Origin of the sequence: Sphaerisporangium rhizosphaerae (genome assembly GCF_042665155.1) — a bacterium.
In the GTDB taxonomy this organism is placed as follows: domain Bacteria; phylum Actinomycetota; class Actinomycetes; order Streptosporangiales; family Streptosporangiaceae; genus Sphaerisporangium; species Sphaerisporangium rhizosphaerae.
In genome coordinates, this window is sequence record NZ_JBHTCG010000007.1 from 1 (window position 1) to 115,343 (window position 115,343).

Consider the following 115,343-nt stretch of genomic DNA (forward strand, 5'->3'; position numbering starts at 1 on the left):
GCAGAATGTAGCTGCGATTCTTGCCGCTGGTCGTGATCGACCTCGTACCGCTGGTCAGCGTCGGGGCCTTGCCGCATCCGGCGGTCGCCGCGGCGACGCTCGCGCCCGCCGCCTTCGTCGCTCCGTCGAGGCCTTCGCTCAGCGCCGCGCGGCCGGTGGCCAGCACGAGAAGCGCCGCGACCGCGATGGCCCCTAAGAACGATCTATGTCTTGACATCGCACTCCCCGTCCAAGGGTCTTGTTAGCGCTAACATCGCGTCGGGTCGGCCCTTTCGCCAGGTGGGATGGCGGCGGGTCGACCGGCCGCCGGTAGGCGCGTACTGGTTGTCGGCAACATGCGGGGCTCGCCGGTCTTGTTTCCGATTGGTGGTGGTGCGGCGGAGCAAATACGACGCGGCGGAGTCCCGTCAAGGTGAGGACTCCACCGCGCGCCGGCCTCCCATCGCCCGGCGTTCCCCGACCGCGTCTACCAGGCGCGGAACCGATTCCCGCCGAGGTGGGCGAGATGAAACTTTCAAGTCCCCGCCGACGGTGATCTGCCCTCTGACAAGGAGGTTTCGACGGCGAAAGCGGCTCGACGCGGAACGGCGGAAACTTCGACGGCCGGCATCGGCGGTTCTCCCAGGCGAAGCCGGGTGCGGGCCCGCCGGAACGACCGAAACGATCGGCGCATGGCCTTGACACGTTTCGTGGAGATTTCCAAACTGAGTCCCGATGTGGCCTCCTGCCGGTTCGGTGGTGAGCGGCAGAGGTCGCGGTTCATGGTGCGGTCCGATGGTGGCGTGACGCGCTGACGCGATCGATCGCCGGGCGCCTGCGCCACTGTTCTCGCGCGAAGTCCGATCAGGCTCGGGCGTTCGTTTCGGGACGTTCCCGTGTTGATTTCACCAATTTTCAGTACTGGAGGCTCAGGCATGGGCGAGAAGCTGTCATCCGCCGCGGGAGCGCGGCGACGTCTCGGCGGTTCCCGCCGGTTGGCGGTGGCCGGTGTCGTCGGTGTGCTCGGGGTGGTCTCGGCGTTGGCGGCCAGCACTCCGGCGGGCGCGGCGGCGAGCACGCTGGGCGCCGCGGCGGCGCAGAGCGGCCGATACTTCGGCGCGGCGATCTCGGCGAGTCATCTGAACGACTCCACCTACGTGGCCACCTGGGACCGCGAGTTCTCCGGCGTCACCCCCGAAAACGAAATGAAATGGGACGCCACCGAACCGTCCCGCAACTCCTTCCGCTTCACCGGCGCCGACCAGATCGTCAGCCACGCCCAGAGCAAAGGCATGAAGATCCGCGGCCACACACTGGTCTGGCACGCCCAACTCCCCGACTGGGTCGGCGGCCTTTCCGCCTCCGACCTGCGCACCGCACTCACCAACCACATCAACGGCGTCATGGGCCACTACAAGGGCAAAATCGCCTACTGGGACGTGGTCAACGAAGCCTTCGCCGACGGCGGCTCGGTCGGCGCACTACGCAGCTCGGTCTGGACCCAGAAACTCGGCAACGGATTCATCGAAGAAGCCTTCCGCGCCGCGCGCGCCGCCGACCCCAGCGCCAAACTCTGCTACAACGACTACAACATCGACGACGCCAACGCCAACAAGACCCGCGGCGTCTACAACATGGTCAAAGACTTCAAAGCCCGCGGCGTCCCCATCGACTGCGTCGGCCTGCAATCTCACTTCGGCAACCCCCCCTCCAACTACCAGAGCAACATCGCCCAATTCGCCGCCCTCGGCGTCGACGTCAACATCACCGAACTCGACATCGGCGGCTCCGGCTCCACCCAAGCCGACGCCTACCGCCGCGTCACCCAAGCCTGCATGAACGTCACCCGCTGCACCGGCATCACCGTCTGGGGCATCACCGACAAATACTCCTGGCGCTCCGGCGACACCCCCCTGCTCTTCGACGGCAACTTCAACAAAAAGCAGGCCTACACCTCCGTCCTCGACGCGCTCAACGCCGCCGGTCCGGGCCCCTCGCCGACGCCGACCCCGACTCCCACGGTGACCCCCACCCCGAACCCGACTCCCACGCCGACGCCCACGCCGGTTCCCGGGGCGTGCTCGGCGACGATGGAGACGACCAACAGCTGGGGCGGCGGGTTCCAGTCGACGGTGACCGTGCGGGCGGGGACCTCGGCGGTCAACGGGTGGACCGTGCGGTGGACCTGGCCGGGCGGGCAGAGCATCAGCAGCCTGTGGAACGGCACGCAGACCGTGTCGGGCTCCAGCGTGACGGTGAAGAACGCCGCCTACAACGGGTCCATCCCGGCGAACGGGTCCACGACCTTCGGCTTCACCGCCAACGGCACCGCGGCCACCCCGACCGCCACCTGCACCAGCCCCTGATCCGCTGAAGGGCGCCCCGCCCGGGTGCCCTCACGCAGGAGGGGCGTGCCCCGCGGTGCGGCGGAACCCTGTTCCGCCGCACCGCGGGGCACGGGCGGCCGGCTTCAGGGCTTGGTCGCGACGCCGCCGTAGGCCCAGGCGTGGCCGCCGCCCGGGATGTGGTCGTGCCGCTCGCTCTGGTCCGGCCGCCACCGCACCACCTCCACCAGGCCGGGGTCGACCAGGTCCCAGCCCTGGAAGAACCGCAGCACATCGGCGTGGGTGCGCGGCACCATCGGCGCGGTGCTCTTGTCGTAGGGCTTGGTGAACTCCTCCTGCCGCACGTGGGGCGCGAAGTCGAGCGTGATGTGCGACAGCAGCAGGCGGCTCCCCGGGCACACGGCGGCCTTGTACCGTTCGACCGTTTCGTACGGGCTTTCCTCGTCGGTGACGAAGTGCAGGACGCCCGCCAGGATGACGGCCACCGGACGGTCGAAATCGATCACGCTCGTCACGTCGGGGTGGGAGAGGATCGCCTCGGGCTGCCGCAGGTCGGCCTCGATCACCTTGGTGACCCCGGTCGGGCTGCCGGTCATCAGGGCGCGGCCGTGGATCAGCACGATCGGGTCGTTGTCCACGTAGACCACGCGCGCGTCGGGATCGGACTCCTGCGCGATCTGATGAGTGTTGCCCTGGGTGGGAATGCCGGCCCCGATGTCGATGAACTGCGAGATGCCCGCCTCCGCGGCGAGGTGGCGCACCGTCCGGCGCAGGAAGGCGCGGTGGGCGCGCACGCCCTCGCGCGTGCCGGGCGAGACCTTGACCAGGTTCTCGGCCGCCTCGCGGTCGGCCGCGTAGTTGTCCTTGCCGCCGAGCAGGTAGTCGTAGATGCGGGCGGGGTGCGCGACCGCGGTGTTGATCCGCTTGAGGGCATGCTCGGCCGGCGTGGGGGCCGTCAGATCCGGCATTCCTGCTCCTGTCGTCATGCGGCGCTGGGGGAAGTTGGGGCTTGACATGGGGCGAATCCCACCTTAGACCGTCATGTTAGCGATCACACTCAGGGAACGCCACGAAAACCACGTGATGCGCCGGCCACGGGCGGCCACCAGGCCTCGCCGTCCGGCGCCCGGTTTCCTGTGACGCGAGACCGGCGGCCGCCGACGCCGCACGACGTGCGTGACACGGCCCCCCACCGCAGGAGGACAGCATGCACGGGCCACCCGCCTTCTCGGCAGGCGACGGACGGGCGAAGCGGAGATGAACGGCACGGCCGGAGAGGACGGCACTCTGGTCGTGGACGCGGGCACCGTCGTGCGTCCGGTCACCCGGGTAGGGTCGGGCACCCTGTACGGGCTCTCCGACGCGAGCACCCCGCCGGTGTCGATCATGCGGCCGCTGAGGCTCCACCGGCTCCGGCAGCCGCCGCCGCTGCACCAGCACCGGCCGAACGGCTCTCCGGTCCCGATCGGCGACACGCTGGTCATCGCGGCCAGCGCCGAGGCCATCGGCGCCGCGATCACCGTCGACATGGCCGACAGCTTCGACGGCTTCCCGTACTGCTGGACGAGCTGGGACGACTGGTACGGCCGGATCGACGGGATGATCGCCGCGGCCACGTCCGCGGGAGTCGCCGGCATCGACGCCTGGGAGCCGTGGAACGAGCCGGACTGGACCTGGCCCTCGGAGGCGGGCGTCCCCTTCGAGGAGGGGTGGGTCCGCACCTACCGGCGGATCCGGCGCAGCGCGCCGAACCAGGCGATCATGGGCCCGAGCTTCTCGCGGTGGGACCTCGACTGGATGCGGTCCTTCCTGACCGCCGCCAAGGCGGCCGGCGCCCTGCCTCAGGTGGTGTCCTGGCACGAACTGAACGGGTGGGAGCGGGTCGCCGGCGACGTCCGGGCCTACCGGGCGCTGGAGCGCGAGCTCGGCATCGCGCCGCGGCCCATCTCGATCAACGAGTACGCCGCGACCGGTGAGATCGACGTGCCCGCCAGCGTGAACCACTACGTGGCGCAGTTCGAGCGGGAGGGCGTGCGCGACGCACAGCGGGCGTTCTGGTACGAGCCGGGCACGCTCAACGGGCTGCTGCACGACGGCCGGCCGACGGCGTCGTACTGGATGTACAAGTGGTACGCCGACCAGACCGGGAACATCGTGAAGGTCACCCCGGCCGCCTCCAACGACGGCGTGGCCGCCTACGACGCGGCCGGGCGCACCTTCAGCCTGGTCTTCGCGGGCCGGTCGGGCGACTCCTCGATCCGGGTGGACGGCATCGGCGGCCTGGGCCGCTCGGTCACCGCCACGCTCGAGTCCGTCCCGGGCTCGGGGCGCACGGCGAACGTGGCCGGGGCGACCCGGCTGTGGTCCGGCGCCCGCACCCTCGCCCACGGCGGCGTCACGATCACGATCGCCGGCCAGGACGCCACCGGCGCCTACCGGCTGGTCCTCACCCCGGCGTGAGCCGCCCCCCGAGACCGGTCCGCGCCGAGCGGTACGCGCGAGGCCGCCGGCACCCTCACGGGCGCCGGCGGCCCGCCCGCGCGCTATTCGCGGATCAGGTGGACCATGGCGCTGGCGTAGTCCCCGGGAGCCAGGTCCGGGAACAGGCCGTGGCTCAGCAGCACGGCGCCGTGGTGGATCCGGCCGGTGGCCGCGTCCCGGTAGCGGGCCCCCGGGTCCAGGTCGCGCAGCGGGATGCCCGGCTCCGCGTGGCCGAAGCGACGGGCCCGCCGGAAGGCGAGGAAGGCGACCTGCGCGCCGTCGCGGGCGAGGTACTGCACGGCCGACAGCTCGCCGTCCGGCGGCAGCAGGCGGTACTGGCGGCCGTGCTGCACGATCGGGCGGATCCGCTTGTAGGCCGCGACCAGCTCGGCGGCCCGTGCCAGCTCCGCTTCGCTCCAGTCGGTCAGGGTGCCGCCGACGCCGAGCACGCCGGCCATGGCGACATGGAAGCGGAAGTCGAGCGGGACCTCCCGTCCCGTGTAGGGATTGGGGCTGTCGGTGACCCACGCGCCCATGACGCGCGCCGGGTAGAGCTGGGAGAAGCCGTGCTGGATCTCCAGCCGGTCCAGGGCGTCGGTGTTGTCGGAGGTCCACACCTGGTCCGTACGCCGCAGGATGCCGAGGTCCACCCGGCCGCCGCCGCTGCTGCACGACTCGACCCGAACCTGGGGATGCCCGGCCCGGAGCCGGTCGAGGACGTCGTACAGGGCGTGGACGTGGCCGGTCCACAGCCGCTCGTCCGGACCGGCCTCGGTGAAGGGGCGGTTCATGTCCCACTTCAGGAAGTCGATGTCGTTCTTGGCGAGCAGCTCGTCCAGGGTCCGGTACAGCCAGTCGGCGACCTGCGGCCTGCTGAGGTCGAGCACGAGCTGGTTGCGGTGCTCGGTCCGGGTGCGGTGCGGCCGGTGGACGACCCAGTCGGGGTGGGCGCGGTACAGGTCGCTGTCGGGGTTGACCATCTCCGGCTCCACCCACAGGCCGAACCGCATGCCGAGCTCGTGCACCCGGTCGATCAGCGGAGCGAGCCCGTCGGGGAAGCGGCGCGGGTTGGGACGCCAGTCGCCGAGCCCGGCGGCGTCGTGGGTGCGGGCGCCGAACCAGCCGTCGTCCATCACGAACAGCTCCACGCCCATGCGGGCGGCCAGTTCGGCGAGCCGGGTCTGGCCTTCCAGCGAGACCTCGAAGCCCGTGGCCTCCCAGGAGTTGTAGAGCACGGGCCGGGTCTCGCCCGGATGCGGCAGGACGTGCCGGAGCTGGTAGTCGTGCCACGCGCGGCCGGCGGCGCCGAAGCCGCCCTCGGCGTACAGGCCCGCGCACACCGGCGTGACCAGCTCCTCGCCGGTCCCGAGCTCGAAGGTCACCGGGTCGTGGCCCGCGCCGGCCGACAGCGTCACCCGCTCGGCCGGCAGCCGCTGGGCGGTCAGCCGCCAGCTCCCGCTCCAGGCCAGCGCGCAGGAGTAGACGGCGGCGTGCTCCTCGCCCGCCGTGCCGTCGTCGACCATCGCCCAGGGATTGGCCTGGTGGCTGGTCACCCCTCGTCGGCTGGTCAGCACGGTCTCGCCGTACGGCAGGCCGGCCCGGTGCAGGCGGGTCTCCGCGCCCCACTGGCCGCGCACGGAGCTGAGCCGGTAGTCGTTGAGGCGGGGGAGCACCCAGGTGGCCGAGTCGGCCCGCACGACGGTGACCGGCTCGCCCGCGTTGCGCACGACCAGGTGGCGTTCGATGACGTCGCTGTCGTCGTACAGGCGGTAGTGGCACTCGACGGCGAGCGGGTAGTGACGGTCGGCGTACGCCAGCACCAGCTCACGATCGGTGCGGTGGTGTCCGGTGTGGACGAGCTCCAGGTCGCGCGTGCCGTCGGCGAATCGCACCCGCAGGCCCGCGTCCCCGTAGCTCAGGCCGCCGGCCGCGGCCAGGTCGCAGGTGCCCTCGGCGGAGTCCTCCACAGGGCGGTACGGCGGCTCGGGCGGCAGCAGCGAGGCCGCCTGCTCGGCGGTGAGCCGGCGTCCCCAGTGCAGCACCCGCGGTCTGTCGGCGTCGTCGAGACGCACGACATAGGAGCAGGACGGTCCAGACAGCACCCACAGGCGTCGTTCGGCATCGTGGTGGATCATCTCGGCCTTTCGATGACGTTCCTCGCGCGTTCCGCGGATCAGGCGGGCGCGGGGCCGCTGCTTTCGCGGACGATGAGCTCGGGCTCGCTCCACGCGGGAACGGCGAGGGCGGTCCGCGGCGCCAGCCGGTGGTGCAGCAGGGCGAAGCAGGCGCGGCCGAGTGCCTCGAAGTCGAGCCGGACGGTGGTGAGCGAAGGGTTGAGGTAGGCCGAGGGCGGGGAGTCGTCGAAGCCGACGACGCTGAGGTCGCCGGGGATGTCGCGGCCGGCCTCGCGCGCGGCGCGCATGACGCCGAGGGCGAGATCGTCGTTGCCGCACAGGATCGCGGTCACCGAACGGTCGGTCAGCAGCGAGCGCACCGCGAGGAAGCCCGAGCGCGGGGTCCAGCCGCCCTGCAGCGGCTCGGGAAGGGGACGCCCCGCGCCACGCAGGGCGTCCTGCCAGCCGCGGGTGCGCTGGGGGAGCGGGCTGGTGGAGGAGGGGATGGCCACGTAGTGGACGCATCGGTGCCCGAGGCCGAGCAGGTAGCGGGTGGCGTGCGCGGCCGCCGCCCGGTCGTCCAGCCAGACCTGCCAGGGGCCGCCGGCGTCGTCGATGTCATCGGCGTTGTTGGAGTCGTCGTCGGCGCGGCGTTCGACGGCGGCGGCCACCGGGACGTCCGGCGGCAGCGCGTGGAGCGCGCGCCGGCCGGCGTCGTCGAAGGCGATGACCATGACCGGCTCGCCGGGCCGGCTCAGCCGCAGGGCGATGTCGCTCTGGGGGGAGTCGCGGTCGAGCACGCTGATGCCCACCGAGAAGCCGGCCGTCCTGGCCGCCTCCTCCATGCCGCGCAGCGTGGCGGCGGCGCCGTAAAGGGCGGTGTCGGAGGTCAGCACGGTGACCGAGCGGACCGGCCCGCCGGCCAGCGCCTGGGCCAGCCGGTTGGGCCGGTAGCCGAGTTCGGCGATGACCTGCTGGACCTTGGCGCGGGTCTCCTCACTGACCCGGGTCTTGCCGTTGATGACCCGGGAGACGGTCTGCTGGGAGACACCGGCCGCCCTGGCGACGTCCCAGATGCTCGCGGACCGGCCGCGAGGAGCGTCCCGCGCTGGCATGTGACCGGTAACCCCCATGGGCCGAAGCCTACTTGATGGCCGTGTCGGCCCCGGTGGCGATTCGCTCCGGCACGGCCGGGCGACGTCATCCGGCCGAGTCTGGAAATAGCGCGTGAGTGAGTGAACACCCCGCTTTCATAATCAATCACTTACAGCCCTGTTGGTCGGTGATTCGGAGGCATTCGAGGGCGTGGGCGGAGAGGTGAGGAAAGGAAGTGATGGTGAGAGGTGTCCGGGGGTGGAGTGGGGGAGAAAACAGTTTCAGGCGAGCGCGGCGGGCGGGTGTGCTCAGTGGGCTCGCTCGCCTGGCCCGGTGAGTGGGGAATTACGGGGCAGGGGCGTTCATTAAAAGGGGGAAATATGGCCAAGTGGGCAAATGTGGTCCGCTTTGTTGTGATGGGTGGGGCGATCACCGGTGCGGTCATGGGCGTGGCCCCGCCGGTCGGCGCCGCGTCATCGCAGAGCTCCGTCGCGGGGCGCCTCGGGAGCGATCGCGAGGCCGGCCGGAGACCGGGGCCGCTGGTCACCCCGGCGGTGGCGCGCGATGACCAAGTCGTCGGGGAGATGCAGGCGTACCTGGAGGGCCTGACCGCGAAGCGGCAGTTCACCGGCTCGGCGCTGGTCGTGCGAGATGGCGAGGTGATGGTGCGTTTCGCCGCCGGCGAGGCCGACGAGGAACAGCACATCCCGAACGTGCCGGGTACGGTCTTCCGCATCGCCTCGGTCACCAAGCAGTTCACCTCGATGATCGTGCTGAAGCTGCGCAATCAGGGGCTGCTCGGTCTCGACGACCATGTCTGCCCCTACCTCATCCCGGAATACATCAATGCCTGCCCGAAGGCGTGGCGGCGCATCACGATCCGCGAGATCCTCACCCACACCTCCGGCATCCCCGACATCCAGCTGCTGCCGGACTTCTATGCCAAGCTCTCGGAGCCGACCACGACCAGAAGACTCATCAAGCGGTTCCTGCACGAGCCTTTGGACTTCAAGCCCGGCACGAGCTGGGAGTACAGCAATTCCGGCTACATCCTGGCCGGGGCGATCATCCAGAACGTGACCGGCGAGCCGTACGGCACCGTCCTGCGCGACCAGGTCACCGCCCCGCTGAAACTCCGCGACACCGGGTACAGCAGGGGAAATCCGCCCGGCGGATACGCCAAGGGCTACTTCACGCTCGGCTCGCCGGCCCCGCCGATCAGCGGCTCTGAGGCGTTCTCCGCGACAGGCATCTACTCCACCGTCGACGACCTGGTCCGCTGGGACAGGGCGTTCGGCGCGTACAAGATCGCGCCGCCCGCCACCGTCAGGCAGGCTTTCACGCCCCAGGCGCGGTGCCCCGCCGACGGCTGCCTCAACCTGCCGTCGAGCGCGTACGCCTTCGGCTGGCTCGTCGACCGGCTGGAGGGGCACCGGCTCCGGTACCACCCGGGTCTGCTCCAGGGTTACGCGGCGAGCAACATGTACCTGCCCGATGACGACATCGCGGTGGTCGTGCTCAGCAACGTGCAGGACACCGACACCAACGGCATCGCCCGCCATCTCGCCACGATGGCCCTCACGCCCACGGAGTGCGACTGAGCGCGGCCACGCCTTCGGAGCGCGCCCGCCGGAGCCCGACGCGGCGGGCGCGCTCCGGCGTTTCCGCTCAGCGGCGGGTGCGGCGGGCGGTGCCGAAGATGGACCTGGTGATCTCGCGGCCGAGGGCGGAGGCGGCCGAGCGGGCCATTGAGCGGAACTCCTTGGACTCCAGCACGTTCTCGAAGACCGACCGCCGCTCCCGCTCCTTGTCCGGCTCGCGCGGGGCCTCGGGGCCGGACGGCGCCGCGGTCCCGGCGTCCAGCTTCGCCGACAGGATCTCGTAGGCCGACCGGCGGTCGAGCGCCGTGCCGTACTTCTCCCGGAGCGGCGAGGCGGCGATGACCCGCTGGACCACCTCCGGGCTCGACGGCGCCATGAGGGTCTCGGGGGCGCGCAGGCGCGTCCAGGCCACGGGGGTCGGCGCGCCGGTCTCCGACAGCACCGTGACGACGGCCTCGCCGATGCCGAGCCCGGTGAGCAGCCGTTCCAGGTCGTAGGAGGAGGCGGGGAAGGTCGACACGGTGGCCTTGAGCGCCTTGGCGTCCTGCGGGGTGAAGGCGCGCAGGGCGTGCTGCACCCGCGCGCCGAGCTGGCCCAGCACGTCGCCCGGGACGTCCTGCGGCGACTGGGTCACGAAGAACACTCCCACGCCCTTGGACCGGATCAGCCGCACCGTCTGGGTGATCGACCGCAGGAACGCCTTGGACGCGCCGTCGAACAGCAGGTGCGCCTCGTCGAAGAAGAACACCAGCTTCGGCCGGTCGACGTCGCCCACCTCGGGGAGCACGTGGAACAGGTCGGCGAGCAACCACATCAGGAAGGTGGAGAACAACTGCGGCCGGTCCTGCACGGCGGGCAGTTCGAGCACCGAGACCACCCCGTGGCCGTCCCCCGTCACCCGGAGCAGGTCGCGCACGTCGAACTCCGGCTCGCCGAAGAACGCCTCGGCCCCCTGCGCCTCGAAGTTGGTCAGCGCGCGCAGGATGACGCCCGCCGTCGTCGCCGACAGCCCGCCGATCCCGCTCAACGCCTCCGGAGTGGCGGTCAGGTACCGGATGACCGCGATCAGGTCCTTGAGGTCCAGCAGGGGCATGCCGTTCTTGTCGGCGAAGTAGAAGATCAGCCCGAGGGACGACTCCTGCGTCTCGTTGAGGCCGAGGACCTTGGCGAGCAGGGTCGGCCCGAAGGCCGTCATGGTGCCGCGGATCGGCACACCGCAGCCCAGGCCGCCCAGCGAGAGGAACTCCACCGGACACGCCGCCGGCCGCCAACTCTGCCCCACCTCGGCGGCACGCGCGGTGAGGCGCCCGGAGGCCGTGCCCGGCGAGGCCAGCCCCGACAGGTCGCCCTTGACGTCGGCGAGGAAGACCGGAACCCCCTGGGCCGAAAGCTGCTCCGCCATGAGCTGGAGCGTTTTGGTCTTCCCCGTTCCCGTGGCCCCGGCCACCAGTCCGTGCCGGTTCAGCATGCTCAGGGAGATCCGGATGCGCTCGGAGGCGTCGGCGGCGCCGTCCTCGCGCACCAGGGCCCCGAGTTCCAGTGCCGGTCCCTGAAGGTCGTACCCCTTCATCAGACCCCCCCGATCACTTTCCGCCGCCCGGGCGACCCGCCGGGCAGCTCCCCACCATGGTGGTACCCATCCCTGGGGCCCGCGTTCGCCTGAGCACGGCATGGCCGCGATCGGCCGGTGATCGGGCCGCGGCGGCCGCGGGCGTGGGCGTCCGGCCCGCGTCGGTGTCCTCGCCTCCCCGCAGGGCGGACGCAGGGCGCGCGGTGATCGTCCGGCGGGTGACAAACGCATGACGGCGCCGGTTCGGGCGGTGTTATGCGCCGATCTGTAGAACCGGCGCATGTCGACCACCGAACTTCTCCGGCGGGAGTGGGCCGCGTTCCGCCGCCCCGGCCGCCTGATCGCCTTGGCCGCCGCGGCGCTCGCCGTCATCGCGCTGGCCCTGCTGTCCGCCTCCGGTGTCCAGGTCTCCTGCGCGGGCCCCTGCCCGGCCGTTCCCATCGCCCGCGACGGTTCCCTCGTCGCCGACCGGCTATGGTTCCTGCACCGCGACCTGGGCCGCGAGGGCGCCATCACGGTGCGGATGACGTCGATGACCGGGACGATCACCTATCCGCCGCCGGACCACGACCAGATCGTGCCCGGTCTGGTGCCGTGGGCCAAGGCCGGGATCATCGTCAAGGACGGCCTGCGGCAGGGCTCGCCGTACGCGGCGCTGCTGATGACGGGGAGCCACGGCGTGCGCTTCCAGTACGACTACGAGCACGACGTCGCCGGCGGCGCCGGCGGCGTGTCGGAGCGGTCGCCGCGCTGGCTGCGCCTGACACGCTCGGGCGACACCATAAGCGGCGCCGAGTCCGCGGACGGCACGAAGTGGCGCACCGTCGCGACGGCGAGGCTCGACGGGCTGCCGGACACCGTGCAGGTCGGGCTGTTCGCCACCTCGCCGGGCGACCTCACGCTGCGCCCGGTGGGCCTCGGCGGCGCGGTCGAGGAGGTCCGCTTCACCCAGGCCGTCGGCGTCTTCGACCACGTCGCCGTCCAGGGCGGCGCCCCCGGCGCCTGGCACAGCGACGCCGTCGGCGGGATGAACCACACCGACTGGGAGAAGTACCACAACGCATCCGGAGCGGTGGAGAAGGATGGCGTCATCACGGTCGCCGGCACCGGCGACATAGGGCCGGCGAGGGAGGATGGGGCGCCTATGTCCGTCCTGTCCGGCCTGGTCGTCGCACTGATCATCGTGCTGGTGGTCGCGGCGCGCTTCGGCGCCCGCACGGGCCGCGAGGTGGTCTCCCGGCGGGTGCGCGCCGCCCGGGCGGCCGTCGCGGCGGCGGCCGCCTTCCTCACCGGCCTGGTCGGCGTCGGCGTCGCCTTCCCGGCGGGCACGGCGATCCTGCGGGGCAAAGGCGTCCCGGTGCCGGTGCCGACGGACACCGGCATCCAGGTGATCGCCGGCCTCGCCGCGGTGCTCGCGCTGTGCGCCGTGCTCGCGTACGGGCTCGGGGTGTGGCTGCGCCGCGGCTGGGCGGCGATCGTGATCGGGCTGTCGCTGGTCGCGCTGCCCTACGCCGTCACGGCGGTCCCGCTGCTGCCCGACGCGGTCGCGGAGTGGCTGCTGCGACTCACCCCGGCCGCGGCGTTCGCCGTGCAGCAGACGGTGGCGGAGCATCCGCAGGTGACCGCGCACTACGCGCCGTCGGCCGGGTACTACCCGCTCCCGTGGTGGGCCGGGCTCGCCGTGCTGGTGGCCTACACGGTGATCGCAATGCGGGCGGCCCTAGGCGGGAGACCGGCAGGGGACACCGGCCAGCGATAGCGGACGGCGCCGAGCGGTCGCCCCGGCGCGCCACTCCGCACCCGGGGACGGTGCGGAGTGGCCGCCCCCCCCGCTCCTGCGTCGGCGGTGTGGAGGTACGGCCCCCGCGCGTCACGCCTCGCGTCAGCGGTGGACGGCGTCCGAGGGCTCCTCCTCGGCCAGGAAGCCGCCGGACTGGTGGTGCCACAGGCTGGCGTACGGCCCCTGGGCCTGGAGGAGCTCGCGGTGGTCGCCCTGTTCCACCACGCGGCCCTGGTCCAGGACGACGAGGCGGTCCATGCGGACCACGGTGCTCAGCCGGTGGGCGACCACCAGGGCGGTGCGGTCGCGCATGAGGTCCCACAGGGCCTCCTGGACGAGGATCTCGCTCTCGGAGTCCAGCGCGCTGGTGGCCTCGTCCAGCAGCAGGATCGGCGCGTCGCGCAATATCGCGCGGGCGAGCGCGACGCGCTGCCGCTGGCCGCCGGAGAGCTTGACGCCGCGCTCGCCGACCAGGGTGTCGAAGCCGTCCGGCAGGGCCTCGGCGAACTCCGTGACGTGCGCCGCCCGCGCGGCCCGCTGGATCTCGCTCTCGGTGGCGTCCGGCCGGGCGAAGGCGATGTTGTCGCGCAGCGACCGGTGGAACATCGCGGGCTCCTGCGGGACATAGGCGATCAGGCCGCGCAGGTCGGCCTGGCGAAGCAGGCTGATGTCCTGGCCGCCGATCAGGATGCGGCCGCCCTCGATGTCCACCAGGCGGAGCAGCAGCCGGGTGAGCGTGGTCTTGCCGCCGCCTGAGCGGCCGACCAGGCCGATCTTGGTGCCGCTGGGGATGTGCAGGTCAAGGCCGTCGAACAGCAGCGGATTGCCGGCGTGGGCGAACACCACCCGCTCGAACCGGACACTGGCGTCGGCCGGGCGCAGAGGCTGCGGGTCGTCGGGGTCGACCACGCCCGGCGGCGTGAGCAGGAGCTCGGTGAACTGGGCGGACTCGGTGAGCACGCTCTCCATGCGCCGGTAGATCTGGTTGAACTCGAACATGAGACTGATGGAGTTGGAGTAGTAGCTGAAGGTCACCACGACCGCCTCCACGCCCAGGCCGCCGCGCAGGGCGACGGCGAGGAGCAGGCCGACGGTGCTGGTGAGCACCGACAGCGGCGCCACGACGGTGTCCACCCGCAGGTTGCCGTAGTCCCAGGAACGGAGCGACAGCTTGCGCTGCTCGGCGACCCGGGCCCGGTGCTCCGCGGCCTCGCGGCGCTCGGCGGCGAACGCGCGGACGGTCTCCATGTTGGCCAGCACGTCGGCGACGTGCCCGGACACCCGCACCTTGGCGGCCTCGCGCTGGTCCACCAATCTCTGGCGACGGCCGATGAGCGGGGCGACGACGAAGCCGGTGAAGAGGATGAGGCCGAGCAGCACGAAGACCAGCAGGGGGTGGTACCGCCACAGCACCACCGAGGCGAACGCCAGCGGCACCACCTTGGCGACGATCGAGAAGGCCAGAGTGTCGGCGAAGCCCTCGAACCCGCCGGAGAAGCTCAGCACCCGTTTGGTGAGCGAGCCGGCGAAGTTGTCGTGGAAGAACGTGGAGTCCTTGGCCAGCAGCTCGTCCATGCCGATCACGCCGAGCCGCTCGATGCCCCGGGCGTCGGTGCGGTTCAGGAAGTGCAGGCCCACCCGCCACAGCACCTCGCCCAGCAGGAGCAGCGCGCCGAAGCCGAGCACGTACGGCACGAGCACGCCGATGGTGCCGTCCCCGCCGCCCTCGGCCAGGCGTCCCACGATGCCGGCCACCGCGAGCGGCGCCAGGTAGAACAGGCTCACGTTGCCCAGTGCCGGCAGGACCAACGCGGGGACCGCGATCTTCCACTGAGTCGTCAACTGCCCGCTGTAGTACCGAAGCACCAGCAGAACGGCCGACCTTCGGGTGGACGGTTCTTCTCCGGGGGATTTGAACGCTCCGAGCACAGCCGCCAGCCCTTCTGAATACGCACCGCCTGAGGCCATGCTGACGCAGGATGGGCGGCCGGGGCGAACGAATTTTCCCGGATCGGCGGCCGGGAAGAAGGAAGATGCCCAGTTCATGGCGGTGTGTGAGCGAGTGGCGGTCCCGCCGGATCGGGCGTGAATTATTGGCCTATATGGATTTATGTGGGCGGCCCCTGTGGCCGGCCCGGCTTGACAGGGCGGGCTTGACAGGGCCGGCCGGCAAAGGGTTCGCGTGGCGCCCGGCGAGGCAGGAGGGGTGAGGCCCCCGCCTGGACCGCCCGGACCGCTCGGGACCGCCCGGAGCCTTCCGGCGAACATCCGTCGGTGGTCGATACGGCCGGTCGGTCAGAGCCGGTCACGTGACCGCCGCGACCTCATCGCCTTCCATGTGGTCCGCCCACGCGGGCCGCCCGAGAGCAGGCCCCGCCGTCCGGGCCCTGCCTCGCGGAACGGGGCCCGAAGATCCACCTACGAGTCCCGGGCGCCGTGAAACTCATTTCATAACTCCGGTGAAACCTTGACGTAACTGACGGCGCCGGTTCATAGTGAGCCGGTCACCCCCATATGCACCACATCTCCGGAGGCCGTATAACCCGCAGGGATGTTAGCGCTAACAAACACCCTCCATTCTATCCCTGTCGCGATGCCGCAGGTCAACGGGCATATCGTCCCGCGTATAGTCCCGCGGTGACCGCTCACGCCTTTCGGCCGGTGTCTCTTGCCCGAAATCTCCGGCATTCGCGGCCCAAGGAAACGCAGAGGTACCAACATGGTCGTCCGGTCCGGATTCCGGCATCTCAAAAAGGCCCTGCTGTCCGCGGGCGCGGTGGTCGCGCTCGCCGCCGGCCTGCTGTCCGGCGTCTCCGCGCCGTCGCAGGCCGCCACCTCGCAGGCGTGTGACATCTACGCCGCGGGCGGCACGCCGTGCGTCGCCGCGCACAGCACCACCCGCGCCCTGTACGGCGCCTACAACGGCCCGCTGTACCAGGTGCGCCGCACGTCCGACAACGCCACCCGGGACATCGGCGTGCTCAGCGCGGGCGGGGTCGCCGACGCCGCCGCGCAGGATTCGTTCTGCGCCAATGCGACGTGTCTCATCAGCGTCATCTACGACCAGTCTGGTCGTAACAACCGGCTGACCCAGGCGCCTCCCGGCGGGTTCTCCGGCCCGGCCGCCGGCGGGTACGACAACCTGGCCAACGCCACCGCCGCGCCGGTCACGGTGGGCGGGCACAAGGCCTACGGCGTGTACGTGGCCCCGGGCACCGGCTACCGCAACAACAACACCAACGGTGTGGCCAAGGGGGACCAGCCGGAGGGGATGTACGCGATCTTCGATGGGACGCACTACAACGGGGGTTGCTGTTTCGACTACGGCAACGCCGAGACCAACAGCCGCGACAACGGCAACGGCACGATGGAGGCCATCTACTTCGGCAACATCAAGGTGTGGGGCTACGGCGCGGGCAACGGGCCGTGGATCATGGCCGACCTGGAGAACGGCCTGTTCTCCGGAGTGAACCAGCACTACAACGCCAATGACCCCAGCATCAGCCACCGGTTCCTGACGGCGATCGTCAAGGGCGAGCCGAACCACTGGGCCATCCGCGGCGGCAACGCCCAGTCGGGAAGCCTTGGCACCTTCTACAACGGGGTGCGGCCCAACGTGTCGGGGTACAACCCGATGAAGAAGGAAGGGGCCATCATCCTGGGCATCGGCGGCGACAACAGCGTCGGCGCCCGCGGCACCTTCTACGAGGGCGTGATGACCTCCGGCTATCCCTCCGACGCCACCGAGAACGCCGTCCAGGCGAGCATCGTCGCGGCCGGGTACTCGACCTCCGGCGGCGGCACCCCGGGCGGAACGCTCACCCCCGGCTCGTCGATCTCGCTGCGCGCGACGACCTCCGGCTACACCGACCGCTACATCCGCCACCAGAACGACCAGGTCGTCACCTCGGTGATCAACTCTTCCAGCTCGTCTCTGGACAAGAGCGACGCCACCTGGATCGTGCGGGCCGGCCTGGCCAGTGGCTCGTGCGTGTCGTTCGAGTCCAGGAACTACCCCGGTGACTTCCTGCGGCACTACAACTACCAGCTCTACCGTCAGCACAACGACGGCGGCTCGCAGTTCGCCGCCGACGCCACCTTCTGCCCGCAGACCGGAAAGAGCGGCCAGGGCACGTCCTTCGCCTCCTACAACTACTCCACCCGCTTCCTGCGCCATTACAACAACACCGTCTACATCGCCAGCAACGGCGGCTCCAACACCTTCGACAACGCCACGGCATGGGCCGCCGACGTGAGCTGGAGCGTCGACCAGCCCTGGGGATAGACCCCGGCGCGCCCGAGCGGAGCCGTCCCGTCGCACGGGGACGGCTCCGCGTCTTGGGGAGGGAAAGCGCTCCGGGCCGGAGCGACACCGCACCGGCCCAGGTCCTGCGATGGTGCCGGTTCTGCGATGGTGCCGGTCAGGGCTTCTTGGCGGACGGCTCCTCGCTCGGCTTCCGTCCCGGGTCCACCGGCTTGTCGTCCGGCTTGCCGGGGTCGCCGGGCTTGCGGGTCGGATCGCCGGGCTTGCCGGTCGGCTTGTCGGCCGGGTCGGAGTCGGGCTTCTTCTCCACCTGGTCGGCGGGCGGTGCCGTGACCGTCACGGGGGTGCCGAAGTCGCCGAAGTCGATGACGTCACGCTGGCCGTTGTCGCTGAAGGTGACCTCCAGTCGCCGGACCCGTCCCTGGTCGTCCACCTCCACCGAGCCGGTGGCGTCGAACGACTCCTTGGAAGCGTCGGCGGGGCCGGTCCACTTCTGGTCCTTCAGCGAGAAGGTGAACCGCCGGCCGGTCCAGCCGGTTCCCGAGGCGGTGCCGTCCTCGTGGACGTCGGTGGCCGACCGGAGCTTCTGCAGGGCGGCCTGGGGGTCCTGGGGGGCGAGCTTGACCAGGGCGGTGGCCGCCGGCGCGCCCTTCTCCAGCCCCTGGTTGCGCGGGTAGAGGTGCCATTTCGCCGCGCCGGCCTCCCTGACGTACATCCGGTCGCCGATGAAGATGGTGTCGGTCCCGCCGCCACTTGTCCCGTTGACGACGCCGACGCGCCGGACGGGGTCGAAGGCGCCGTCGAACGCCTTGGCGCCGGAATCGCCGTGGATGCGGTAGCTCTCCTTGCTGGTGTTGTCCACCGCGGCGGCCACCTGGGCCTGTGCCGAGGGCTGGCCGCCGAGCAGCACCAGCACGGTCGTGCCGACCGTGGCGGCGACACCGGCCGTGGCGATCACCGGCACCAGGGACCGGACCCGCCGGGGTGCGCGGGTCGTCACCGGCATGAGGTCGATGCCCGCGGGCCGATCCTCGGTCGCCCTGACGAGCAGGGTGCGGAGTTCACTCTCGTTCATGGAAGGCTCCTGTCGTTGGTGGTTCACCGGACTCCACTCCCTTCTTGCTCGGGTTGGTTGACAGCCGTCTCAGGTGAGATCAGCAGGCGCATCGCTCGCAGGCCGCGATGCGTGTGGGACTTGACCGTGCCCGTGGAGCAGCCCATCAGGTCGGCGACCTCCGCTTCGGGCAGGTCGACGAAGAAGCGCAGCACCAGTGCCGTGCGCTGCCTGACGGGCAGCTTCGCCAGCGCCTTGCGGACGTCCTCGGCCACCGCCCGGGCGTCCGCCACATCGCCCGAGCCGGCCGCTTCCGGCAGGTCGGGACGGGGGACCTCTCGCCGCCACCGGGCGCGCCACCACGAGCGGTGGGTGTTGACCAGGATGCGGCGCAGGTAGGCGTCGGGCTCACTGCTGGTGTCCAGCCGGTCCCATACCCGGTACAACTTGCCGAGGCAGGACTGCACCAGATCCTCGGCGGTGTGCCAGTCCCCGGTGAGCAGGACGGCCGTTCTCAGGTGATGGTCTCCCCGGCGCCGTACGAAATCCGCGAAATCGGCATCCACCCGGTCTCCTCTCGTCGCTGAAAGCCACCCCTGACACGCCCCGGGCGCCACCCCTGGTTGACCGGGATCACCCGGAATCTTCGGCGGCCTCAGGCGCGCGGAGGAGCGGGGGAGCGCGAGAGCGGCGTACCGGAGGACATGTACGCCGGAGGCCGGTCGGCTCTGTTCTCCGGGTGTCCGGTGCCGCCTCGGCGCGGCGGGGCCGTCCGGGTGGCGCGCCCCGCCGGGTGGAGGCGGGGTCAGCCGGTGACCGGGATGAGGGCGTTCGTCGCTCCCACCAGCGGCAGCGTGACCGTGCTCCTGGTGGTGTCGAGGGTCAGGGTCGCGCCGGGGGCGGGACGGATGGTGTGGTCGTGGTCGCTGGACAGCAGCACCAGGCCGATCCGGTGGCCGGCCGGGAACACATAGTCGTGCGGCTGCATGTCGAAGCGCAGGCGGTACGGGGTGCCGGGCTTGACCGGGTCGGACCTCCAGAGCGACCTGCGGTTCTGCGGGTCGGCCCAGCCCCGGGTGATGATCTTCGCCTTGCCGCTCGGGTCGTGGTCGGCCAGCAGCGCCGTGAGGTTGGCGGCGGGCCGGCCGAAGGACATCCGCAGCGACAGCTCCGGGGTGCCGCTGAGCCGCACCGCGCCGGCCAGCGGGCCGGACCTGTAGGCCAGGCGGTTCGCGGAGGCCGCCGCGTCGGCCAGGGCCTGCGCCGGCTGTGACGCGTCGTCGACGAAGGTCTCGGTCACCGGCGCGCCGTGGCGGGTCCGGCCAGAGGTGAGCACGCCGGCGGCCCCGCCGATGCCCGGCGCCAGGCGCAGGCGGACGCCGGCCGCGGCCGGGTCGGGCCACTCGGCGTACCGCACGAGGCCGCGGTCCTCACGCTGGACCAGCGCCCGCGGGTCGTTCTCCACGCCGTTGCGGTGGTCCCACAGGTAGCGGGTAAACCAGCGGTTCAGCACGTCGAGGCCGGGGGAGCCGCCGTGGCCGCCCTGGTGCAGGTAGATCTTGTGCGGCACGTGACGCGCCTTGAGCGCCTCGTACCACCGCGCGGCCTGCTTGGTCCTGACGTTCCCGTCGTTGAGCCCGTGCGCGACCAGGACGGCGGCATGGACGCGGCGGACGTCGTTCACGTAGTCGCGCTCGTCCCAGAAGCGGTTGTAGTCGCCGGTCACCCGGTCCTGCGCCTTCGCGAGCCCGTCGATGACGCTCCGGCAGACCGCCCGGTCGGCGCGGGTGTAGACGTACTCGGCGAGCACGTCGGTGTCCTCCCCCTGGTAGCCGCCGGGGGCGACGACGGCGCCGTTGGCGCGGTAGTAGTCGTACCAGCTCGAGATCGCCGAGATCGGCACGATGGCCTCCAGCCCCTTGACGCCCGTGCTCGCGACGGCGTTGGGCAGGGTGCCGTTGTAGGAGGTGCCGATCATGCCGACCCTGCCGGTGGTCCAGGTGGCCCGCACCTGCGCGCCCGTGGCGTCGTAGGCCTTCGCCCGGCCGTTGAGCCAGTCGACGACGGAGGCGGCGCCCATGGTCTCGTCGCGGCCGCCGATGGTCGGGCACCCGTCGGATCTGCCGCTGCCCAGCGACTCGGCGTGGACGACGGCGAAACCGCGCGGCAGCCAGTTGGCCTCGTGGCTGGTGCTGATGGCCGGTCCGGGGCCGGTGCCGTCGATGCTCCCGGCGTTCCCGGCCCCGTCGGCGTCGGCGGCGGCCGGCCGCTCGTCGGTCCGCGGGTCCAGCACCTGGCCGTCCCGGTCGCCCTGGCCTGGGCGCCGTGCCTCGTACAGCTCGTGGTCGACGTCGTGGTCGCCGATCGGGTTGCCGCCGGCGTAGTACGGGCTGGCCTCGTACACGACGGGCGACCTCAGCCCGGCGGTCTCGGTCTCCCGGAGCCGGGTGACCTCGGCGTGCACCCGGTCCCTGCGCCCGTCGCCGTCGCCGTCGACCGTCGTCTCGACCCACACCTCCTGACGGATCCAGTCGTCGGGGTCGGCGGAGAACACCGGCTGGGCGAGGCCGTCCTGGAAGACCGGCCCGACGGCGGCGTCCGGGGACGCGGCGGCCGGGTCGACGACGACCCCCGCGAGGGTCGTGGCGACGGCGAGGCCGAGCGCCGCGGCGCCGCGGCGTGCCGGTGCGGGACGACGGACGCCGGTCGGTGCCACAGGGCCTGTCACCGGGCAGGGCATTGACATCGGCGAACCTTCCGTGACGCTGAGAGGTCCGAGACCGCGGCCGCGGTGCCGAACGGAGTTCAAGGACCACGAAGGCGGCCCGCTCGATGTTATGGGGACGAAGTTCCGAATGTCGCTAGATGTGCTCTATTTCTCTATTGTGGTATTTGCGGGGCACGTAGGGCTTTTGACGAATTAGTGGTGTCTGTCGTTAGTGCTGGTCGGCGGTCCGGGGCGCCGCCGGTCGGCTCGATGTCACCTTCCGGTCAGCGCTCCGGCGCGCATACTGTCGTAATGTCCCCCACACCAGCCTCCCCCGACCCATCCGTCCTCCCCGCCGGTTCACCGTTCCGCCCCTCCCGCCGGGCGGTGCTGGCCGGCGCCGGAGGCGCTCTGGCCGCCACGCTGGTCCCCGCCCTTCCCGCGCGCGCCGAGACCACGGGCGACGGCCGCGACGGCCGCACCCCGGTCGCGTCCGGCACCGACTTCGCCGTCGCCGTCTCACCCGACGGTCGCACGCTCGCCCTGGACATGCTCGGCGTCCTTTGGGTCTGCTCGGCCTCCGGCGGCACCGCGCGCCGGCTCACCAGCGACCTGTACGACATCGCCCAGCCCGACTGGTCGCCCGACGGGTCCACCATCGTGTTCCAGTCCTACCGCGACGCCGTCTTCGACCTGTGGACGATCCGCCCCGACGGGTCGGCGATCAGGCGGCTCACCACCGGGCCCTTCGACCACCGCGAGCCCCGCCACAGCCCGGACGGGCGCACCATCGCCTACTCCAGCGACGCCGGCGGCGGCTACGGCGTCCACCTGCTCGACGTCGCCACCGGCGCGACGCGCGTCCTGGCCGACACCTCCGCCGAGGAGTACGAACCGGCCTGGTCGCCCGACGGGAGCCGCGTCGCGTTCGTCGTCGCCGACACCAGGATCGACGTCGTGGAGGTGGCCACCGGCGCCCGCCGCACCGCGGTCACCGTCCCGGCCGGCCAGGTCGTCCACCAGCCGTCCTTCCTGCCGAACGGGACCGACATCGCCTACCACCTGTTCCACGACGGGGTCAACGAACTGGCCTGCACCGCGGGCACGCTCGTCTCCGGCGAGGAGGTCTTCCCGTTCAGAGCCCGGTTCCTGCGGGACGGGCGCTACTACTACACCTCCGGCGGCGCCGTCCGCACCCGCCGCCTCGGCTCGGCGTCCGCCGGCACGGTCGGCTTCACCGCCGCGCTGACCACGACGACCCCGAAGTACCGCAAGAGCGTCCGCGTGTTCGACGCGCCCGGGAGGTTCCCGGTCGCCGGCATCGGCAGCCCGGCGGTGTCCCCCGACGGCACCGCCATCGCCTTCCGCGCGCTCAACGACATCTACCTGACGCGCGCCGGAGGCAGGCCGTCCCCGCTGTTCGGCGACCGGTGGTGGAAGGCCGACCCCGACTTCTCCCCGGACGGGCGGCGGCTGGCGTTCGTCACCGACCGCACCGGCACGCTCAACATCTGGGTCCGCGACCTCGCGACCGGCGCCGACACGCAGCTCACCCACCTGTCGGACTCGGCCGCCCTGTCGGTCCGGTGGTCACCGGACGGCAAGGAGATCGCCTACCTGGACCAGGACGGCGCCCTGTGGGTCCTGGACGTCGCCGCCGGGGAGGTCCAGAAGGTCTTCGACGCGACCTTCGAGCCGGGCCGGCCGACCTGGTCGCCCGATGGCAGGACGATCGCGCTGGCGGCGGTCGTGCCGTACTCGCGGCGCTACCGCGAGGGCCTGTCCAAGATCCTCCTGGTCGACCGGGCGACGGGCGCCGGCGCCTACGTCGACCCGGCCCCGCACCGGTCCCTGCAGACCCGCGGCGACGACGGCCCCGTCTGGTCGCCGGACGGCACCATGCTGGCCTTCGCCATGGAGTCGGTCGTATGGGTGCTGCCGGTCGACCCGGCCGGACGGCCCACCGGGCCCGCCCGGCAGGTCACCCGGGAGGTGTCGGACGCCCCGGTGTGGGCGGGCGACTCCGCCACCCTGCTCTACCTCAACGGCGGCAGGCTGAGGACCGTCCGTGTCGACGGCGGGCACGTCCGGACCGTCCCCGTCGAGCTGTCCTGGCGCAACGACTCCGGCCCGGACGAGGTCGTCGTGCACGCCGGCCGCATGTGGGACGGCGTCTCCGCCACCGTGGCCCGCGACGTCGACATCATCGTGCGCGGCCAGCGCGTCGTCGCGGTCGAGCCGCACCGGCCGGGACGGCGCGGCACGCTCGTCGACGCCGGCGACAGGTTCGTCATGCCGGGGCTGATCGACATCCACCACCACCGCGAGATGCAGGGGTACGCCTACGGGTCGCGGCAGGGGCCGCTGTGGCTCGCCCTCGGCGTGACGACCACCCGCTCGCCCGGCTCACCCGCCTACCACATGGTCGAGGAGCGCGAGTCGGTCCAGTCGGGCGCCCGGCTCGCACCGCGCTACATCGCCACCGGCGAGGCCATCGACGGGCCGCGCGTCTACTACAACTTCATGCGCCCGACCTACTCCCACCAGCAGCTGAGACTCGAGCTGGAAAGGGCCGAGGACCTCGGCTACGACCTGATGAAGTGCTACGTGCGGCTGCCCGTCGTCTGGCACAAGGAGGTCATCGAGTGGGCCCACCGCAGGGGCAAGCCGGTCACCTCCCACTACCACTACCCGGCGATCGCGATGGGCGGAGACGGCACCGAGCACGTCGGCGCGACCAACAGGTTCGGCTACTCGCGCACGGTCACCAACGTCGGCTCCGCCTACTCCGACGTCATCGCCATGTTCAACGCCTCGAAGATGGCCAGGACCCCGACCCTGTTCGGCTCCGCGACCCTCTACAAGGAGGACACCTCGCTGGTCACCGACGAGCGGGTCCGCCGGCTCTACCCGAACTGGCGGATGGCCAAGCTGGAGGCGAGCGTCACCACCGCGCGGACGACCGACCAGACGGCCGGCCGGGCCAACCTCGCCAACCAGGTCGCGCAGCTGGTGGCGATGGTCCGCGGCGGCGGCGTCGTCACCGCCGGGACCGACGCGCCGATCGACCACCTCGCGGTCAGCCTGCACATGAACCTGCGGGCCATGGTGAAGTACGGCCTGACCCCGCGGGAGACGCTGATCACCGCGACGAGCACGTCCGGCGCCTACCTCGGGCTGCCGCTGGGCAGGATCGGCAAGGGCATGTACGCCGACCTGGCCATCGTCGACGGCGACCCGCTGACGCGCATCGAGGACGCCGCGAACGTCGTCGCCGTCGTCGTCGGCGGCAGGCACCACGCGGTCGAGGGGCTGCTGGCGCCCTACCCGTCCTCCACGACCACCGACCAGGCCGGGCCGCCCGCCGCCCTGGCGGCCCGCGGCGAGGTCAGGGCCCGTGTCCCCGTCCACCCGAGCGCCGCGGCCTTCTGGTGGAACGACCCGGCGGAACTGGAGAAGGCCCGCGTCTCCTGCGACCACGACCACTAGCCGTCCCTGGTTCGTTCGCTCCCGGGCGACCGGGAGCAAACGAACGATCAGGCATGAACGGGGGCGCTAGCTGACGTTGGCCGCTGTCGGGCATGGATATCCCAATGAGTGCACACGTCGCTAATCTGCCGATCATCGCAAATAGGGGCCCAATAGCATGGTCCACGGCTATTTTCGTGGAATGGGTGATGCGACGGATGAATGGCACTTTCCTGCGATGGACGGGCTGAGACGGGGTCACTCTAGGCGCGGAATTATCGATAGATTGTGACAAGACTCACGCTGTTCACTTTTTCGCCATAAGTCGTGATTAGTCTTCCCGTGCACGCATTACCCACGGGAGGAGCCCCTTTTGTCGTCGAAGCTTTATCGCTTCGCCTCGGCCGCGGTGGCGGCAGGTCTCATCGTCCTGACGATGACGAGCCCGGCGCACGCCACCTTCAACCCCATCGGGACCGAGCCCGTCGCGCCCTACGCCCAGCCGGTGGACGCCAGCGTCCCCCAGCGCGGGTGCACCACGACGCCGGCGGACCCCAAGAACACGACCTCCGCCGCTCCCGCGGTCCAGGTGATCTACGCCTGGCACGACGGCAACGGCAACAACTACGAGTCCTACGTCGAGCGCATCGCCAAGATCGTCGACAGGATGGACTGGCTGCTCGACGAGTCCACCGACTATGACCAGCACGTCAAGCTGAGCTGCCGCAGCGGCTACAACACCGGCACCTCCTCCGGATACGCCCACGCGCTCGTGGTGCCGGAGAAGATCGAGAACGCCGTCATCGCCGGTGAGACCCCGCCCGACGTCATCGCCGACGACCTGTTCGCGGCCGGTTACGACAACGCCAACCGCAAGTACCTGGTGTTCGAGGACTTCGACGGCACGGCGACCGCCCACTGCGGCGACGTCTGCGTGGCGACCGCCGACGAATGGGACAGCGGCACCCTGATGCACGAGCTGATCCACCTGTACGACGTGGACCACGCGAAGGTCAGCGAGGTGCCGAACACCTTCTCGCTCAACGACATCATGATCAGCCAGTACAACGACTGGCAGATCGACCAGGAGTTCAACACCTACTACGACCCGAGCGAGACCTCGGCGACCTTCTACACCTCCAGCTATCCCGACACCCGCAAGGTCAATGTCGCCGCCTACTCGATGTTCACCACGCCGACCTGCTGCGACGTGGGGTACAGCAACGACCTGCTGACCGCGCAGGAACGCACGATCGAGGCGGACGCCCCGTACGGCAACCCCACGGGCTTCACCGTGTCCGGCGGCGGCTGGATGCAGGAGACCCCGCCGGGACCCGACGGGCAGACCTCGGCGCGGTACTACGACGGCCGGCGGTCGCTGACCATGAACGTGCAGTCGTACGCCGAGGGCGCGGTGTCGGTCACCCGCAAACCGGCGGTGACCGCGGGGCAGCGGTACAAGTTCTTCGCCCGTCTGACCACCGGCACCTCCGGCAACGTCAAGCTGCGGCTGTCCTGGTACAACTCCTCCAGCGGCCTCATCTCGACCTCCGACAGCTCGACCTACTCCCTGACGTCCGGCTGGCAGGAGTACGCGGTGTCGGCGATCGCGCCGACCGGCGCGGCCACCGTGCAGTTGTCGGTGGTGAGCCCGGCGGGGCAGACCTTCGCCTACCTGCTCGACAGCCTGCAACTGAACCGCTGCGACAACGGCAGGACCACCGACGGCTGCCGCCTGAACGGCTGACCGTCACGCGGTTCCCAGCGCCTCCGGCCGGCGGGTCGCCCGCCGGCCGGAGCGCCCGTGCGCGCTGACGGCGCGGACCCGGCGCCGCCGTCCGCGTCCGCTCGTAATGCCCATCCGAACGCCTGTCCGGGCGTCCATCCGCACTGCGCGGGCACGCGCCTCGACGGGGTGAGCCGTCGCGGCCGTCCCGCGGTCAGGTGGACGTCCGGACCGGGCCGGTCCACTTCAGCTCGGGCAGGTTGACCACGATCGCCTCCTGCGTACTGCGCGCGATGACCACGACCGCCTCCACCTCGGGGTCGGGGTTCTCCTCCCGGTGCGGCACGAACGGCGGCACGAAGATGTAGTCGCCGGGAGCGGCGTCGATCCGCACCTCGTGCGGCTCGCCGCCCTCCACGTCGAGGAACACGAACGACGGGGTGCCGCTGACCACGTAGATCGCGGTCTCGGAGTCGCCGTGGTGATGGGCGGCGGACACCGTGGCCGGGGCCACGTGCGTCTGGCCCATCCACAGGCGCCTGGACCCGACGCTCGCGCCGCTGATGGCGGCCCGCCGCAGCATCCCGCCGGTCTGCGAGGTGTCGCCCGTCATCTCCGCCGGGACCACATGGTGCAGCCGGCGATGGAACGGGTCCTCGGGAAGCTCGACGCTCACGTGTGTCTCCTTGGGCTGGCGGGGTCAGAACCGGTAGCGCAGCACCCGGCCGGCGTTCTTCCAGCAGGGCACCAGACCGATCATGGCCACCAGCAGCCGGTAGTACAAAGGGGCGTGCCCGATCGGGATCTCGTCCATCCGGACCTCCTGTTCCCGTCAGCCGCGTGCGTAGCCGGTGGTGCAGCACGGCGAGCAGGAACTCCCGGATCTCCTCCTCGCCACGGTGTCGGGCCGGCCTACGGCGGGGCGGGTCAGTGGACGGCGGGGATGGAGCCGCCGTCGATGACGTACTCGGCGCCGGTGATCCAGGACGCGCGGTCGGAGACCAGGAAGGCGACCAGTTCGGCGACCTCCTCCGGGCGCCCGGGCCGTCCCAGCGGCACGCCCCCCACCGACCGCATCACCTCGGCGCGCGCCGAGGCGAGGTCTCCTCCAGTGGCGTCCATGATGGACTCCATGAGGTGCCGGGCGCCGGAGGTCTCCACGAACCCGGGCAGGACGGCGTTGACGCGGACGCCGTGCGGGGCGAGCTCGGCCGACAGGCCCTTGCTGTAGCCGGTCAGCGCGGCCTTGCTCGTGGCGTAGGGCAGCGGAGCCGTGGTCGGCATGATGCGGGCGATGGAGGTGACGTGCACGATCGCGCCCGAGCCCTGTTCCACCATCGAGGGGATGAGCGCCCGGTCGACGCGCACGGCGGCCATCAGGTTGAGCTCGATCGTGCCCAGCCAGTCCGCGTCGCCGATCGCCGGCGCCGCGGCGGGCTCGCCGACGTGGCCGCCGGCGTTGTGCACGACGATGTCGACGCCGCCGAAGCGGCCGAGCACCTCGGCCGCCACCTGGGCGGCGCCCGCGGCGGTGCCGACATCGGCCTGGACGAACAGCTCCGCCGGGGTGGCGGCGGCCGTGCGGGCCGTCGTGGCGACCCGGGCGCCCAGCGCGGCCAGGTGGGCCACGATCGCGGCGCCGATGCCCTTGGTGCCGCCGGTGACCAGGGCGCGCCTGCCCGACAGGGAACCGGTGAGTGGTGTCGTCATCGTGCTGACCTCGAATCATGCCGAAGAAGGGAGTGCTACATACGTTATATAACGACTGTAGCACCCGTGCGGCGAGGCCGGCGGCCGGCGGGTCTCAGGTCAGGCGCCGCAGCCACTCTTTGAGCATGAGCTCCTCGGCGGGGGTGAGCGCGGCGGCGCCCTCGGCGTCCAGCGCCGCCGACAGGGCGCCGGCCAGCGCGCCCACGCCCGTCCGGGCCTCGCCCGCTTCCGGCTCGGGGACGATGAGCGAGCCGAGGATCGTGTCGCGCACCTGGCGTGACATCGCCGGATCGCGACGGTCCTCGGGCTGGGCGATGAGGCTGAGGGTGACGCCGGCGTTGGCCGCCGCGATCTGCCGCGCCGCCTCCGCCGCGCCGGTCCGCAGCCGTCCCCGCCGCGCGAGCGGCGTGAGCAGGCGCAGCAGCATGGCCTCGGCGCTGGAGGTCAGCGAGCAGGGCGTGCCCGGTTCGATCTGGCCGTACAGCAGGACGTAGAAGGACGGGTGGTCCAGCCCGTACCGCACGTGCCGGTCCCAGCCGTCGCGGACGGCCTCGACCGGGTCGGCGCAGGCGTCCCCGGCGTCGCCGTCCGGCTCGACGTACTGGGTGAACCCGTAGTTCACCACGGCGTCGACCAGGCCCTGCTTGCTGCCGAAGTGGTGGTAGAGCGTGGGCGCCCGCACCCCGGCGCGCTCGCAGATGGCGCGGGTGGAGACCTGCCCGTCTTGCGACTCGTTCAGCAACTGGCCGGCGGCGAGCAGCAGCCGGTCGCGGGCGCCGGCGCCGACCTTGCTCCGGGAGTCCGTCCGAGTAGCCATGTACCGATTGTAGCGGCGCCTCTGGTATACCTGACGTTACATTGGCTACATACCGAATGTAGCGAGCGGAACGGGAGGGCAGGAGATGGACCAGATCGAGCGGTACTTCACGGCGGCCGAGGGGCACGACCACGAGGCGGTCGCCCGCTGCTTCACCGAGGACGGCACCGTCTCCGACGAGGGGCACACCTACCGCGGCCGCAGCGAGATCCGGGGCTGGCGCGAGGCGACGGCGGGCAGGTGGACCTACACGGTCACCGTCCTTGACACCGCGCACACCGGCGGGGACGACTACGAGGCGCACACGCTCGTCCGGGGTGACTTCCCCGGCGGTGAGGTGCGGCTGACCTACGGTTTCACCCTCAGAGACGGCCTCATCGCCGGCCTGCGCATCGGCGAGTGAGCCTGCCCCCGGAGCCGCCGGGCATGGGACCGGCCCGCCGCGACAGCGACGGGCCGGTGGTCGGGAGACGGGGGACGGGGGACGAGGGACGAGCGGGGGTCAGCCGGCCGTCTTGTCGGGGCGTTCGGTGATGCGGATGGCGCTGACGATCGGATCGCCGGTCCGTGCGACGAAGTTCACGTCGAGCCGTCCGTCGGTGACCTTCACCGTGTACTGCCGGGTCAGCGCGGCGTTCTGGCCGGCCTCGCGGGCGATGTCGAGCGCTTGCGCCGCGACCTCGCCGTCGATGCGGACGTCGAAGACGCGCTGGCCCGGCCGCTTGTTCCGGGTCTCGGCGAAGCCGAGCTCGACGGTGTAGACGCCGTCGGGCACGCCGTCGAACCGGTAGCCGTGCATCCCTTCCCGGGCACTGGCGAACAGCGCCTGGTCGGCGGTGCCGGAGATCGTGCTCTTCGTCGTGGACGCCTTGCCCTCGCCCACGCGGCCGCTGCCGCCCTTGGCGTACCGCTGGTCGGCCGTCCAGATGTCGCCCGCGGCGTCCACGGTGCTCTTGTCACCGCCGGCGTCGATGGCGACCCGCAGCTTGGGCACCACGACGGTCACGACGACCGGGAAGGCCGGAGCCCGGCCGCTGGAGGAGCGCACGACCAGCGCGCTGGAGCGGAACTCACCCGGCCGGACGCCGGAGCTGGAGGCGGTGACCTGGAGGGTCACCGACCCGCCCGCCGCGATGCGCCCGCTCGCCGGGGTGACCGTCAGCCAGGTCTGGGCGGGGTCGGACTCGACGGTGTAGGTCGCGTCCGCGCCGGTGTTGGACAGCTCGACGGTGCCCTTCCTGGTGGCGGAGGCGGGCATGACCAGGGTGAGCCGCCCGGTCGAGGCGGTGACCCGGCCGGTGGCGAGCGCGGTGTCGAACGCGCTGCGCGCGCCGGCGGTGACGGTGACCTCCTTGATGAAGGTGCCGTAGTTCTCCGCCGAGACCTCCAGCTCGTAGTCCCCGGCGGGAACCTGTCCGAGGAAGGTGCCGTCGGCCGCGGTGGTGAAGGAGGCCGCGTCGCCCACCTTCACCGTCGCGCCGGCCAGCGGCTTGCCGTCGTTGGCGTCGGTGACGGTCCCGGCCGCCAGTCCGTGACCCCGAGCGGCGAAGACCAGCGTCTGGTCGTCGCGAACCGCCGCGTCGTCCAGAGAGTACTGCAACGCGTCGGTGCCGTCCCCGTTCTCGATGCCGACCGTGGCCTTCTGACCGGCCTTGTAGGTGTCGTCGATTCCGCTGTAGCGGAACTCGACCGAGCCGTCCTCGCCGAGCAGCGCCTCGAAGGAGATGATCCCGTCGACGCCGAGGAACCGCGCGTTGCGCCATTCGAGGACGAAGGTACGGTTCGGCGCCGTGCCGATGGTCGAGGTGTAGAGCCCGCCCTCGCCCTCGATGATCTGCAGGTCGGCCCAGTACGGGTAGATCGCGGCGTTGGGCCCGTCGGTGGAGGGCAGCGGGCCGTGGGTCGGGAAGGAGTAGCGGTCGGCGTCGAAGCTGACGTAGCCGTTGGTGCTGACGACGCCGCTGGTGTAGGTCTTGCCGTAGAACGGGAAGGCGAAGGGCAGGCCGACCGTCTGGGTCTCGTCGTCCCAGACCAGCGGCTCCAGGTGCGTGCCCTTGACGAACGGCTTGGCGTCGCTCCTGCAGGTGTGCCCGAAGGCGTCACTGCGGACGGTCAGCTCGATGTCCTTGGCCGTGTCGCCGGCCACCGTGACGGGCACGGTGGTCTTCTCCGAGCACAGCGAGGTCGGTGCGGCCTTGAGGTCGTAGGTCTTGTGCGGCAGCCGCAGCTCGTAGCGGCCGTTCGCGTCGGTGACCGTGGTGGCCGGGGTTCCGGTCGCGGTCACGGTGGCGCCCGGCTCGGGCTGTCCGACGCTGGTGACCGTTCCCGACACCGTGCTCAGCTCCTGCGCGGTCAGCGTCAGGTCCTGGGTGACGGTCCGGTCGGTGGAGACGGTGACGGTCGCGGTCGCGTCGTCGTAGGTGAACTTCTTCACCGTGAGCTTGTACTCGCCGCTCAGCAGGCGGGGGAGGGTGTAGGTGCCGTCCTGCGCGGTGGGGACGGCGCGGCTCAGCGGGCCCGAGACGCTCACGGTGGCTCCCTCGACGGGAGAGCCGCCCGAGGTGACCCTGCCGGTCAGCGTGCCGAGCTCGCCGGCCGGGGTGGCCTTGACGGCGGCGTAGGCGTCCAGCATGCCCTCGCCCCAGACGAAGTTGTCCTGCGCGGTGCCGCCGCAGCCCTCGTCGTCGACGTCGACCGCGGTCCCGTCGAGCAGCGCGCGCGTGTTGTCCACGTCGTTGCGCAGGAACGGGGAGGCCGACCACATGAGCGCCACCGTCGCGGCGACGTGCGGGCTGGCCATCGAGGTGCCGGACTTCAGGCCGTAGGCGCCGCCGGGCAGCGCGGAGCGGATGTCCACGCCGGGCGCGGAGATGTTCGGCTTGATCTCGCCGTTCTCGCCCGGGCCCCGGGAGGAGAAGTAGGCGATGTGGCCGCTCGCGTCGAACGCGCCCGCGCTGTAGCTGGCGACGTAGCCGCCGGGCGTGCCGGTGGTGCCGCACGCCGGGCCCGCGTTGCCGTTGGAGAAGGCGGGGAAGATGCCGGCGGCGACCCATGCCGACACCATGTCGGTGTACCAGAGGTCGATGCCCTCGCCGCCCCAGGAGTTGTTGACGATGTCGGGGGCGAGGTCGGGCCGGGGGTTCTGGTTGTTCAGGTCGGTGGGCGCGATGATCCACTGCCCGGCGGCGAGCAGGGCGTAGTCGGGGCACCCGCCGACGGTGAAGCACGCCTTCGCGGCGATCCACTTGGCGCCGGGGGCGACGCCGATGGCGTTGGCGCCGCCGTCGTCGCCGACCATGGTGCCCATGGTGTGGGTGCCGTGGCCGCGGTCGTCGCACGGGGCCTTGGAGGGGCAGGCGCCGGCGGGGTCGTACCAGTTGTAGTCGTGGTCGACGGTGCCGTCCGGTCCGGTCCCGCGGTACTGGGAGACCAGCGCGGGGTGGTCCCACTGCACGCCGGTGTCGATGCTGGCGATGGTGACGCCCTCGCCGTGGTCACCGAGCTCGTTCCACACCTTGGGGGCGTTGATGCGGTCGATGTTCCACTCGACGGAGGCGGTCGTGGCCTTGGCCGTGCCCGGCGCGGGGTCGGGCAGCGGGACGACCTTGGACGGCTCGATCGCCGCCACCTCGGGCAGCTCGGCGATGTCGGCCGCCAGGGCCGCGTCGCCGGTCACCTTGACGGCGTTGACGATCCAGAAGGGGGTGAAGTCGGCGTGCGCGGCCTTCAGCAGTTTGCGCAGGCCCGCCTGGGAGGAGGCGGCGGTCTCGGTCTTGGCGCGGTAGACCTGGCGGCCCTTGTCGGCCTTGGTCTTGGCCGCGCGCGCGGCGCGCAGGTCGGCGCCGTCCTTCAGGCGCACCCAGAAGGTGGCCTTGTCGTCCTTGGACAGGTCGGCCCGGACCACGCGATCGATCTTGTCGGACGCGGGGGCGGCCTGCGTGGCGCTGTACGCCACTGATTGGGGGGCCAGCAGGGCGAGTGCGGTGGTCCCGATCAGGGCCGCTCGCCAGAGGCGGGGGATGGACACACGATCTCCTTCACGGGCCGTGGGGTACCCGTGGGGGACGGAAAAAGGGGTTATAAGGGGATCTTGCACACCCACGTGGAGCATCGTGGTTGGATCGTGGCTTTCACGGCAAGAGCGGGACAAAGCACGTTAAACAAGAATTAACACGCATATGTGAGGATCGGGCGCGGACCGGCCGTCTCCACCGGCCGGCCAAGTGGCGCCGACCTGCGGGAACGCCGTCCCAAGGTGGGCCGGCCGCCCTGCCTCCGCGCGCCGCGCGCCGGGCATGGCGTGATCACGCCAACGACGGAATCGGACACGCCGGCGGCCGCCATGGACCGGGCGCTGACCGCTCGTACGGAGCGGGGGTTGACGGCGCGTGTGGACGGGCGATGACCCTCCGCACGAAGCGGGCGTTGACGGCTCGTACGGAGCGGGCGCCCGCCTCGCGCGCCGGCGCGCGGTAGCCTCGCGGGGTGAAGCACGGCTCCCAACCCCGGCGTACGCCGCCGCGCGCGGAGCGGGCCTGCCCCTGCGGCCTGCCCGCCGCCTACGGCGAGTGCTGCGGCCGGTTCCACGCCGGCGCCGCCGCGCCGACGGCCGAGGCGCTCATGCGCTCGCGCTACGCCGCGTTCGCGGTCGAGGACGAGGCGTATCTGCTGCGCACCTGGCATCCGACGACCCGGCCGCCGCGCGTGGAGTTCGAACGCGGCATGCGGTGGACCGGCCTGGAGATCGAGGACGTCTCCGGCGGCAGCCCCGTCCACACCGACGGCACGGTCACCTTCCGCGCCGGCTACACCTACCGTGGGCGTCCCGGCGAACTGCGGGAGAAGAGCCGCTTCGCCCGCCACCAGGGCGCCTGGACCTACCTCGACGCCGTCGCCACCGCCTGACCGGGCGGCCGGCGCGGGTGACCGACCGGCGCGCCTGGACCGCGCGCCTGGAGGTCGACAGCCCGCGCCCGCCGGCGTCCTACGGCACGCCCGTGTGCTCAGCGGTCGCCGGCGCCGCTCCCGTGGCGGGCGGCGCCTGGCCGCGCGCGCGGTGGCGCGGTGCCGGGGACGGCCGGCCAGCGCACCTTGGCGGCCTCGGTCAGGCGCCCGCGCCACGGCGGGGCGGGGGCGGTCACGTCGAGGTAGTACTGCAGGAGGCCGGCCGTGGCCCGGGCGTCGGCCAGCGCGTCGTGGCGCCGTTCGAGGCGGACGCCGGCCGCGGCGCAGCAGGCGGCGAGGGAACGCGGCGCGTAGGCGAGCAGCCGGGCGGCCTCGGCCATCGTGCACACGCCGATGCGGTCCAGGCGCGGGAGCGCCGCGCCGAGCCGGTCGAACTCCCTGCGAAGGAAGGCCAGGTCGAAGCGCAGGTTGTGCGCGACGGGCACCCGGCCGCGCAGCAGGCCCGTGAGCGTGCCCGCGATGTCGCCGAACGCGGGGGCGTCGCGGACGTCCGCGGCCGTGAGGCCGTGGACGCTCCGCGGCCCGAGGTCGCGTCCGGGGTCGAGCAGGGTGCACCACTGGCCGGTGAACCGGCCGCTGGGGGCCAGGTGCACCACGCCGATCTCGACGACGCGGTGTCGTGAGGGCCGCAGGCCGGTCGTCTCCAGGTCCAGGACGGCATAGCCGACCGGGTCGGCGCCCACCGCCGGCCCTCAGTCGTGGTCGGCGGCGGCGCAGAATGCCGCGGATTCGGCGGTGGGGTCGGCGGCGGCGCAGGGGATCTCGGAGCCGGTCGCGGCCTTGCTGAGCAGGGCGTAGAGGCTCTCGCGCTCGGCCTGGTCGAGGGCGCCGAAGACCTCGTCCTCGGCGGCGGCCATGGCGCATTCGGCCTGGCACAGCAGATCGGTGCCCGCGAGGGTGAGCTCGACGATGTGGCGCCGGCGGTCTTCGGGGGAGCGTCGGCGCGCGATGAGATCGCCCGTCTCGAGCTCGTTCAGCAGCCCGACGATGTTGGTGCCGTCCATCTCGAGCGTCGCGGCGAGCGACTGCTGGGAGCACCCGCCCTGGGCGCGCAGCACCGTCAGGGCGACGAGGTGGCGCGGGCGCAGGCCGAGAGGGACGAGCACCGTCTCGGCGCGGAGCCGCACGCGGCGCGCCAGGTGGTCGAGCAGGGGGCCCGACCGGTGCGACTGCCGGTCGGCGGCCGGCGGGGAGGTCATGGCGAGAAGTCTAGCCGACTTGACGTTCGGTCGGCGGGGCACTAATGATTTGTCCTACACAAACGATTTGTGGAGGAGAAGCGACATGGCTCATCTGTTGCACATCGACGCCAGCATCCGGGGCGAGCACTCGGTCAGCCGCAGGCTCACCGCCCGGGCCGTCGAGGGCTGGCGCGCGGCACACCCCGGCGGCACCGTCACCTACCGTGACCTGGGCCGTCACCCGCTGCCGCACTTCGACGAGGCCGGGGGGCTGGCACGGATGGTGCCGGCCGAGCAGCACACGCCCGCCCAGGCCGCCTCCTGGGCGCTGACCGCGCAACTGATCGGCGAGATCCGGGAGGCCGACACGATCGTGCTGGGCCTGCCGCTGTACAACTTCGGCGTGCCCAGCACGGTCAAGGCGTGGGTCGACCACCTGATCGCCCCGGGGCTGTCCACCGACCCCGCCACGGGGACGGGCCTGCTCGGCGGCAGGGACTTCGTGGTCATCGCCTCCCGCGGCGGCGGGTACGGCGAGGGCACGCCGCGCGAGGGCTGGGACCACGCCCAGTCGTGGCTGCCGCACGGGATCTCGATGACGGGCTTGGAACCGCGCTTCATCACCGCCGAGCTGACCCTCGCGGAGGTGCAGCCGGCGATGGCCGAGCTGATCCCGCAGGCCGCCGAGAGCCTCACGGCGGCGCAGCGGGCCATCGACGCCCTGTGGACCCCGGCCCACGCCCTGGCGTGACCCCGGCGCCCCGGTCCCGGGAGATCACCGGGCCGGCATGCGCAGGGCATCTGCGGGGGGCGCTCCGGCGCGGGGGGATGATCGCCGGCCGCCCTGGGGCGAGCAAGGCGGCCGGGCTCGGCGGGACTAGGGACGCCCCGGGCTCGTCTCGCCGGCGGCGAGGATGCCGAGGAGGGTGAGGGCCTCCTCGGAGGGGGTGCCGGGCTCGGCGTGGCACACGTAGAGCAGCACGCCGGGGGCGCTGCGCACGGTCAGCGTGTCGTGCCGGAGCAGGATCTCGCCCACCGCGTGGTGGTACATGCGCTTGTACTCGTCGGCCTCGACGTCCTGGCGGGACCACATCCGCTGGAAGTCGGCGCTCTCCGAGGAGAGCCGGTCGACCAGCTCGTACAGCTCGGGGCGGTCGCGGCCGGCCTCGGCGGGGGCCTCGGCGGCGGCCTCGCGGAGATGGGCGACCTTCGAGCCGGCCTCCCGCTCCCACTCGGGGAAGAACTCCTGCGCGGCGGGGGCGAGGAAGGCGTGCCGCATCAGGTTGTCGGTGTGGTCCATGCCGTCGAACAGGATGCGCGCCATGCCGTTGGCGGCCAGCACGTCCAGCCGCCGGTTGACGGCGAAGACCGGGGCGGTGTGCCAGTTCTCCACGGTCCAGCGCACCCGCTGGGAGAGCCGGGTCGGCCCCGCGGGCGGGTGGGCGAGCAGGTACATCCGCTCGGCTCCCGCCGCGTCGAGGTCGAAGACCCGCGCCAGGGCCGCCAGCACCCAGTCGGGCGGATCTCGCTCGACCCCCTGCTCAAGCCGTGCGTAGTACGCGGGATGCAGGCCGGCGAGCGCGGCCACCTCTTCCCGTCGCAGCCCCGGGGGCCGCCGGTGGCCGTCCGCCCGGACCGGGGCACCGGGCGGCGGCGCCGTCTCGCGCAGCGCGCGCAGCAAGTCAGCCAGAACCTCCATTCTGTCAACGTACGGCGTTCCGGCGCATCCACGGTGGGTGTGTCACACCCAGGCTCAGCCCGGGTGATCAGGCGGTCGCCGCGCGCACCCCGTCGATGCGCGCATCGACGGGCTCGCGTCGTCGTGCGCCGGGGTTCAGTTCCCTCCGCCCAGGTAGCCGAGCTGGGGCAGTTCCCGTTCGTATCGTTCGAGCAGCCGTCCGGCGAGCGCGACGGAGTCCACCAGCGGGTGGACGGCGAAGGCGCGCAGGGCGGCGCGGCGCGAGCCGGTGGCCGCCGCCTCGATCACCGCGCGCTCGGCCGCCTTGACGCTGGTGACCAGGCCCTGGGCGTGGCCGGGCAGCGGGTCCACCACCATCGGGCGGGCGCCGTTGGCGTCGACGAAGCAGGGCACCTCGACCACGGCGTCTTCGTCGAGAGCGGCGATGGAGCCGCGGTTGCGGACGTTGAGGATGAGCGTCGTGCGCTCGTCCAGCGCGATCGCGCGCATGAGCGCCAGGGCGACCCGGTCGTAGCCGCCGGACGCAAGGTCGCTGGACGCCCGCTCGCCGGCGCCGGCGGCCTCGCGGTTCTCGGCCATGTAGGTCGTCTCGCGCTCCAGCCGGGTGCTCTCCCACAGCTCGAGCGCCGAGCCGCCGGTCCCGCCGTAGAAGCGCCGCTGCTGCTCGATGAGCAGCGCCCCCCGCGTGCTCCGGGCGGCGCGCGCGGCCTCCACCGCCTCGCGATGGAAGTAGTAGTAGTGCAGGTACTCGTTCGGGATGGCGCCGATGGTGCGCAGCCACTCGCCGCCGAACAGCTTGCCCTCCTCGAAGGAGGTCACGGCGGCGTCGTCGGCGAGCAGGCCGGGCAGCAGGTCGCGGCCGCCCACGCGTACGGCGCGCAGCCAGCCCAGGTGGTTCAGGCCGGCGTAGTCCAGCCGGACCGCCGAGGGGTCGACGCCGAGCGCGTGCGCCACCCGCCGGCCGAGGCCCACCGGCGAGTCGCAGATGCCGATGACGCGGTCGCCGAGGTGGCGGGACATCGCCTCGGTGACGGTGCCCGCCGGGTTGGTGAAGTTGATGACCCAGGCGTCCGGGGCGAGGGCGGCCACCCGGCGGGCGATGTGCACGGCCACCGGCAGCGTGCGCAGCCCGTAGGCGATGCCGCCGGCGCCCACCGTCTCCTGGCCGAGGACGCCTTCCTCCAGGGCCACCCGCTCGTCCATGGCCCGTCCTTCGAGGCCGCCGACGCGGATCGCCGAGAAGACGAAGTCGGCGCCGGTGACGGCCTCGTCCAGGTCGGTGGTGATCCGCACCTCCGGGGCGCCGGGGACCTCCCGCGCCTGCTCGGCGAGCACCCGGCCGATCGCCGCGATGCGGGATGGGTCCAGGTCGTGCAGGGTGACGTGGGTCACCCTGCCCTGTCCGCGGTCCCCGAGCAGCGCCCGGTAGACCAGCGGGACCCGGAAGCCGCCGCCGCCGAGAATGGTCAGTCTCATACCTCGATCACCCCTACCCCCGCGTCATGCGGTGCGACGCCGGTCACCGGCTCCACGGGCGGGTTCGTGCGCACGATGTCCGGATCACCCGCCTCGCATCCTCGCCATGCCCGTCCTTCGGTCCTACTCTCGCGGAACCACCGCCTCGCGCGGAAGCACTGCCGCGGGTGCGCGATCTTGCGTACGTGGTCATCGGACACATGGGTCGAACCCTTCATTATTCTCACAGGGGTGGTGGGGCCGGTCCGTGGCAGCGGCCCGATCTTCGCCGGCCGGCCGGTCGGCCGGTGGGCGGCCGCGCGTTGCTCGAGGGAGTGGGTTCGTGAGGCTGAAGGTGGCGGTCGCCGGGCTCGGCGCCATCGCCCAGACGGTGCATCTGCCCCTGCTGGAGCGGCGGAGCGATCTGTTCGAGGTGGTGGCGGTGTGCGACATCTCGCCGTCGCTGACCCGCCGGGTGGCCGACCGGTACGGCGTGGCCCGGCGCCACACCGACGTGACCGCGATGCTCGACGGCGGCGGCTTCGACGCCCTGCTGGTGCTGACCTCCGGCTCGCACGGCCACGTGGTCGCCGACGCGCTCCGCCGCGGCCACGCCGTCCTGTGCGAGAAGCCGCTCGCCTACACCCGTGCCGAGGTCGACCGGATCGCCGCGCTGGAGGACCCCGAGCGACCCCGGCTGATGGTCGGGTACATGAAGCAGTACGACCCCGCCGTGCAGCGGATGGCCGGGCGCCTGACCGGCGTGCGCGCCGTCCAGGTGACCGTGCTGCACCCGGGCGACGGCTCGCAGCTCGCCTTCGCCCGGCTCCCTCCGCCGGCCGGCGACGTGCCCGCCGAGGTGGCCGACCGGCTGCGCGTCCGGGACGACGAACTGGTGCGCGCCGCCATCGGCGAGGCCGGGACAGAGGCGCGGTGGCTCTACATGACGATCCTCAACAGCATCTGCCACGACCTGTCGCTGCTGCGCCTGCTCGCCGGCGGGCCGGGCGGCGTGGACCACGCGGCCACCTGGCCGGGGCCGGGCGGGCGGTCGGTGGAGCTGTCGGGGCCGTTGCGGACCGGCGGCAGGTACGCCGTCCACTGGCACTACCTGGAGGGCTATCCCTCCTACCGCGAGACCGTGTCCGTGCACCACGCGACGGGCTCGTTCGAGGTGGTCTTCCCCACGCCGTACCTGCTCGGCGCGGCGGCCCGGCTCACCGACGTGAGCGTCCAGGGACGCCTGTCCTTCCAGGACGTCACCCCGTCCTTCGAGCGCGAGCTGGTCGCCTTCCACGAGATGGTCACCCTCGGCGAGCCGCCGCTCACCGGCGTGCGCGGCGCCCTGGAGGACGTCGTCACCGCCCAGCAGGCGGTCAGCCGGCTGCTGGCCGGCCACGGCCTGCCCGCCGCCGGCGAGGCCAGGACCGAGGTCGGGCCCCCGTCTAGCCCTCCCGGGTCCTCGCGTCGGTGACGGCCGGCCGGTCGGTGGAGGGCCGTTGGGCGCGGTGTGACGTCGTCGGATGTCGTGGTACCGCTGTCGTGGTACCGCGGCCGTGGCCGGGCCGCCGGGTCGTCGACCGTTCATCTCCGCGACCCCGTGCGCACGCCCGCGCCCGGCCGGGAGTTCGCCTGGGCACGCTGGACTGCCGACTTGGTCATCGCTGTCGGAACCATTTCAATCGTGGTCATTTCCGGCACACCATCGATCTGCAGGGATGTGTCATGGGCAACCGCACAGGCGGGCAACTCACCCGAGCTCGGCTCACGCTCTACGCCGTGACCACGCTGGCGGTCGCGGCGCCGGCGTCGATCGCGGGGACGGCGGCGGCGGACACACCCACCGCCACCGCCACCGCCGCCGCCGCGCCGGCCGTTCAGGCCGCGCAACAGTGGACCTCGCGAACCGTCGCGCCGGGCGTCGAGGTGCGCACGGGCACCATCACCGACCCGGCCGCCGCGCCGAGCTGGACCGTCACGGTGCAGGCCCCGGTGACGGCGCGCTTCACCGGCGCGCAGGCCTGGGCCACCGTCGGGACGCCGGCGTGGGCCGCCGAGACCGCGGACAGGCTGCGCGCCGCCGGCTTCGAGCCCGTGACGACCCCGATCGCCTGGCCCGGCTACGCCGACACCCCGCGCGGGCTGATGGGCGTGCGGGTCCGGGCCGGCTCCCACCCCTCCCAAGACGCGGCCAAGGCCGCGGCGGCGAAGATCGCCGCGGCCGGGTTCCACGCCGTCGCCGAGTGGACCGGCTACGACGCCGACCAGCCGGCCGACGTGGAGAACCTCCACGTCGCGATCATCGACCCGCGGGTCTTCCGCGGCACGGTGCGGGCCACGCACGACGGCAACGTGGCCCAGCGCGAGACGACCTCGTCGGTGGCCGCCAAGCTCGGCTCGCTGGTCGGGGTCAACGGCGGCTTCTTCCTCACCTCCAGCGCCGACGGCGTGCAGGGCACCATGGCCGGCGCCGGCGCCTACGGCGGCGAGCTGACCTCGATGGCGTCGGGCGCGCGCGCCGCGCTGATCCTCAAGGACGGCGGCCGGCACCCCAGGATCGCCGACCTGACCACGACCGTCACCGCGCGCGCCGGCCGCGCCGCCTACGCCGTCCAGGGCCTCAACCGCACCCCTGGACTGCTGCGCAACTGCGGCCGGCCCGGGGCGGCGCCCACCTCCGAGCCGCGCCAGGACCTCACCTGCGCCCTGGCCGACGACCTGGTCCGCTTCACCGGCGCCTACGGCCATGACCTGCCGTCCGGCCCGGGCACCCAGGTGGTGCTCGACGCCAAGGACCGCGTGGTGTCGGTGGGCGCGCGCGGCGGCGCCGTCGCGCCCGCCCAGACCGTGCTGCAGGGCGTCGGCGCCGCGGGCGGCTGGCTCACCGCCCACGCCGAGCCCGGCAAGAGGATCACGGTGACGGAGGTCGTCCGCGAGGCCGGCGGGCGGCGGGTCGAGCTCGGCCCGGACGACAGCGTCGTCAGCGCCGCGCCGACCCTGGTCGAGGACGGGCGCGTCCACATCGACGCCGTCGCCGAGGGCACCGTCGACCCGGCCGACCTGTCCTTCGGCTTCGCGTGGGCCAACAACCGCCAGCCCCGGACGATGGCCGGCGTCGACGGGCGGGGCCGGCTGCTGCTCGCCACCGTGGACGGCCGCCTGAGCGGCGGCAGCGAGGGCTTCACCCTCGCCGAGGGCGCGGCCTTCATGCGGTCGCTCGGCGCGGTGCGGGCGATCAACCTGGACGGCGGGGGCTCCACCGCCATGGCGGTGAACGGCGCGCTGGTCAACCACCCCTCGGACGCGACGGGCGAGCGCCCGGTGGGGGACACCGTCCAGGTGCTGCCGCCGCGCGCCGGCTGACACCGCGACGCCGCGCGCCGGCCGCTGGGCCCGGCCGGCCAGGCTGTCCCAGCGGCCGGCCGGCGTGCCGCCGAGCGTGGCGTCCCGCCGGCCGGGGTCCTGCCCGTGACGGGCCTGCCGTCGCGGGTCCGGACGTCACGGCGCCTGCCCGCCGGGGTCCTCCGATGGGGGTTCGGCTGCGGCGGGTGGTTCCGCCCCGTCCGGGACTCGGGAGAGTTTGTCGGGGTTGGTGACGGTGTAGATGCCGCGGACCTGCTCGCCGTCCGGGGTGAGGTCGATGACCATGACGGCGAAGGGGGAGTCGTCGGCGAACAGCACCGCCGACGGGTCGCCGTTGACCGTCCGGTAGCGCACCTCCAGCTCCTCCGGCGCCCGGGACGTCACGCCGACGATCATCCGGGCGACCCTGTCGCGGCCCTGCACCGGGCGCAGGACACTGGCCCGCGCCTTGCCGCCGCCGTCGGTCCACATCGTCACGTCCGGGGCCAGGATCCGCAGCAGGGCGTCCAGATCGCCGCCCAGCGCCGCGGCGAGGAAGCGCTCGGTCGCCTGCCGCTGGACCCGCGGGTCGGCCTGGTAGCGCGGGCGGCGGGCGTGCACGTGCTCGCGGGCGCGGTGCGAGAGCTGCCGGACGGCCGCCGGGGTGCGGCCGAGGATGCCGGCGATCTCGGGGTGGGCGTAGCCGAACACCTCGTGCAGGACGAAGACCGCGCGCTCCAGCGGGGTGAGCGTCTCCAGCACCACCAGCAGCGCCATCGACACCGACTCCGCCCGCAGGGCCGGCTCGGCCGGGTCCGGCGGGTCGCCGGACACCAGCGGCTCGGGCAGCCAGGGGCCCACGTACGTCTCCCGGCGGCGCCGGATCGCGCTCTGCCGCGCCAGCGCGTGGTTGACCGCGATGCGCACCAGATAGGCGCGCCGGTTCTCGATCTCCCCGGCCGCCGGGTCCCGGTGTCTGGCCGCCCACGACAGCCAGGTGTCCTGCAGGACGTCCTCGGTGTCGGCCACGTTCCCCAGCAGGTTGTACACGATCGAGAACAGCAGCTCCCGATACCCCGCGAAGACCCGCGTCGCGTCCCGCGCGGGAACCGGGCCGGCGGGGTCCGGGGCCTGAGGGTGGCCGGAGGGGCCGGTGGTGGGGTCTTCGGGGATGTCAGGCATGGATGGTCCTTATGTCGTGCCGCTCCTTCCCCATGAGAGGCGGCGGCGGCCGGCGGTGTGACATCCGGCGGCGGGAGGTGACCTACGTCTCACCGGCCGTCCGCGATGTCACACCCGGCGCCGCCTGTGCCTCTTGGGTCCGGACAATCCCGAACCCCGACAAGGGAGCATGCCATGACCATCCTGGTCACCGGGGCGACCGGCACCGTCGGCCGCCACCTCGTCCGGCACCTGCTGGAGTCCGGCCACAAGGTGCGGGCGCTGACCCGCGACCCCGCGCGGGCCGCTCTGCCGCAGGGCGTGGAGGTCGTCGCCGGCGACCTCACCGACGCCGCCGGCCTCGCGCCCGTGCTCGACGGTGTGACCGCCGCGCACCTGATCAACTTCGCCGGCGACTACCGGCCGCTGTGGAACGGGCCGGAGATCGCGGCGGCGGCGGCGCGGGCCGGCGTCACCAGGGTCACCATGCTGGGCGGCTGGCAGGAGGGCACCCTGGAGCCGGCCGTCCAGGCGAGCGCGCTGGAGTGGACCAAGCTCAAGCCCGTCGAGTTCATGGGCAACACCCTGGCCGACTGGGCCGGGCGGCTGCGCGCGCGGGGCATCGTCCGCGAGCCGCACGGCGACCGCCGCAGCGCGCCGGTCCACGAGTCCGACATCGCGGCCGTGGCGGCGGCGGCCCTCACCGAGGACGGCCACGCGGGGCACACCTACCTCATCACCGGGCCCGAGGTCCTGACACCCCGCGACAAGATCCGCATCCTCGCCGAGGCCACCGGCCGGGACCTGCGGTTCGAGGAGCTCACTCCCGAGCAGACCCGCGAGGCTTGGATCGAGCGGGGCAGGCCGCCGGAGATGCTGCTGTTCAAGGTGTTCGGCGACGACCCGGCGATCGGCGACGGCGAGAAGGTCGAGTTCCTGCTCAAGGTGTACGGCGCCGCGCACAAGGCGGGCTCCACGGTGAGCGGCGTCGTGGAGGCCGTCACCGGCCGCCCCGGCCGCACGTTCGCCCAATGGGCCGCCGAACACGCCGACGCCTTCCGCCCATGACCCGGGCCCGCCCTCGGTGACCACACCGGTCGGTTCGCCCTGGCGGGCGTGTTCCTGCTGCTCGCCGTCGCGACCCTCGCGCTGGACCTGACGGCCTGACACCGCCCCCGGCACGAGCACCGGCGGGCGCGGCTGACAGGCTGTGCTACTGAGGTGCGAACGCAGGGGAGGGGCGTTGAGATGACGCAGCAGGTGCCCGCCGGGCCGCCCGGCAGACCGGCCGTCCCGCAGCCGGTGCTGAGCCCGCTGACGACGACGGCGATCTTCCTGGTGCTGACGGTCGCCCCGGGCGGCGAGCCGGTCGCCAGGGAACTGCTGACCGACCTGCCGGCGTTGCAGCGGTCGGTCGGCTTCCGCGCCGCCGACGGCAGGCTGAGCGTCGTCGCCGGCATCGGGTCCAAGGCGTGGGACCGCCTGTTCGCCGGGCCGCGCCCGGCCGAGCTGCACGAGTTCCGGGAGCTGGACGGCCCGCGGCACCGCGCGGTGTCCACGCCGGGCGACCTGCTGTTCCACATCCGGGCGATGCGGCTGGACCTGTGCTTCGAACTGGCCTCGCAGATCATGGACCGGCTGCGCGGCGCCGTGGTGGTCCGCGACGAGGTCCAGGGCTTCAAGTACTTCGACGTGCGCGACCTGCTCGGCTTCGTCGACGGCACGGAGAACCCGGTCGGCCCGGTGGCGAGCGAGGCCGTCCTGGTCGGCCCGGAGGACGAGGAGTTCGCCGGCGGCAGCTACGTCATCGTGCAGAAGTACCTGCACGACCTGCAGGCGTGGAACGCCCTGCCGGTCGACGAACAGGAGAAGGTGATCGGGCGGACCAAGCTGTCCAACATCGAACTGGAGGACGCCGTCAAGCCGGACGACTCGCACGTCGCCCTCACCACGATCACCGACCCGGACGGCACCGAGCGGCGCATCCTGCGCGACAACATGCCGTTCGGCAACGTCGGCAAGGGGGAGTTCGGCACCTACTTCATCGGGTACGCCCGCACCCCCGCCGTCACCGAGAAGATGCTGGACAACATGTTCCTCGGGGACCCGCCGGGCAACCACGACCGCATCCTCGACTTCTCCACGGCGGTGACCGGCACGCTGTTCTTCGTGCCCACCATCGACTTCCTCGACGACCTCCCAGACCCGCCGGGCGCCGGCATCGCGGCCGGAGCCGTTACGAACCCCGAGGTCCAGGTCCCGGACGACGGGTCGCTTGGCATCGGCGATCTCAAGAGGAGCACGTCCCGATGAACAACTTGCACCGCGAACTGGCACCCATCTCCGACGCGGCGTGGGCCGACCTCTCGGAGGAGGCGCGGCGCACGTTCCAACGCCACGTGGCCGGCCGGCGGGTCGTCGACGTCCCCGAGCCGGCCGGGCTGGAACTGGCCGCGGTCTCGACCGGCCACCTGGACGCCATCGAGCCGCCCGCGTCGGGGGTGGTCGCCCGCACCCGCCGGTCCCAGCCGATCCTGGAGCTGCGGGTGCCGTTCACCGTCGACCGGCGCCAGGTGGACGACGTCGAGCGGGGCGCCAAGGACGCCGACTGGCAGCCGGTGAAGGACGCCGCCAAGCGCGTCGCCTTCGCCGAGGACCGCGCCGTGTTCCAGGGGTACGCGGCGGCGGGCATCGCGGGCATCCGCGACAGCTCCTCCAACCCGGCGCTGACGCTGCCGGCCGAGGTGGGCGACTACCCCGACGTGGTGAGCCGGGCCGTCTCGGCGCTGCGCCTGGCCGGCGTCGGCGGCCCGTACGACCTGGCGCTGAGCGCGGACGCCTACACGGCGGTGAGCGAGACCGCCGTGCACGGCTACCCGGTCATCGAGCACATCGCGCGGCTTCTCGACGGGCGGATCATCTGGGCGCCCGCCATCGACGGGGCCTTCCTGCTGTCCAGCCGCGGCGGCGACTTCGAACTGTGCATCGGCCAGGACCTGTCGATCGGCTACCTGTCCCACGACGCCACCAGCGTCGAGCTCTACTTCCAGGAGACGCTGACCTTCCTGGTGCACACCGCCGAGGCGGCGGTGGCGCTCAGCCCGGCGTCCCCCGTCACCGCCTGAGATCCGCTCTCCGCCGCCGGGCAGCCCGGGGGCACCGTCGCCTCTCCCGGTGCGACCTTTCGGCGGCCAGGGACGCGTCCGGGCGCGCGAGAAGACCTTCCGGTCGCCGGGGCGGACCTCATGTCCGGCGCGCAGTTCCGCAATTCCCGCGAATGGCCGCTTGTTCGGGATCTTGCGGCTGTGGTCAATGATGTGTTACTTTTCTGCGCGTTCGACCGCTCGGTAAGTGATTCCTGTTTCTCCACCATTCGACTGCGTACGGGGACGCCGTGAGTGTGAGAAAGGCACTGTTCAGAGCCACGAAGCCGGCGCCCTGGCGAGCCATGGGCCATCCGGACCGCTTTCCATCGAACCGTCGCGAGGCACGGCGCAGCCGCTCATCGCCCCATCGCGCCCGCCCTCCCGAATTTCCGTCCGAACCTTGACCGTAGTCGTGTCCGCGCTGGTCACATGGCCGGTGAGGCGCACTTACGCATGTCCCGCCGCGCGGGACGCGCGAGGCTCTACGTCGTAATCCGGCCGCCGGGCGCACCGGCACCCGTTCCGCCTATTCCGCGCGGCCGAAAACGCTTACCGAGCAAAGGCGCGCATGCGCAACCGCGTTATGCGCCAGGTGGCGGAAATCCATTCTTCTTGCCGCCGTCAGGGTTTCATCGAGCATAAAAGGGAGAGAAAGTGAACGCTTCCAGGATCAACCTCAAGGGTAGGTTCGCGGTCGCGGCGTCGCTTGCGGCGGCCGCGCTGCTCGCCGGCGGCCTCACCGCCACCCCCGCCGCCGCCTCGTCGACCTCGGCGCTCGCCGGGACGTGCGAGTTCAGCCGCACCCTCTGCTTATTCGAGGGCACCGGGTACACCGGCGCGAGGTTCACCGCGCAGTCGCTGGTTCCTCCCGCGGGCGTCTGCGTCGATCTCACCGCACACGGCTGGGGCTCGGGGCGGGCCCACTCGGCGATCAACACCGCCACCCAGATCGCCACGCTGTGGAGCAACACCAACTGCACCGGCACCCCCCTGCCCATTTACCCCGGCAGCTACCCCAGCATCAGCTTCAACGCGGGCAGCGTCTTCGTGTACTGACCCCCGAGGGCATCGCACCGCGGGGAGGGCCACGAGCGGCGGCCCTCCCCGCGGGCACGCCGCGGCCCGGCGCGAGACGCCCCCGGGCGCCCGGCGCTTCGCCGTGCCGAGATTCGTCAACGGTTAACCGGAAATGCCGTTGTGCGTCGTCCTGTTGCTATGCGCAGGCACTGGGATGCTGAGGCCGCCGGAAAGATCGGCGGCCCCACCAGAAAGGACCATGATGTCCCAGGGCCTGTCCCGCAGAGGGTTCCTCGTCGCCGGCGCCGGCGCCGCGGCGGCGTCGGTGCTGCCGCCGTCCGTCCACGCGGCCATGGCCATGCCGGCCCCCTCAGGCGGCCTGTCGGCGATCAAGCACGTCGTCTTCCTCATGCAGGAGAACCGGTCGTTCGACCACTACTTCGGCGGGCTGCGCGGCGTGCGCGGGTTCGGCGACCGCAACGCCATCAGGCTGCCGGACGGCGGCCCGGTCTTCGAGCAGCCGGACGGCGCCGGTCATGTGCTGCCCTTCCCGGTGCGCGCGGCCGCGGGCGTGGTCGGCAAGGACCTGCAGTGGATCTCGGCGCTGCCGCACGGCTGGGGCGACGGGCAGCAGGCGGCCGCGGGCGGCTGGCACAACGGCTGGATCGGCGCCAAGAGCGCCTCGACCATGACCTACTACGAGCGCCGGGACATCCCGCTGCAGTACGAGCTCGCCGACACCTTCACCATCTGTGACCAGTACTTCTGCTCGGTGCTGTCCTCCACCAGCCCCAACCGCAACTACCACGTGAGCGGGCACACCGGCTACGAGCCCGGCACGACCAAGCGGGCGATCGACAACAGCGCCTACGACGAGGACACCCACGCCGGCTACACCTGGGGCAACGCCGGGGAGGTCCTGCAGGCCGCCGGGCGGTCCTGGCAGGTGTACCAGGAGTGGGACAACTACGAGGACAACAACCTGGAGTTCTTCGCCACCTTCCGCCGCATCGCGCGCAAGGCGCTGCGCGGCGACTTCCAGAGCATGGACTCCTTCTACTCGGCCCTCGGCCGGGCCGGCGAGGCGCAGCGCGAGCAGATGCTGGCCCGCCTGGACGAGGGCGCGGCCGCGCTGACCCCCGCAGAGCGCGCGCTGTACGACCGCGCGCTGCGCCGGGTGCGGCCGGGGACGCTCGCGTCGAGTTTCCGCGCCGACGTCGAGGCGGGCCGGCTGCCCGAGGTGAGCTACATCGTCCCGTCGGCGGCCGACTCCGAGCACCCGAGCGCGTCCTCCCCGGTCCAGAGCGCGCGGATCACCTGGGACATCCTCGACGCGATCGCCTCCACCCCCGAGGTGTGGCGCTCGACCGCGCTGTTCATCACCTACGACGAGAACGACGGCTTCTTCGACCACGTGCCGCCGCCGCGGCCGCCGGCCGAGCGGGCCGAGGAGTACTACGACGGCAAGCCGATCGGCCTGGGCGTCCGCGTGCCCATGATCGTCGTCTCGCCGTGGACCGTCGGCGGGTACGTCTGCTCGCAGATCTTCGACCACTCCTCCACGGTGCGGTTCCTGGAGAGCTGGCTGAAGGTCCGCTTCCCCGACGTCTCGGCCTGGAGGCGCACGGTCTCCGGCGACCTCACCTCGGCGTTCGACTTCACCGCGGCGGGCCCGCGGCCCGCGCCCGCCCACCCCGCCGAGGTCCCGCCGTTCACCGGGCGCTGGCGGCCGGCCCCGCCCGCCGACCAGCGGATGCCCGTGCAGGAGGAGGGCGTCCGCCCGGCCCGCCCGCTGCCCTACCAGCCGGACGCCTCGGCCCGGCTGACGGGCAGGACGCTGACCCTGACCCTCGCCAACCGGGGCGCCGAGAGCGTCCACCTGGCGCTCTACCCCTACGCGGGCGAGCTCGCCGCGCCGCTGCACCTCGACGTGCGAGGGGAGGCCACCCGGGCCGTCCAGGTGCCCGACGACCGCTACGAGCTGGTGCTGACCGGCCCGAACGGCTTCCGCAGGGAGTTCGGCGGGTCGCTCACGGGCGCGGCGTCGGGCGTGCGGCTCCGCTCGGAGATCGACGGCGGCGCGCAGCGGCTGACCCTCGTGTTCGAGAACGCCGGCACCCAGCGGGTCAAGCTGCGCGTCCGCGCGCTGGCCTACCAGGAGCGGGACATGGCGGTCGTCCTGCGGCCCGGGCAGCGCAGGCAGGTGCCCTGGCCGGCCAAGGCGGCGCACGGCTGGTACGACGTCCAGGTCTCCTGCGAGGAGGACGCGTCGTTCGGCCGGCGCCTGATGGGCCACATCGAGAACGGCCGGCCCAGCGTCACCGGCTGAGCCCGGCACCGCGCACCGTCGCTGAGAGCCGCCGGCCCGCGGGAACGGCCGGCGGCCCCGGGGGAGATCGCGTCGCACACCTGACCCCGGCATGACGCGGCTGTGAGGGAGGCTTGGCCGCCGGCTGGGTAGCGTGGGAGGGCAGCGCCCCTGCGGAGGATCACGTCATGTCTGAATTCTGGGATCTCAAACATCGTCTGTGCGACGCGGTCAACGCTCACGACATGGAACGAGTGCTCGACTTCTACAGCCCGGACGCCGTCTTCGTCTCGCCGGTGGGCATCGCCGAAGGACGTGAGCAGATCGCCTGGCTCTACCAGCAGTTCTTCAAAGGGTTCCCCGACTTCCACCAGACGCCCGTGTTCGAGGTGGGCGACGCCGACAACCCCGCGGTGACGGAATGGACGGTCACCGGCACCCACAAAGGCCCCTTCCTGCTGCCCGACGGGCGCGAGGTCCAGGGGAGCGGCCGGCACGTCGTCTTCCGGGCCACCTGCTCGACCTTCGTCGATCACGGCAAGATCGTCTCGCACCGTGAGTACTTCGACCAGCTGGAGCTGTACACCCAGCTCGGCTTCGGCCTCGCGGAGCGCGATCCTTCCCTCCGTTTCGCGGAGGCCTGCAGGTAGACGGCCTACCCCCGGGTGAAAGGGGACGGCCACCCCCGGCGACGGGGATGGGACGTCGCCGGGGGTGGCCGTGGGGAAGGGCCGTCAGCGGGGCACGCGCAGGGAGTACGGGGGCGCCTCCCGGCGCGGCTCCTACTTCAGGCCGAAGGCACGGGTGATCGTCTGGGTCACCGTGTTGCCCCGCGCGTCCGCCGCGGCGGTCCGCAGGGTGACGAACGACGCCGCGGCCGGGGCGTCCAGCCGGGTGGTCCAGCCGGGGCCGTCCTTGCGCAGGCCGGTCTTGTGCCAGGTGGCGCCGTCGTCGTAGGAGACCTCCAGCGTCACCGGGCCGATCGCGCCCGGCCGTTCCACGCCGTCCAGGTGCGAGGGGGTGACGGTGAGCGCGTCGTGACGGCGCGCCTTGCCGGCCACGTCGGTGTCGACGGCGTAGTCGAGCTGGATCAGCGGCAGGCGCACGACCTCGCCGGGCGCGGCCGCCGCGGAGGTGAAGCCCCACTCGGTGCGGGTCGACGTGGAGTAGGGGTTGGCCCACGTGCCGCGGGAGTTCTCCGACACCAGCCGGTACGGCAGCCGCTCCGGCTTCACGCCGAAGACGGCGATCTGGTCGTAGGGCGCCTGGCCGAGCAGCGTGTCGCCCTGGTACACCTTCAGGCTGTTGGACACCATGCCGTTGAGGTAGGTGCCGCCGATGTGCCCGGCGCCCGAGTCGCCCCAGCCGGGCACCCTCGCCTGGAGGGTGTCGTCCAGCCGCAGCGGTGACAGGCCCTGCTCCAGGCGCGGCCGGTGGATCGGGCCGAACCACCGGACGTCGGTGGTGGTCCCCGCCCGGTAGGTCACCAGGTCGGCGGTGTGCTGCTCGACCTCGCGCACGATGTTCACCTGCTCGTACCAGGTGATCCCGCCGGTCACGTAGTCGGTGCGCTCGCCGATGGCCGGGGCGGTGAACCCGCTCGCGCCGGAGGCGGAGGAGTACCCGAACCGCCAGACGTCGGCGCGGTCCTCGACCACCTTGTTCTGCCGGTCGTTGCGGAAGGACACCTTGACCCGGGCCAGCTCGCTCTCGTCCGGCCGGTAGACCGGGTCGGCGGGCGCGGCGCCCTTGAAGTAGTGCACCAGGTCGTAGGAGTACTCGGTGACCGGGTTGGAGGTCACCTCCAGGGTGGTCGCGCGCCGGCCGTCCTCGATGCGGGCGATCAGCTCCTCGCCCTCGTCCTGACCCAGCGCGACCATCGGCAGCGGGGCCGGGTTCGGCGGCCCGTACAGCGCGTCGTTCCACGGCTCGGCGCGGCCGGGGCCGTCGTTGACGACCACCAGCATCTTCGCGCCCGCCGCGAGCGCCGCGGCGGCCTGCTCCTCGCGGGTGACCGCGGCGGAGTTCCTGACGACCACGGCCTTGCCCGCCGCCGGCCTGGACCGGTAGCCGGCCGCGCCGCCGTCGCCGGCGAACAGCGCCGCGAGCGTGTGACGGCCCTTCGGCAGCGGGGTCGCGCCCCGGTGGACCAGCACGTCGTCGAAGGCGCGGCCGCCGGAGGAGAGGGTCAGCGCCGGCTGCTGCAGACGCCAGTGGGCGCCGATCTCGAACTCCCCCTTGCGCACCTTGGCGCCGGTGGGCAGCGTCCACACGCTGTCGTACTCGATCGCCGGCCAGCGGCTGGAGGCGGTGTAGTCGTCGTCGGCGACGGCACGGTAGACGTCCATGCGCATCCCGGCCAGGGTGCTCGCCTTGGGTGTCACCGCCGCGACCCGCCGCGCCTTGCGCGCGTCCAGGGTGACGGTCCTGTCCTGGTCGAGCCGGACGTCGGTGGCGGCGAGCACGCCGAGGCCCAGCGAGTGGGGCCCGTGCGCGCCTTCGAGGTCGGCGGTCATCCACAAGGTGTAGGTGGCGGCCGGGACGCGCAGGTCCAGGGTGCCGGTCTCGTCCAGCCAGAGCGGGGCGAACAGGTGCTCGGCGGTGAGGATCACCTCACCGCTCAGCGGGCGGCCGGCGCGGTCCTTGGCGGTGAGGGTGAGCTGGTGGCGCTCGCCCTCCTTGGCGACGCCGATCATGGTGCGGGCGCGCACGGCGCCGCTCGCGTCGGCGGCCTCCACCGTGCCCGAGACCGTGGTGTCGCCGGGAACCTGGTCCAGGTGGGCCGTGACCGTCACCGCGGCGGCGCCGCCCGCCGGGACGGTGACGCGGGAGGCCGAGAGCGTGTACGCGGCGGCCGGGGCGCCGGTCAGGCGAGTGGTCAGGTCGAGGGTGACCGGGGCGTCGCCGCTGTTGGTGTAGGTGATCTCCTTGGCGCTGGTCGCGCCGGCCGGGGCCGGGTAGCCGTGGAATCCGGCGAAGGCCGAAGCGGTGGCGAACACGGTCGCGGCGGTGGTCGCCGCGATGTCCAGCCGTCCGCTGCCGCCTTGGGCGGCGCTGAGGTCCGGCGTCGGCTTGGTGGTGCTGACCAGCGCGTCCTTCAGCCGCGGTCCGCTCCAGTCGGGATGCTGGGCGGCCAGCAACGCGGCGGCCCCCGCGACGTGCGGGGTGGCCATGGAGGTGCCGCTCATGGTCTGGTAGTAGCCCTCGCCCTCGGTCGCGTACTGCGAGCGCGCGGCGAGGATGCCGACCCCGGGGGCGGTCAGCTCGGGCTTGAGCCCGCGGTCGCCGGGGCGGGGCCCGCGGCTGGAGAAGTCGGCGAGGGCGTCGGAGGCGTCCACCGCGCCGACGGCCAGCGCGGCGTCGGCGACGGCGGGGGTCGCGACGGTGAACTCGCCCGGGCCGTCGTTGCCCGCGGCGATGACGAACAGCGCGCCGGTCTCGGCGCTCAGCTCGTTGACGGCCACGCTCATCGGGTCGGTGCCGTCGGAGGGGCCGGCGCCGAGGCTCATGCTGATGACCTTGGCGTGCTGGTCGCGGGCGGCCCACTCCATGCCGGCCAGCACCCACGAGTCCTGGCCGGCGCCGCTGTCGTCCAGCACCTTGCCGACGTGCAGCCGGGCGCCGGGGGCGACGCCCCTCTCCTTGCCGCCGGAGGCGGCGCCGGTGCCGGCGATGGTCGAGGCGACGTGCGTGCCGTGACCCGCGCCGTCCTCGATGCTCTCGTGGTCGGGGACGAAGCTCCGGCCGGCGACGACCTGTCCGGCCAGGTCGGGGTGGGCGGTGTCGACACCGGTGTCCAGGACGGCCACCTCGACGCCCTTGCCGGTGTTGCCGCTCTGCCACACCGTGGGCGCGCCGATCTGGGCGGTGCTGTCGGCGAGGCTCGCCTTCACCTTGCCGTCCAGCCAGACCTTCTCGATGCCGCCGGCCAGGGAACCCTGAGCGCCGCGCTGGGAGGGGGCGGGGAGAGAGGCGCCCTTGGTCAGCGCCGACCAGAAGCCGGCCGTGCGGTCGGCGTCCAGCGCCGCTCCCTGGACGCTGGTCAGGGGGCGCACCTGGCGCGCGCCCTGGGGCACGGCGGTGGCGCGGGCGCGGGCGGCGGCGTCGGTGTAGGTGACGATCAGCGGCAGGCGCGCGCTGTGCGCGTCGTCGTAGCCGTCGGCGAGCAGCCGGGTCACGTTGAACAGGTCCCGGTCGAGCAGCCCGGCGGCGAGGTACCGCAGCGCCGACCGCGGGTAGACGTAGGTCTGGCCCTTCTCGGCGTGGGTGACGGCGTCGGCGGGACGGCCGTCCGGGCCGACCACCGTGCGGGTCTGGGTGCCGTCCGGCGCGGTGCCGACGGTCACCTTGTCCCCGGTGAGCAGCGTGACGGTCCGTCCGGGCGCGGTGCTCGCGCCGGAGGCGGTGACGCCGTCAGCAGCCGGGGCGGTGGAGGCGTCGGCCGGTGGGACGGCCGCGAGCGCCGCGAGCGCTGCGGCCAGCGCGACGAGCCCACGCCCCCGGGAGGGAGGGAATGACAAGGGAACCCCAAAGCTAGGAGTGCTGCGAGATCCCTAGATTGTGGTCAAATGTTGGGGTTTGTGACCGATTGGGCGGTGACGCATTTATGCCATGTCGTATATGCGAAACCACCCGGGTCGGCGAGGCCGAGAACCGGGGACGTGGACGAGGAAACCGCCCGGTCATCTCGAACACGTTCAAGCCGCTGCGTTAGGCTCGTCCCACCCACGTGGGGGGAGCCTGATGAAGGTAGTGATACCCGGGGGAACCGGGCAGTTGGGCACCGTACTGACGCACGCGCTGACCGCTGAGGGGCATGACGTCGTGGTCCTGGCCAGACGGCCGGTACGCGAGAACGAGGTCCGCTGGGACGGCGAGACCCTCGGGCCCTGGGCGGAGCTGATCGACGGCAGCGACATGGTGATCAACCTGGCCGGGCGCAGCGTCAGCTGCCGGTACACCCCGGCCAATCTGCGGGCCATGATGGATTCGCGTGTCCACTCGGCGAAGGTCGTGGGCGAGGCGATCGCGGCCGCCGCGCGACCGCCCGCGGTCTGGTTGCAGATGAGCACCGCCACCGTGTACTCCCACCGCTTCGACGCGCCCAACGACGAGGCGTCCGGTGTGCTCGGCGGCGCCGAGTCCGGCGTCCCGGGCTACTGGGCCTACAGCGTCGAGATCGCCAAGGCGTGGGAGAGGGCGCAGGAGCGCGCCGAGACGCCGCACACGCGCAAGGTCGCCATGCGCTCCGCCATGGTGATGAGCCCCGATCGCGGCGGCGTCTTCGACGTCCTGTCGAAGCTGGCGCGGCTCGGCCTCGGCGGCCCGGTCGCGGGCGGCGCGCAGTACGTGTCCTGGATCCACGACCGCGACTTCGTCCGCGCCGTCGAGTACCTGGCCGAGCGGGACGACCTCGCCGGGCCGTTCAACCTCAGCGCTCCGCATCCTCTGCCACAACGCACGTTCATGCGCGCGCTGCGCGCCGCGTGGGGTGCCCCGGTGGGCCTGCCCGCGACGAGGTGGATGACCGAACTGGGCGCGTTCGTCCTGCGCTCGGACACCGAACTGCTGCTGAAGAGCCGCCGGGTCGTCCCGGGCCGCCTGCTGGACGCCGGCTTCGCCTTCGACCACCCACGGTGGCCCGGGGCCGCCGAGGACCTCGTACGGCGCACCCGGGGGCGATGATGGAGATCAGCGAGGGGCCGTACTTCGAGGAGCTGGTGGCGGGGCGGGTGTTCGACGGCGCGCCCGGGGTGACGCTCACCGAGGGCATGGCCGCGGGCCACCAGGCGGTCGTGGGCGACCGGCTCCGGCTGCCGCTCGACGCGCACCTGTCCCGCGAGGTTCTCGGCGGCGGGACGCTCGCCCACCCGGCGCTGGTGTGGGACGTGGCGATCGGCCAGTCCAGCCTGGTCACCCACCACGCCAAGGCCAACCTGTTCTACCGGGGCCTCGCCTTCCGCCGGCTGCCGCTGATCGGCGACACGCTGCGCACCCGCACCGAGGTGGTCGCGCTGCGCCGCAACCGGCCCCGGCCGGGGCGCCGCCCGACGGGGCTCGCGGTGCTGCGCGTCACGACGGCCGACCAGGACGGACGACCGGTGCTCGACTTCCGGCGCTGCGCGATGATCCCGCTGCGGGACCCCGGGGCGCGCACCGGCCACGACGCCGACCTGGACGCCGACCTGGACGCCGACCTGGACGCCGACCTGGACGCGGCGAGCACGCCGGCGACCGGCACGGACCTCGCCGGCCGGGCCGCCGTGCTGCTCGACGGCTGGCGGCCCGACCTGTTCAGGGAGCGGGTCCCTGGACGGCACTTCGCCGGCGTGGCGCAGGGCGAGCGGTGGCGGGCCGGCGGGGGAGACGTGGTGTCCGGCGCCCCGGAGCTGGCCAGGCTGACCGTCAACATCGCGCGGGTGCACCACGACACGCGGGAGGCGGGCGGCCCGCGGCTGGTGTACGGCGGGCACACCATCGGCCTGGCGCTGTCCCAGGCGGCCCGCGCGCTGCCGAACCTGGTCACGGTCGTGGCCTGGCACGGCTGCGACCATCTCGGCCCCGTCCACGAAGGCGACACCCTGACCAGCGAGATCACGGTCGAGAGACGGGAGGAACTCCCCGGGGGCGGCGGGCTGGTCCACCTGCGCTCGGTCGTGGCGGCGGTGTCCGGCGCCGAACCGGCCCCGGTCCTGGACTGGCGGTTCGCCGCCGTCATGGCCTGACCGGCCCGATCGGTTCGGACCGGGCGGAGCCGGTTACATCTCCGCCAGGATCCTCGCCTTGGCCGCCTCGAACTCGGCGGGGGAGACCGTGCCGGCGTCCAGAAGCGCCTGGAGCTTCCGCAGCCGGTCGAGTGGGTCCCGCCCGTCGGGGGATGCCCCGGACGGGCGCTCGCCGGAGATGACCTGCCCCCGCACCACGATCGCCGGTCCTGCGAACGGCCTCGCCGGACGCGCCTGGCCGCCGGGCACGTGATGGCCTAGTCCTGCGGGGCCGGGGCCGGCCGGGTCCTGCGGGGCGGGGCCGATACCCTTGACGGTGCCCAGGAAGAAGGCGAGGAGCCCGCCGACGATCGCGCCCGGCAGCACCCACGCCCACGTCTCGGTGCCCGGCGGGCACTGACGCGCGGAGACGTGCACACCGCCCGAGGCGCAACTCCCGCCGCGGACGAGCTGATACAAGGCATAGAGCGCCAGCCCCAGGCACATCACGGAGATCAGCGAGCCGACAGCGACACGGATGGAGTACCTCACTCGCGAACCGTACAGCAGACGGCCCGGCGCGAACGGACGGTCGCCGTCCGGATCTCGCCGGCCGCGAGCGGGACCGTGAAGCTTTCAGGCCGTGGTGGGGGACCGGCGGCGGCCGAACCGGTTAAGGGCAGGTCGGGCCGCATGTCGCGGCGATGCGCGTCCCGGCCGGGCGCCGGGCGGTTGCGGCTCGGTGCGGGACGGAGTTGTTTGGCAGCGCCCCCATCCTCTCGTCCCCGCAAGGAACACCACCATGGCAAGACGGATCAGGCCGCTCCACCTGCTGCTGGCGCTGGCCCTGGCGATCATGGCCGGCGTGGCGCCGACGGCCTTCCCGGTGGCCGGCGCGGCCGCCTCGGGCTTCGTGCAGCGCTGCGGCGTCCACTTCTGCCTCAACGGCAGGACGTACTACTTCGCCGGCGCCAACACCTACGACATCTTCACCTACGGCGGCAGCTACGGAGACACCGAGACGCAGTACATGGACAAGGCGCGCATCGACGCCCACATGGCCGAGATGCAGGCCGACAAGGTCAGCGTGGTCCGGCTCTGGATGTTCAGCCACGAGAGCTGGCACGGCTTCGAGCCGTCCAAGGGGCAGTACAACGACCAGCAGTTCGCCCTGTTCGACTACGTCATCGAGTCGGCCAAGGCGCACGACATCCGGCTGATCCCGGTGTTCGAGAACTACTGGGAGGCCTACGGCGGCATCGACACCCGGCTCAAGTGGGAAGGGCTGAACGGCGGGCACCCTGGCCGGGCGGTGTTCTTCGACAAGACCAGGTGCCCGGGCTGCTTCACCCAGTACAAGAACTACGTCAACTACGCCCTCAACCGGACCAACCACTACAGCGGCGTCAAGTACAAGGATGAGCCGGCCGTGTTCGCCTGGGAGCTGATGAACGAGCCGCGCTACCAGGACGTCAGTGCCGAGGAGAACAAGAGCGGCGCGACCCTGCGCAAGTGGGTGGACGAGATGGCCTCCTACGTCAAGAGCATCGACGCCAACCACATGGTCGGCGCCGGACTGGAGGGCCACGAGTCCCGCTACGGGTTCGGCGGCGACGAGGGCAATCCGTTCGTCTACATCCACCAGTCGCCCTACGTCGACTTCACCTCGGCGCACCCGTATCCGAACGCGGGCTGGGCGAACCTGACCCTGGACCAGACCAAGACGCTGATCGGCAGATGGATCTCCGACTCGCACGACGTGGTGGGCAAGCCGTTCTTCATGGGCGAGTTCAACACCGAGGGCAACGCCGACCGGGTCACCTGGTGGACGGCGCTCTACGCCGACTTCGAGGCCAGGAACGGCGACGGGTCGGCGTTCTGGTGGTACCCGGACAAGAACGGCGGCGGCGACCAGCACAGCGTGAAGAGCGGAGACCCGGCGCTCGCGGTGTTCCGGGCGCACTCGGCCCGGATGGCGGCCAAGGGCGGCGGAACGCCCACCCCGACGCCGACCCCCACCCCGACGCCGACCCGGACTCCCACTCCCACGCCGACCCCGACTCCCACGCCGACCCCGACTCCCACGCCGACCCGGACGCCGACTCCCACGCCGACCTCCACGCCCGGTGGGTGCTCGGTCGGCTACAGCGTCAACGACTGGGGGAACGGGTTCACCGCGGACGTCACCATCACCAACAACGGGACCGCCGCTGTCAACGGCTGGACCCTGGCGTTCACCTTCGGCGGCTCTCAGCGGGTCACCGGCGCCTGGAACGCGACCGTCACCCAGTCAGGAGCGCAGGTGACGGTGCGGAACGCCGCGTGGAACGGCACGATCGGCGCCAACGGCGGCACGGCGGCCTTCGGCTTCCAGGCCGCCTACACCGGCGCGAACGCGGTCCCGGCGGCCTTCACCCTCAACGGCGCCGCCTGCGCGAGGAGATGACCCCGGACGGACCAGATCCGGAGAGCCAACCCCCCGGGCCGGATCGCCGTCGGACGAACCGCGGCGCCGCCCCCGAGCAGGGAGGCGGCGTCGCCGCTGGAGTAAGAAGGCCGCTGGAGTAAGAAGGCGGCGTCGCCTTTGGGAGAGGGAGGCGTCGCCGCCCCGGGTGAGGGGGAGGCGACGTCACCCCTGGGTGGGGGAGGCGTCGCCGCTCATGGCCGGCAGCGGTCCGGGTCGCCGCGCAGGAAGTCGTCCCGGCCCATCGTGGTGTTGCCGTCCCCTCCGTCCGAGGCCAGCACCTGACCGTTCCCCAGACCGGCCAGGTCGGCGGCGGTGAACGGCACCCGTCCCTTGAGGCTCCTCTCGCCCATGGCGCCGCTGACGGTGGCGACATAGGGGACGCCCTCGCGGAGCGCGGTCAGCTCGCTCCCCGTGGCGCGCCAGCCGGCGGGCGGGTTCTGGAAGAGCCGGATGGCGCGCACCGAGGAGGTCCAGCCGCCGTTGTGCACGCTCCAGGCCGCCGGCCCGCCGCCGCCGGTGCCGCCGGTGTCGGTGTCGGCCAGGACGGAGAAGTCCTTGGCCAGGTAGCCGGGGCAGTCGGCCAGCAGCAGCCGCGCGCCGCCGTCCGCGGCCCTTTCGACGGCGAGGACGCCCTTCGGCGCGGGCGTGCATCCCGCGCCGAAGGAGACCAGGGCGGCCAGGGCGGTCAGTGCGGCGGCCCCGCGCGTGAGCCCGGGCCCCCTTCTGCGAATCACCGTTCCATCTTCCTCTCTAGGTCCCCGGCATCCGGTATTCGAGGGGCCGCCAGGTCCAGTAGCTTCCCCACCACAGGTTGGCCTCCATCTCGTACTTGTTCATGGACGCCGGGTCGCCGACCTTGTGCTGGGAGTAGGCCGCGGCGGCGGCGTACCGGGCGACGAAGTCGACGGCGGTGGCGGAGGCCGCCCATTGCCGGGAGTGCACCGCCTCGTGCTTCTCCAGGTTCGGCCCGTAGGCGTCGGCCTGTGCGCGCCCGGAGACCTTGCTGGTCTTGGCGATGTCCTCGCGGCGCTGCTTCTCCTCCTGCATCTGCTGCTGGTAGGCCTGCTTGGAGTACGGGTAGAACAGCACGTCGCCGATGGTCATCGGCTGGTCGCCGCCGGGGGAGCTGCTGTAGCAGACGTACTGCAGCGAATGGCGTTCGCAGATGCCGTCGTGCATCTTCCCCTTGTGGTAGAGCCAGGCCATCTCGTTCGCGCCGTTGGTGTTGTTGCCCCAGTGGAACGGGTGGAGCAGCAGTGCCGTGCTGAGGTCGACCCCGTTGCCCTTGCAGAAGCACCCGCCGGGCGGGGCCTTGGGCGCCGGGCCCGGGCTCGGGGAGGGCGTCGGCTGCTTCTTCTTCTTTTTCTTCCGCGCCGGGTCGGCGGTGCCGGTCTTGGGGTCGTAGCCGACGGCGTCCTGCGTCGCCTGGTCGCAGTACTTCAGGTCGTACTGGCAGGAGTTGGGCCTGGACCCGATCTCCTCGCCCGTCGGGTCGCTGAAGGTGGCCGGGTTCTGGTTGCCGTAGGAGTAGCCGTTCAGCGACTGGCTCTGGTCGGTGGACAGCACCGGGTCCACGCTCAGGAACCTGCCGGTCAGCGGGTCGTACAGGCGGGCGCCGACGTAGGTGAGCCCGGTGTCCTCGTCGGCGGTCTTGCCGAGGAAGCCCTTGTCGTCGGGCCATGGCCGGCCGGACGGGGCGCCGCGCGGCGCGCCGAACGGGGTCGTGTACCGCTTGGCGATCGCCTGGCTGCTCGCGTCGACCGCGAGCGAGGAGGTGCCGTGCTGGTCTCCGGCGACGAACGTGACCGTGTTCGTCCCCGTTTCCGTGCTGCGCACCGCGATGACCTGGTCGCCGGCCGTGTAGGAACGGACGGCCCAGTTCTTGACGGCGGTGCCGGTCCTGCTTTGGTGGATCTCGGTGGCGCCGAGGTACAGGACGCTCTCGCCGTCGCCCTCCGCGCGGCGGAGCAGCACCTCGCCGTCGGCGTCGTACACGTAGGTGGCCTTCCGCCCGCCCTGCGTCACGGTGGAGACCCGGCCCTGCGCGTCCCAGGTCAGCGTCTGGCCGCCCCGCCCGGTCGTGTTGCCGGACTTGTCGTAGGAGTAGGTCGGCGTCACGCCCGTGCAGGACGCGGCGGAGGTGACCGCGGTGAGAGCGTGCCGCCTGGCGGTGTCGCCGTAGCAGTACGTCGAGGTGGCGGCCGCTCCGCCGGTGTAGCCGGTCTCCGTGCTGCGCATGCCCGCGCTGTTGTAGGTGTACCCGGTGCGGTACGGCGCGGCCCCGCCCAGTGTTCTGCTGGTGCAGTCGTCAGTGGCCGGCGTCCACGCCTCGGTCAGGCGGCGCTGCCCGTCGTAGGCGAAGCACTGGAAGTCGCTCGCGCCCGCGCCGTCCTGGGTCGGGGTGTCGGCGATCTCGGTGACGTTGCCCGCGTCGTCGTAGTGGTAGGTCAGGTCCTGAGGCTTGACCGGCGTGGACTGGGTGGTGACGAAGGACCTCTTCAGCCGGTCGGTGCCCTCCTCGTAGGTGTTCCTGATGTAGGTCTTCTTGGCGGCGGCGTCCCCCGACAGGGCCAGGGTGAGCTGCTGGGGCCGGCCGAGCGGGTTGTAGTCGGCCGCCTGGAGGTAGTCCTGGGTGCCGGTGACCTTCACGACCTGGCCGGTCGCCGTGTAGGTCAGGCTGACGGTCTCCGCGGCCAGACCCCCGGCCGCCGGCTCGGTCGAGCTCTTCAGGGTGGCGTCCGGGTTGTAGGCGCCGCCGAAGATGTAGGAGGTCCTGGCCGCGCCGGAGACGACCATCGGGTCCTTCTGGTCGAGGTCGATCTCGGTGCTCGTCGCGCGGTACAGCGCGTCGTAGCTCAGGACCTTGCGGGTGTAGGCCCTGCCGGTGGCGACGGCGCCGCCCTCGTAGCCGGTCGCGGACGCGAGCCGCCCCTGGACCACGGTGTCGTAGGTCCAGGCGGCCAGCTTGCCGGCGTCGGTGCGCGACCCGGACCACAGCCCGGTCCTGCGGCCGAGCTCGTCGTAGCCGTACAGCAGCACCGAGCCGTTCGCGCCGGTGACGGTGTCCGGCTGGTCGAGCGCGGTGTAGCGCAGGGTGCCGGCGCCCTTGTCGGGGTCGGTGATGCCCGCCTGCCGCCCGAACAGGTCGTAGGTGTAGGACCACTGGGCGCCGTCGGGGCCGGTGACGGTCAGCTGCCGGCCGCCGGGGGTGTAGGCGAAGGAGGTGGAGGCGTACCCGCCCGCGGTCATGGAGCCGTACTGGGTGTCGGCCGGCGAGGGCGAGCCGTACTCGCGGCTCTCGACGGTGCGTCCCAGCGCGTCGGTGATGGTGCGGGTCGCCTTGCCGCCGGTCACGGCGCTGGTGGCGGTGGAGTCACCAGTGTAGGCGGTGGTGGTCGTCCACTTCGGCACGCCGTAGGTGAGGAAGGTGCTGCTGGTCGGGCGTCCGGCGCCGTCGAAGACGCGGTTGGTCTGCTTGGGCGCCTCGCCGTACTCCTCCCGGCTGTAGGTGGCGTTCGGCGTGTGCCCGGCGTCGAAGATGTCGGCGTAGGTCTCGTAGGCCAGGCCGCGCGAGTCGTAGCGGGTGTCGGTCAGCAGCCGGCCGCCGTTCGGCGTCGGCTGCTGGGTCTGCATGGGCCGCAGCAGCGAGTCGAAGATCTGGTACGTCCAGTTCGCCGTGGTGGACGACCGGACGGTGGAGGTGCCGATCGCGGGCGCCTTGCCCCGTTCGAACACATAGGAGTAGGCCATGCTAGGGGTCTCGCCGCCGCCCTTGCTGCGGTCGGGCAGCCACACCCCGGTCAGCCTGCCGAGGCCGTCGTAGGTCTGCTCGGTCTTGGCGTCGTTGGGGTCGTAGGTGCGCAGCGGCTGCCCGCGCGTCCCGTCGAGGAAGACGGTGGTCTTTTGCTGCTTGGCGTTGGTGACCACCGTCTTGGTGGGCACGCCGGCGCCGGTGGGGGTGTAGGCGGTGGTGGTGGGGTTGCCGCCCGCGTCGGTGACGACCAGGGGCCTGCCCAGCGTGTCGAAGGTCGTCTTCGCCGTGCGCTGCCAGCCGGTCGGCGGCCGGTCGCCGCCGGTGACCGCCGCCGGGTAGCCGGTGGCGCGGCCGGTCCAGCTCTCCTCGCCCTTGGCCGGCTTCTGGCCGGCGGACCAGCCCGTCGCCGAGGCGTTGTCGTAGACGGTGGCGGTGTCGGACAGCACGTCGCCGGCGGTGGCGCCGTCGGCGGGCAGCGACAGGTCGGCCTCCTTCACCGAGCAGGGCCGCCCGACCTGACGGGTGCGGGAGACCAGCGTGTTGATGCCCTTGGCGTCGTCGCGCGCGTACCAGGTGCGGGTGCAGGTCTCGTCGCCGCTCTTGGCGGTGTCCCCGGTGGCGTCCTGCGTGACCGGCATGCCGTAGCCGTCGTAGGTGGTGGCGGTGGAGACGGTGCGCCAGGTCTTCGGGACCGTGAGGTAGGTGTGCTCGTACGACCTGCCGGTGCGCAGGTAGTACGCCTCGGTGTCGGCGTAGGACTTGTGCTGGGTCGCGGTCCGCGACGACCAGGGGTCGTTCACCGTCACCTCGATCGGGACGGCGCCGTCGTAGGTGACCTCCTCGCGGGTGTAGCCCGCGTACTGCTCGGCGTCGGTGAGGTCGGGCACGTCGAGCCCGGTCGCGTCCAGGCCGGGCACCGAGGCGGCGCGCCGCCGGTCGGGGTCGACGACCCGGGGGCTCGCCGACTTCAGCAGCCGGTCGCCGTTCATGCCCTGCAGGAAGACCGAGACGGTCGTGGTCCGGGTGCCGCCGGCGGAGCCGGTGGAGGCGGTGACCTTCTGGTAGCCGCGCCACAGCGACCAGGTGCGCTCGCCGGCGGGGATGAACGGGCTGTCGTTGTAGTGCCAGGCCGGCTTGTCGTAGGCGTAGGAGTACTCGGTGAGCGGGTTGTCCCCGGCCGGGTCGGCGATGTTCACCGCCAGCACGCGGTACTTGTGGAACCAGTCGACCGAGGCGTCGGAGGCCCCGTTGACGTGCCAGAACTGCGGGTAGCACGAGCCGTTGCCGGCGTCCTCGGCCGCCGGCATCGCCGAGCCGCGCACGCACTCCGGCTCGTTGTAGCTGACCGTCGTGAGCGCCCCGGTCTCCGAGGTGATCGTCTCCAGGCGCGGCCTGGTGAGCGGCAGGATGTTCCCGCCGCCGGGCTGGGTGCCGCCGGCGACCCGGTTGGGCCGCATCGCGTAGGTGAAGGAGACCGGGTCGAGCGTCACGGGCCCGTCCGTGGGCGACCCGGTGCGCACGATCGACGTCAGCGACAGCGTCTGGTCGGCGGAGGTGCCGATGTCGCCGCCGTCCAGGTACTTCTGGGTGAACGCCCAGGAGTCGACCGGCTTGTACGCCGTGCCGGACAGGACGGAGGTCTCGACCTTCACCAGCCGCTTGCGGGAGAAGAAGTCGGGGCTCTCGGTGTGGCAGTCGTCCTTGCTCGCGTCCTTGGCGCAGATCGCGTCGAAGGGGACGTCGGGCCAGCGCTCGGCGGTGTCCTTGGTCAGGCTGGAGCAGTCGCCGTCCGTGCAGCGCTCGCTGTAGGAGAAGGACACCTTGTCGGGGGCGGTCGCGCTGAACAGCGTGTCGGACCGCTGCCCGTACAGGATGCGGTCCAGGTAGCCGCCGCGGGTGTAGAGGGTGGTGGCGGTGTCGGCCTTGTTCTTGCGGTAGTAGTTGGTCTCCTTGGTGTACCAGTACGACATGGCGTTGCCGTGGGTGTCCTCGACGTAGTCCAGGTTCCAGCGCCACGCCTGGGTGACCGCCCGGTCGGCGAAGGCGTCGCCCTTGGTGTAGCCGGGTTCGCCGGAGTCGTCGCCGTACACCGGGACCGTCCACACCGAGTTGGTGCGCTCGGCGCCCGCGCCGGTCAGCTTGTCCAGGCCGAAGTAGTACTTGGTGCCGTCGCCGGTGGTGACGATCCAGTACTCGCCGTCGTCGTCGCCGTTGGCGGCGCCGGTGGACCAGGTGACGGTGGAGGCGTCGTCGTTCTTCAGCCGCCAGGCGTGGCCGGTGTCGTCCTTGACCAGTTCGGTGGACCTGCCGTTCAGCACGAGCGAGGCGTTCTCGTACTTCCAGCACAGGTCGTACTGCTCGTCGTGGCCGTCCTCGTCGCAGGGGCCGTACTGGCGGTCGATATAGGAGGCGGCGGCCGTCTCGAATCCCTCGCCGACCGAGGTGCCCTGGTTGTTGCCGGCGGCCGTGCGCCCGTCGATGCCGCCGGAGTCGTAGGACAGGTCCAGCGAGGGGGAGGGCCCGGCGGGGGGCTCCACCGGCGCCATCGGATAGGACCAGGTGAACGCGCCGGAGCCGCCGCCCGCCTCCCAGGTGGACGACGCGCCGAGCGGCGTGGCCGAGTAGTCGCCGCCGCCGTCGGGCGCCTCGCCGGTCGGGGCCAGGGCCTCCGCGGCGAACACGGCCGGAGCGGCCCCGAGGGTGACCGGCGCCGACAGGGTGAGCGTGGCGGAGGAGTTGACCGAGGCCAGCGGGGTGCGCGTGCGGCACTCCTCCCGCGCGGGCGTCGTCAGCGCACAGGCCGGCAGTCCCACCAGGCGCAGCCGGCCGCCCCATCCGCCGCCGTACGCCGAGGCGAAGGAGGCGTAGCCGACGCTCAGCCGGGCCTCGCCGGAGGCCGCCGCCGAGGCGGTCAGCAGCACGCCGTCCACCCCGGCCGCCTCGGCGGCGGCGCGGTCGAGCACCCGCACGCGCGCCGCCGTACCGGCCGCCGCGCCTGCCGTGGTGCCTGCCGTGGTGCCTGCCGCGGTCCCGGGGGACGTCGCCGCCGTCGCGCCGGCGTCCTTTCCGGGCGCCGGGGTCAGGGTGACGGGCAGGTCTCCCACGGTGACGCTCGCGGCGCCGAGCGGGACCTGCGCCGTGCCGGCCTTGGGCCAGGCGGCCCTGCGCTCCCCGGCCGCCCGGGCGGCCCAGGCGTCGTTGCGCGCCTGGGAGGCCGCGACCTGCTCGCGCGCCTTCCTGGCGCCGGTCGCGTTCATGGCTCTGACCTTGCTGGACCGCTGCTGCGGTACGGGGGGCGCGCCGGGTGGGCCCGCCGCGGCGGAGGCCGCGGGCGTCACCCCCAGCGCCAGTGTCACCATCACTGCCATCGCGGTCGCCAAGGCAGCGCGCATTACGGGCCGACGCATGACCCAACCTCCTCGAGAGGAACTAAGAACCGGGATCAACCGGGGGTGAGGGCGTGCGGGGACCGGGGTGCCGGTCCCCGCACGCCGTCAGTCGCCGACGACGGCGTCGAGCTGGTCGGAGTCGGACAGGGCGCCCGCCCACAGGCGCAGGTCGGTGAGCTCGGCGGCCAGGAAGTGGCTCCAGGCGGTGGCGCTGAAGCCCTTGCCGACCGCGAACTCGCCGGACCCGGCGGCCGCGGTGTAGGCCAGGTCGAGGTCGTTCTGCTCGTGGCCGACGTAGAGCCGCACCACCGGGCCGCCCGGGGCCAGGGCGTCGTAGACGCCGGTCAGCCGCACGGGGCTGTCCGGGCTCGCCGTGTCCTCGGAGCTCACCCAGCTCTTGGCGCCGTCCTTGCCGACCCGGCCGAAGCGCCAGAAGCCGACCGGCACGGCCACCTCGTTGCCGTCGTCGTCCAGCCTGGTCTCTTTGCCGGTCAGCTCGAACCACAGGCCCCACGAGGAGCCGTCGGCGGTGCGCTGCCCGGCCACCTGGCCGAGCGAGCCGATCGGCATCGCGAGGGCCTTGTCCTGGTCGAGCTGGACCTTCGCGGTCACGGTGAACGAGCCGGTGTCGTCGACGACCGGCCCCGGGGCGGTGGCCGCGTCGTCCACGCCGTCCAGCACCAGGCCCTCGCCGTCCAGCGTCGCGCCGCCGGCCAGGGTCAGCGAGCGGCCGTAGCCGGACAGCGTGTCGGGCAGCGCCGTCCCGGCGGCACCCGCCGGATCCCAGTCGGCCACCAGCTCCATGTCATCGCGCCCCGACGCCGGGGACTCCGACCGCGCCTGCGACGCGACCTCCTCGGGGGTCAGGACGCGCTGCCAGGCGGCGACCTCGTCGACGGAGCCGGCCAGGTAGTGCTGGAACAGGCCGGCCCAGGTGTAGCGGCCGATCTCGAACGGTCCGGTGGCCGACCAGGCGCCCGCGACGGTCGCGGTGCCTTGCGGCAGGCCGTTGACATAGAAGGCGAGCTTCTGCGTCGCCGGGTCGTAGGTGCCCGCCAGGTGGGTCCAGGCGTTCACCTGGGCGGTGTTGTTCTTCGCGCAGACCCCGAAGTACGCCTTGCCCGTCGCCGCGTCGGCGTCCTTGACGCCGAAGCAGTAGGACACCCGGCCCACGTCGTACCAGAGGTTGAAGGGGCTGTAGCCTCCGGCGCCGTCCTGCGACAGGACGGTGCCCGGCGTGGTGGTCTGGTCCATCCGCACCCAGGCGGCGACCGAGTAGGCCGAACGCGTCTCCAGCACCGGCCCGGAGGTGGCGGCGTAGGCCGACGTGCCGTTCAGGCTCAGGCCCTTGTCGGTCTTCGGGGTGGTCAGCGCGGTGCCGTCCTCGTCGTACCACAGCTCGCCGCGGCGTCCCCGGCCGTCCCGCACCGCGCCGCCGCTGAGGGTGGCGTCGTGCCGGGCGGAGCCGGTGGAGGAGTCGGCGGCGACGCCCGCGTCCTCGCCGAAGTGCCACCTGCCGACCGGGCCCGCGCCCGCGGCGACCAGGAAGTCAAGGACGGTGGTGGCGCCGTAGCGGCCCACGTTGTCCTTGGCGCGGACGTACAGGCTGAAGGTGCCCGAGGCCCCCGGCGTGATCGTCGGTTTGACCGTGGCGCCCTGGACGTCCGCCGACCAGGTGGGCGTGGTGGACAGGCGGTACTGGTAGGCCACGTTGTTGGCGTCGCCGGAGGCCGGCGCGAAGGTGAACGTCGCGCCCAGCCCCGGGCCGCCGGCCGCCGTGCACGCGGTGGTGGTGCACGCGGTGTACGGGGCGCCGGGGGTGACCACCGGCGCCTTCGGCGCGGTCGGGTCGACCTTGAAGTAGCACCAGCCCGCGCTCAGGTAGCTGCTGGTCCCGGCCAGCCACTTGGTGTAGTTGCCGTAGTACGAGCGCGTCCAGGAGTCGTAGCGGTAGAGCACGCCTTCGGTCAGCGTCGGCGCGTCCGCGGTCACCTTCACGTTGTCGCCGACGTGTCCGCTCGCCGGCCGCTCGATGGTGGAGAACACCTGCGTCCAGGTGCCGTCGGAGTTCTTCTTCTGGACGTAGAACGCCCCCCGCAGCATCGCGCCGGACTCGCCGCCCGCCAGGGTCTGCGGGACCGTCGCCATGGCCGGCGTGGGGTCGGAGACGACCGCGGGCGCCGACTCCTTGGTCTCGCAGACCGTTCCCGAGCCGGTGACCAGGCCGACGCCGGTCGGCACGCCGGGCATCCCCACGTAGTCGACGACCAGCACGGCGTCGTTCCGGAAACGTTTCCAGGCGGAGGTGTCGCTCTCGTCGTGCGCCCGCAGTTCCAGGGTCAGCTTGGAGAACTTGCCGGCCGCGAAGTCCTTCACGGTGGGGGTGAGGTTCTCGTTGGTCTCCTCGGGGTTGTCGCGGAACTCGATCGGCGCGGCCGGCTCGTCGGGGTCGCACGCCGAGCCGCGGCCCGCCGAGACGTCGCGGTCGACCATCCAGTCGAGCTCCTTGGGCCGGCTCGCCCAGGTCGTGGCGGAGGAGATGTTGTTGGTGCGGACCAGGTCGACCCATCGGGGGGAGCACTGGAACGCCCACGGCTCGGTGACGCGGAAGGCCGCGCCCAGCACCTGCTTGCCCTTCAGGCTCGCGGGGGAGAACTGGAAGTACAGACGCTGGGTGTAGCCGGGGCCGCAGTAGTAGCCGCTCCAGGTGCCGCAGTGGCCGACGCCCTTGCCCTCGTTGTCGTCGCCGTTGCTCCAGTTGTAGGACTCGTACCCGTCCGAGCGCAGCAGCGTCCGGTCGCTCTCGCCCCAGGTGACGCTCGGGTCGATGTAGACGGGGTAGGCGCCCTGGTCCTTCTGCCGGAGCAGGCCGGTGTCGGGCACGACCGCGAGCGTGCCGCCGCCGACCTCGATGGGCAGCTGGGCCTGGCGCGCGCCGGGGGCAGGGCCGTCGGCGCCGTCGGCGCCGTCCGGTTCCGCGGCGAGGGCCGTTCCGTCCTCCGGCGTGGCGGAGGCGGGTGCCCGCCCGCTGAGCGACGCGGCCGGCCCGCTCGTCGCGGCGGACCGGCCGGCGGCCGGGTCGCCGGTGGAGTCCCACATGGCGGCGGGCGGGGAGGAGAAGACCTCGGTGGCGTTGCCGTCGGTCGCGGACATGCCGCCGTCCTCGGTCTGCTCGACCTTCAGCCCGGAGGAGGTGACCGCGTACTCGACGCGCTCGAGCGCGGGGTCGGCGGCGGCCTGCGGGGTCTTGACGACCAGGACCTGGCTGAAGCCCTCGGTCGTCGCGGTCATCCTGAGGTCGACGTCCGGCAGCACGTCGCGGTAGGTGGCGTTCGGGCCGTCCAGCACCGGCGCCGGCAGGGGGGCCGGCCATCCGAGCTCGAGGGTGCGGCCGTCACGGGTGATGCCGACCAGTCGGCCGTCGCCGCCACCGGAGAAATTCATCTGGACGGCGGCGGCCACCGGGGCCACGGTGCCGTCGGCGCGGCGCTGGAGCGTGGCGTCCGGCGTCACCCACGCGCCCCCCGCCCCCTTGACCCGCACGGGCACGGTCGACTGTTCGAGCCGGAAGGACTCCCCGTCGGGGTTGGCGTACGTGGTGGAGAACTCGGTCCGGGCGCCGGTCACCTCGACCTGCTCCCCGGTCTCGGCGGCCCGCGCCGACGCCTGCCGCCACTCGGCGGGCCGGCCGGCGCGGGAGCCGGCCGGCCCGCCGTCCGCCACCGCGGCCCAAGGCGTTCCCGCCCCCACGAACGCACCCACCACGGCGACGACGGCGAGCGTGCGCCAACCTCGCGGCCCGGGACACCTGGACATCGGTCATCTCTCTTCGCGTAAGGAGCTCATCAAGATCGCGCCACATCCTGACCTCGGCTACTAGTTCATGTCAATGAACTATTTCAAACTGAAAATTTACAGTTCTAGAAATATCCGCAAAGGACCTCAAACCCTGACGTACCGGGGCGATTAGCCGAGTCCTGGAACGCGGTGGAACGCGGTGGAACGCCTTCATGAGAGAGGCGGCCGAAGGGCGCCTCACGGGGGTGGACGGGGCCGCGCGCGTCACCACGCGACGGCGTGCCCGGCGCTCCCGCACGCCACAGATCACCGGCATCGAGGGGAGAGGCGGACCGATGGGCATCGCGGAACCGGACCAAGGCGTGATCGCCGGCGAGAGGGGACGGGGGGAGGGAGTCCACACCGCGGCCACGGTGGAGGCGTCGCTCCCCGTGCGGGCTGTCCTGCGGGAGGCGGGCTTCCGGCTGTTCTGGACCGGCCAGACGATCTCGCTGATCGGCAGCCAGGTCAGCCTCGTCGCGCTCCCGCTGCTGGCCGTTCTCACGCTGGACGCCGGACCGTTCGAGGTGGGCCTGCTCGCCGCGCTCGGCCGCGCGCCGTGGCTGCTGTTCGGGCTGCTCGCCGGGGCGCTGGCCGACCGGGCCCGGCGCCGTCCGCTGCTGGTCGCGGCCGACCTGGTACGGGCGGCGGTCCTGGCCTGGATCCCGGTGGCCGCCTGGCTCGGCGTGCTCACGGTCGGGCAGCTCTACGCCGTCACCTTCGTCGTCGGCACGATGACCGTGCTGTCCGAGGTCGCCGCCCAGTCGTTCCTGCCGAGCCTGGCCGCGCCCGCGCAACTGGCCGACGGCAACGGCAAGCTGGAGGTCAGCAGGGCGTCCGCCGAGGCCGTCGGCCCGGGGCTCGGCGGCGTGCTGGTGCAGGCGGTGACCGCGCCGTTCGCGATCGTCGCCGACGTGGTGTCCTTCCTGCTCTCGGCGACGCTGCTCGGCCGCCTCAAGGTGGACGAGCGCACGGGCCCGGACGGCGCGGGCGCCCTGCCGGGGACCGGCGCCGGGGCGGCGTCCGCGACCGGTCCAGGCGCCGGGCCGGGGACGATCGCGGGCTCTATCGTGCCAACGGCCCCAGGGACGCCCACGGCGTCGACCTCGGCGTCGGCTACGGCGTCGACGAGGGCGTCGGTCGCGGGGTCGGTCGCGGGGGAGATGCGGGAGGGGCTGCGGTTCGTCCTCGGCCACCCCCTGCTGCGGTGGAACGTGCTGGCGGCGGCGGTGGCCAACTTCTTCGGCAACATCCTGCTGGCCATCCTCGTGCTGTACGTCCTCACCGAGCTCCGGCTGGCCCCGGCCGTCATCGGGCTCGTCCTCGGCCTCGGCAGCCTCGGCGCGGTGCTGGGCGCCGCGGTCGCGCAGCGGCTGATCCGGCGCGCCGGCTACGGGCCAACCCTCACCGCGGGCCTGGCGGTGACCGCCGCCGGCGGCCTGCTGCTGGCCCCGGTGGACGGGCCGTACGCGCTGCGCGTGGCCTGGGCGGTGGCGGCCCTGATGCTGCTCCTCGGCGGCGTCCCGCTCTTCGACGTCGCGGTGGTCACCCTGCGCCAGCTCATCACCCCGCCCCGCATCCTCGGGCGGGCCAACGCGACCATGCGTTTCCTGGTCTTCGGCACGATGCCGCTCGGCGCGCTCGCCGGCGGCCTGCTCGGCGACCATGCCGGGCTGCGCACGGCCGTCCTGGTGGCGGGAGCCGGCCTGGCCGTCCCCGTCATCCTCGTCCTGGTCTCCCCGCTCGCGCGGCTGAGATCCCACCTGCCGCCGTCCATGGCGGCATTCGACCGGCCCTCACCCATCACCATTCCCGGAGGCAACAATGACCACTGAGACGACCGGCCTGACCGCCCTGAGCGAGAGCGCGCCCACCCGGGCGCCGCGCCGCCGCGCGATCCGGCTCTCCGAACTGGACCTGGTCACCATCGACACCGAAGGGGGCCTGTCGGTGCTGGTCCGCCCCCGCGTCCCCGGCGTGGACCTGGCGCGCTGGCTCAAGGACAACCACGAGCGGGTCGAACGGCTGCTCGGCGAGCGGGGCGCGATCCGCTTCCAGGGGTTCGACGTCACCACCGCCGCCGCGTTCGAGTCGGTCTCCAGCGCCCTGTCGCCCGAGCTGCTCAACTACGTGTACGGCTCGACCCCGCGCAGCCGCGAGAAGGGCGGCGTCTACACCTCCACGGAGTACCCGCCGGACCAGACCATCCCCCAGCACAACGAGATGGCCTACTCCACCCGGTGGCCGATGAAGCTCTGGTTCTACTGCCAGTACCCGGCGGCCGCCGGCGGTGAGACGCCGCTGGCCGACAGCCGCCGCGTCCTGCGCCGCATCGACCCGGCCCTGCGGGCGCGCTTCGCCGAGCGCGGGGTGCGGTACGTGCGCAACTACGGCGGCGGGCTCGACCTGTCGTGGCAACGCGCCTTCGAGACCGACGACCGCGAGGAGGCCGAGCGGACCTTCCGCGATCTCGGGATCTCCTACGAGTGGTTCGACGGGGGCCGGCTGCGCACCTGGCAGGTCTGCCAGGCCGTGGTGTCCCACCCGGTGACCGGCGAGGCCGCCTGGTTCAACCAGGCCCACCTGTTCCACCCCTCCAGCCTGCCCGCCGAGGTGCGCGAGTCGCTGCTCGCCTCCTCGGGCGAGGAGGACCTGCCCCGCAACGCGCTGTACGGCGACGGCACGCCGATCGAGGAGTCCGCGCTTGAGGAGGTCAGGGCGGCGTTCGCCGCCGAGACCGTGGCCGAGCCGTGGAGCGCCGGCGAGGTCCTGCTGATCGACAACGTGCTGATGTCCCACGGCCGCCGCCCCTACGAGGGGCCGCGCAAGGTGCTGGTCGCCATGACCGACCCCAACCCCGTGCCCGGGTCCCCCGCCGCCGGCGGCGAGCACGAGGAGAGCAAGTGACCCCGTCGTACCCCGCATTCGACCCCATCGGCCTGGCTGTACAGGAGGAGAGCAAGTGACCACGTCATTCGAGGCGTCCGAGGCGTTCGAGGCCCTGGAGGGCTTCCCGCTGTCGCCGCAGCAGCGCGACACCTGGGTACGGGCGGGCGGCGAGGGCGCGCCCGCGCCGTCGATCGTCTGCGCCGTGCGGATCGACGGCGACCTCGACCGCGGCGCCCTGCGCCGGGCGATCGCCGAGCTCGTACGCCGGCACGAGATCCTGCGCACCGGGTTCCACGCCGTCCCCGGGCTGACCCTGCCGGTACAGGTGATCAGCGCCACGGCCGGCGTCCCGCTGGAGGACCTCCCCCCGGCCGCCCCCCTTGCGGACGGGCACGACGACGCCATGGCGCTCCGGTCCGGGACCGCGCCGGGCGGAGACGATGCCCTCTCGGCCCCGTGGGCGAGGACCGCGCCGGCCGGAGACGACGACCCCTCGGCCCCGTGGGCGGGGACCGCGCCGGACGGGGACGACCCCGTGGCCCGCTGGGCGGGGCGGCCGCTCGACCTGACGGCCGGCGGTCTGCTGTCGGTGGCCGTGCGCCGGGAGAGCGCGCGGCGGCACACGTTGCTGCTGCGATTACCGCTCCTGTGCGCCGACGGCCCCGCCATGGAGCGTCTGGTCCACGAGCTCGCCGCTCTGTACCGCGGCGAGCCCCTCTCCGACGCCGCCGACCGCTGGCAGTACGCGGACCTGTCGGAGTGGCTGAACGACCTGCCTTCGCCTCCCGAGGCCGGCGCCGCTCCCGCGGCGGCGGGCCCGCCCCGGCCGCCTTTCCTGCGGACGGTGGCGGTCCCGGACCCCGCGGGCGCTCCCGGGACCGGCGAGGTGGCCGTGGAGATCGGCGCGGCCGCGTGGAGCCGGGCGCGCCTGGCCGCCGAGCGGCTGGAGGTCCCCGTGCGGGCGCTGCTCGCCGCATCCTGGGCCGCGACCCTCTACCGCTACACGCGGCAGCAGTCGATGGTCCTGACCGTGGCCGCGGACGGCCGCGACGCCACCGAGGCGCGCGACGTGGTCGGGCCGCTGACCCACGACGTGGCCCTGAGCCTGGAGGTGCCGGAGACCCTCGCGTTCTCGGATCTGGCTCGCGAGACCGCCCGTCTGGACGCCGCGCCACGCTCGTTCGGCCTTTCCGGCGCCACGCCGTCAGGACAGGCCGCTCCGGCGGACGGCCCTGGCGGGACGCCGGCGCCGGTGGGCGGGCTCACGGAGACGGCCGGGCGCGCGAGCGGGGGGACCGATCCCGCGGGCCCGGCCGGTGAGACGGCGTCCCCGGCCCACCTTGTGGGGTTCGCCTACCAGGCCGTCACGGCGCCGCCCGCCGGAGAGCCCGGTTTCACGATCGCGGCGATCGACCAGGGGCCCGGGCGTCACCCGCTGGAGCTCCGCTGTGTGGAGCTGGCGGGGACCGTGCGCCTGACCCTGCGCCACTGCCCTCGGCGGTACGACCGCGCGGACGTCGCCGGGCTCGGCGCGGCCCTCACCGCCCTCATCGCCCACGCGAGCGCGGAGCCCGGGACCCCCGTCGGCCTGCTGCGCCTGACCGGCGAGGCCACCGCCACCGCCGCCACCGCCGGCACCGTGGAGGGCGGCGATCCCGCGCTCGCGGAACGGCCGTCCCGGCGGCACCCCGGCGCGGACCCCGGCCCGGCGCGCGAGCCGTCCGCGGCGCGCGTCGCCGGTGACCCCGAGCTGGTGCACGAGCTGTTCGAGCGGCACGCCGCCACCAGGCCGGACGCCGTCGCCGTGGTCTGCGAGGAGGAGCGCCTCACCTACGCCGAACTGCGCGACCACGCCCGGCGGGTCGCCGCCCGGCTCGCGGACGCCGGTGTGCGGCCCGGCGACCTGGTACCGCTGTTCGCCGACCGGGGCCTCGACGCCATCGCCGGCGTACTCGGCATCCTGCTCGCGGGCGCCGCGTACGTGCCCGTCGAGCCGGTCACGCCGGCCAAGCGGCTGGCCTTCCTGCTCGACGACATCGGCGCGGGACCGGTGCTCACCCAGGCCCACCTGGCCTCCCGCCTCCCCGCGGGCGCCCGCGCCGTCCACCTGGACCCGCCGCACGCCCCGGGCGCGGCGGCTCCGGACCGTTCCCTGCCGCGGCCCGAGCGGCACGCGCCCGCGTACGTGATCTACACCTCGGGGACGACGGGGACGCCCAAGGGCGTGGTCATCGAGCACGACCAGCTCGCGCACTACGTGGCCGGGCTGACCGCCGCGCTCGGAGCGCCCGTGGCAGGCGGCTTCGCCATGGTCTCGTCGCTGGCCTCCGACCTGGGCAACACGGCGCTGTTCCACGCCCTCTGCAACGGCGGGACGCTCCACCTGATCACCAAGGACCGCGCCTCGGACCCCGACGGGCTCGCCGCCTACCTGCGGCGCGAGCCGGTCGACCGCATGAAGATCGTCCCGTCCCACCTGCGCGCCCTGCTGGACGTGGCGACCCGGCCGAGCGACCTGCTGCCCCGCGCGGCGCTGGTGCTCGGCGGCGAACCCAGCCAGCCGGACCTGGTCGACCGCGTGGAGTCGCTCGCGCCGTCCTGCGCGGTGGTCAACCACTACGGCCCGACCGAGACGACCGTCGGCGCGACCACGCACGCCGTCACCGCGGACGGCATGGACCCGCGGTGCCGGACCGTGCCCATCGGCCGTCCCCTCGGCCGGACCAGGGTGCTGGTGCTCGACCCGTCGCTCACCCCGGTCCCCGACTGGGTGCCGGGCGAGGCGTACATCGCCGGGCCGCAGGTGGCGCGCGGCTACCTCAACCGGCCCGGCCTCACCGCCGAACGCTTCCTGCCCGACCACTCCGGCGGAGACCCGGAGGGGCGGATGTACCGCACGGGCGACCGGGTGCGGCGGCTGCCCGGCGGCGCGCACGAGTTCCTCGGCCGGGTCGACGACCAGGTCAAGGTGCGCGGGTTCCGCGTGGAGCCGGCCGAGGTCGAGGCCGTGGTCCGCACGCATCCGCGGGTCCGCGACGTCGCCGTGCTGGCCCGCGAGGACGCCGCGGGCGACCGGCAGCTCGCCGCCTACGTCGTCGTCCGCCGCGCCTGCGGCGCCGACGGCCCCGGCGAGGCGCCGGGCCTTCGGGAGTTCCTGCTCGAACGCCTGCCCGACCACATGGTCCCCGCCACGGTGGAGACGATGGACACGCTGCCGCTCACCCCGAACGGCAAGGTCGACCGGGCGGCCCTGCTCGCCAGGGCGCCCGTGGCCGGTGCGCGGGAACGGCAGGTCGTGGAGCCCCGGGACGAGGAGGAGGCGCGCCTGCTCGCCATCTGGCGGGACACGCTGCGCACCCGGCCGCTCGGCGTGACCGACGACTTCTTCGAGGCGGGCGGCAACTCGTTGCTGGCCGTGCGGCTCATCGCGCAGATCCGCCGGCGGACCGGGCACAACCTTCCGCTCGCGTCCCTGTTCACCGACGGCACGGTGGCGGCGATGGCCCGCCTCATCCGTACGGCCGGGCAGGACGCCGGGGACGGCGATGGCGGCGCCGGCCCGGTCACCCGGGACCCGATCGCCGTGCCGATCCAGGCGCTCGGCGCGCGCAGGCCGTTCTTCTGCGTCCACGCGGGCGGCGGCACCACGCTGGGCTACCTGGACCTGGCCCGCAACCTGGGCGCCGACCAGCCGTTCCACGGCATGCAGTCGCTCGGCCTGGACGGGGTTCAGGAGCCCCTGCCGACCCTGACGGAGATGGCCACCCGGTACGTCGAGTGCATGCGCCGGATCCAGCCGGAGGGGCCGTACCTGATCGGCGGGTGGTGCCTGGGCGGGATCATCGCCTTCGAGATGACCCGCGTGCTGCGCGCCCAGGGTCAGCGCACCGGCGTGCTGGTGCTCATCGACAGCGAGTCCCCGGCCACCGCCGCCGCGGGCCTGCGCGCGGAGGAGGCGGCCGGCGGCCCGGGCGCGGACCTGGACGACACGACGCTGCTCAAGCGGTTCGCCTGGCACTTCGGCATCGAGGACACCCGCGCCGACCTGGCCGAGCTGACCGAGGAGCAGCGGCTCGCGCACCTGCTCGACCTCGCCCGGCGCCACGACGTGCTGCCGGCCGACGCCGGGCCGGAGCAACTGGGCTGGCTGCTGCGGGTCTACAAGAACAACATCCTGGCGGTGCACGACTACCTGCGCGCCTTCACCCCCGGAGAGACCCTCGACCATCCCGTGGTGCTCTACCGGCCGGTGCGCGAGCTCGACGCCGGGCAGGACGCCGCGTTCGGCTGGACCGGGCTCGCCGGCGCGCGGCTCAGCGTCGAACTCGTGCCCGGCGACCACCACTCGGTCATGCGGCCCCCGGCCGTCGCCGTGCTCGCCGAGCGGCTGCGCACGCTGCTCGGCACCTGCCAGGAAGGATGGGGAAGCTGACATGAGACCGGATCCACGATGGAACGCGACGGCGCTGCCGTACCGCGTGGACACCATCCACGAACTGGTCCGGGAACAGGCGGCCCGGCGGCCCGGCGCCGTCGCGCTGGTCGACGGCGAGGTGCGGGTGACCTACGGCACGCTGGACGCGGCGTCGGAGGAGTACGCCGTGCGCCTGGCCGAGGCGGGGGTGGGGCCGGGGATGACGGTCCCGGTCGTGCTCCCCCGGTCGGCGCGGCTGGTGGCGGTGCTGCTGGCCGTCCTCAAGCGCGGCGCCGCGTACGCCGCGCTGGATCCCCGCTGGCCGGCCGCCCGCCTCACCGCCCTGGCCCGCCAGTGCGGCTCCATCGTCGTCACCGACCACCCGGACCCGGCGGACCCGGCTGGCCCGGACGGCCCGGACGGCCCGGACGGCGACGAGGCCGGCGGCCCGCTGGCCGCCGGGTCCCGGGTCGACGGCACCGGGGACCGCGGCGCCGAAGGCTGGCCGGTGCCGGTGTGGTCGCCCCCGGCGGCCGACCTGGCGGAGGTGGCCGCCACGGCGCGGGCGCACGAGCCGGTCGCCGTGGCGGGGGACGCGCCCGCGTCCATCTTCTTCACCTCCGGCACGACCGGCGCCCCCAAAGGCGTCGTGTCACCGCACCGCGGCACCGTCCGCCTGTTCCAGGACTGCGCGTTCGCCGACTTCGGCGCGCACACGGTGATGCCCCAGGCGGCCCCGCTGCCGTGGGACGCCTTCAACCTGGAGCTGTGGAGCACGCTGATGAACGGCGGGACCTCGGTGCTCGTCCACGGCGAGCATCTGCTGCCCGGGCGGCTGCGCGAGATGGTCGCCCGGCACGGCGTCGACACCCTGTGGCTGACCGCCTCGCTGTTCAACCTGTACGTCGATGAGGACCCGGCGGCGTTCGAGGGAGTGCGGCAGGTGATGACCGGCGGGGAGCGCCTGTCGGTCTCGCACGTCCGGCGCTTCCTCACGCGCCATCCCGGTATCCGGCTGGTCAACGCGTACGGGCCGGTCGAGAGCACGATCTTCGCCACGACGCACCCGATCACCCTGGACGACCTCGGCGCGCACGCGCAGGTGCCGATCGGCCGTCCGGTGGCCAACACTGCGGTGCACGTCCTGTCCGGCGACGACCGTCCCTGCGCGGTGGGGGAGCGGGGGGAGATCTGCATCGCCGGCGACGGCCTGGCGGTGGAGTACCTCGGCGACCCCGGGCTGACCTCGCGCAGGTTCACCACCGTGGACCTCGACGGCGTCCCCACGCGGGTCTACCGCACCGGTGACCTCGGCCACTGGTCCGACTCGGGCCTGCTGCACTTCGCCGGCCGCGCGGACCGCCAGGTGAAGATCCGCGGCAACCGGATCGAGCCGGGCGAGATCGAGCGCGCCGCCGGCGAGGTGGCCGGGGTGGGCTGGTGCGCCGCCGTGCCGGTCGAGGAGGACGGGACCTTCCGCCGCCTGGTCCTGTTCTACCGCTCCGCGGCCGGCGCGGGCGTCGACCCCGCGGGCCTGACGGCGCTGCTGCGCCGCCGGCTGCCCGGCTACCTGGTGCCGGACGAGGTGCGCGAGGTGCGGCACATCCCGCTCACCCCGACCGGCAAGCTGGACCATCCGGCCCTGCTGGCCATGACCTCCGCCGTCCCCCGCCCGGGCCCGCCGGCCGGGGGCGGCGCGCCGGAGGCGGCGGCGGGCGTCGCCGGGCAGGGGTCCCTGCGTGCCGATCTGGCCGCCGTGTACGCCGAGGTGCTCGGGGTCGCGCACGTGCCGGGGGACGTCCCGTTCTTCGCCCTGGGCGGCGACTCGCTGGACGCGATGCGGCTGTGCACGCGGGTGGAGGCCCGGTTCGGCACGGCCGTGCCGATATCGCAGCTGTTCCGCACCCCCGAGGTGGACGCGCTCGCCGGGTGGCTGGAGCGGCCCGTCGCCGCGGCGGCCGAGGACGTCCCCGAGGAGGCGGTGGACCCGGCGCGCGTGCCGCTGATGCCGATGCAGGTCGGCTTCCTGCTCAGGCACCTCATCGACCCCGGCGACGTGTCCGGCCTGTGCCGGATGGCGTGGTGGCTGGACGGGCCGGTGGACGAGCGGGCGCTCGCGGGCGCGGTGCGGGACGTGACCGCACGGCACGAGGCGCTGCGGGCGCGGTACGTCTTCGACGACGACGCGGTGGCGGTCGTGACCGGCGGAGCTTCCACGGAGTGGCGGGTGCTGCCCGACGAGCTGTACGAGGAGGCGGCCTGGCGGACGCTGGACGCGGCGCTCTCCCGCCCCTTGGACCTGGCGGAGGGCGAGGTGTGGCGCGCGGGGCTGGTGCGCGCCGCCGGCTCCGGGCGCACGCTGTTCGGGCTGGCGGTGCACCACGTCGCCTTCGACGAATGGTCGCAGGAGGTCCTGTGCGCCGACCTGTCGGCCGCCTACCGCTCCCGGCTCGGCGAGCACGGACGGCCCGGCGCGGACCCGTCCGAAGTCGGCCGCTCAGGGGACGGGCACGCCGACGGGGAACCGCCTCAGGGCGCCAGGCCCGGGGACGGGCGGTCCGGCGTGGACCGGCCCTCAGGGCGGGGCGCCGCTCCGACGCTGGCGGAGGTGGTCACCGAGTACCGGCGGCAGCTCCGGCAGGCGGACCTGGCGGTCCAGCGCGAGTACTGGCGCTCGGCCCTGCGCGGCCTGCCCCGGCCGGCGGTGCCGCGGGTCCCCGTGGCCTTCGACCTGCTCGCGGACGAACGCCCGGCGACGGGCGGGCTGGCCTGGCGGGTCACCGCCGAGGAACTGGCCGTGTGGGACCGCGCCGCCCGCGCCCACGGCGCCACCAGGTTCGCGGTGCTGCTCGCCGCGTACGCCGACGTCCTGTACCGGGTCACAGGCGAGGGCGATCTGACCGTCGGCACCCCGGTGGCGCGGCGCGGCGGGCCGGTGCTCGAGGATGCCCTGACCTGCCTGATCGACACGGTCTGCGTGCGGCTGCGCCCCGGTCTCGCCGGCGACGCGGGCACGCTGATCGGGCAGGCCAGGGACGCCGCGGGGGCCGCGCTCGCCGCGGCCGACGTGCCGTTCAGCGAGGTCGTGGAGCTGGTCAACCCGGTGCGGGAAGGCATGTCGAACCCGCTGTACCGGGTGATGTTCAGCCTGCACGACCGGCAGCCGAGGCTGCGGCTGGCCGGGTGCGCCGCCGAGTTCCGCCGTCCCGAGGCCGTGGACGCCACCTGTGACCTGGTCACCGGGGTGTGGCCGGACGACGGCGGCGGCTGCGAGGTGCGCCTGGCCCACCGGCCCGACCAGGTCCCGGCGGGCGCGGCCCGCGCCGTGGGCGAGGCGTTCACCGCCGCGCTCCGGCTGGGCCCGCGCTCCCTGCGCGCCGAGCCCTCGGCCCTCCTCACCCGCTGACCGTCGCCCCGTCCCCCCGCCCGCCACGAGACGGCGGGGGGACGGGGGCGAGGCGCGGGAAAGGGCCGGTCCCTGGAGGGGACCGGCCCTTTGAGGTGCGCGGACGCGCGGCTATCCAGGGTTGTAGGAGCAGAGAAGGCCGGTGTGGACGGTGGCGCGGAGCTGGCCGCCGAGGACGGGGTCGGCCTCGGTGATGCGGTTGAGGGCGCGGCGGATGGCCTTGCCGACGGCGATCCGGGCGCGTTCCTCGCCGCCGGCGAACTCGCGGGCGCGGCCGGCCAGGCCGGCGGCGGAGGCGAGCTCGGCGACCAGCCAGTCGCGCTCGGCGCGCGAGGCGGCGGCGCGCTCGTGGTCGTTCATCGCCTCGTGCTCCTCGATCTCCGCCTCAAGGCGTGACAGGCGTTCCTTGTAGGTGCGCCTGGCCGCCTCGTCCAGCACCGGCTGGCCGGACGACCAGGCCGTGCCGGCGTCCCGGGAACGGGGGCCCGCGGCCAGGTCGACGGCGGGGACCTCGTAGCCCGGGTTGGCGATCAGGACGGCCAGGTGACTCATGCCGACGCCGTGGTCCACGACCGCGGTCCGGCCGCCGAGCTCGACCAGCCACTGCTCACCGCGCCGCCGGCACACCGCGCCCGTCGCGCGCCGCCCGCCGGCGGAGGGACGGGCGGCCGTGCCGGGCCCGCCGCCGGGCACGCTCATGCCGAGCGCGGCCGCTTCCTGGGCGGCCAGGGCGAGCTGCCGGCGCGCGGCCTCGTCACGGGGCCCGTGGCGCAGCGCGAGCGCCTGCCCGAGCCGCGCCCGGGACAGCACGACCGCCGGCCGGTGCCCGATGGCCAGGTTGCCCTGGACGGCGGCCCGCAGATGCTCCACGGCCCGGTCGAGGTCGCCGACGGTGAGCGAGGCGACTCCGAGGCAGTGGTGCACCGACCCGAGGCAGGCCGCTCCCAGGCTGACGACCACCGGCAGGTGGGCGAACGGCGCCAGCAGGGTGTACGCCTGGGCGGACAGCCGGGTGTCGGCGAGCAGGTGCGCCGCCTCGACGACCCCGTACATGGCCATCAGCCAGCTGCTGGAACGCGGCAGGTCGGCCAGGTCCTGGCCGCACAGGCGGGCGAGCATGGCGGCCGCGAGGTGCCGGTCGCCCGCCGAGGCGGCCGCGACCGCGAGGCCCGCGAACGTGGAGTTGTCCATCGCGCTCAGCTCGGGCGAGCCGGCCAGGTCCGTCAGCACCCCGACCAGCTCGGCCGCCCGGCCCTGGTACCAGCGGATGGTGCCGAGCTGCGCCCGGTGCCAGCCCAGCGCGTCGATGTCACCGGCCTCGGCGCCCCGGGCCGCGCACGCGGCGGCGAGGGTTTCGGCCTCGGCGAACCGGCCGGCGCGGATGCTCAGCATCACCTCCATCGCCCTGACCACGAACGAGACGGCCAGGTGGTCGTGCTGTTCGAGCAGGGCGCGCAGCTCCCGCAGGCGGCGCTCGACGTGCGGGTCGGCTTCGGCGAAGGCGTCGACCGTGCGCCACAGCAGTCCCATCAGCAGGTCCCCGTGCCGGCCGGTGACCGAGGCGACCTCGATCAGCTCCTGGGCCAGGCGCCGCCGCAGCGCCTCGTGGCCGGGGCCGAGGACGCAGTGGTGGGCCAGGCTCAGCGCCTCGGCGAGCGCCACCGGGTCGCCCGCCTGCCTGGCCTGCGCGACGACGGTGAGGATCGCGGCGTGCCCGCCGGTGCGGTAGTCGTCCTCGCCGGTCAGCCGGGCCCGCAGCCGCAGCGCGGGCGAGGAGGCCGGGTCGGCGAGCGCCAGCGCGTGCCGCTGGCGCACCCGGACGTTCGCCGCGTCGGCGGCCGTGCGGTGCTCGTGCACCCAGAGGCCGCCGAGCCCGAGCGCGGCGCGGGCCATCGCGTCCCCGTCGCCGCGGCGTTGCGCGGCCCGGTAGGCCGCCTCGAACCATCGGCGGCCGGTGCGCAGGTCGCCGTCGGTGTGCAACGAGCTTTCCCCGGCTCGCAGCGACGACTCCGGTTCGCCCCCCGCGATCCGGGTCATCTGCATCTGTGCCCCGCTCACAGCCTTCCTCCGTAGTGTCGGTCATCCCCGTGTTCCCCCCGAGGGGCGCTTGGTGCGCCGGCTCCCGAGCCTGCTGGGCGGGCCTTGTAGGACGCTTGAAATTTTTAGTAAGTGATTAGTGCCGTTCGTCGGGATCGTGGTGCCATGGAGGCCGTGATGCCATGAACGGAGCCGTGCCGGATCGATGACCGTATATCCGCTTGTCCCGGCGGCGCGGACGGCCTATGCATGACGTGAACGGATAAGGCCGGTCAAGGGGGTTCGATGGAGTTCCGTGTCCTTGGACAGCTCGAGGTCTCCGAGGAGGGCCGGCCGGTGCCGCTCGGCCCCCGGAAACAGCGGGCCGTCCTCGCGGTGCTCCTCACCCGCGCGGGCCAGGTGATGTCCCTCGACCGCATCATCGAAGAGCTGTGGGAGTGCTCGCCGCCTCCGACCGCGACCGGCACCGTGCAGGCGTACGTGTCCAACCTGCGCACCATCGTCGAGCCGTCCAGGGTGCCCCGCGAGCCTCCCCGCGTCATCGTCACCCAGCCGCCCGGGTACATGCTGGCCGTCGCCCGCGAACAGCTCGACGCGCTGGTCTTCGAGGACGCCGTCAGGCAGGGCAGGAAGCTGCTGGGCAGGAGCCGGCCCTGGGACGCCCGCACCGTCCTGGAAGGGGCGCTCGCCCTGTGGCGGGGCACGCCGTACGAGAACCTCGCCGAGTACGCCTTCGCCCGCCAGGAGGGCGAGCGGCTGGGCGACCTGCGCCTGATCGCGATGGAGACGCACGCCGAGAGCCTGCTGGCCCTCGGGCTGCACCACGAGGTGCTGGAGGCCCTGGAGAGGCTGACCGCCGACCACCCGCTGCGCGAGAGCCTCGTGGCGCTGCGCATGCTGGCCCTCTACCGGGCCGGGCGCCAGTCGGAGGCCCTGGACGCCTTCCACCAGGTGCGGCTGGCGCTGGCGGACCAGTTCGGCATCGATCCCGGCCCGGCGCTGCGCCGCCGGTTCGACGAGATCCTCAGCCAGTCCGCCTCCCTGGACCCCGAGGTCCCCGTCCTCGCCCCGGTGACCCTGCCCGAACGCCTCCCCGCCCCGCCCGCCGAACAGCTCATCGGCCGCGGCCTGGAGCTCAGCCTCGCCGAGTCCGACCTCAAGGGCGCGCTCGACGGGGAGGGGCGCACGCTGCTGCTGGTCGGCGAGCCGGGCATCGGCAAGACCCGGCTGGCCGAGGCGGTCGCCGAACGGGCGGACACGCACGGATCCCTCGTCGTGTGGAGCCGCGCCGTCGAGGACGCGGCGACGCCCCCGTACTGGCTGGGGGTGCAACTGCTCAGGCGGCTGGCGGAGGAGCTGCCCGAGGCGTTCGCCGAGGCGGCCCGCCCGCACGCCACGCTGCTCGCCCCGCTGATCCCGGCGCTGCTGGAGGCGCCCGTCCCCGTCGACCCGCACCTGCGGGGCCTTTCCGCCGAGCACATCCGCGTCCCCATCTACGACGCCATCGCCCGCGTCGTGGTCCGGCTGGCCGCCCTGCGGCCGCTCACGCTGGTGTTCGAGGACCTGCACTGGGCCGACCCGCCCTCGATCCAGCTCACCGCCTACCTCGCCGCCGAGCTGTGGCGCTCGCCGGTGCTGCTGGTGGCCACGCTGCGCGACGACCGGAACGACCCGCCGGTCGCCGACCTGCTGGCGTCCCTGGTCAGGGAGCGGCGCACCCGCAGGCTGCAGCTCGGCCCGCTGGACGTGGACGACGTCGCCGTGCTGGTGAAGAACTGCACTGAGGGCGCCGTCCCCTCCGAGCTGCCGGCCGTCCTGCACGAGCGCACCGGCGGCAACCCGTTCTTCGTCACCGAGCTCACCCGCATGCTGCGCAGTGAACGCGCCCTCAGCGACCAGGACATCCGCACCCGGCTGGAGCGCGAGATCCCGGCGGGGGTGCGGGACGTCATCCGCCGCCGCCGGCACCGGCTGCCCGACTCCGCGCGGGAGACGCTGTCGATCGCCGCCGTCGCCGGGCAGGAGTTCGGCATGGCGCCACTCGCCACCGTCACCGGGCTGGACGAGGAGCGCCTGCTGGAGAGCCTGGAGAGCGCCGTCGTCACCGGCCTGCTCGTGGAGGACCCCTCCGCCGTCGGCCGCTACCGCTTCGCCCACCCTCTGGTCAGGGAGGCCGTGTACGCCGAGCTCGGCCAGGTGAGGCGGGCGCGGCTGCACGAGAAGATCGGGCTCGCGCTGCTGCGGTCCGGCGCCGACGTCGACGAGATCGCCCACCACCTGTGGGAGGCGTGGCCGGTGACCGGCCCCGCGGTCGCGCTCCCGCACGTCTTCGCCGCGGCGCGGCGCGCGCAGAGCTCCCTCGCCCACGAGCACGCCGAGACGCTGCTGCAACGCGCCCTGCTGCTGGCGCGGGCGCTGCCCGGCGAGCAGGAGCGCGTCGACCAGGAACTGCGCATCCAGGTGCGCCTCGGCGCGCTGCTCGCCCGCCGGCACGGGTACGCCAGCGAGCCGGCCCGCGCGGCGTTCCTGCGCGCCCGCGACCTGACCGCGCGCAGCGCGCTGCCGAGCGCGCAGTGGGTGCCGGCCGCCTGGGGACTGTGCGTGGCGGCGATCAACGGCGGCCGGCTGGACGAGGCCGAACGCGTCGCCCTCAGCCTCGCCGAGCACACCGAGGACGCGCTGGCCGCGCTCGCCGCCGTGCACGGCCGGGGCATGATCACCTTCTTCCGCGGGGACCAGCACCTGGCGAGCAAGCTGCTGGCCGGAAGCGTCGGCCTGGCCGATCGCGCGGGGGAGGTGGCGGCCGTCCTGCGGTTCAACGACCCGCGCGTTCACGGCCGGTCCATCGCCGCGCTGTCGGCCGCGCTGCGCGGGGACGACGCCGAGGCCGACCTCCTGGACCAGGAGGCGCGCGAGCGGGCCGCCGCCCTGGACAGCCCGGTGCCCGAGGGCCTCACTTCGATCTTCGCCGCGCGGCTCGCCTGGCTGCGCGGGGACGCCCACCTGACCTGGCGGCACGCCACCGCCGCCCTCGACCGGGTCAGCCGCTACTCCATCACCCCGATCAGCGTGATGGGGACCATCCTGGCCGGCTGGGCGGAGGCCGAGCTCGCCGAACCCGCGGACGCCGAGGAGGGCATCACGCGCCTGAAGTACGGCCTGGACGAGCTGTCGCGCACCGGCACCGCGCTCAACCGGCCCTGCTTCCTCGGCATGCTGGCCGAGCAGGAGCTGCGGCGCGGGCGTGCCGCCGACGCGCTGGCGCGGCTCGACCAGGCCGAGGAGATCGCCGCCGAGACCGGGGAGCGCGCCTTCCAGGCCAGGAACCTGCACCTGCGGGCACTGGCGCTCCACGCCTGCGGCCGCCCCGTGGAAGAGGCGTCGCGGCCGCTGCGCCAGGCGATGGTCGTGGCCGGCGCCCAGGGCGCGGTGCTGTTCCTGCGCCAGGCCGAGACGGCCCTCGCCCACCTCACTCCCGAGCCCGGCTGACGGGTGATCATGCCGTCGGGGTGGTGTCGCAAGGGAGAGGTGGGGCGTTAGCGTCGTGGTGCACTGGTTCATCCACGCCGACGACCGACGACCAGAGGACCAACAGTGACGAGCGACCTGCCCGCCCTGATCTCCGATGATCTGTCACCCGAGGGTACGCCCCCCTACCTGACCTGGACCGGGCCGCCGGTCGGCACCCGGGCCCCGCGTACCGCGCCGGCCTGCCCGGGCCCGCGCCTGGACCTCGACGGCCCCTGGCGGTTCCACTGGGCCGCACGGCCCGGCGAGGCGCCGTCCGGGTTCGCCGATCCGGGGTTCGACGACGGCGGCTGGGACGAGCTGCCCGTGCCCGCCCACTGGCAGCTCCACGGCTACGGCCGCCCCTGGTACACCAACATCCAGTACCCCTTCCCCGTGGACCCGCCGCACGTGCCCGGCGACAACCCCACCGGCTCCTACCGGCGGCGGTTCCGGCTGGGCGCGGACTGGCTGGGCGCCGTCGCCGCCGGCGGACGGGTCGTGCTGCGCTTCGAGGGCGTCGACTCCACGGCCGCGGTGTGGCTGAACGGCGGCCCGCTGGGCCTGGTCGTCGGGTCGCGGCTGCCCGCGGAGTTCGACGTCACCGCCCACGTCCGCGAGGGCGACAACGTCGTGGCCGTGCGCGTGCACCAGTGGTCGGCGGCCGGCTACCTGGAAGACCAGGACATGTGGTGGCTTTCCGGCATCTTCCGCTCGGTCGCCCTCGAACTGCTGCCCGCCGGGGCTCCGTCGGACGTCGTGGTGCACGCCGACTACGAGCCGGGCACCGGCCACGGGCTGCTGCGCGTGGAGTGCGACGTGCCCGCCTCGGTGGAGATCGCCGAACTCGGCCTGTCCGGCCGCACCGGCGAGGACCTCCCGGCCGGCCCCGTCGAACCGTGGAGCGCCGAGGCGCCGCGGCTGTACGAGGCGGTGGTCGCCACCGAGACCGGGCGGGTGGCGGTCGCGGTCGGCTTCCGCCGCGTCGGCGTCGACGGCGGGGTCTTCACGGTGAACGGCCGCGAGGTGCTGCTGCGCGGGGTCAACCGGCACGAGTTCCACCCCGAGCGCGGGCGCGCGCTCACCTTCCAGGACATGCTCGACGACGTGCTCATCCTCAAACGGCACAACGTCAACGCCGTGCGCACCTCGCACTATCCGCCGCATCCGCACTTCCTGGACCTGTGCGACCGCCACGGGCTGTACGTGATCGACGAGTGCGACCTGGAGACCCACGGCTTCGAGGCCGGGGGATGGCAGGGCAACCCGTCGGCCGAGCCGATGTGGCGCGACGCGCTGGTCGACCGCATGCGCCGCATGGTGGCCCGCGACCGCGACCATCCGAGCGTCGTCATGTGGTCGCTCGGCAACGAGGCCGGGACGGGCGCCGGCCTGGCCGCGATGTACGACTTCGCCAAGCGTGCCGACCCGTCGAGGCCCGTCCACTACGAGGGGGACCAGGAGACCCGCTGCAGCGACGTGTGGTCGCAGATGTACCCCGCCACCGAGGCGGTCGCCGCCGTCGCCGCGCGGTCGGAGCCGCCGCTGCCCGACCCCGCCCAGGACGCCGCCCGGCGCGGCAAGCCGTACCTGTTGTGCGAGTACGCGCACGCCATGGGCAACGGCCCGGGCGGGCTGCTCGCGTACCGCGAGCTGATGGAGTCCAGTGACCGGTGCATGGGCGGGTTCGTGTGGGAGTACATCGACCACGGCCTGGCCGCCGCCGACGACCGGGGGAGGCCGATCTTCGCCTACGGCGGGGACTTCGGCGAGTCGCCGCACGACGGCAACTTCGTGTGCGACGGCCTGATGTTCGCCGACCGGACGCCCTCGCCGGGCATGGTGGAGTACGCCAAGGTCATCGAGCCCGTGCGCGTGGAGGCCGCCGGGCCGGGACGGCTGCGGGTGCGCAACGTCCAGGACCACGTCGGCCTGTCCCACCTGGAGTTCGGCTGGACGGTCGAGGCCGGCGGCGTCGAGGCGGGCAAGGGGACGCTCGCCGTGCCCGACCTCGCGCCGTGGGAGAGCGCCGAACTCGACGTGCCCGAGGAGGCGGCGGCCCTCGCGGGCTCGGATGACCGCTTCCTGACCGTGACCGCCCGGCTGTCCGCCGCCACCTCCTGGGCCCCCGCCGGCCATGTGGTCGCCCGCACCCAGCTCCCCCTTCCCGCCCCCGCCCCGGCCCCCTCGCCCGAGCCCGTCCCCACCGGCCCGACCGCCGTGACCCCCGCCGGTGCGCGGCCCGTCCGGGAGGCCGGTGGACTGCTGCGGCTCGGGTCCGCCGTCTTCGACCTGACCCGGGGCGAGCTGCGCGAACTGGCGGGCATGCCCGTCGCCGGCCCCCGGCTGGAGCTGTGGCGCGCGCCCACCGACAACGACCGGCTCGGCCACCGGCCCGAGGGGGCGACCACCGCGGCCATGTGGGAGGCGCTCGGCCTGCACCGGCTCACCCACCGGCTCGTCTCCGCCCAGGAGGAACCCGGCGGCGTCGTCTTCACCGTCAGGACCGCGGCGGCCGGGCTCCGCGACGGGGTCCTGACCCGCTACCGGTGGCGCGCCGCCGGGGACACCCTCGCCGCCTCGATCAGCCTCACCCCGCAGGGCGCGTGGGCGTTCCCCGTCGCCCGGCTGGGCTGGACCTTCGAGCTGCCCGCCGCGCTGGACTCGGTGACCTGGCTCGGCGGCGGACCCGGCGAGGCGTACGCCGACACCCGGGCGGCCTCCCGGTTCGGCAGGCACACCGCCGCGGTCGCCGACCTGCACACCCCCTACGCCCGGCCCCAGGAGAACGGGCAGCGGCTCGACGTCGCCTGGGTGGAGCCCCGCGGCCCCGAGGGCGGGATCCGGGTGTCGGGCGAGCCGCGCTTCGGGTTCACCGCGACCCGCTTCTCACCGCGGCGCCTGGCGGGCACCGCGCACCAGGGGTCCCTGGAGCCGGAGGACGTGCTGTACCTGCACGTCGACCTGGCCCAGCGGGGCATCGGCTCGGCGTCGTGCGGCCCCGGGCTCCCCGGCCGGCACGAAGTCCTGCTCACCCCGGCGACCTTCCACCTCTCCCTGAGCCCCGCCGCGGTGAAACGTGGGTCATGAAATGGCGCCGCGTTGTTTAGCGCCCCCATAGTGGGCATCCCGCGAGGTATGACGCAGATCGCCTCGGAAGTACTCGTCCAACGGCTGATCGCCTGGGGAGTCGACACGGTGTACGGCCTGCCCGGCGACGGCATCAACGGCATCATGGAAGGGCTGCGCCGGCACGCCGACCGGATCAAGTTCGTCCTGGTCCACCACGAGGAGGCGGCCGCGTTCATGGCGGTCGGCCATGCGAAGTCCACCGGCCGCATCGGGGTGTGCCTGGCGACCTCCGGGCCCGGCGGCATCCACCTGCTCAACGGACTGTACGACGCCAAGCTGGACCACCAGCCGGTCCTGGCCATCACCGGCATGCAGGAGACCAGCGTCCTCGGCACCGCCTACCAGCAGGAGGTGCGCCTGGACCAGGTGTTCGCCGACGTCGCCGAGTACAACCTCGTCGTCGACAACCCCGCCCAGCTCCCGGGGGTGGTCGACCTCGCGATCCGCACCGCCTACGCCCGGCGCGGGGTCGCCCACCTGACCGTGCCCAACGACGTCCAGGTCGCCGACGCCGACGCCGACCCCTACCAGCACATGGGCCCGGGCGCCCCGCCCCGCACCGCGCCGATCTACCTCGCCCCTCCGGGCGTGCCCCGCGCCGAGGACCTGCGGGCCGCGGCCGAGGTGCTCGACGCGGGGGAGCGGGTGGCGATCCTGGCCGGGGCGGGGGCCCTGCACGCCCGCCGGGAGGTGCTGGCCGTCGCCGACGTCCTCGGCGCACCGGTGATCAAGACCCTGCCCGGCAAGGCCGTCATCCCCGACGACTCCCCGTACGCGGTCGGCGGCATCGGGCTGCTCGGCACGCGCCCCGGCGAGGACCTCGTCGAGGACTGCGACACCCTGCTCATGGTCGGGACGAACTTCCCCTACACCAAGCACCTTCCCGAACCCGGCAAGGTGCGCGTGGTGCAGCTGGAGGCCGACCCGGCGCGGGCCGGCGCGCGGCTGCCCACCGAGGTGCCGATGATCGGGGACGCCAAGGAGGGGCTCGCCGCGCTGCTGCCCCTGCTCACCCGCAAGCACGACCGCGGCCACCTGGAGAAGTACCAGAAGGCCATGGACGGCTGGCGGCGGCGGATGGCCGACCTGGAGTCGCCCCGCCGCGACCCGATCGCCCCGCAGTACCTCGTGGCGTGCGTCGACCGCGCCGCGTCCGACGACGCGATCCTGACCTGCGACTCGGGCACCATCGCCACCTGGGCGGCGCGGCACTGGACCATTCGCGGCGACCGCGGCTTCTACCTGTCGGGCAATCTCGCCTCGATGGCCCCCGGGCTGCCGTACGCCATCGCGATGCAGCACGCCCACCCGGACAGGCAGGTGATCGCCTTCGTGGGCGACGGCGGCTTCGCGATGCTCATGGCCGAGTTCCTCACCGCCGCGCGGTACGGGCTGCCGATCACCGTCGTGGTCAACAACAACGGCTCGCTGGGGCAGATCCTGTGGGAGCAGATGGTCCTCGGGTTCCCCGAGCACGGCGTCCGCTTCGGCGCCCCGGCCTCGGACTTCTCAGGGTGGGCGCGCTCGTGCGGCGGATACGGCCGCAAGGTCACAGACCCCGGCGAGCTCGCCGGCGCGGTGGCCGAGGCGCTCGCCCACCCGGGGCCGGCGCTGCTCGACGTCGACGTCGACCCGAACGAGCCGCCCATGCCCGGCAAGGTGGAGTATCAGCAGGCCAAGAAGTTCGCCCAGGCGTTCCTGCGCGGCCAGCCCAACAAGGCGGCCATCGCCACGACCCTGTTCAAGGACCGCATCTCCCACCTGGGTCACTGACCCGGATGTCCTGCCCGGTCACCCGCCGCCGTCACCATGACCCCGGCATGGGGACGAGACGCCGCCCGGCGCCCGGCGTGGCCCGCGGCCGGTCCACCATGGCGGACCGGCCGGGACGTGAACGGTGCCGGGACGTGAAGGCCGCGACGTGGACGGCGCCGGGACGTGGACGGCGCCGCGACGTCAAGGCCGCGACGTGGACGGTGCCGGGACGTGCAGGTCGGGACATGAAAGCGGTCGGGACATGAAAGCGGTCGCGACGTGAACGCGGTCGCGACGTGATGCCCGCCCGGCCGTGGGCGACGAGGCCCTCACGGTGCCCCGCGCCCGGACCCTCGGCCGCGCGGTGGCCGGGGCCCGGCCGGGCCTCGTGGGCCCGGCCGGTTCCCGGATGCCGGGCGTGTCCCCGGGCTTGTCCCTGTGGACCCTATTCGACCCTCCGCGCGGCGTCTTTCTTCGCGACGGGCTTCTCGTGCTTGACGTGGACCTCGTGCGAGTGCGCCTTCTCCGGCTTGTGGCGGAACCAGTCCCTCGCGTCTCGCCGGAGCGACTCGCGTGCCTCGTTGAAGCTGTGGAACCGGCGCATGTGCCGCGTGTGGTAGATGTCATCGGCGAAATGACCGTTGTGGTAGTGCCGGTGGTGGCCGTGGTGCCCGCGGCCGCCGCCTCCGCCGCCGCCCCCGCCGTACACGTCGTAGACGTCGGTCTTGCCGTGCTCGGGCTTGTAGGCGTGCTGCTTGTAGTGCTTGTGCGGGCGCTTGACGTAGTGCTTGCGGACTTCCTTTCTGGGCTTCTTCTCGGGAACCTCGCCTCCGCCTCCGCCCTCGGGCGCCGACGGGAACGCGAAGTCGACCTGGGAGCCGTCCTCGGAGGTGCCGGGGTGCGAGTCGGCCTGCGCGGGAAGCGCCGGCGCCATGAGCACCCCGGCCGTCATCGCCGCGCCGATGTACACGGACAGGGACCGGCCGTTGATCCTTCGCATCAAGGACCGCCTGTTCTCAGGTGAGATAATCACCTAACTACCCCCCAATTAGTTAAGGCAGCGAATTGCGCTTTGTATCACCATAATGGCGGCACATAGCTGAACTACCCCCATATTGCGGCGGCAACACAGATGATTAATGGGGCCAACTATGGCGACTGCCGGTTAATACGGCAAAAGGGGTATGGCGCCGACGGGCCATTTGCACGGTATATCGGATGAAGGGCTTTATATCCCCATAACTGGGACCATCCGTGCGCGACACCCGTCCCGGCCGCCCACCAGCGCGAAACCGGTCCTGGCCGTGCACCAGCGGGACATCGGTCCGGGCCATGCACCAGCGGGACATCGGTCCGGGCTGTCGACCAGCAGGACACCGGTCTCGATCGTCCACCGGCGGGACACCGGTCCTGGCCGTGCACCGGCGGGACATCGGTCCGAGCTGTCGACCAGCGGGGCACCGGTCCCGGCCGTCCGCCGGCGAGACGTACGGCCGGCGCGTGCCGTCCCGGTCGGCTCCGGTCCGCTCCGCAAGCTTTCGGTGGACTTTGGAGCGGCCCGTCAGGCCGGCGTTCCCTCGGGGCGGCCGGCCCGCCTGGTCAGCCGGTGGTGGGCGGAGGCTGTCCCGCCTCTTCGCCGAGCACCCGGTCGGCGACGGCGAAGGCGCTGTTGGCGGCGGGGACGCCGCAGTAGACGGCCGTCTGGAGCAGGACCTCGCGGATCTCCTCCGGGCTGAGGCCGTTGCGCAGCGCCGCGCGCACGTGCATGGCCAGCTCCTCCAGGTGGCCGCGCGCCACCAGCGCCGTGAGCGTCACGCAGCTGCGGGCGCGCCGGTCGAGCCCGGGGCGGGTCCAGATCTCCCCCCAGGCGTAGCGGGTGATGAAGTCCTGGAACGGCGCGGTGAAGTCCGTCGTGCGGGCGATGGCCCGGTCGACATGGTCGTCTCCCAGGACCGCACGCCGCACGGCCATCCCCTCGGCGTACCGCGCCCCGGCATCCACGGGGCCTGCATGCTCCACGGGCGCGGCGACGCTCCGGGCGGCAGGTGCGGCGGGCGCGGTCGCAGGGACGGTCGCGGAAGCGATGTCCGGGGCGGAAGCGATCTCCAGCCCGTGATCGGTGTCCGGGGCGGGGGACAGGTGGGCGAGCAGGGCGGCCAGGACGGGTCCTGGGCGCTCGACGCCGGCCAGGTGGGCGGCGTGGCCCACCTCGGTGAGCGAGGCTCCCGGGATGCCGTCGGCCAGCTCGCGGGCGTGGCGCGGCGGAGTGGCGGGGTCGTCGCGTCCCGCGACGACCAGCGTGGGCGCGGTCACGCGCGGCAGATCGGCGCGCAGGTCGTAGGCTGCCAGCGCGTCGCAGCAGGCCGCGTAGCCCTCCGGGTCGGCGGCGCGAAGGTCCTCGGTCAGCGCCCGGGCCGCCGGCGCCCGCGCGAACGCCGGGGTGAACCACCGCGCGGCGGCGACGTCGGCCACCGGGCCGGTGCCCTCGGCCCGCACCAGCGCGGCGCGCTCGCGCCAGCTCTCCGGTTCGCCGAACCGGGCCGAGGAGCACACCAGGGCGAGCGAGGTGACCCGCTCGGGGTGGTGGACGGCCAGCCACGCGCCGACGGCCCCGCCCAGCGAGACCCCGGCGTAGGCGAAGGCGTCCAGGCCGAGCGCGTCGGCCAGGTGCAGAACCAGGCGGGCGAGGTCGGCGACGGTGGTGGCGCCCGGCGCGGTGCTGGGCAGCAGATCGGCGGGGGAGCGGCCGTGCCCGGGCAGATCCCAGCGCACGACCCGGTGGTGGCGGGCCAGCACCGGCACCTGCGGGTCCCAGACGGCGAGGCTCGTGCCCAGCGAGGGCCCGAGGACCAGCGGCGGCGCCGAGTCCGCCCCGTCCACCCGGTGGGCCGGCGGGCGCGGCGCGGCGGCGGTCATGACGTCCTCTCGATGGTGCGGAGGGCCCGGTCGACCAGGGCCCCGGCGGAGCCCAGGTACCGCGCCGGGTCGGCGAGCGCCCGCAACTCCTCCCACGACACCCCGGTGTTCTTGTCGGACGGTCCGTCGTCTTCCCCGGGTGTCTTGGTGTTCTTGTCGGACGGTCCGCTGTCTTCCCCGGGTGTCCTGGTGTTCTTGTCGGACGGTCCGTCGTCTTCCCCAGGTGCCCCGGGGTTCTCCTTGGACGGCCCGGCGTCATCTCCTGGAGGCGCCTCGTCTCGCCCGCAGGCGGCGGTGTCCTGGTGGGACGGGGCGGCCACGTGCGGTTCGGCGGTGAGGGCGTCATGGCGGGTCAGGAGGGCCGCCACGTCCGGTTCGGCGGCGAGGGCGTCGGCCAGGTCGATGCCCTCCTCGGCGGCGCGGCGGGAGGCGCGGGTCACCGCCCGCTTCGCGCGGTCCCTGCCGATCGAGGCGGCCAGGGCGATGCTCAGGTGCTCGGCCGCCACCAGGCCGCCGGTCATGCCGAGGTTGTCGCTCATGCGCCGGGGGTGGACCCGGAGCCCCTCGGCCAGCTCCGCGGCTTCCCGGGCGGCCCCGCCGACCAGGCGGACCGCCTCGCGCGCCGGCTGCCACTCGGCGTGCCAGGCGCCGGCCGGACGCTCGTCCTCGGCGGCCAGCGAGCCGTGCAGCACGCCGGTCAGCGCGGGGACCTGCCGCGCCGCGGCGGCGATGAGCACCGCGCGCACCGGGTTGGACTTGTGCGGCATCGCCGAGGATCCGCCGCCCTGGCCCTCCGCCACCTCCCCGGCCTCGGTGCGCGACAGGACGAGCACGTCGGCCGCCATCTTGCCGAGCGCGCCCGCGGTGAACGCCAGCGCCCCCGCGAGGTCGGCGATCGGCGCCCGCAAGGTGTGCCACGGGAGCACGGGCTCGGCCAGTCCGGTCTCGGCCGCGAAGGCGGCCAGCAGCCGCACCCCGACGTCACCCTCCCGATGGGCGGCTCCGGCTCGCACGCTCGCGTAGGCGTGGAAGGCGGCCAGGGTGCCGGCGGCGCCGCCGAGCTGGGCGGGCAGGCTCGCGCGCACCGCGGCCAGCCGGTCGCGGGCGCCGGCGGCCAGGGTCAGCCAGCCGGCGGCCTTGAGGCCGAACGTGGTCGGCACCGCGTGCTGGGTGAGCGTGCGGCCCGCCATCGGAGTGTCGCGGTGCGCGGTGGCCAGCTCCGCCAGCGCCCGCACCGTCCGCCCGAGGTCGGCCAGCACCGGTTCGAGGGCGCGGCCGGCGACGAGCATCAGCGCGGTGTCCCAGATGTCCTGGCTGGTGGCGCCGCGGTGGACGTACGGGCCGGCCTCCGAGTCGCGCGCCGCGACCGCGGCGGTGAGGTCGGCCACCAGCGGGATGACCGGATTGCCGCCGGAGCGGGCCCGCGACGCCAGGTCCCTGACGTCGTACCGCGCCGTCTCGGCCGCCGCGGCCGTCACCGCGGCTGCCGCGGCGGCGGGGGCCAGCCCGACCGCCGCCTGGGCGCGGGCGAGGGCCGCCTCGGCGTCCAGCATGCCCCGGACGAACGCGGCGTCCCCGGTCGCCGCCTCGACCAGCGAACCCGCCCAGACCGGCGCGAGCAACCCCACATCCGCCCAATCCGAGCCGGCGGTCGCGGACGGGCCGACCGGATCGGACGGGGTCTCCAAGGAGGCGGCGGCACCCGGGGCCGGGCGGGTCGCCGGTTCGCCGGGGCCTGGCCGGTCAGTCGAAGGCAAGGAACACCGTCTCCTCGTGGACACCGTCGTGCTGCAGGCGGATGTCGAACCCGTAGACCTTCTCGCTTTCGGCCACGGCGAGCAACGTGGCCCGCCGCTCCGGCGGCAACGACGCCAGCAGCGGCTCGGTGGCGGGGTCGGCGAGGTCGGGCAGGTAGACGCGGGTGAACAGGTGGTGCAGCAGGCCGCGGGCGAAGACGCACACCGAGATGTACGGCACGCCGCCCGGCGGCAGCGTGCGCACCGCGTAGTGCCCGTCGGCGTCGGTGGCGACGCGCCCGAACCCGGTGAAGTCGACCCCGGTGCGGCCGATGACGGCGCCGGTGACCTGGTCGCGGCGCAGCGACCCGGGAGCTCCCGCCCGCGACCCGTCGGCGGCGGGCTGCCAGAACTCCAGCATCGCGTCCGGGACGGGCGACCCGGCTCCGTCGAACACCCGGCCGTGGACGGTGACCGTGCCGGGATGCCCGGTGGGGGCCATGTCCTCGCCCTTGGCGAACGGCAGTGCGTAGCCGTAGAAGGGGCCGACGGTCTGCGACGGGGTGGGCTGCCGCGTCATGGGGCCTCCTCGATGGGCCGGACGATGGACGGGGGTGCGGGCAGAGGGGACAGGTGGGCGCCGGGCCGTGAACGGCGGGGGCCTGAGCAGAAGGGCGAGCGCGGGCGGGTCATCAGGCCGGTTCGGTCCAGGTCGCGGCCGGGCCGGACAGGACGATGTCCCAGTGGTATCCGAGCGACCACTCCGGGGTCGACAGGTCGTGGTCGTACCGGGCCACGAGGCGCTCGCGGGCCGCGTCGTCGGTCACCGACTGCATGATCGGGTCGAACGCGAACAGCGGGTCGCCCGGGAAGTACATCTGCGTGACCAGCCGCTGCGTGAAGGCGGAGCCGAAGACCGAGAAGTGGATGTGCGCGGGCCGCCAGGCGTTGTCGTGATTACGCCACGGGTAGGCGCCCGGCCTGATCGTCGTGAAGGCGTACCGGCCCTCGTCGTCGGTCAGGCAGCGGCCGACGCCGGTGAAGTTCGGGTCCAGCGGCGCCGGATGCCGGTCGCGCTGGTGGGCGTAGCGCCCGGAGGCGTTGGCCTGCCAGATCTCGACGAGCTGCCCGCGCACCGGCCGGCCGTTCCCGTCGAGCACCCGTCCGGTGAGGTGGATGCGCTCGCCCAGCGGCTCCCCGTGATGCTGACCGGTGAGGTCGGAGTCCAGGTCGGTGACGTCGGTGACGCCGAACACCGGGCCGCTCAGTTCCACCGCCTCGGGGTCGCCGACCGCCACCAGGTCGTGGCGCGGATGACGCAGCAGGCTGCTGCGGTAGGGCGGATAACCTCGCGCCGGGTGGTCCCGGCGGGCCGCGCCGTCCTCGACGGCCTTGACGTAGTCCTGCCGTGCCTGCGTGATCTCCGCGCTGATGATCTCCTGGGTGACCGGCGCGGCGCCGCCGGCCGGCGGGCCGGCCTCGCGCGCGCCGCCGGCCGGTGCGGGGACGGCGGAAGACGGCTCGGGGGTGGTGGGCATGTGTCTGTCGCTACCTTTCCAGGACCAGGGCGATGCCCTGTCCCACGCCGATGCACAACGCCGCGAGCCCGGTGCCGGAGCCCGCGGCGGCGAGCTGGTGGGCGACCGCCCCGGCCAGGCGGGCCCCGGAGGCGCCGAGCGGGTGGCCGATGGCGATGGCGCCGCCGCGGGGGTTGACGACGGCCGGGTCCAGGCCCGGCCACTCGGCCAGGCAGCCGAGGGCCTGCGCGGCGAACGCCTCGTTGAGCTCGAAGACGGACAGGTCCCCGAACCCCTTGCCCGCCCGGGCCAGCGCCCGCCGGACGGCTTCGACGGGGCCCAGGCCGTAGTACTGCGGCTCGACGCCGGTGACGGCGGAGGCGCGGACGCGGGCGAGCGGCTCGCGTCCGACGGCCCGCAACCCCTCCTCGTCGCACAGCAGCAGCGCCGCCGCGCCGTCGTTGAGCGGCGAGGAGTTCCCGGCGGTGACGGTGCCGCCGTCGGGGCGGAAGGCCGGCGCGAGCCGGGCCAGGGACTCCATCGAGGTGTCGTCGCGGATCGCCTCGTCGCGCGGCTGCTCCACGCCCTCCACGGGGACTACCTCGCCGGCGTAGGCGCCCTCCCGCCAGGCGCGGGCCGCCTTCTGGTGGCTGGCCAGGGCGAAGGCGTCCTGCCGCTCGCGGCTGATCCCGTACTTGCCGGCGATCAGCTCGGCGCCCTCGCCGAGCGCGACCGTCCACTCGGCGGGCATGCGCGGGTTCACCATGCGCCAGCCGAGCGTGGTGGAGTACATCTCCTGGTGCCCCGCAGGGAACGCCCGCTCGGGCTTGGGCAGGACGTAGGGCGCGCGCGACATGGACTCCACTCCGCCGGCCACGACGACGGAGGCGTCCCCGGCGGCGACGGCGCGGGCCGCCTGGACGACGGCCTCCATCCCCGAGCCGCACAGCCGGTTGACCGTCGTGCCCGGGACGGTGACCGGGAGCCCGGCCAGCAGGACGGCCATGCGGGCGACGTCGCGGTTCTCCTCGCCGGCCCCGTTGGCGTTGCCGAAGAACACATCGTCGATGCGGGCGGGGTCGAGGTCGGGGCTGCGGCCGGCGATCGCCCGGACGACGTGGGCGGCCAGGTCGTCCGGGCGGACCTTCGACAACGCGCCGCCGTACTTGCCGAACGGGGTGCGGACGGCGTCGACGATGTACACCTCGCTCACTGGCGCACCGATCTCTTGCCGGTGGTCAGGAGACTCATGCGCGGCCCTCCTTGTGAAGACGGGTGGACGGACGGCCGGGAACGCCTGGCGCCGGGCGCGGCCGGCATCTCAGGCGGCCTTGAGGGTGCGCAGGGCCGTGAGCTCGGCGTCGGTGGGGGGCGGGGTGGTGGCGACGTGGTCGGCCGTCTTCAGTGGCCAGCCGGTGGCGGCGCGGGCCTGCTCGACCGTCGCCCCGGCGTGCAGCTCGGTCAGGACCAGCTCGGCGGTCCGCGGGTCCGGGCGCAGGACGCCGAGGTCGGTGATGACGGCCACCGGCCCCCCGCCGCGCAGGCCGAGCCGTTCGCGGTCGCCGCGCCCCGTCCCGTGGCCCACCGAGGTGGTGAAGTCGAGCCGGTCGACGAAGTTGCGGGTCGAGTGGCGCAGCACGATGAACACCTCGCGGCAGCTCGCCGCGATCTCCGGCGCCCCGCCCGCGCCGGGGAGCCGTCCCTCGGGCCGGCCGGGGCCGCGGTCGATGACGGTGGTGTTGATGTTGGCGAACCGGTCGAGCTGGGCGGCGCCGAGGAACCCTACGTCGATGCGCCCCGCCTGCAGCCAGTAGTTGAACACCTCGGGGACCGAGACCACCGCGTCGGCCGTGTCGGCCAGCTCGCCGTCCCCGATGGACAGCGGCAGCCGGGCGGGCTTGGACCCGAGCGCGCCGGACTCGTAGATCAGGACGAGGTCGGGTCGGCAGGTGCGGCGGGCGAGGTTGGCGGCCGTGCTCGGCAGGCCGATGCCGACGAAGCAGGTGCGCGCCCCGGCCAGGGCGCGGGCCGCGTTGACGGTCATCACCTCGTCCGGCGTCCAGTCGCTCATCGGGCGCGGGCTCCTTCGCTCTGCGCGGCCGTGCCGCTCCGGATCGTGCGGGCCGTCATCGGGCGCGGGCTGTTTCGCGTCGCGGCCGTGCCGCCGGGGATCGTGCGGGCCGTCATCGGGTGGGGGCGTCCTGGCTCGCGGGAGCCGGCGCGTCGTGCGTGATGTTCTCCCTGAGCCATGTGGTGAACCTCCCGCGGTCGCGGGAGATCGGGTCCCACGCCTGGTAGAAGTCATTGTCACGGACCGAGTAGCCCGCCGCGTAGGAGGGGTGGGCGCCGCCGGGCGCGGGCGCGACCGCGGTGATCGCCCAGCCGGGCAGGACGACGGCGCCGGGGCGCGGCCGCAGCTCCTCGACGATCTCCTCGACGGTGACCAGCACCCGGCGGGCGGCGAGCGCGGCCTCCTTCTGCACCCCGGTGAGCCCCCAGAGCTGGACGTTGCCCTCCCGGTCGGCCTGCTGGGCGTGGATGACGGTGACGTCGGGGTTGAGCGCCGCGACGGCCGCCAGCTCTTCGCCGGTGAACGGGCAGGTCACGGTGGCGACGGTGTCGGTGCGGCCGGCGAGGTCGGTGCCGCGGTAGCCGCGCAGCACGGCGAAGGGGAGCCCCGAGGCCCCGGCGACGTAGCGGTTGGCCATGCCCGCGTGGCTGTGCTCGTCCACCTCCAGCGGGCGGGGCCAGCCGTTCTCCACCGCGTCCCGGAACCGGTGCAGCGAGCCGACGCCCGGGTTGCCGCCCCAGGAGAACACCAGTTTCCTGACGAGCCCGGCGCCGATGAGCTGGTCGTAGATCACATCGGGGGTCATCCGGATCAGCGTCAGGTCGGTGATCCCCTGCCGGATGACCTCGTGGGCCGCGGCGAAGGGGATGAGGTGGGTGAAGCCCTCCATCGCGACCGCGTCGCCGTCGTGGATCAGCTCCGCCACCGCTTCCGGGAGCGTACGGATGTCAGCCAATGTCCCTCGTCCTCGCGTCGTCGCGGCCAGAGCCCTCTCGACGCGCTGTCGGATGATCGTGAGAGTGTTCGCCTGGCGAACAGATGTTCATTATAGTGCCCCCAAAGTCTGGTCTCCGGCCCCCGGCCCTGTCAACGACACCCCGGCGCCCACCCCGAACGGGCCGCTCGCGCCCCTGCCCGAGGAGGCGTCCGGCGCCGGGCGCACCAGCCCTCCACCCCGTGTCCGGGCAGGCCGCACCCCTGTGTCCGCCGTCGGTGAGAGATCAAACCTTGCGATGTTTCTATGGTTTTGAGACGCTGCGATGGTGGACGCCACGAACACACCGCGCGGCCGTGACCTGCTCATCTCCGCCAGGGCCGTCGCCGTCGCCCTCGGCCACACCGCCGCCGAGGTCACCGAACTCGCCGTCGAACTCGGCCAGGACGGCCGCCGCGACTGGCAGACCGCCGAACTGCTCCTGGCGGCGCTCGCCGAGCTGGCCCGCCGCGACCCGGGCCGCCGCGACCTCGTCGGCGCCGTCGAGGCCGGGGAGATCCTCGGCGTCTCCCGGGCCCGCGTGCACCAGCTCGCCGAACGGCCGGACTTCCCCGCGCCGCTCTGCGTCCTGGCCGCCGGCAAGCTGTGGGCCCGGGCGGACATCGCCGCCTTCGCCGCCCGCTGGCACCGCCGCCCCGGCCGCCCCCGCAAGCCCGCCGAAGGCCGCGCCGTCCTCCAGCTGCCCGCGCTTCCGGGTTGACAGCCGTCCGGGGCGCGTCTAAGCACCAGGTATGCCCAACCTGAGCGCCTTCCCGCCGGAGTTCCTGTGGGGCGCGTCGTCGGCCGGTCACCAGATCGAGGGCGGCAACCTCGCCAGCGACTTCTGGGAGATGGAGCACGCCCCCGGCAGCGTCTTCGCCGAGCCGAGCGGCGACGCCTGCGACGGCTACCACCGCTGGCGCGAGGACGTCGGCCTGCTGGCGGGCATCGGGCTCAACGCCTACCGCTTCAGCATCGAATGGAGCCGCGTCGAGCCGGAGGAGGGGCGGTTCTCCCGGGCGGCCATCGACCACTACCGGCGCGTCGTGGAGGGCTGCCACGAACGCGGCGTCACCCCCGTGGTGACCCTCCAGCACATCACCGTCCCGCGCTGGTTCCGCCGATCGGGCTGGTGGACCGGGCCGGAAGCCGCCGCCCGTTTCGCGCGCTTCACCGAGGCGGTGCTGCCGATCGTCTCCGAAGGCGTCGGCCACGTCTGCACCATCAATGAGCCCAACTTCGCCGCGATGCTGGAGCACGACCTGGCCCCGGCCCGCGCGGCGGCCGGTGCGCCCGCGGCGCCCGGCCCGGCCGTCACCGAGGCGTTCATCACGGCTCATCGCCGAGCCGTCGAGGTGCTGAGATCGGTGCCGGGGCCGGCGTGCGGCTGGACGGTCTGCGTCGTCGACCACCAGCCCGTCGAGGGCGCCGAGGAGGCCGCCGCGGCGTGGGCCCGTCCCCGGCAGGACGTCTTCCTGGAGGCCGCCAAGGGGGACGACTTCGTCGGCGTGCAGGTCTACACCCGTGAGCTCATCGGACCGCACGGCCCGCTCCCCGTCCCCGAGGGCGCGGAGACCACCCAGATCGGCTGGGAGTACTACCCGGAGGCCGTCGGTGGCGCGGTCCGGCACGCCGCGACGGTCACCGGGGGCACCCCCATCCTGGTGACCGAGAACGGCGTCGCCACCGCCGACGACACCCGCCGCGCCGAGTACCTCACGCGGGCCCTGCGGGCGCTGAAGGCCGCCATGGACGACGGCGCCGACGTCCGCGGCTACTTCCACTGGAGCCTGCTGGACAACTTCGAATGGCTCCTCGGCTACCGGCCGACCTTCGGGCTCATCGCCGTGGACCGGGCCACCTTCGCCCGCACGGTCAAGCCGAGCGCCCACGTGTACGGCGCGATCGCCAGAAGCGGCCGCCTTCCCGGGCCCTGACCTTCGGCGCACCCGCCGCATCACCCTGGCGCCGGGGGCTGGGAGGATTCGGCCATGCCTACCTTCGCCGCGTACGACGGTCTCGATGTCGCCTTCCAGGTTCACGGCGATGGACCTCCGGTGATCTGCCTGCCCGGCGGTCCCATGCAGGACCCGGCCTACCTCTCCGACCTCGGCGGCCTGTCCGCCCACCGGCGGCTGGTCATGGTGAACCTCCGGGGCACCGGCGGGTCGGCGACGCCCGCGGACCCCGCCACCTACCGCTGCGACCGCCTCGTCGACGACGTCGAGGCTCTCCGCGAGCATCTCGGGCTCGACCAGGTGGACCTGCTCGCCCACTCCGCCGGCGCCAACCTCGCGGTGCTCTACGCGGCCCGCCATCCCGAGCGCGTCAGCGGGCTCGCCCTGATCACCCCGAGCACCATGGCCGTCGGCGTCGCCGTGACCGGCCACGACCGCCGCGAGGCCGCGCGGCTCCGCGCCGGCGAGCCGTGGTTCCCCGAGGCCTTCGCGGCCCTGGAAAGGGTCACCGAGGGCAAGGCCACCGCCCACGACTGGGAGGCCATCGTGCCCTTCTGGTACGGCAGGTGGGACGCGGAGGCGAAGGACCACCACGCCGCCGAGGACGGGCAGCGCAACGACGAGGCCGCGGGCGTCTACGCCGCCGAGGGCGCCTTCGATCCTGACGCCACGCGCGCGGCGCTCGCCGGGTTCCAGGCGCCGGTCCTGCTGCTCGCGGGGGAGGCGGACGTGGCCGCCCCGCCGTCCGCCATGGCCGAGGTCGCCGCGCTGTTCCCCGGCGCCACGCTGGTCGTCCAGCGCGGGGGCGGCCACTTCCCGTGGCTCGACGACCCCGGCCGCTTCGTGGCGACCACCGCCGGGTTCCTCGGATGAGGGTCCGTCCCCGGCGGAACAAGGCACGCAGGCCCGGCCGGACGCCGGGAGAACACTCTTCCCGCACGCCGCCGGGGCCGGGCCGCGACGGGAGCGCCTGCCCATGGAGGTGAGCGAGCGGACCGGGATGCTCGCCGTCCCGCCGGGGCGGGTCACCCTGTCGGACCGGCGCACGCGGCGCGAGTGGACGGTCGAGGTGGCGTCCTTCGAGCTCGCGGCGGTCCCGGTCACCCAGGCGCTGTACGCGCGGGTCACCGGCCGGCGGCCGGGCGCCGCGCGAGGCGACCGGTCGCCCGCCGAGAGCGTGTCGTGGTGGGACGCGCTCCGGTTCTGCAACACCCTGTCCGAGAGCGAGGGACTGGCGCCCTCCTACCGCCTCCATGGCGATGAGGAGGGCGCCGAGTGGGAGCCGGCCTCCGGCGGCTACCGGCTCGCGACCGAGGCCGAGTGGGAGCACGCCTGCCGTGCCGGCACGACGGGCGCCCGGTACGGGACGCTGGACGAGATCGCCTGGCATCGCGGCAACTCCGGCGAACGACCGCACGACGTGGGCGGCAGGCGTCCCAACGCGTGGGGCCTGTACGACATGCTGGGCAACGTCTGGGAGTGGTGCTGGGACCTCTACGACCCCGAGGTCTACGGCACCTACCGGGTGCTGCGCGGGGGCGGGTGGTTCGACGAGCACTGGAGCTGCCGCGCCTCGGTACGGCGCCGCAGCCACCCGACGCTGCGCATCGACGACGTCGGCTTCCGCCTCGCCCGCTCCCTCCCGCGCTGAGCCCCGTTGCCGGGGAACAGTTCGCGGACCGGGGCGTCCTGGACGGCCGACCACACGTAGCCAACCTGCGCAGGCGCTTCCTCACCGCCCTTGGCACGACGCCCGGCGCCTATCGCCGGGCGTTCCGCGCCGGACCACGATGACACCGGTCGTGGTCACGTGAGATCCGTCGGAGTCACGCGAGACCCCTCGGAGTGGGCGGCACCGGGTCGCCGATGGGGGTGCGCGAAGGCGTGGGGACGGGCGGGACCGGGTCGCCGGTCGGCGACGGGGTGGGCACGGGCGGGCCGGCGCACACCACGCCGTTGAGGGCGAAGGAGGACGGCGCCGGGTTGGCCCCGGGCTGGTCGGCGATGAAGCCGATCAAGGTGCTCGCGCCCGTGGCCAGGGAGCCGTTGTAGGAGACATTGGAGGCGGTCACGTCGCCGCCGGTCTGGGTGTAGACGGCGTTCCACTTGTAGAGGATGGTCTGCCCGGCGGTGAAGGACCAGGTCAGCCGCCAGCTCGTCAGAGCGTCGCCCAGGTTGGTGATGGAGACGTTCGCGGTGAAGCCGCCGCGCCACGAGTTGGCCACCGTGTAGGAGACCCGGCATCCGGCCGCGGCGGAGGCCGGTCCTGTCGCGGTCAGGGTCGTGGCGGTGACACCGGACGCGGCGAGCGCGAGCGCCAGGAGGACCTCCCGGCGTCGGCGGCGCGTCGGAAGGGAACCGGCCTGCGTTTCGGCCTGCATGGTGGACCTCCAGTGCGAGAGCGATGGTCGATCACCGAGGTGCGGTGTCACGGGGTGCGTGTCACGGTGTGCGGTGTCACGGTGTGCGGTGTCACGGGGGGCGGTGTCATGGGGTGCGTGTCATGGGGTGCGATGTAACGGAGCGCCGTGTCATGGGGATCCGGTTCCGGCGCCGACCCAGGTGCGAGGTCGCCGGGGTGGAGGTGCCGGATACGGAAAGTCGCGGGGGACGCCGGGTGGGTGCGGTGCCGGGTGGCGCCTGATTGTCACCGCGCGTCGCCGGATGGTCAACGCCGGTTCGCCGGGCGGGACGTCGCGGACGGCGGACACGCTGCTTCGGGCGTGCCCGTGCCGTCGTGCCCGATGAAACGTGCAGCGATCGCTTCGCGCGCTCACCGACAATCTTTTTGATTCGCCTCATCCTGCCGAGAGGTATTGCACCGGGGACGTCATGTGTGATCGGTGGCGGTGGTTTAACGGTGTGTGGCATCCGATATACCGACCTTTCCAGATATGTGGACTGGTTGGTCACGGCCGTGTCACGCGCACCTGGAAGCGGCGGTATTTTGAGCGCGCCTCGTATATCTCCTGGCCGACAAAACGGACAACGGGTGATCTGACGCCTCTTGGCGACCGGCCGGCACGGGCCGCGCGCCCCAGAGTGCGGAGGGGCGCGCGCGGGCCGGTGGTGGCGAGCCGGTCGCCGGGACCGCTGGCCAGGTACTTCGCGACCGGCGGCGGCATCGGGCGTACGAGCGGCGCGCCCGTCAACCGAAGACCATTCGGTTGACGTTGTGATCTGACGATCAGTTAAGGCGTAAGATCATGGTCTTGGACAGGAACATATACCAGTATGGGATGATGAGTTCGCATTCATAACTGGGGGCGACATGCGGGTTCTTCTGATTGAGGACGACGAACGCATGGCAAAAGCCCTCGGCTCGTTGTTGAGGAACCATAGCCACGAAGTCGTGCACGCCGCGTCCGGCGCGGCGGCGCGGCAGGCGTTCGGGTACGACCTGATGCTCCTCGACCTGGGTCTTCCCGATGAGGACGGCCTGGAGGTGTGCCGTTCCATCCGCGAGTTCAGCGATGTGCCGATCATCATGCTCTCGGCCCGCGGCACCGAGCACGACCGGATCCTCGGCCTGCGCACCGGGGCCGACGACTACCTGGTGAAACCCTTCAGCATGGCCGAACTCGAGGCCCGGATGCAGGCCGTGATGCGCAGGCCGAGGACCGGCATGGTCGGCGCCGTCACGGTCGGTGACGTCGCGGTGGACCACGTCGCGCACGCCGTCCACCGCGCCGGGCACCCGGTGGCCCTCACCCGCAAGGAGTTCGCGGTGCTGTCCCGCCTGATCGCGAGCCCCGGCGAGATCGTCAGCCGCGACCACCTGCTGCGGGAGATCTGGAACGACACCGGCCAGGCGGCGCGGCGGACCCTGGACGTGCACATCACCAACCTGCGCGCCAAGCTGGGCGCGCCCAACGTGATCCAGACCGTCCGCGGGGTGGGCTACCGCATCATCGTGCCCTCCGTTCCCGAGCCCACGCGCGCGGCCAAGGATTCGAGATCGGGCGAGCCGTGCGAAAACGCCTGGTGGTGATCTTCCTCTCCTGCATCGTGCTCACGTTGTTCTGCCTGGAGATCCCGGCGGCGATGATGACGGCCCAGACCGACACCCAGACCATGGTGCTGGACAGGCAGAGCGACACCGAGCGCTTCGCCCACCTCGCCCAGCCGGCCTCCGCCACCCGGCCGATGACCGACATCACCGCCGACCTGGACCGCTACCAGTTGCTGTACGGCGTGCGCGCGGTGCTGGTGTCCCGGGAGAACCGCATCGAGGCCGACACCCGGCGCGGCACCGGGCTCGGAGACGACGTGCGCGACGACATCGAGACGGCCCTGTCGGGCGAGCGGGCCAGCTCACCCCAGCTCATCTGGCCCTGGGACGTGTCCTCCCTGGTCGTCGCCGTGCCCATCGTCGTGGACGGCGAGACCGTCGGGGCGGCCGCCACGATCTCCCCCACCGGCCACGCCCGCATGGAGACGCTGAGCTGGTGGACGCTCCTGCTCATGGGCGGGCTGGTGCTGCTCGGGCTGGCGCGGCTGGTCATGGAGCCCATGGTCCGCTGGATCCTGCGCCCGGTCAGCCAGCTCGACCAGGCGGCGAACGCGATCACCGCCGGGGAGCTGACCCGCCGCACCGACGCCTCCACCGGGCCGCCGGAGCTGCGCAACCTGGCCACGTCGTTCAACACGATGGCCAAGACGATCGAGCTGCTCATCGACAAGCAGCGCGCCTTCATCTCCTACACCAGCCACCAGTTGCGCACCCCGCTGGCGGTGCTGCGGCTCCAGCTCGAGGGCCTGTGCGAGGAGTACTCCTCCCGCGAGGCGCGCCTGGTGGAGACGCTGGAGGAGGTGGACCGGCTGACCGGCATCTGCGACGGCCTGCTCGCGCTCGGCCGGGCCGAGTCCGACACGGTCACCACCTGCGTGGAGGACGTGGGCGCGATCGCCACCGAGCGCGTGCTCACCTGGGAGGCGGTGGCGGCGCGGCGGTGCGTGCGCCTGCGCCGCACCGGAGAGCCGTCGGCGCGGGCGGTGTCCAGCAGCGGCATGCTCATCCACGTCCTGGACGCGCTCATCGAGAACGCCATCAAGTTCTGCGGGCACGGGACGACCGTGACCGTTCGGGTGGACCTCGAGCCGACGGCGGAGCCCGCCGACCCCGGCGGCTCGGTGGAACGCGGGCCGTGCGGAGGCGGCGCCGGGGCGGGCGAGCGGGGGTGGGTGGTCATCCGGGTCACCGACGACGGCGAGGGCATGCCGCCCGAGGCGATCACCCGCGCCACCGACCCCTTCTGGCGCGGACCGGGCAGCGAGAGCAGGCCAGGCTCCGGTCTCGGCCTCGCCATCTGCGCCACGCTGGTCTCCCGCATGGGAGGACGGTTCGAGCTGCGCGGGGCGGAGCCGTCCGGCGTCGACGCCCGCGTCCGCCTGCCGCTGCCGAGCGGCGACGCGTCTTCCTGAGGAGAGGCCATGCGGCTCACCCCGCTTCTAGCCCGGCGCAGCGCCCTGGCGCTGCCGCTGGTCCTGCCGCTCTACGGCTGCTCCGACGAGAGGCCACCACTGCGACGGGTCGTGGTGGCGACCGGCGGCCAGGGCGGCGTGTACTACGAGCTGGGCCGGGCGCTGGCGCACCACCTGCACGACCAGTGGGGCTGCCAGACCGAGGTCCGCGCCACCGCCGCGTCGGTGGAGAACCTGCGACTGGTCGCCGACGGCGCGGCCGACGTCGCCTTCGCCAGCCTGGACTCGGTCGCCCTCGCGCTCCTCGGGCTGCCGCCGTTCCAGCGGCCGATGAAGATCTCCGCGCTCGCGCAGATCTACGACGACTACGTGCAGCTCATCAGCCTGCGCGGCACCTCCATCGACCACCTGTCCGACCTGGCCGGGCACCATGTCAGCGCCGGGGCCCCGGGCTCGGGGACCGAGCTGGTCGCCGAGCGGGTGCTGGCCGTCGGCGGCTTCGCGCGCCCGAGCCTGGCCCGCCTGGGCGTCGCCGACTCGGTGCAGGCGCTGCTGGGCGGGCATATCCAGGCGTTCTTCTTCTCCGGCGGCCTGCCCACGCCGGCCATCGCCGGGCTGGCCGACCTGCGGCCCATCCACATCATCCCGCTCGGCGACCACGTCGAGATCCTGCAACGGCGCTACCAGGGCGTCTACGTCCGCAAGACGATCCCGTCGGTGACCTACCACCTCAGCCAGGGCAGCGTCCCCACCGCCGGGATCCACAACCTGCTGGTGGTCAACGACCGCATGCCCCAGGCGGACGCGTACTGGCTGACCCGCGTGCTGTTCGAGGCGCGCGTGGAGTTCGCCGCGGCGCACGCCGAGGCACGGCACCTGCACCAGCGCACCGCCGTCTACACCGCGCCCGCTCCGCTGCACCCCGGCGCCGTCCGCTACTACCGCGAGGTCAAGCCGATGGCCGCCGCCACGACGGACGGGTGAACGCGCACGGCCCCGGTCCGGCGCGCGGCAGAGCCATGGCCCCGGTCCCGCGGGCGGCAGAGCCGCGGGACCGGGGCCGCGCGCCCCGAAACGCCGGCCGTGAACGGGTCGGCCGCCGGTCGTGGGCGGTCAGTCGCGGGCGGCCACGAAGACCGTGTCGTCGCCGATGGTGTTGACGCGCACCGAGTAGGCCACCCGGTACCCCGCCTTCTCCGCCCAGTCGCGGATCTCCGCCACCGTGTACTCCGAGCCGCCCTCGCGGACCAGCCGCACGTTGAGGCTGGTGAGCAGCGGGTGCGGGTCGGTGCGCTCCTCGTCGATCATCTGGTCGTAGACCACCAGGCAGCCGCCGGGGCGGGTGGCGCGGAAGGCCTTGTCGATGACCATCTGCCGCACCTCCACCGGCCAGTCGTGCAGGACGTGCCCGATGACGACGACGTCGGTCTCCGGCAGGTCGTCGGTGAAGAAGTCGCCGGGGTGGAAGTCCACCCGGTCGGCCACGCCGAGCCCCGCCACGTGCTCCTCGAAGTGCGGGCGCAGCGCCGGCAGGTCGAACACCCCGCCCCGCAAATGCGGGTGGCGGCCGACGATCTGCGCGGCGACGTTGCCGCGCGCGCCGCCGACGTCGATGAAGGCCCGGTGGCGCCCCCAGTCCACGCACCGCGCGACCTCGCGCCCGCAGAAGCCGTTGTGCGCGTCCATGTGGCCCATGAACTCCCGCGTGGCCGCCGCGTCGTTGTACAGCCGCGCCATCGCGCCCTTGTCGGCCAGACCGGCCGACTTCGGGCGGCCGTCGCGCAGCGCCTCGGTGAGCGACCCCCACATCGTGTAGTGGTGGCGCGCGCTCTTGGCGACGGTGCCGCCGATGTACTCCGGCGTGCCCGGCACCAGGAGCCTGGCCGTCGCCGGCGCGTTGGAGTACGCGCCCTCGCCGTCGCGCAGCAGCAGGCCGAGCCCGACGAGAGCGTCGAGGAAGTCGGCGGCCATGCGGGGATGCAGCCCGAGCCGCTCGCGGATCCGCGGCAGCGTCGCGGGGGCCTCCGCGAGCACCTCGAACAGCCCGAGCTCCACGGCGCTGTGGAGGGTCCTGGCCGCGGTGTAGGCGGTGTTGAGCCGGACGATCGCGGTGGCCGCCGCGACGTCGCTGCTGGGCGGGGCCGGGGGAGTCGTCGTCATCGGTGCCTCTTTCGATCGATGTCGCGGTGTCAGGGCTGGGGGATGAACGTCACGGGCAGGGCTTCCAGGCCGCGCACCACCTTGTTCGGCTGCCAGCGCGGCTCGCCGGCCAGGCGCAGCCCGGGAAGCCGGCGCAGCACGGTGGCGAGCACGATCCGCGTTTCCAGCCGCGCCAGCGGAGCGCCCAGGCAGCGGTGGATGCCGTGCGAGAAGCCCAGGTGCGGGTTGGGGGAGCGGGTGATGTCGAACCGGTCGGGGTCGGCGAACACCCGCGGGTCCCTGTTGGCCGACTGGAAGGAGGTGATCAGCAGGTCCCCCTGCCCGATGGGGACCCCGTCCACGATCAGGTCCCGCTCGGCCACCCACGTGACGCCGCTGACGACCGGCTCGTACCGCAGCGCCTCCTCCACCGCCCCCGGCAGCAGGTCCGGCCGCTCGCGCAGCAGGTCGAGCTGGGAGGGGGCGGCCAGCAGCGCGTGCACGGCGCTCGCGAGGAACCAGATCGTGGTGGCGAAGCCGTTGACCAGCAGGGTGAGCAGCATCCGCAGCAACTCGTCCTCGCTGAGCCGGTCCTGGCCGTCGCGGGCGGCGATGAGCGCGCTGGTCATGTCGGCGCCCGGCCGGGCGCGCTTGGCGGCGACCAGCTCGGTGAGGTACTCCCAGGACTCCGCGAAGGACCGGTCGCGGCCCTCCGGCGACTCCCCGTAGAGGAACCCGGCGGTGCGCCGCCGCACCTCTCCGTGCTCGTCCTCGGGCACCCCCAGCATCTCGGCGGTCACCGCGACCGGCAACGGGCCGGTCAGCTCGGCGATCAGGTCGGCCTCACCCCGCGCGGCGAAGCCGTCCACCAGGTCGTCGGCGACGCGCTGCACCCGCGCGCGCATCCCCTCGATCCTGCCGGTGGAGAACCCCTGCTGGACCAGGGCGCGCAGGCGGGTGTGGTCGGGCGGCGCGCTGTTGAGCGAAGGAGGCTCGCCCTCCTCCACCGGCTTGACCACCTTTCCCTCGGTGACCAGCGCGCGGACCGCGGCGTGCCGCAGCACCAGCCACGTCGGCACGTCCGGCAGGAAGGGATGCGGGATGGACGCCACCGCGTCGGACTCGCGCAGCCGCGCCAGCACCGGGTAAGGGTCGGCCTGGAACCCCGGCGCGTACGGGACGAGCGGCGCCGGCGGCTCCGCGCCGGGCGGCTCCGCGAGGGTGAGGGGCGCGGGGGGAACGGCGGCCGTGAGGGCGTTTCCGTCCATGTCTGGCTCCGAACGTGGGGGGACGTCAGAGCATCGATTAAGGCTTCGTCTTCTCGAGGGGTGGACGAGAACGGTCGGAAACAGGCTGCTCGACCGCTGTTCGACCGGCGCTCGATGCGGCGCCGGGAGCATTTCGCTCGGCCTGTCCACGGATCCGAGAAGGGCGACGAGCATGCGCCTGCTTTTCACCACCTTCCCCGAGCGCCCGCACTTCTACCCGATGGTGCCTCTCGCCTGGGCCTGCATGGCCGCCGGCCACGAGGTCAGGATGGTCAGCACCCCCTCGCTCGCCGAGACCACCACGCGGGCCGGGCTGCCGGCCGTCGAGGTCGGCCACGATCTCGACCTGGCGGCCATGCTCGCCCGCGGCGACTTCGCGCCCAAGCGCGACGTCCAGGCGGGCACCCCCGAGGAGCAGCAGCGGGCGGCGTGGTCGGGCATGCTGGAGAACCTCGCCAACATGCAGTTCGCCATGTGCGAGGCCATGGTGGACGACATGGTCGCCTACGCCCGGTCCTGGCGCCCCGACGTCATCGTGCACGACCCGGTGACCTTCGCCGGGCCGGTGACCGGGCAGGTCCTGGACGTGCCCACCGTCGCCCACATGTTCGGCTCGCCCGGGTTGCTGCGCATCGAGATGAAGGACCTCGGCAGCGAGCCGCTTCCCGGCTTCCTGAGGCTGTTCGAGCGCTTCGGCGTGGAACCGCGCGTGAACCCCACCGAGTGGATCGACCCCTGCCCGCCGTCCCTGCGGCTGTCGGAGGACCTCGCCATCCGCCCGGCCCCCACCTCGCTGAACCGCTACCAGGAGCGCTTCGTCCCCTACAACGGCCCCGGCTCCTCCCCGGACTGGCTCTTCCAGAACACCGGGCGGCCCCGCGTCTGCGTCACCTGGGGCACGACGCAGGAGCGCATCATGGGCGAGAGCGTGAGCGACCTGGTCCGCCGCGTGGTCGGCGTCGTCGCCTCGTTCGACGTCGAGGTCGTCTTCGCCGGCTCGGCCGAGCTGCGCCGCGACCTCGGCGACCTGCCGGACAACGTGCGCATGGTGGAGTGGGTGCCGCTGCACATGCTGCTGCCGACCTGCGCCGCCATCGTCCACCAGGGCGGCGCGGGCACGACGCTGACCTCGGCCGCGAACGCGGTGCCCCAGCTCGGCATCACCGAGGTGCCCGAGCCGCGCATCAGCATCGAGCAGCTCGCGGCCACCGGGGCCGGGCACCACCTGTTCCCCGCCGACGCCACCGCCGACCGGGTGCGCGAGATCGTCGGCGGCCTGCTCGGCGACCCCGCCTACGGCGAGGCGGCGCGCGCCGTCCAGGACGACATCCGCCGGCAGCCGGCGCCCGCCGAGCTGGTGCCGGTCCTCGAGAAGCTCGCCGGGGTGGATCCCGGCGCGGGAGCGCGATGAAGGCCCCGATGAAGGCCCTGGTGCTCGCCGGCGGCCACGGCACCCGGCTGCGGCCGATCACCAACACCTCGGCCAAGCAGCTCGTGCCCATCGCCAACAAGCCGGTGCTGTTCTACGGCCTGGAGGCGCTGCGCGACGCGGGCGTCCGCGAGGCCGGCGTCATCGTCGGGGACACCGCCGCCGAGGTCAGGGCGGCGGTGGGCGACGGCTCGCGCTTCGGGCTGCACGTCACCTACATCCCCCAGCACGCGCCGCTCGGCCTCGCGCACTGCGTGCTGATCGCCCGCGACTTCCTGGGCGACGACGACTTCGTGGTGTACCTGGGGGACAACTTCATCGTCGACGGCATCGCCGAGTTCGTCGGCGACTTCCGGCGCTCGCGCCCGGACGCCGGCATCCTGCTCACCAAGGTCCCCGACCCGAGCGGCTTCGGCGTCGCCGAGCTGGACCCGGCGGGCCGGGTCGTCGGCGTCGCCGAGAAGCCCGAGCACCCGGTCAGCGACCTGGCGATCGTCGGGGTGTACCTGTTCACGCCGCGCGTGCACGAGGCCGTGCGCGCGCTCACGCCCAGCGCACGCGGCGAACTGGAGATCACCGACGCGCTGCGCCTGCTCATCGACCAGGGCGCCGACGTGCGCTCGCACGTCATCTCCGGCTACTGGAAGGACACCGGGCGGGTCGAGGACATGCTCGAGTGCAACCGGATGGTCCTGGAGACCGCCGAGCACCGCCTCGCCGGCCGCGTGTGCGGCGACACCAAGGTGATCGGCCGGGTGGTGGTCGAGGAGGGCGCGGAGGTCAGCCGGTCCCACCTGGTCGGCCCGCTCGTCATCGGCGCCGGCGCCCGGGTGCGTGACAGCTACGTCGGCCCGTTCACCTCGATCGGCGCGGACTGCCGGCTGTCGGACACCGAGATCGAGTACTCGATCGTCATGGAGCGGTCGGTCATCCGCGGCGTGCGCCGCATCCAGGACTCGCTGGTCGGCAAGGACGTGACCGTCGCGCCCGCCGAGTACGCGCCCAAGGCGCACCGTCTGGTCCTGGGCGACCACAGCCGCGTGCACCTGGACCGCTGACCGCCGGGCCCGGCCGCCCTCCCGGCCGAGGCCCGGCCCCTCAGGTGCCCGGCTCGTGGACCGGGCGGCGGCCGAGCAGCGGCTCCCACCACGCCCGGTTGTCGCGGTACCACCGGACCGTCTCCCGCACCCCCGGCTCGAACGGCACCTCGGGCCGCCAGCCCAGCTCCCGCCGGATCCGGCCGGAGTCCAGCAGGTAGCGCCGATCATGCCCGGGACGGTCAGGGACGATCGTCTTCAGCTCCGCGGGCAGGCCCAGTTCGTCGAGCACCAGGTCGGCCAGGCGCTCGACGCTGGCCTCGTCGCCGGTGCCCACGTGGTAGGCACGCCCGTCCCGGCCCTGGCTCAGAATGGCGTCGATCGCCCGGCAGTGGTCCTCCACGTGGATCCACTCGCGCCGGTTGCCGGTCGAGGCGTACATCGGCAGCGGCTCGCCGCGCAGCGCCTGGGTGGTGAACAGCGGCAGCACCTTCTCCGGGAACTGGTACGGGCCGTAGTTGTTCGCGCAGTGCGACAGCGTGACCGGCAGCCCGTAGGTCTCGTGGTAGGCCCGCACGGCGTGGTCGGCCCCCGCCTTGCTGGCGTTGTAGGGGGTGCGCGGGCGGTAGGGCGAGCGCTCGGTGAACGCCTCCGGCGAGTCCAGCGCCAGGTCCCCGTAGACCTCGCAGGTCGACACGTGGTGGAACCGGCGCAGGTCGGCGTCGCGGCAGGCGTCCAGCAGCGACTGGGTGCCAAGGACGTTGGTACGGAAGAACCGCCCCGGGTCCAGCACGGCCAGGCTGTTGTGCGACTCGGCGGCGAAGTTCACCACCACCTCGACGCGGTGCTCGCGCAGCAGCCGCGCGACCAGCTCCCTGTCGCCGATGTCGCCGCGCACGAAGACGATCTCCTCCGCGAGGCCGGCGAGGTTGCTCATGTCGCCGGCGTAGGTGAGGAGGTCGAGGGCGACGACCGCGTCCGACGGGTGCTCGCGCCGCCAGTACCGGGTGAAGTTGGCGCCGATGAAGCCCGCCGCGCCCGTGACCAGAAGAGTGCTCATGCTCCCATGCTCGCCCACGCCGCTCGACTCCGGCCGGAGCCGCGACGACCAGGACACCACGTGTCCTGGAACGGTGCTCCGGCGACCGGAAAGCCCTCTGTCCTGGGATGGTGCTCCGGCGGGCGGGCGCGGCGGTGCCCGGCGCGGCGGCAGGGGCCGGGCGCCGGGCTGGGGTGGGTGCGGTCGCGGCGGTCAGATGATGAGCGCGCCGCCGCAGGCGGGCACGAAGGCCCCCGTGACGTACGCCGTGTCGTCCCCGGCGAGCGCGGCGACGGCCCGCGCCACGTCCTCGGGTTCCCCGATGCGCTGCATCGGGATGAGCGCGGCCTGCTTCTGCAGCTTGTCCTGCGGGATCTGGTCGGAGGCCTGGGTGCGGGTGATGCCGGCGATCACCGTGTTCACCCGGACGCCGTGCCGGGCCTCGGTGCGCGCCAGCACCTTCGCGGCCAGCTCCATCGCCGCCTTCGCCGCGCCGTGCGTGATCGACATCGGCCACGGGTCGCGGGCGATCAGCGCCGAGATGAACACCACCGACCCGCCGCCGCGCTCCACCATCCCGGGCACGAACGCCTGCACGGGGAGCATGGTCGCCCGGATCTGCCCGCTGACGACGCTCGCGAGCGCCTCGACGTCCACCTCCAGAGGCAGCGCGCGCACCTTCTCGTCGAAGCCGTGCGCGTTCAGCACCAGGATGTCCACCGGACCGAGCCCGGCCTCGGTCTGCGCGGCCATCTCGCGCACCGCGCCGGCGTCGGTGACGTCGGCCCGCACGGCAAGGGCGCGCCCGCCCGCCGCCGTGATCTCCTTGACGACCTGCTCGGCGGCGTCGGCGGAGTCGCGGTGGTTGACCGCCACGGCGGCGCCGCGCGCCGCGAGCTCCCGCGCGATCGCCGCGCCGATTCCCCTGCTGGATCCGGTGACCAGAGCGACCTTCCCATCCATCAGACCCTCCTGAGGGGACCGTCGCCTTTGAGCGACAGGGGAATCGGGAGCGGGAGGGCCGCCAAGGCCCGAGCGTGCTCTGACCGGTCAGGTCTGCGCATCAGAGTTCTCCGTTCATCGTATGTTGGATAGATGACGCTGATATAAGGATCGTGTGACTCGTCAGGCGCGCACCTCCCCCGGCGCGGCCTACGACCTCGGACGCCTGTTGGTCAAGGCGCACCCGAATGACTCGCCGTCGTATGTGGCCAACCAGTCCGAGGGCGTCACCTCCCGCCGCCTGCGCGGCGAGTTTCCGCACCTGCGCTCCCGGTTGCCCACGCTGTGGTCACGGTCGTTCTTCGTGGCCACGGCTGGCGCGGTGTCCGCTGAGACGGTGCGGCGCTACATCGAAACGCAGTACGAGCGCACCCCCAAGGGGCGCGGTCGTGCGTAGGTCGTTCAGATTTTTGCTGCGCCCGACCGCCAAGCAGACGGTGGCGCTGACAGCGTGCCTGGACGATCACCGCGCGCTGTACGATGCGGCGCTGGAGCATCGCCGCACCGTCTACACCAAAGCCGGGGTGAGCATCCGGTATGGCGATCAGTCGGCCGACC

The 115,343-nt window shown here is 73.2% G+C and carries 75 protein-coding genes and 1 pseudogene (1 of these 76 running past the window's edge); 39 read left to right on the plus strand and 37 right to left on the minus strand.

Annotated elements, in window-relative coordinates; all coding sequences use genetic code 11:
* Positions 1-217 (minus strand): hypothetical protein (locus ACFQSB_RS12400; RefSeq protein ID WP_380826388.1); only part of this gene is annotated, 217 nt, incomplete at its 3' end.
* Positions 218-914: 697 nt separating this feature from the next.
* Between ACFQSB_RS12400 and ACFQSB_RS12405 the strand changes: the two genes are divergently transcribed.
* Entirely contained in the window at positions 915-2,345 is a 1,431-nt protein-coding gene (locus ACFQSB_RS12405) for an endo-1,4-beta-xylanase (protein ID WP_380826390.1), read from the plus strand.
* A gap of 104 nt (positions 2,346-2,449) precedes the next feature.
* Here ACFQSB_RS12405 and ACFQSB_RS12410 read toward each other — a convergent pair whose 3' ends face one another.
* Entirely contained in the window at positions 2,450-3,292 is an 843-nt protein-coding gene (locus tag ACFQSB_RS12410) for an SAM-dependent methyltransferase (protein WP_354931953.1), read from the minus strand.
* A 289-nt stretch (positions 3,293-3,581) separates the two neighbouring features.
* Here ACFQSB_RS12410 and ACFQSB_RS12415 point away from each other — a divergent pair, with 289 nt between their 5' ends.
* On the plus strand, positions 3,582-4,784 hold the full coding sequence (locus tag ACFQSB_RS12415) for a hypothetical protein (protein WP_380826392.1): 1,203 nt from the start codon (positions 3,582-3,584) through the stop codon (positions 4,782-4,784).
* Between the two features lie 83 nt (positions 4,785-4,867).
* On the opposite strand, the gene ACFQSB_RS12420 is transcribed toward ACFQSB_RS12415, so the two are convergent.
* Entirely contained in the window at positions 4,868-6,940 is a 2,073-nt protein-coding gene (locus tag ACFQSB_RS12420; protein ID WP_380826393.1) for an alpha-galactosidase, read from the minus strand.
* A 38-nt stretch (positions 6,941-6,978) separates the two neighbouring features.
* Entirely contained in the window at positions 6,979-8,034 is a 1,056-nt protein-coding gene (locus tag ACFQSB_RS12425; protein WP_380826395.1) for a LacI family DNA-binding transcriptional regulator, read from the minus strand.
* A gap of 360 nt (positions 8,035-8,394) precedes the next feature.
* Between ACFQSB_RS12425 and ACFQSB_RS12430 the strand changes: the two genes are divergently transcribed.
* On the plus strand, positions 8,395-9,615 hold the full coding sequence (locus ACFQSB_RS12430) for a serine hydrolase domain-containing protein (protein WP_380826397.1): 1,221 nt from the start codon (positions 8,395-8,397) through the stop codon (positions 9,613-9,615).
* Positions 9,616-9,682: 67 nt separating this feature from the next.
* On the opposite strand, the gene ACFQSB_RS12435 is transcribed toward ACFQSB_RS12430, so the two are convergent.
* Positions 9,683-11,185 (minus strand): helicase HerA-like domain-containing protein, encoded by a 1,503-nt coding sequence (locus tag ACFQSB_RS12435; protein ID WP_380826398.1) that lies wholly within the window; start codon positions 11,183-11,185, stop codon positions 9,683-9,685.
* 280 nt (positions 11,186-11,465) lie between these two features.
* Between ACFQSB_RS12435 and ACFQSB_RS12440 the strand changes: the two genes are divergently transcribed.
* A complete protein-coding gene (locus ACFQSB_RS12440; RefSeq protein ID WP_380826401.1) occupies positions 11,466-12,944 on the plus strand; it encodes a DUF1349 domain-containing protein in 1,479 nt (492 codons plus the stop codon).
* A gap of 123 nt (positions 12,945-13,067) precedes the next feature.
* On the opposite strand, the gene ACFQSB_RS12445 is transcribed toward ACFQSB_RS12440, so the two are convergent.
* Positions 13,068-14,807, minus strand: coding sequence for an ABC transporter ATP-binding protein (locus tag ACFQSB_RS12445; protein WP_380826402.1), 1,740 nt, complete (start codon positions 14,805-14,807; stop codon positions 13,068-13,070).
* A gap of 877 nt (positions 14,808-15,684) precedes the next feature.
* On the opposite strand from ACFQSB_RS12445, the gene ACFQSB_RS12450 reads away from it, so the two are divergent.
* The gene (locus ACFQSB_RS12450) at positions 15,685-17,250 is read left to right on the plus strand and encodes an alpha-L-arabinofuranosidase B (protein ID WP_380826404.1); all 1,566 of its coding nucleotides are present in this window, start codon (positions 15,685-15,687) and stop codon (positions 17,248-17,250) included.
* Positions 17,251-17,386: 136 nt separating this feature from the next.
* Here the strand turns inward: ACFQSB_RS12450 and ACFQSB_RS12455 are convergent, their stop codons facing one another.
* The 3 genes from ACFQSB_RS12455 to ACFQSB_RS12465 all read right to left on the minus strand — a co-directional run bounded on the left by ACFQSB_RS12455 (position 17,387) and on the right by ACFQSB_RS12465 (position 21,011).
* The gene (locus tag ACFQSB_RS12455) at positions 17,387-18,304 is read right to left on the minus strand and encodes a hypothetical protein (RefSeq protein WP_380826406.1); all 918 of its coding nucleotides are present in this window, start codon (positions 18,302-18,304) and stop codon (positions 17,387-17,389) included.
* Positions 18,305-18,327: 23 nt separating this feature from the next.
* Positions 18,328-18,849, minus strand: a complete 522-nt coding sequence (locus ACFQSB_RS12460) for a SigE family RNA polymerase sigma factor (protein WP_354836532.1) — start codon at positions 18,847-18,849, stop codon at positions 18,328-18,330.
* Between the two features lie 239 nt (positions 18,850-19,088).
* Positions 19,089-21,011: a Xaa-Pro dipeptidyl-peptidase gene (locus ACFQSB_RS12465; RefSeq protein WP_380826408.1), complete on the minus strand. Its 1,923-nt coding sequence runs from the start codon at positions 21,009-21,011 to the stop codon at positions 19,089-19,091.
* 291 nt (positions 21,012-21,302) lie between these two features.
* Between ACFQSB_RS12465 and ACFQSB_RS12470 the strand changes: the two genes are divergently transcribed.
* Together ACFQSB_RS12470 and ACFQSB_RS12475 are read left to right on the plus strand one after the other, a co-directional pair.
* Complete coding sequence (locus ACFQSB_RS12470) at positions 21,303-24,479, plus strand: amidohydrolase family protein (RefSeq protein WP_380826409.1); 3,177 nt, start codon at positions 21,303-21,305, stop codon at positions 24,477-24,479.
* A 352-nt stretch (positions 24,480-24,831) separates the two neighbouring features.
* Positions 24,832-26,205, plus strand: coding sequence for a hypothetical protein (locus ACFQSB_RS12475; RefSeq protein ID WP_380826411.1), 1,374 nt, complete (start codon positions 24,832-24,834; stop codon positions 26,203-26,205).
* A gap of 193 nt (positions 26,206-26,398) precedes the next feature.
* Here the strand turns inward: ACFQSB_RS12475 and ACFQSB_RS12480 are convergent, their stop codons facing one another.
* The 3 genes from ACFQSB_RS12480 to ACFQSB_RS12490 all read right to left on the minus strand — a co-directional run bounded on the left by ACFQSB_RS12480 (position 26,399) and on the right by ACFQSB_RS12490 (position 28,711).
* Positions 26,399-26,860, minus strand: coding sequence for a cupin domain-containing protein (locus tag ACFQSB_RS12480; protein WP_380826413.1), 462 nt, complete (start codon positions 26,858-26,860; stop codon positions 26,399-26,401).
* Between the two features lie 251 nt (positions 26,861-27,111).
* Positions 27,112-27,894, minus strand: a complete 783-nt coding sequence (locus tag ACFQSB_RS12485; protein WP_380826415.1) for an SDR family oxidoreductase — start codon at positions 27,892-27,894, stop codon at positions 27,112-27,114.
* 94 nt (positions 27,895-27,988) lie between these two features.
* Complete coding sequence (locus ACFQSB_RS12490) at positions 27,989-28,711, minus strand: TetR/AcrR family transcriptional regulator (protein WP_380826416.1); 723 nt, start codon at positions 28,709-28,711, stop codon at positions 27,989-27,991.
* Between the two features lie 85 nt (positions 28,712-28,796).
* On the opposite strand from ACFQSB_RS12490, the gene ACFQSB_RS12495 reads away from it, so the two are divergent.
* A complete protein-coding gene (locus ACFQSB_RS12495; RefSeq protein WP_354929414.1) occupies positions 28,797-29,114 on the plus strand; it encodes a nuclear transport factor 2 family protein in 318 nt (105 codons plus the stop codon).
* A 99-nt stretch (positions 29,115-29,213) separates the two neighbouring features.
* On the opposite strand, the gene ACFQSB_RS12500 is transcribed toward ACFQSB_RS12495, so the two are convergent.
* On the minus strand, positions 29,214-32,738 hold the full coding sequence (locus tag ACFQSB_RS12500; protein WP_380826419.1) for a S8 family serine peptidase: 3,525 nt from the start codon (positions 32,736-32,738) through the stop codon (positions 29,214-29,216).
* A gap of 458 nt (positions 32,739-33,196) precedes the next feature.
* Here ACFQSB_RS12500 and ACFQSB_RS12505 point away from each other — a divergent pair, with 458 nt between their 5' ends.
* Entirely contained in the window at positions 33,197-33,616 is a 420-nt protein-coding gene (locus ACFQSB_RS12505; protein ID WP_354929408.1) for a YchJ family protein, read from the plus strand.
* Between the two features lie 98 nt (positions 33,617-33,714).
* On the opposite strand, the gene ACFQSB_RS12510 is transcribed toward ACFQSB_RS12505, so the two are convergent.
* Positions 33,715-34,359 (minus strand): 3'-5' exonuclease, encoded by a 645-nt coding sequence (locus ACFQSB_RS12510; RefSeq protein ID WP_380826420.1) that lies wholly within the window; start codon positions 34,357-34,359, stop codon positions 33,715-33,717.
* A gap of 9 nt (positions 34,360-34,368) precedes the next feature.
* Entirely contained in the window at positions 34,369-34,875 is a 507-nt protein-coding gene (locus ACFQSB_RS12515; protein ID WP_380826422.1) for a MarR family winged helix-turn-helix transcriptional regulator, read from the minus strand.
* Between the two features lie 85 nt (positions 34,876-34,960).
* On the opposite strand from ACFQSB_RS12515, the gene ACFQSB_RS12520 reads away from it, so the two are divergent.
* Positions 34,961-35,608, plus strand: coding sequence for an FMN-dependent NADH-azoreductase (locus ACFQSB_RS12520; protein ID WP_380826424.1), 648 nt, complete (start codon positions 34,961-34,963; stop codon positions 35,606-35,608).
* Between the two features lie 126 nt (positions 35,609-35,734).
* On the opposite strand, the gene ACFQSB_RS12525 is transcribed toward ACFQSB_RS12520, so the two are convergent.
* Complete coding sequence (locus ACFQSB_RS12525; protein ID WP_380826425.1) at positions 35,735-36,556, minus strand: helix-turn-helix domain-containing protein; 822 nt, start codon at positions 36,554-36,556, stop codon at positions 35,735-35,737.
* A 135-nt stretch (positions 36,557-36,691) separates the two neighbouring features.
* Positions 36,692-38,032, minus strand: coding sequence for a 6-phospho-beta-glucosidase (locus tag ACFQSB_RS12530; RefSeq protein WP_380826426.1), 1,341 nt, complete (start codon positions 38,030-38,032; stop codon positions 36,692-36,694).
* Between the two features lie 322 nt (positions 38,033-38,354).
* Here ACFQSB_RS12530 and ACFQSB_RS12535 point away from each other — a divergent pair, with 322 nt between their 5' ends.
* Together ACFQSB_RS12535 and ACFQSB_RS12540 are read left to right on the plus strand one after the other, a co-directional pair.
* Positions 38,355-39,485: a Gfo/Idh/MocA family protein gene (locus ACFQSB_RS12535; protein ID WP_380826428.1), complete on the plus strand. Its 1,131-nt coding sequence runs from the start codon at positions 38,355-38,357 to the stop codon at positions 39,483-39,485.
* A gap of 251 nt (positions 39,486-39,736) precedes the next feature.
* Positions 39,737-41,374, plus strand: a complete 1,638-nt coding sequence (locus ACFQSB_RS12540; RefSeq protein ID WP_380826429.1) for a phosphodiester glycosidase family protein — start codon at positions 39,737-39,739, stop codon at positions 41,372-41,374.
* A gap of 135 nt (positions 41,375-41,509) precedes the next feature.
* On the opposite strand, the gene sigJ is transcribed toward ACFQSB_RS12540, so the two are convergent.
* Positions 41,510-42,535, minus strand: a complete 1,026-nt coding sequence (gene sigJ, locus ACFQSB_RS12545) for an RNA polymerase sigma factor SigJ (RefSeq protein WP_380826430.1) — start codon at positions 42,533-42,535, stop codon at positions 41,510-41,512.
* Between the two features lie 174 nt (positions 42,536-42,709).
* On the opposite strand from sigJ, the gene ACFQSB_RS12550 reads away from it, so the two are divergent.
* From ACFQSB_RS12550 to ACFQSB_RS12575, 6 genes are all read left to right on the plus strand, one after another.
* Entirely contained in the window at positions 42,710-43,582 is an 873-nt protein-coding gene (locus tag ACFQSB_RS12550) for an SDR family oxidoreductase (protein ID WP_380826432.1), read from the plus strand.
* A 180-nt stretch (positions 43,583-43,762) separates the two neighbouring features.
* Positions 43,763-44,827, plus strand: coding sequence for a Dyp-type peroxidase (locus tag ACFQSB_RS12555; RefSeq protein WP_380826434.1), 1,065 nt, complete (start codon positions 43,763-43,765; stop codon positions 44,825-44,827).
* Entirely contained in the window at positions 44,824-45,639 is an 816-nt protein-coding gene (locus ACFQSB_RS12560) for a family 1 encapsulin nanocompartment shell protein (protein ID WP_380826435.1), read from the plus strand. Before ACFQSB_RS12555 ends, ACFQSB_RS12560 begins: the two co-directional genes overlap by 4 nt.
* A gap of 675 nt (positions 45,640-46,314) precedes the next feature.
* Positions 46,315-46,716, plus strand: a complete 402-nt coding sequence (locus ACFQSB_RS12565; RefSeq protein ID WP_380826437.1) for a peptidase inhibitor family I36 protein — start codon at positions 46,315-46,317, stop codon at positions 46,714-46,716.
* Positions 46,717-46,939: 223 nt separating this feature from the next.
* Complete coding sequence (locus ACFQSB_RS12570) at positions 46,940-49,006, plus strand: phosphocholine-specific phospholipase C (RefSeq protein WP_380826439.1); 2,067 nt, start codon at positions 46,940-46,942, stop codon at positions 49,004-49,006.
* A 167-nt stretch (positions 49,007-49,173) separates the two neighbouring features.
* Positions 49,174-49,635 carry an ester cyclase gene (locus ACFQSB_RS12575; protein WP_380826440.1) on the plus strand — a complete coding sequence of 154 codons (462 nt, stop codon included), beginning with the start codon at positions 49,174-49,176 and terminating at the stop codon, positions 49,633-49,635.
* Between the two features lie 132 nt (positions 49,636-49,767).
* On the opposite strand, the gene ACFQSB_RS12580 is transcribed toward ACFQSB_RS12575, so the two are convergent.
* On the minus strand, positions 49,768-53,505 hold the full coding sequence (locus ACFQSB_RS12580) for a S8 family serine peptidase (RefSeq protein ID WP_380826441.1): 3,738 nt from the start codon (positions 53,503-53,505) through the stop codon (positions 49,768-49,770).
* A 223-nt stretch (positions 53,506-53,728) separates the two neighbouring features.
* Here ACFQSB_RS12580 and ACFQSB_RS12585 point away from each other — a divergent pair, with 223 nt between their 5' ends.
* A complete protein-coding gene (locus ACFQSB_RS12585; protein WP_380826442.1) occupies positions 53,729-54,670 on the plus strand; it encodes a TIGR01777 family oxidoreductase in 942 nt (313 codons plus the stop codon).
* Entirely contained in the window at positions 54,667-55,710 is a 1,044-nt protein-coding gene (locus tag ACFQSB_RS12590; protein WP_380826443.1) for a MaoC family dehydratase, read from the plus strand. Before ACFQSB_RS12585 ends, ACFQSB_RS12590 begins: the two co-directional genes overlap by 4 nt.
* Positions 55,711-55,743: 33 nt before the next feature.
* Here the strand turns inward: ACFQSB_RS12590 and ACFQSB_RS12595 are convergent, their stop codons facing one another.
* A complete protein-coding gene (locus ACFQSB_RS12595) occupies positions 55,744-56,241 on the minus strand; it encodes an SHOCT domain-containing protein (protein WP_380826444.1) in 498 nt (165 codons plus the stop codon).
* A gap of 250 nt (positions 56,242-56,491) precedes the next feature.
* Between ACFQSB_RS12595 and ACFQSB_RS12600 the strand changes: the two genes are divergently transcribed.
* A complete protein-coding gene (locus ACFQSB_RS12600) occupies positions 56,492-58,135 on the plus strand; it encodes a cellulose binding domain-containing protein (RefSeq protein WP_380826446.1) in 1,644 nt (547 codons plus the stop codon).
* 212 nt (positions 58,136-58,347) lie between these two features.
* Here the strand turns inward: ACFQSB_RS12600 and ACFQSB_RS12605 are convergent, their stop codons facing one another.
* The 3 genes from ACFQSB_RS12605 to ACFQSB_RS12615 form a co-directional block, all read right to left on the minus strand.
* The gene (locus ACFQSB_RS12605; protein WP_380826447.1) at positions 58,348-58,890 is read right to left on the minus strand and encodes a hypothetical protein; all 543 of its coding nucleotides are present in this window, start codon (positions 58,888-58,890) and stop codon (positions 58,348-58,350) included.
* Between the two features lie 16 nt (positions 58,891-58,906).
* Positions 58,907-65,167 carry an RHS repeat-associated core domain-containing protein gene (locus tag ACFQSB_RS12610; RefSeq protein WP_380826449.1) on the minus strand — a complete coding sequence of 2,087 codons (6,261 nt, stop codon included), beginning with the start codon at positions 65,165-65,167 and terminating at the stop codon, positions 58,907-58,909.
* 237 nt (positions 65,168-65,404) lie between these two features.
* A complete protein-coding gene (locus ACFQSB_RS12615; protein ID WP_380826450.1) occupies positions 65,405-69,115 on the minus strand; it encodes a LamG-like jellyroll fold domain-containing protein in 3,711 nt (1,236 codons plus the stop codon).
* A 317-nt stretch (positions 69,116-69,432) separates the two neighbouring features.
* On the opposite strand from ACFQSB_RS12615, the gene ACFQSB_RS12620 reads away from it, so the two are divergent.
* Genes ACFQSB_RS12620 through ACFQSB_RS12635 form a run of 4 tightly spaced genes read left to right on the plus strand, consistent with a single transcriptional unit; the run spans position 69,433 to position 79,845 of the window.
* Positions 69,433-70,971 carry an MFS transporter gene (locus ACFQSB_RS12620; protein WP_380826451.1) on the plus strand — a complete coding sequence of 513 codons (1,539 nt, stop codon included), beginning with the start codon at positions 69,433-69,435 and terminating at the stop codon, positions 70,969-70,971.
* Entirely contained in the window at positions 70,961-72,043 is a 1,083-nt protein-coding gene (locus ACFQSB_RS12625) for a TauD/TfdA family dioxygenase (protein WP_380826453.1), read from the plus strand. The genes ACFQSB_RS12620 and ACFQSB_RS12625 overlap by 11 nt, the downstream gene beginning before the upstream one ends.
* 55 nt (positions 72,044-72,098) lie before the next feature.
* The gene (locus ACFQSB_RS12630; protein ID WP_380826455.1) at positions 72,099-76,457 is read left to right on the plus strand and encodes a non-ribosomal peptide synthetase; all 4,359 of its coding nucleotides are present in this window, start codon (positions 72,099-72,101) and stop codon (positions 76,455-76,457) included.
* Between the two features lies 1 nt (position 76,458).
* The gene (locus tag ACFQSB_RS12635) at positions 76,459-79,845 is read left to right on the plus strand and encodes an amino acid adenylation domain-containing protein (protein WP_380826458.1); all 3,387 of its coding nucleotides are present in this window, start codon (positions 76,459-76,461) and stop codon (positions 79,843-79,845) included.
* Between the two features lie 111 nt (positions 79,846-79,956).
* Here ACFQSB_RS12635 and ACFQSB_RS12640 read toward each other — a convergent pair whose 3' ends face one another.
* Positions 79,957-81,903 (minus strand): hypothetical protein, encoded by a 1,947-nt coding sequence (locus ACFQSB_RS12640; protein WP_380826460.1) that lies wholly within the window; start codon positions 81,901-81,903, stop codon positions 79,957-79,959.
* Positions 81,904-82,167: 264 nt separating this feature from the next.
* Between ACFQSB_RS12640 and ACFQSB_RS12645 the strand changes: the two genes are divergently transcribed.
* From ACFQSB_RS12645 to ACFQSB_RS12655, 3 genes are all read left to right on the plus strand, one after another.
* Complete coding sequence (locus ACFQSB_RS12645; RefSeq protein ID WP_380826462.1) at positions 82,168-85,371, plus strand: BTAD domain-containing putative transcriptional regulator; 3,204 nt, start codon at positions 82,168-82,170, stop codon at positions 85,369-85,371.
* Positions 85,372-85,476: 105 nt separating this feature from the next.
* Entirely contained in the window at positions 85,477-88,479 is a 3,003-nt protein-coding gene (locus tag ACFQSB_RS12650) for a glycoside hydrolase family 2 TIM barrel-domain containing protein (RefSeq protein WP_380826464.1), read from the plus strand.
* Between the two features lie 48 nt (positions 88,480-88,527).
* Entirely contained in the window at positions 88,528-90,294 is a 1,767-nt protein-coding gene (locus ACFQSB_RS12655; protein WP_380826465.1) for a thiamine pyrophosphate-dependent enzyme, read from the plus strand.
* Positions 90,295-90,721: 427 nt separating this feature from the next.
* Here the strand turns inward: ACFQSB_RS12655 and ACFQSB_RS12660 are convergent, their stop codons facing one another.
* The 8 genes from ACFQSB_RS12660 to ACFQSB_RS12695 all read right to left on the minus strand — a co-directional run bounded on the left by ACFQSB_RS12660 (position 90,722) and on the right by ACFQSB_RS12695 (position 99,405).
* Complete coding sequence (locus tag ACFQSB_RS12660) at positions 90,722-91,276, minus strand: hypothetical protein (RefSeq protein WP_380826467.1); 555 nt, start codon at positions 91,274-91,276, stop codon at positions 90,722-90,724.
* Positions 91,277-91,875: 599 nt separating this feature from the next.
* Entirely contained in the window at positions 91,876-93,192 is a 1,317-nt protein-coding gene (pcaDC, locus tag ACFQSB_RS12665; RefSeq protein WP_380826469.1) for a bifunctional 3-oxoadipate enol-lactonase/4-carboxymuconolactone decarboxylase PcaDC, read from the minus strand.
* On the minus strand, positions 93,189-94,949 hold the full coding sequence (gene pcaB / locus ACFQSB_RS12670; RefSeq protein WP_380826471.1) for a 3-carboxy-cis,cis-muconate cycloisomerase: 1,761 nt from the start codon (positions 94,947-94,949) through the stop codon (positions 93,189-93,191). The genes pcaDC and pcaB overlap by 4 nt, the downstream gene beginning before the upstream one ends.
* Positions 94,936-95,508 (minus strand): protocatechuate 3,4-dioxygenase subunit alpha, encoded by a 573-nt coding sequence (gene pcaG, locus ACFQSB_RS12675; protein ID WP_380826474.1) that lies wholly within the window; start codon positions 95,506-95,508, stop codon positions 94,936-94,938. Before pcaG ends, pcaB begins: the two co-directional genes overlap by 14 nt.
* A 112-nt stretch (positions 95,509-95,620) precedes the next feature.
* Positions 95,621-96,466: a protocatechuate 3,4-dioxygenase subunit beta gene (gene pcaH, locus ACFQSB_RS12680; RefSeq protein WP_380826475.1), complete on the minus strand. Its 846-nt coding sequence runs from the start codon at positions 96,464-96,466 to the stop codon at positions 95,621-95,623.
* A gap of 10 nt (positions 96,467-96,476) precedes the next feature.
* Positions 96,477-97,658, minus strand: coding sequence for a thiolase family protein (locus tag ACFQSB_RS12685; protein WP_380826477.1), 1,182 nt, complete (start codon positions 97,656-97,658; stop codon positions 96,477-96,479).
* 108 nt (positions 97,659-97,766) lie between these two features.
* Entirely contained in the window at positions 97,767-98,516 is a 750-nt protein-coding gene (locus ACFQSB_RS12690; protein ID WP_380826479.1) for a CoA-transferase subunit beta, read from the minus strand.
* Positions 98,517-98,628: 112 nt separating this feature from the next.
* Positions 98,629-99,405 carry a CoA transferase subunit A gene (locus ACFQSB_RS12695; protein ID WP_380826754.1) on the minus strand — a complete coding sequence of 259 codons (777 nt, stop codon included), beginning with the start codon at positions 99,403-99,405 and terminating at the stop codon, positions 98,629-98,631.
* A 373-nt stretch (positions 99,406-99,778) separates the two neighbouring features.
* Between ACFQSB_RS12695 and ACFQSB_RS12700 the strand changes: the two genes are divergently transcribed.
* The 4 genes from ACFQSB_RS12700 (at position 99,779) to ACFQSB_RS12715 (ending at position 103,098) form a co-directional block, all read left to right on the plus strand.
* The gene (locus ACFQSB_RS12700; protein ID WP_380826480.1) at positions 99,779-100,210 is read left to right on the plus strand and encodes a hypothetical protein; all 432 of its coding nucleotides are present in this window, start codon (positions 99,779-99,781) and stop codon (positions 100,208-100,210) included.
* Between the two features lie 31 nt (positions 100,211-100,241).
* Positions 100,242-101,426 (plus strand): glycoside hydrolase family 1 protein, encoded by a 1,185-nt coding sequence (locus tag ACFQSB_RS12705; protein WP_380826481.1) that lies wholly within the window; start codon positions 100,242-100,244, stop codon positions 101,424-101,426.
* A 54-nt stretch (positions 101,427-101,480) separates the two neighbouring features.
* Positions 101,481-102,320 (plus strand): alpha/beta fold hydrolase, encoded by an 840-nt coding sequence (locus tag ACFQSB_RS12710; RefSeq protein ID WP_380826482.1) that lies wholly within the window; start codon positions 101,481-101,483, stop codon positions 102,318-102,320.
* A gap of 127 nt (positions 102,321-102,447) precedes the next feature.
* Entirely contained in the window at positions 102,448-103,098 is a 651-nt protein-coding gene (locus tag ACFQSB_RS12715; RefSeq protein WP_380826755.1) for a formylglycine-generating enzyme family protein, read from the plus strand.
* A gap of 175 nt (positions 103,099-103,273) precedes the next feature.
* Here the strand turns inward: ACFQSB_RS12715 and ACFQSB_RS12720 are convergent, their stop codons facing one another.
* On the minus strand, positions 103,274-103,828 hold the full coding sequence (locus tag ACFQSB_RS12720) for a cellulose binding domain-containing protein (RefSeq protein WP_380826483.1): 555 nt from the start codon (positions 103,826-103,828) through the stop codon (positions 103,274-103,276).
* Positions 103,829-104,718: 890 nt separating this feature from the next.
* On the opposite strand from ACFQSB_RS12720, the gene ACFQSB_RS12725 reads away from it, so the two are divergent.
* Genes ACFQSB_RS12725 through ACFQSB_RS12735 form a run of 3 tightly spaced genes read left to right on the plus strand, consistent with a single transcriptional unit; the run spans position 104,719 to position 107,855 of the window.
* Positions 104,719-105,438: a response regulator transcription factor gene (locus tag ACFQSB_RS12725; RefSeq protein WP_354836429.1), complete on the plus strand. Its 720-nt coding sequence runs from the start codon at positions 104,719-104,721 to the stop codon at positions 105,436-105,438.
* On the plus strand, positions 105,417-106,871 hold the full coding sequence (locus ACFQSB_RS12730; protein ID WP_380826484.1) for a sensor histidine kinase: 1,455 nt from the start codon (positions 105,417-105,419) through the stop codon (positions 106,869-106,871). Before ACFQSB_RS12725 ends, ACFQSB_RS12730 begins: the two co-directional genes overlap by 22 nt.
* Before the next feature lie 9 nt (positions 106,872-106,880).
* Positions 106,881-107,855, plus strand: a complete 975-nt coding sequence (locus tag ACFQSB_RS12735) for a TAXI family TRAP transporter solute-binding subunit (protein ID WP_380826486.1) — start codon at positions 106,881-106,883, stop codon at positions 107,853-107,855.
* A gap of 129 nt (positions 107,856-107,984) precedes the next feature.
* Here ACFQSB_RS12735 and ACFQSB_RS12740 read toward each other — a convergent pair whose 3' ends face one another.
* Positions 107,985-109,031 (minus strand): methyltransferase, encoded by a 1,047-nt coding sequence (locus ACFQSB_RS12740; protein ID WP_354923860.1) that lies wholly within the window; start codon positions 109,029-109,031, stop codon positions 107,985-107,987.
* 29 nt (positions 109,032-109,060) lie between these two features.
* Complete coding sequence (locus ACFQSB_RS12745) at positions 109,061-110,278, minus strand: cytochrome P450 family protein (protein WP_380826488.1); 1,218 nt, start codon at positions 110,276-110,278, stop codon at positions 109,061-109,063.
* 172 nt (positions 110,279-110,450) lie between these two features.
* Here ACFQSB_RS12745 and ACFQSB_RS12750 point away from each other — a divergent pair, with 172 nt between their 5' ends.
* Together ACFQSB_RS12750 and ACFQSB_RS12755 are read left to right on the plus strand one after the other, a co-directional pair.
* Positions 110,451-111,689, plus strand: a complete 1,239-nt coding sequence (locus ACFQSB_RS12750; protein ID WP_354923864.1) for a nucleotide disphospho-sugar-binding domain-containing protein — start codon at positions 110,451-110,453, stop codon at positions 111,687-111,689.
* Positions 111,690-111,697: 8 nt separating this feature from the next.
* Positions 111,698-112,765 carry a glucose-1-phosphate thymidylyltransferase gene (locus ACFQSB_RS12755; RefSeq protein ID WP_380826756.1) on the plus strand — a complete coding sequence of 356 codons (1,068 nt, stop codon included), beginning with the start codon at positions 111,698-111,700 and terminating at the stop codon, positions 112,763-112,765.
* 40 nt (positions 112,766-112,805) lie between these two features.
* On the opposite strand, the gene rfbB is transcribed toward ACFQSB_RS12755, so the two are convergent.
* Together rfbB and ACFQSB_RS12765 are read right to left on the minus strand one after the other, a co-directional pair.
* Positions 112,806-113,804, minus strand: a complete 999-nt coding sequence (rfbB, locus tag ACFQSB_RS12760) for a dTDP-glucose 4,6-dehydratase (RefSeq protein WP_380826489.1) — start codon at positions 113,802-113,804, stop codon at positions 112,806-112,808.
* Positions 113,805-113,996: 192 nt separating this feature from the next.
* Entirely contained in the window at positions 113,997-114,746 is a 750-nt protein-coding gene (locus ACFQSB_RS12765) for an SDR family NAD(P)-dependent oxidoreductase (protein ID WP_380826491.1), read from the minus strand.
* A 205-nt stretch (positions 114,747-114,951) separates the two neighbouring features.
* Between ACFQSB_RS12765 and tnpA the strand changes: the two are divergent.
* Both tnpA and ACFQSB_RS12775 read left to right on the plus strand, forming a co-directional pair.
* Positions 114,952-115,182, plus strand: a pseudogene (gene tnpA / locus ACFQSB_RS12770) (IS200/IS605 family transposase); the annotation flags it as partial.
* Positions 115,175-115,343 carry the 5' end (the start) of an RNA-guided endonuclease InsQ/TnpB family protein gene (locus ACFQSB_RS12775; protein WP_380826493.1) on the plus strand. The gene runs 1,016 nt beyond the window's last position, so the window shows 169 of its 1,185 coding nt (coding positions 1-169); its start codon is at positions 115,175-115,177; the stop codon falls past the right edge of the window. The pseudogene tnpA and the gene ACFQSB_RS12775, both read left to right, overlap by 8 nt.

Excerpts from the sequence above, each read along its gene's own strand:
- ACFQSB_RS12405 (WP_380826390.1), top strand. The coding sequence starts at position 915 with ATGGGCGAGAAGCTGTCATCCGCCGCGGGAGCGCGGCGACGTCTCGGC.
- ACFQSB_RS12410 (WP_354931953.1), bottom strand. The coding sequence starts at position 3,292 with ATGCCGGATCTGACGGCCCCCACGCCGGCCGAGCATGCCCTCAAGCGG.
- ACFQSB_RS12415 (WP_380826392.1), top strand. The coding sequence starts at position 3,582 with ATGAACGGCACGGCCGGAGAGGACGGCACTCTGGTCGTGGACGCGGGC.
- ACFQSB_RS12420 (WP_380826393.1), bottom strand. The coding sequence starts at position 6,940 with ATGATCCACCACGATGCCGAACGACGCCTGTGGGTGCTGTCTGGACCG.
- ACFQSB_RS12425 (WP_380826395.1), bottom strand. The coding sequence starts at position 8,034 with ATGCCAGCGCGGGACGCTCCTCGCGGCCGGTCCGCGAGCATCTGGGAC.
- ACFQSB_RS12430 (WP_380826397.1), top strand. The coding sequence starts at position 8,395 with ATGGCCAAGTGGGCAAATGTGGTCCGCTTTGTTGTGATGGGTGGGGCG.
- ACFQSB_RS12435 (WP_380826398.1), bottom strand. The coding sequence starts at position 11,185 with ATGAAGGGGTACGACCTTCAGGGACCGGCACTGGAACTCGGGGCCCTG.
- ACFQSB_RS12440 (WP_380826401.1), top strand. The coding sequence starts at position 11,466 with ATGTCGACCACCGAACTTCTCCGGCGGGAGTGGGCCGCGTTCCGCCGC.
- ACFQSB_RS12450 (WP_380826404.1), top strand. The coding sequence starts at position 15,685 with ATGGTCGTCCGGTCCGGATTCCGGCATCTCAAAAAGGCCCTGCTGTCC.
- ACFQSB_RS12455 (WP_380826406.1), bottom strand. The coding sequence starts at position 18,304 with ATGAACGAGAGTGAACTCCGCACCCTGCTCGTCAGGGCGACCGAGGAT.
- ACFQSB_RS12470 (WP_380826409.1), top strand. The coding sequence starts at position 21,303 with ATGTCCCCCACACCAGCCTCCCCCGACCCATCCGTCCTCCCCGCCGGT.
- ACFQSB_RS12485 (WP_380826415.1), bottom strand. The coding sequence starts at position 27,894 with ATGACGACACCACTCACCGGTTCCCTGTCGGGCAGGCGCGCCCTGGTC.
- ACFQSB_RS12490 (WP_380826416.1), bottom strand. The coding sequence starts at position 28,711 with ATGGCTACTCGGACGGACTCCCGGAGCAAGGTCGGCGCCGGCGCCCGC.
- ACFQSB_RS12495 (WP_354929414.1), top strand. The coding sequence starts at position 28,797 with ATGGACCAGATCGAGCGGTACTTCACGGCGGCCGAGGGGCACGACCAC.
- ACFQSB_RS12515 (WP_380826422.1), bottom strand. The coding sequence starts at position 34,875 with ATGACCTCCCCGCCGGCCGCCGACCGGCAGTCGCACCGGTCGGGCCCC.
- ACFQSB_RS12520 (WP_380826424.1), top strand. The coding sequence starts at position 34,961 with ATGGCTCATCTGTTGCACATCGACGCCAGCATCCGGGGCGAGCACTCG.
- ACFQSB_RS12525 (WP_380826425.1), bottom strand. The coding sequence starts at position 36,556 with ATGGAGGTTCTGGCTGACTTGCTGCGCGCGCTGCGCGAGACGGCGCCG.
- ACFQSB_RS12530 (WP_380826426.1), bottom strand. The coding sequence starts at position 38,032 with ATGAGACTGACCATTCTCGGCGGCGGCGGCTTCCGGGTCCCGCTGGTC.
- ACFQSB_RS12540 (WP_380826429.1), top strand. The coding sequence starts at position 39,737 with ATGGGCAACCGCACAGGCGGGCAACTCACCCGAGCTCGGCTCACGCTC.
- sigJ (WP_380826430.1), bottom strand. The coding sequence starts at position 42,535 with ATGCCTGACATCCCCGAAGACCCCACCACCGGCCCCTCCGGCCACCCT.
- ACFQSB_RS12550 (WP_380826432.1), top strand. The coding sequence starts at position 42,710 with ATGACCATCCTGGTCACCGGGGCGACCGGCACCGTCGGCCGCCACCTC.
- ACFQSB_RS12555 (WP_380826434.1), top strand. The coding sequence starts at position 43,763 with ATGACGCAGCAGGTGCCCGCCGGGCCGCCCGGCAGACCGGCCGTCCCG.
- ACFQSB_RS12560 (WP_380826435.1), top strand. The coding sequence starts at position 44,824 with ATGAACAACTTGCACCGCGAACTGGCACCCATCTCCGACGCGGCGTGG.
- ACFQSB_RS12570 (WP_380826439.1), top strand. The coding sequence starts at position 46,940 with ATGTCCCAGGGCCTGTCCCGCAGAGGGTTCCTCGTCGCCGGCGCCGGC.
- ACFQSB_RS12575 (WP_380826440.1), top strand. The coding sequence starts at position 49,174 with ATGTCTGAATTCTGGGATCTCAAACATCGTCTGTGCGACGCGGTCAAC.
- ACFQSB_RS12585 (WP_380826442.1), top strand. The coding sequence starts at position 53,729 with ATGAAGGTAGTGATACCCGGGGGAACCGGGCAGTTGGGCACCGTACTG.
- ACFQSB_RS12590 (WP_380826443.1), top strand. The coding sequence starts at position 54,667 with ATGATGGAGATCAGCGAGGGGCCGTACTTCGAGGAGCTGGTGGCGGGG.
- ACFQSB_RS12600 (WP_380826446.1), top strand. The coding sequence starts at position 56,492 with ATGGCAAGACGGATCAGGCCGCTCCACCTGCTGCTGGCGCTGGCCCTG.
- ACFQSB_RS12610 (WP_380826449.1), bottom strand. The coding sequence starts at position 65,167 with ATGAACGCGACCGGCGCCAGGAAGGCGCGCGAGCAGGTCGCGGCCTCC.
- ACFQSB_RS12615 (WP_380826450.1), bottom strand. The coding sequence starts at position 69,115 with ATGTCCAGGTGTCCCGGGCCGCGAGGTTGGCGCACGCTCGCCGTCGTC.
- ACFQSB_RS12620 (WP_380826451.1), top strand. The coding sequence starts at position 69,433 with ATGGGCATCGCGGAACCGGACCAAGGCGTGATCGCCGGCGAGAGGGGA.
- ACFQSB_RS12625 (WP_380826453.1), top strand. The coding sequence starts at position 70,961 with ATGACCACTGAGACGACCGGCCTGACCGCCCTGAGCGAGAGCGCGCCC.
- ACFQSB_RS12635 (WP_380826458.1), top strand. The coding sequence starts at position 76,459 with ATGAGACCGGATCCACGATGGAACGCGACGGCGCTGCCGTACCGCGTG.
- ACFQSB_RS12645 (WP_380826462.1), top strand. The coding sequence starts at position 82,168 with ATGGAGTTCCGTGTCCTTGGACAGCTCGAGGTCTCCGAGGAGGGCCGG.
- ACFQSB_RS12655 (WP_380826465.1), top strand. The coding sequence starts at position 88,528 with ATGACGCAGATCGCCTCGGAAGTACTCGTCCAACGGCTGATCGCCTGG.
- ACFQSB_RS12660 (WP_380826467.1), bottom strand. The coding sequence starts at position 91,276 with ATGCGAAGGATCAACGGCCGGTCCCTGTCCGTGTACATCGGCGCGGCG.
- pcaDC (WP_380826469.1), bottom strand. The coding sequence starts at position 93,192 with ATGACCGCCGCCGCGCCGCGCCCGCCGGCCCACCGGGTGGACGGGGCG.
- pcaG (WP_380826474.1), bottom strand. The coding sequence starts at position 95,508 with ATGACGCGGCAGCCCACCCCGTCGCAGACCGTCGGCCCCTTCTACGGC.
- pcaH (WP_380826475.1), bottom strand. The coding sequence starts at position 96,466 with ATGCCCACCACCCCCGAGCCGTCTTCCGCCGTCCCCGCACCGGCCGGC.
- ACFQSB_RS12690 (WP_380826479.1), bottom strand. The coding sequence starts at position 98,516 with ATGAGCGACTGGACGCCGGACGAGGTGATGACCGTCAACGCGGCCCGC.
- ACFQSB_RS12695 (WP_380826754.1), bottom strand. The coding sequence starts at position 99,405 with ATGGAGGGCTTCACCCACCTCATCCCCTTCGCCGCGGCCCACGAGGTC.
- ACFQSB_RS12705 (WP_380826481.1), top strand. The coding sequence starts at position 100,242 with ATGCCCAACCTGAGCGCCTTCCCGCCGGAGTTCCTGTGGGGCGCGTCG.
- ACFQSB_RS12710 (WP_380826482.1), top strand. The coding sequence starts at position 101,481 with ATGCCTACCTTCGCCGCGTACGACGGTCTCGATGTCGCCTTCCAGGTT.
- ACFQSB_RS12715 (WP_380826755.1), top strand. The coding sequence starts at position 102,448 with ATGCTCGCCGTCCCGCCGGGGCGGGTCACCCTGTCGGACCGGCGCACG.
- ACFQSB_RS12720 (WP_380826483.1), bottom strand. The coding sequence starts at position 103,828 with ATGCAGGCCGAAACGCAGGCCGGTTCCCTTCCGACGCGCCGCCGACGC.
- ACFQSB_RS12725 (WP_354836429.1), top strand. The coding sequence starts at position 104,719 with ATGCGGGTTCTTCTGATTGAGGACGACGAACGCATGGCAAAAGCCCTC.
- ACFQSB_RS12735 (WP_380826486.1), top strand. The coding sequence starts at position 106,881 with ATGCGGCTCACCCCGCTTCTAGCCCGGCGCAGCGCCCTGGCGCTGCCG.
- ACFQSB_RS12740 (WP_354923860.1), bottom strand. The coding sequence starts at position 109,031 with ATGACGACGACTCCCCCGGCCCCGCCCAGCAGCGACGTCGCGGCGGCC.
- ACFQSB_RS12745 (WP_380826488.1), bottom strand. The coding sequence starts at position 110,278 with ATGGACGGAAACGCCCTCACGGCCGCCGTTCCCCCCGCGCCCCTCACC.
- ACFQSB_RS12750 (WP_354923864.1), top strand. The coding sequence starts at position 110,451 with ATGCGCCTGCTTTTCACCACCTTCCCCGAGCGCCCGCACTTCTACCCG.
- ACFQSB_RS12755 (WP_380826756.1), top strand. The coding sequence starts at position 111,698 with ATGAAGGCCCTGGTGCTCGCCGGCGGCCACGGCACCCGGCTGCGGCCG.
- rfbB (WP_380826489.1), bottom strand. The coding sequence starts at position 113,804 with ATGAGCACTCTTCTGGTCACGGGCGCGGCGGGCTTCATCGGCGCCAAC.
- ACFQSB_RS12765 (WP_380826491.1), bottom strand. The coding sequence starts at position 114,746 with ATGGATGGGAAGGTCGCTCTGGTCACCGGATCCAGCAGGGGAATCGGC.